Annotated in this window: 103 protein-coding genes, 1 pseudogene and 1 riboswitch (2 of these 105 running past the window's edge); of the genes and pseudogenes, 48 read left to right on the top strand and 56 right to left on the bottom strand. The window is 64.7% G+C overall.

Annotated elements, in window-relative coordinates; genetic code table 11:
• A protein-coding gene (locus NOV72_RS14590) for an AarF/UbiB family protein (RefSeq protein WP_106855300.1) crosses the window boundary here: on the top strand, window positions 1-1,202 show its 3' portion. Its footprint begins 253 nt before the window's first position; the window shows 1,202 of its 1,455 coding nt (coding positions 254-1,455); its start codon lies beyond the left edge, outside the window; it ends in the stop codon at window positions 1,200-1,202.
• Here the strand turns inward: NOV72_RS14590 and NOV72_RS14585 are convergent.
• The 8 genes from NOV72_RS14585 to cyoA form a co-directional block, all read right to left on the bottom strand.
• Window positions 1,199-1,996: an IclR family transcriptional regulator gene (locus NOV72_RS14585; RefSeq protein ID WP_106855299.1), complete on the bottom strand. Its 798-nt coding sequence runs from the start codon at window positions 1,994-1,996 to the stop codon at window positions 1,199-1,201. The genes NOV72_RS14590 and NOV72_RS14585 overlap by 4 nt on opposite strands.
• Before the next feature lie 10 nt (window positions 1,997-2,006).
• Window positions 2,007-2,735: an SDR family NAD(P)-dependent oxidoreductase gene (locus tag NOV72_RS14580; protein WP_106855298.1), complete on the bottom strand. Its 729-nt coding sequence runs from the start codon at window positions 2,733-2,735 to the stop codon at window positions 2,007-2,009.
• Window positions 2,736-2,746: 11 nt separating this feature from the next.
• The gene (locus tag NOV72_RS14575) at window positions 2,747-4,048 is read right to left on the bottom strand and encodes an MFS transporter (protein WP_106855297.1); all 1,302 of its coding nucleotides are present in this window, start codon (window positions 4,046-4,048) and stop codon (window positions 2,747-2,749) included.
• 54 nt (window positions 4,049-4,102) lie between these two features.
• Entirely contained in the window at window positions 4,103-4,630 is a 528-nt protein-coding gene (locus NOV72_RS14570) for a 2,4'-dihydroxyacetophenone dioxygenase family protein (RefSeq protein ID WP_106855296.1), read from the bottom strand.
• Window positions 4,631-4,796: 166 nt separating this feature from the next.
• Window positions 4,797-5,129, bottom strand: coding sequence for a cytochrome o ubiquinol oxidase subunit IV (cyoD, locus tag NOV72_RS14565; protein WP_106855295.1), 333 nt, complete (start codon window positions 5,127-5,129; stop codon window positions 4,797-4,799).
• Window positions 5,129-5,737: a cytochrome o ubiquinol oxidase subunit III gene (gene cyoC / locus NOV72_RS14560; RefSeq protein WP_106855294.1), complete on the bottom strand. Its 609-nt coding sequence runs from the start codon at window positions 5,735-5,737 to the stop codon at window positions 5,129-5,131. Before cyoC ends, cyoD begins: the two co-directional genes overlap by 1 nt.
• Window positions 5,737-7,746 (bottom strand): cytochrome o ubiquinol oxidase subunit I, encoded by a 2,010-nt coding sequence (gene cyoB / locus NOV72_RS14555; protein WP_106855293.1) that lies wholly within the window; start codon window positions 7,744-7,746, stop codon window positions 5,737-5,739. The genes cyoC and cyoB overlap by 1 nt, the downstream gene beginning before the upstream one ends.
• Before the next feature lie 3 nt (window positions 7,747-7,749).
• Complete coding sequence (gene cyoA / locus NOV72_RS14550) at window positions 7,750-8,634, bottom strand: ubiquinol oxidase subunit II (protein WP_106855292.1); 885 nt, start codon at window positions 8,632-8,634, stop codon at window positions 7,750-7,752.
• 445 nt (window positions 8,635-9,079) lie between these two features.
• On the opposite strand from cyoA, the gene NOV72_RS14545 reads away from it, so the two are divergent.
• The 4 genes from NOV72_RS14545 to NOV72_RS14530 all read left to right on the top strand — a co-directional run bounded on the left by NOV72_RS14545 (window position 9,080) and on the right by NOV72_RS14530 (window position 13,807).
• A complete protein-coding gene (locus NOV72_RS14545) occupies window positions 9,080-10,822 on the top strand; it encodes an ABC transporter permease (RefSeq protein ID WP_106855291.1) in 1,743 nt (580 codons plus the stop codon).
• Between the two features lie 23 nt (window positions 10,823-10,845).
• Window positions 10,846-11,958, top strand: a complete 1,113-nt coding sequence (locus tag NOV72_RS14540) for an ABC transporter ATP-binding protein (protein ID WP_106855290.1) — start codon at window positions 10,846-10,848, stop codon at window positions 11,956-11,958.
• Window positions 11,959-12,290: 332 nt separating this feature from the next.
• Window positions 12,291-13,466 (top strand): NAD(P)H-dependent flavin oxidoreductase, encoded by a 1,176-nt coding sequence (locus tag NOV72_RS14535; RefSeq protein WP_106855289.1) that lies wholly within the window; start codon window positions 12,291-12,293, stop codon window positions 13,464-13,466.
• 125 nt (window positions 13,467-13,591) lie between these two features.
• Entirely contained in the window at window positions 13,592-13,807 is a 216-nt protein-coding gene (locus NOV72_RS14530) for a DUF3079 domain-containing protein (RefSeq protein WP_106855288.1), read from the top strand.
• 153 nt (window positions 13,808-13,960) lie between these two features.
• Here the strand turns inward: NOV72_RS14530 and NOV72_RS14525 are convergent, their stop codons facing one another.
• Complete coding sequence (locus NOV72_RS14525; protein ID WP_106855287.1) at window positions 13,961-14,302, bottom strand: hypothetical protein; 342 nt, start codon at window positions 14,300-14,302, stop codon at window positions 13,961-13,963.
• Window positions 14,303-14,470: 168 nt separating this feature from the next.
• Between NOV72_RS14525 and NOV72_RS14520 the strand changes: the two genes are divergently transcribed.
• Entirely contained in the window at window positions 14,471-15,709 is a 1,239-nt protein-coding gene (locus NOV72_RS14520; protein ID WP_106855286.1) for an MFS transporter, read from the top strand.
• On the opposite strand, the gene NOV72_RS14515 is transcribed toward NOV72_RS14520, so the two are convergent.
• The gene (locus NOV72_RS14515) at window positions 15,671-16,534 is read right to left on the bottom strand and encodes a DMT family transporter (protein ID WP_245933047.1); all 864 of its coding nucleotides are present in this window, start codon (window positions 16,532-16,534) and stop codon (window positions 15,671-15,673) included. The two genes, NOV72_RS14520 and NOV72_RS14515, sit on opposite strands and share 39 nt — an antisense overlap.
• Before the next feature lie 164 nt (window positions 16,535-16,698).
• Between NOV72_RS14515 and NOV72_RS14510 the strand changes: the two genes are divergently transcribed.
• Window positions 16,699-17,550, top strand: coding sequence for a LysR substrate-binding domain-containing protein (locus tag NOV72_RS14510; protein ID WP_106855285.1), 852 nt, complete (start codon window positions 16,699-16,701; stop codon window positions 17,548-17,550).
• Window positions 17,551-17,577: 27 nt separating this feature from the next.
• Here the strand turns inward: NOV72_RS14510 and NOV72_RS14505 are convergent, their stop codons facing one another.
• From NOV72_RS14505 to NOV72_RS14495, 3 genes are all read right to left on the bottom strand, one after another.
• Window positions 17,578-18,003, bottom strand: coding sequence for an HIT family protein (locus tag NOV72_RS14505; RefSeq protein WP_106855284.1), 426 nt, complete (start codon window positions 18,001-18,003; stop codon window positions 17,578-17,580).
• A 119-nt stretch (window positions 18,004-18,122) separates the two neighbouring features.
• Window positions 18,123-19,679, bottom strand: coding sequence for an MFS transporter (locus NOV72_RS14500; RefSeq protein WP_106855283.1), 1,557 nt, complete (start codon window positions 19,677-19,679; stop codon window positions 18,123-18,125).
• Window positions 19,676-20,179 (bottom strand): MerR family transcriptional regulator, encoded by a 504-nt coding sequence (locus tag NOV72_RS14495; protein WP_106855282.1) that lies wholly within the window; start codon window positions 20,177-20,179, stop codon window positions 19,676-19,678. Before NOV72_RS14495 ends, NOV72_RS14500 begins: the two co-directional genes overlap by 4 nt.
• Before the next feature lie 172 nt (window positions 20,180-20,351).
• Here NOV72_RS14495 and pssA point away from each other — a divergent pair, with 172 nt between their 5' ends.
• Window positions 20,352-20,960: a CDP-diacylglycerol--serine O-phosphatidyltransferase gene (gene pssA, locus NOV72_RS14490; RefSeq protein WP_106855281.1), complete on the top strand. Its 609-nt coding sequence runs from the start codon at window positions 20,352-20,354 to the stop codon at window positions 20,958-20,960.
• Between the two features lie 23 nt (window positions 20,961-20,983).
• On the opposite strand, the gene NOV72_RS14485 is transcribed toward pssA, so the two are convergent.
• Window positions 20,984-22,189, bottom strand: a complete 1,206-nt coding sequence (locus NOV72_RS14485) for an MFS transporter (protein WP_106855280.1) — start codon at window positions 22,187-22,189, stop codon at window positions 20,984-20,986.
• Window positions 22,190-22,418: 229 nt separating this feature from the next.
• On the opposite strand from NOV72_RS14485, the gene NOV72_RS14480 reads away from it, so the two are divergent.
• From NOV72_RS14480 to NOV72_RS14470, 3 genes are all read left to right on the top strand, one after another.
• Window positions 22,419-22,775, top strand: a complete 357-nt coding sequence (locus NOV72_RS14480; RefSeq protein ID WP_106855279.1) for a response regulator transcription factor — start codon at window positions 22,419-22,421, stop codon at window positions 22,773-22,775.
• Window positions 22,776-22,898: 123 nt separating this feature from the next.
• Entirely contained in the window at window positions 22,899-24,749 is a 1,851-nt protein-coding gene (locus tag NOV72_RS14475) for a PAS domain-containing sensor histidine kinase (RefSeq protein ID WP_106855278.1), read from the top strand.
• On the top strand, window positions 24,739-25,413 hold the full coding sequence (locus NOV72_RS14470) for a response regulator transcription factor (protein WP_106855277.1): 675 nt from the start codon (window positions 24,739-24,741) through the stop codon (window positions 25,411-25,413). Before NOV72_RS14475 ends, NOV72_RS14470 begins: the two co-directional genes overlap by 11 nt.
• 7 nt (window positions 25,414-25,420) lie before the next feature.
• Here the strand turns inward: NOV72_RS14470 and NOV72_RS14465 are convergent, their stop codons facing one another.
• Window positions 25,421-25,636 carry a hypothetical protein gene (locus NOV72_RS14465; RefSeq protein ID WP_106855276.1) on the bottom strand — a complete coding sequence of 72 codons (216 nt, stop codon included), beginning with the start codon at window positions 25,634-25,636 and terminating at the stop codon, window positions 25,421-25,423.
• An 87-nt stretch (window positions 25,637-25,723) separates the two neighbouring features.
• Window positions 25,724-27,298: a sensor domain-containing diguanylate cyclase gene (locus NOV72_RS14460; protein ID WP_106855275.1), complete on the bottom strand. Its 1,575-nt coding sequence runs from the start codon at window positions 27,296-27,298 to the stop codon at window positions 25,724-25,726.
• Window positions 27,299-27,667: 369 nt separating this feature from the next.
• On the opposite strand from NOV72_RS14460, the gene NOV72_RS14455 reads away from it, so the two are divergent.
• The 3 genes from NOV72_RS14455 (at window position 27,668) to aroQ (ending at window position 30,722) form a co-directional block, all read left to right on the top strand.
• Window positions 27,668-29,086 carry an MFS transporter gene (locus NOV72_RS14455; protein ID WP_106855347.1) on the top strand — a complete coding sequence of 473 codons (1,419 nt, stop codon included), beginning with the start codon at window positions 27,668-27,670 and terminating at the stop codon, window positions 29,084-29,086.
• Between the two features lie 96 nt (window positions 29,087-29,182).
• Window positions 29,183-30,241, top strand: coding sequence for a Gfo/Idh/MocA family protein (locus tag NOV72_RS14450; protein ID WP_106855274.1), 1,059 nt, complete (start codon window positions 29,183-29,185; stop codon window positions 30,239-30,241).
• Between the two features lie 34 nt (window positions 30,242-30,275).
• Window positions 30,276-30,722 carry a type II 3-dehydroquinate dehydratase gene (gene aroQ / locus NOV72_RS14445; RefSeq protein WP_106855273.1) on the top strand — a complete coding sequence of 149 codons (447 nt, stop codon included), beginning with the start codon at window positions 30,276-30,278 and terminating at the stop codon, window positions 30,720-30,722.
• Between the two features lie 69 nt (window positions 30,723-30,791).
• Here aroQ and NOV72_RS32300 read toward each other — a convergent pair whose 3' ends face one another.
• Both NOV72_RS32300 and NOV72_RS32775 read right to left on the bottom strand, forming a co-directional pair.
• Window positions 30,792-30,953 (bottom strand): hypothetical protein, encoded by a 162-nt coding sequence (locus NOV72_RS32300; protein WP_181291044.1) that lies wholly within the window; start codon window positions 30,951-30,953, stop codon window positions 30,792-30,794.
• 77 nt (window positions 30,954-31,030) lie between these two features.
• The gene (locus NOV72_RS32775; RefSeq protein ID WP_245933046.1) at window positions 31,031-31,624 is read right to left on the bottom strand and encodes a hypothetical protein; all 594 of its coding nucleotides are present in this window, start codon (window positions 31,622-31,624) and stop codon (window positions 31,031-31,033) included.
• 12 nt (window positions 31,625-31,636) lie between these two features.
• Between NOV72_RS32775 and NOV72_RS14435 the strand changes: the two genes are divergently transcribed.
• Both NOV72_RS14435 and NOV72_RS14430 read left to right on the top strand, forming a co-directional pair.
• Window positions 31,637-33,022 carry an amino acid permease gene (locus NOV72_RS14435; RefSeq protein ID WP_106855346.1) on the top strand — a complete coding sequence of 462 codons (1,386 nt, stop codon included), beginning with the start codon at window positions 31,637-31,639 and terminating at the stop codon, window positions 33,020-33,022.
• A gap of 23 nt (window positions 33,023-33,045) precedes the next feature.
• Window positions 33,046-34,245, top strand: a complete 1,200-nt coding sequence (locus tag NOV72_RS14430; protein WP_106855271.1) for an amino acid aminotransferase — start codon at window positions 33,046-33,048, stop codon at window positions 34,243-34,245.
• 3 nt (window positions 34,246-34,248) lie between these two features.
• Here the strand turns inward: NOV72_RS14430 and NOV72_RS32770 are convergent, their stop codons facing one another.
• A complete protein-coding gene (locus NOV72_RS32770) occupies window positions 34,249-34,479 on the bottom strand; it encodes a hypothetical protein (RefSeq protein WP_245933045.1) in 231 nt (76 codons plus the stop codon).
• Window positions 34,480-34,738: 259 nt separating this feature from the next.
• Between NOV72_RS32770 and NOV72_RS14420 the strand changes: the two genes are divergently transcribed.
• The 3 genes from NOV72_RS14420 to NOV72_RS14410 all read left to right on the top strand — a co-directional run bounded on the left by NOV72_RS14420 (window position 34,739) and on the right by NOV72_RS14410 (window position 38,047).
• Window positions 34,739-34,987: a hypothetical protein gene (locus NOV72_RS14420; RefSeq protein WP_106855345.1), complete on the top strand. Its 249-nt coding sequence runs from the start codon at window positions 34,739-34,741 to the stop codon at window positions 34,985-34,987.
• A gap of 53 nt (window positions 34,988-35,040) precedes the next feature.
• Entirely contained in the window at window positions 35,041-35,364 is a 324-nt protein-coding gene (locus tag NOV72_RS14415; protein WP_106855270.1) for a hypothetical protein, read from the top strand.
• Window positions 35,365-35,530: 166 nt separating this feature from the next.
• The gene (locus NOV72_RS14410; protein WP_106855269.1) at window positions 35,531-38,047 is read left to right on the top strand and encodes a glucose/quinate/shikimate family membrane-bound PQQ-dependent dehydrogenase; all 2,517 of its coding nucleotides are present in this window, start codon (window positions 35,531-35,533) and stop codon (window positions 38,045-38,047) included.
• Window positions 38,048-38,088: 41 nt separating this feature from the next.
• Here the strand turns inward: NOV72_RS14410 and NOV72_RS33005 are convergent, their stop codons facing one another.
• Window positions 38,089-38,223: a hypothetical protein gene (locus tag NOV72_RS33005; protein ID WP_281261813.1), complete on the bottom strand. Its 135-nt coding sequence runs from the start codon at window positions 38,221-38,223 to the stop codon at window positions 38,089-38,091.
• A 111-nt stretch (window positions 38,224-38,334) separates the two neighbouring features.
• A complete protein-coding gene (locus NOV72_RS32765) occupies window positions 38,335-38,598 on the bottom strand; it encodes a hypothetical protein (RefSeq protein ID WP_245933044.1) in 264 nt (87 codons plus the stop codon).
• Between NOV72_RS32765 and NOV72_RS14405 the strand changes: the two genes are divergently transcribed.
• Window positions 38,570-40,072, top strand: coding sequence for an outer membrane protein assembly factor BamB family protein (locus NOV72_RS14405; RefSeq protein WP_245933043.1), 1,503 nt, complete (start codon window positions 38,570-38,572; stop codon window positions 40,070-40,072). The genes NOV72_RS32765 and NOV72_RS14405 overlap by 29 nt on opposite strands.
• Here NOV72_RS14405 and NOV72_RS32760 read toward each other — a convergent pair.
• Window positions 40,058-40,300 (bottom strand): hypothetical protein, encoded by a 243-nt coding sequence (locus tag NOV72_RS32760; protein ID WP_245933042.1) that lies wholly within the window; start codon window positions 40,298-40,300, stop codon window positions 40,058-40,060. The two genes, NOV72_RS14405 and NOV72_RS32760, sit on opposite strands and share 15 nt — an antisense overlap.
• A gap of 47 nt (window positions 40,301-40,347) precedes the next feature.
• On the opposite strand from NOV72_RS32760, the gene NOV72_RS32755 reads away from it, so the two are divergent.
• Window positions 40,348-40,563, top strand: coding sequence for a hypothetical protein (locus tag NOV72_RS32755; protein ID WP_245933041.1), 216 nt, complete (start codon window positions 40,348-40,350; stop codon window positions 40,561-40,563).
• A gap of 105 nt (window positions 40,564-40,668) precedes the next feature.
• Here NOV72_RS32755 and NOV72_RS31975 read toward each other — a convergent pair whose 3' ends face one another.
• Complete coding sequence (locus NOV72_RS31975) at window positions 40,669-40,902, bottom strand: hypothetical protein (protein WP_146150004.1); 234 nt, start codon at window positions 40,900-40,902, stop codon at window positions 40,669-40,671.
• 127 nt (window positions 40,903-41,029) lie between these two features.
• On the bottom strand, window positions 41,030-41,476 hold the full coding sequence (locus tag NOV72_RS14395; protein ID WP_106855267.1) for an ester cyclase: 447 nt from the start codon (window positions 41,474-41,476) through the stop codon (window positions 41,030-41,032).
• A 119-nt stretch (window positions 41,477-41,595) separates the two neighbouring features.
• Window positions 41,596-41,762: riboswitch (yybP-ykoY riboswitch) on the top strand.
• 8 nt (window positions 41,763-41,770) lie between these two features.
• On the opposite strand from NOV72_RS14395, the gene mntP reads away from it, so the two are divergent.
• Complete coding sequence (gene mntP, locus NOV72_RS14390) at window positions 41,771-42,340, top strand: manganese efflux pump MntP (RefSeq protein WP_106855266.1); 570 nt, start codon at window positions 41,771-41,773, stop codon at window positions 42,338-42,340.
• Here the strand turns inward: mntP and NOV72_RS14385 are convergent.
• Window positions 42,306-42,734 (bottom strand): DUF6632 domain-containing protein, encoded by a 429-nt coding sequence (locus NOV72_RS14385; RefSeq protein ID WP_106855265.1) that lies wholly within the window; start codon window positions 42,732-42,734, stop codon window positions 42,306-42,308. The two genes, mntP and NOV72_RS14385, sit on opposite strands and share 35 nt — an antisense overlap.
• A gap of 172 nt (window positions 42,735-42,906) precedes the next feature.
• Between NOV72_RS14385 and alr the strand changes: the two genes are divergently transcribed.
• Complete coding sequence (alr, locus tag NOV72_RS14380; protein ID WP_106855264.1) at window positions 42,907-44,010, top strand: alanine racemase; 1,104 nt, start codon at window positions 42,907-42,909, stop codon at window positions 44,008-44,010.
• Between the two features lie 165 nt (window positions 44,011-44,175).
• Here the strand turns inward: alr and pdxR are convergent, their stop codons facing one another.
• Complete coding sequence (pdxR, locus tag NOV72_RS14375; protein ID WP_106855263.1) at window positions 44,176-45,636, bottom strand: MocR-like pyridoxine biosynthesis transcription factor PdxR; 1,461 nt, start codon at window positions 45,634-45,636, stop codon at window positions 44,176-44,178.
• A gap of 86 nt (window positions 45,637-45,722) precedes the next feature.
• Between pdxR and NOV72_RS14370 the strand changes: the two genes are divergently transcribed.
• The gene (locus tag NOV72_RS14370) at window positions 45,723-46,352 is read left to right on the top strand and encodes an FMN-binding negative transcriptional regulator (RefSeq protein WP_106855262.1); all 630 of its coding nucleotides are present in this window, start codon (window positions 45,723-45,725) and stop codon (window positions 46,350-46,352) included.
• Window positions 46,349-46,972 (top strand): LysE family translocator, encoded by a 624-nt coding sequence (locus NOV72_RS14365; RefSeq protein WP_106855261.1) that lies wholly within the window; start codon window positions 46,349-46,351, stop codon window positions 46,970-46,972. Before NOV72_RS14370 ends, NOV72_RS14365 begins: the two co-directional genes overlap by 4 nt.
• A gap of 10 nt (window positions 46,973-46,982) precedes the next feature.
• On the opposite strand, the gene NOV72_RS14360 is transcribed toward NOV72_RS14365, so the two are convergent.
• From NOV72_RS14360 to NOV72_RS14350, 3 genes are read right to left on the bottom strand one after another with little or no spacing between them, the layout of a single operon-like run.
• Entirely contained in the window at window positions 46,983-48,362 is a 1,380-nt protein-coding gene (locus NOV72_RS14360; RefSeq protein WP_106855260.1) for a CoA transferase, read from the bottom strand.
• 56 nt (window positions 48,363-48,418) lie between these two features.
• Window positions 48,419-49,591 (bottom strand): thiolase family protein, encoded by a 1,173-nt coding sequence (locus NOV72_RS14355; RefSeq protein WP_106855259.1) that lies wholly within the window; start codon window positions 49,589-49,591, stop codon window positions 48,419-48,421.
• Between the two features lie 33 nt (window positions 49,592-49,624).
• A complete protein-coding gene (locus tag NOV72_RS14350) occupies window positions 49,625-50,926 on the bottom strand; it encodes an MFS transporter (protein ID WP_106855258.1) in 1,302 nt (433 codons plus the stop codon).
• 190 nt (window positions 50,927-51,116) lie between these two features.
• Between NOV72_RS14350 and NOV72_RS14345 the strand changes: the two genes are divergently transcribed.
• Together NOV72_RS14345 and NOV72_RS14340 are read left to right on the top strand one after the other, a co-directional pair.
• The gene (locus NOV72_RS14345; RefSeq protein ID WP_106855257.1) at window positions 51,117-51,872 is read left to right on the top strand and encodes an SDR family oxidoreductase; all 756 of its coding nucleotides are present in this window, start codon (window positions 51,117-51,119) and stop codon (window positions 51,870-51,872) included.
• Window positions 51,873-51,888: 16 nt separating this feature from the next.
• Complete coding sequence (locus tag NOV72_RS14340; RefSeq protein ID WP_106855256.1) at window positions 51,889-52,692, top strand: enoyl-CoA hydratase/isomerase family protein; 804 nt, start codon at window positions 51,889-51,891, stop codon at window positions 52,690-52,692.
• Window positions 52,693-52,696: 4 nt separating this feature from the next.
• Here NOV72_RS14340 and NOV72_RS14335 read toward each other — a convergent pair whose 3' ends face one another.
• The gene (locus NOV72_RS14335; protein WP_106855255.1) at window positions 52,697-53,581 is read right to left on the bottom strand and encodes a LysR substrate-binding domain-containing protein; all 885 of its coding nucleotides are present in this window, start codon (window positions 53,579-53,581) and stop codon (window positions 52,697-52,699) included.
• Window positions 53,582-53,642: 61 nt separating this feature from the next.
• Between NOV72_RS14335 and NOV72_RS14330 the strand changes: the two genes are divergently transcribed.
• Window positions 53,643-55,604, top strand: coding sequence for a CaiB/BaiF CoA-transferase family protein (locus NOV72_RS14330; RefSeq protein WP_106855254.1), 1,962 nt, complete (start codon window positions 53,643-53,645; stop codon window positions 55,602-55,604).
• A 51-nt stretch (window positions 55,605-55,655) separates the two neighbouring features.
• Here the strand turns inward: NOV72_RS14330 and NOV72_RS14325 are convergent, their stop codons facing one another.
• The gene (locus tag NOV72_RS14325) at window positions 55,656-56,534 is read right to left on the bottom strand and encodes an SDR family oxidoreductase (protein WP_106855344.1); all 879 of its coding nucleotides are present in this window, start codon (window positions 56,532-56,534) and stop codon (window positions 55,656-55,658) included.
• A 105-nt stretch (window positions 56,535-56,639) separates the two neighbouring features.
• Between NOV72_RS14325 and NOV72_RS14320 the strand changes: the two genes are divergently transcribed.
• Window positions 56,640-57,491, top strand: a complete 852-nt coding sequence (locus NOV72_RS14320; protein WP_106855253.1) for a LysR family transcriptional regulator — start codon at window positions 56,640-56,642, stop codon at window positions 57,489-57,491.
• Window positions 57,492-57,494: 3 nt separating this feature from the next.
• On the opposite strand, the gene NOV72_RS14315 is transcribed toward NOV72_RS14320, so the two are convergent.
• Window positions 57,495-58,835: an aminotransferase-like domain-containing protein gene (locus NOV72_RS14315; protein ID WP_106855252.1), complete on the bottom strand. Its 1,341-nt coding sequence runs from the start codon at window positions 58,833-58,835 to the stop codon at window positions 57,495-57,497.
• Between the two features lie 99 nt (window positions 58,836-58,934).
• Here NOV72_RS14315 and NOV72_RS14310 point away from each other — a divergent pair, with 99 nt between their 5' ends.
• Together NOV72_RS14310 and NOV72_RS14305 are read left to right on the top strand one after the other, a co-directional pair.
• Window positions 58,935-59,549 carry a DJ-1/PfpI family protein gene (locus tag NOV72_RS14310; RefSeq protein WP_106855251.1) on the top strand — a complete coding sequence of 205 codons (615 nt, stop codon included), beginning with the start codon at window positions 58,935-58,937 and terminating at the stop codon, window positions 59,547-59,549.
• Window positions 59,550-59,847: 298 nt separating this feature from the next.
• Window positions 59,848-60,102 (top strand): hypothetical protein, encoded by a 255-nt coding sequence (locus NOV72_RS14305; protein ID WP_106855250.1) that lies wholly within the window; start codon window positions 59,848-59,850, stop codon window positions 60,100-60,102.
• Window positions 60,103-60,113: 11 nt separating this feature from the next.
• On the opposite strand, the gene NOV72_RS14300 is transcribed toward NOV72_RS14305, so the two are convergent.
• The 15 genes from NOV72_RS14300 to aldA all read right to left on the bottom strand — a co-directional run bounded on the left by NOV72_RS14300 (window position 60,114) and on the right by aldA (window position 78,041).
• Complete coding sequence (locus tag NOV72_RS14300; RefSeq protein ID WP_106855249.1) at window positions 60,114-61,721, bottom strand: ABC transporter substrate-binding protein; 1,608 nt, start codon at window positions 61,719-61,721, stop codon at window positions 60,114-60,116.
• An 85-nt stretch (window positions 61,722-61,806) separates the two neighbouring features.
• Complete coding sequence (locus NOV72_RS14295) at window positions 61,807-63,444, bottom strand: AMP-binding protein (protein WP_106855248.1); 1,638 nt, start codon at window positions 63,442-63,444, stop codon at window positions 61,807-61,809.
• A gap of 12 nt (window positions 63,445-63,456) precedes the next feature.
• A complete protein-coding gene (locus tag NOV72_RS14290; protein ID WP_106855247.1) occupies window positions 63,457-63,852 on the bottom strand; it encodes a RidA family protein in 396 nt (131 codons plus the stop codon).
• Window positions 63,849-64,298: an acyl-CoA thioesterase gene (locus NOV72_RS14285; protein ID WP_106855246.1), complete on the bottom strand. Its 450-nt coding sequence runs from the start codon at window positions 64,296-64,298 to the stop codon at window positions 63,849-63,851. Before NOV72_RS14285 ends, NOV72_RS14290 begins: the two co-directional genes overlap by 4 nt.
• Window positions 64,295-65,476, bottom strand: coding sequence for an acyl-CoA dehydrogenase family protein (locus NOV72_RS14280; RefSeq protein WP_106855245.1), 1,182 nt, complete (start codon window positions 65,474-65,476; stop codon window positions 64,295-64,297). The genes NOV72_RS14285 and NOV72_RS14280 overlap by 4 nt, the downstream gene beginning before the upstream one ends.
• Entirely contained in the window at window positions 65,477-66,328 is an 852-nt protein-coding gene (locus NOV72_RS14275; protein ID WP_106855244.1) for an enoyl-CoA hydratase family protein, read from the bottom strand.
• 11 nt (window positions 66,329-66,339) lie between these two features.
• Entirely contained in the window at window positions 66,340-66,897 is a 558-nt protein-coding gene (locus NOV72_RS14270; protein ID WP_106855243.1) for a MarR family winged helix-turn-helix transcriptional regulator, read from the bottom strand.
• Window positions 66,894-67,655 carry an SDR family NAD(P)-dependent oxidoreductase gene (locus NOV72_RS14265; protein WP_106855242.1) on the bottom strand — a complete coding sequence of 254 codons (762 nt, stop codon included), beginning with the start codon at window positions 67,653-67,655 and terminating at the stop codon, window positions 66,894-66,896. The genes NOV72_RS14270 and NOV72_RS14265 overlap by 4 nt, the downstream gene beginning before the upstream one ends.
• A 2-nt stretch (window positions 67,656-67,657) precedes the next feature.
• Entirely contained in the window at window positions 67,658-70,042 is a 2,385-nt protein-coding gene (locus tag NOV72_RS14260) for a bifunctional salicylyl-CoA 5-hydroxylase/oxidoreductase (RefSeq protein ID WP_106855241.1), read from the bottom strand.
• A gap of 130 nt (window positions 70,043-70,172) precedes the next feature.
• Window positions 70,173-70,901, bottom strand: coding sequence for an IclR family transcriptional regulator (locus tag NOV72_RS14255; protein ID WP_181291042.1), 729 nt, complete (start codon window positions 70,899-70,901; stop codon window positions 70,173-70,175).
• Between the two features lie 78 nt (window positions 70,902-70,979).
• A complete protein-coding gene (locus tag NOV72_RS14250) occupies window positions 70,980-72,125 on the bottom strand; it encodes a porin (RefSeq protein WP_106855239.1) in 1,146 nt (381 codons plus the stop codon).
• A 44-nt stretch (window positions 72,126-72,169) separates the two neighbouring features.
• Entirely contained in the window at window positions 72,170-73,783 is a 1,614-nt protein-coding gene (locus NOV72_RS14245) for a GMC family oxidoreductase (RefSeq protein ID WP_106855238.1), read from the bottom strand.
• Window positions 73,784-73,788: 5 nt separating this feature from the next.
• A complete protein-coding gene (locus NOV72_RS14240; protein ID WP_106855237.1) occupies window positions 73,789-75,039 on the bottom strand; it encodes a mandelate racemase/muconate lactonizing enzyme family protein in 1,251 nt (416 codons plus the stop codon).
• Between the two features lie 44 nt (window positions 75,040-75,083).
• Window positions 75,084-76,388, bottom strand: coding sequence for an MFS transporter (locus tag NOV72_RS14235; protein WP_106855236.1), 1,305 nt, complete (start codon window positions 76,386-76,388; stop codon window positions 75,084-75,086).
• A gap of 228 nt (window positions 76,389-76,616) precedes the next feature.
• Complete coding sequence (aldA, locus tag NOV72_RS14230) at window positions 76,617-78,041, bottom strand: aldehyde dehydrogenase (protein ID WP_106855235.1); 1,425 nt, start codon at window positions 78,039-78,041, stop codon at window positions 76,617-76,619.
• Window positions 78,042-78,567: 526 nt separating this feature from the next.
• Between aldA and NOV72_RS31970 the strand changes: the two genes are divergently transcribed.
• The gene (locus tag NOV72_RS31970) at window positions 78,568-78,969 is read left to right on the top strand and encodes a hypothetical protein (RefSeq protein WP_146150002.1); all 402 of its coding nucleotides are present in this window, start codon (window positions 78,568-78,570) and stop codon (window positions 78,967-78,969) included.
• A 42-nt stretch (window positions 78,970-79,011) separates the two neighbouring features.
• Here NOV72_RS31970 and NOV72_RS14220 read toward each other — a convergent pair whose 3' ends face one another.
• The 3 genes from NOV72_RS14220 to NOV72_RS14210 are packed head-to-tail and all read right to left on the bottom strand — an operon-like array spanning window position 79,012 to window position 83,670.
• Window positions 79,012-80,442, bottom strand: a complete 1,431-nt coding sequence (locus tag NOV72_RS14220; protein WP_106855233.1) for a mannose-1-phosphate guanylyltransferase/mannose-6-phosphate isomerase — start codon at window positions 80,440-80,442, stop codon at window positions 79,012-79,014.
• A gap of 55 nt (window positions 80,443-80,497) precedes the next feature.
• The gene (locus NOV72_RS14215; RefSeq protein WP_245933040.1) at window positions 80,498-82,519 is read right to left on the bottom strand and encodes a capsular polysaccharide export protein, LipB/KpsS family; all 2,022 of its coding nucleotides are present in this window, start codon (window positions 82,517-82,519) and stop codon (window positions 80,498-80,500) included.
• Window positions 82,516-83,670, bottom strand: coding sequence for a glycosyltransferase family 4 protein (locus NOV72_RS14210; protein WP_106855232.1), 1,155 nt, complete (start codon window positions 83,668-83,670; stop codon window positions 82,516-82,518). The genes NOV72_RS14215 and NOV72_RS14210 overlap by 4 nt, the downstream gene beginning before the upstream one ends.
• A 460-nt stretch (window positions 83,671-84,130) precedes the next feature.
• Between NOV72_RS14210 and NOV72_RS14205 the strand changes: the two genes are divergently transcribed.
• The 14 genes and pseudogenes from NOV72_RS14205 (at window position 84,131) to NOV72_RS14140 (ending at window position 105,886) form a co-directional block, all read left to right on the top strand.
• Window positions 84,131-85,252, top strand: a complete 1,122-nt coding sequence (locus NOV72_RS14205) for a polysaccharide biosynthesis/export family protein (protein WP_106855342.1) — start codon at window positions 84,131-84,133, stop codon at window positions 85,250-85,252.
• Entirely contained in the window at window positions 85,252-86,040 is a 789-nt protein-coding gene (locus NOV72_RS14200; protein ID WP_106855231.1) for an ABC transporter permease, read from the top strand. Before NOV72_RS14205 ends, NOV72_RS14200 begins: the two co-directional genes overlap by 1 nt.
• Window positions 86,037-86,684, top strand: coding sequence for an ABC transporter ATP-binding protein (locus NOV72_RS14195; RefSeq protein WP_106855230.1), 648 nt, complete (start codon window positions 86,037-86,039; stop codon window positions 86,682-86,684). The genes NOV72_RS14200 and NOV72_RS14195 overlap by 4 nt, the downstream gene beginning before the upstream one ends.
• A 28-nt stretch (window positions 86,685-86,712) precedes the next feature.
• Entirely contained in the window at window positions 86,713-87,825 is a 1,113-nt protein-coding gene (locus NOV72_RS14190) for a KpsE/RkpR family capsule polysaccharide export protein (RefSeq protein WP_106855229.1), read from the top strand.
• A 40-nt stretch (window positions 87,826-87,865) separates the two neighbouring features.
• Window positions 87,866-89,278 carry a polysaccharide pyruvyl transferase family protein gene (locus NOV72_RS14185; protein WP_106855228.1) on the top strand — a complete coding sequence of 471 codons (1,413 nt, stop codon included), beginning with the start codon at window positions 87,866-87,868 and terminating at the stop codon, window positions 89,276-89,278.
• 59 nt (window positions 89,279-89,337) lie between these two features.
• Entirely contained in the window at window positions 89,338-90,678 is a 1,341-nt protein-coding gene (locus NOV72_RS14180) for a glycosyltransferase family 4 protein (protein ID WP_106855341.1), read from the top strand.
• Window positions 90,679-90,711: 33 nt separating this feature from the next.
• Window positions 90,712-91,764: a hypothetical protein gene (locus tag NOV72_RS14175; RefSeq protein ID WP_106855227.1), complete on the top strand. Its 1,053-nt coding sequence runs from the start codon at window positions 90,712-90,714 to the stop codon at window positions 91,762-91,764.
• A gap of 41 nt (window positions 91,765-91,805) precedes the next feature.
• On the top strand, window positions 91,806-93,017 hold the full coding sequence (locus NOV72_RS14170) for a capsule biosynthesis protein (RefSeq protein ID WP_106855226.1): 1,212 nt from the start codon (window positions 91,806-91,808) through the stop codon (window positions 93,015-93,017).
• Window positions 93,010-93,798: an SDR family NAD(P)-dependent oxidoreductase gene (locus NOV72_RS14165; RefSeq protein ID WP_106855225.1), complete on the top strand. Its 789-nt coding sequence runs from the start codon at window positions 93,010-93,012 to the stop codon at window positions 93,796-93,798. The genes NOV72_RS14170 and NOV72_RS14165 overlap by 8 nt, the downstream gene beginning before the upstream one ends.
• Window positions 93,795-95,345: an LTA synthase family protein gene (locus NOV72_RS14160; RefSeq protein ID WP_106855224.1), complete on the top strand. Its 1,551-nt coding sequence runs from the start codon at window positions 93,795-93,797 to the stop codon at window positions 95,343-95,345. Before NOV72_RS14165 ends, NOV72_RS14160 begins: the two co-directional genes overlap by 4 nt.
• Window positions 95,338-102,912, top strand: a pseudogene (locus NOV72_RS14155) (SDR family NAD(P)-dependent oxidoreductase). The gene NOV72_RS14160 and the pseudogene NOV72_RS14155 overlap by 8 nt, the downstream one beginning before the upstream one ends.
• Window positions 102,909-103,832: a UDP-3-O-acyl N-acetylglycosamine deacetylase gene (locus tag NOV72_RS14150; protein WP_106855223.1), complete on the top strand. Its 924-nt coding sequence runs from the start codon at window positions 102,909-102,911 to the stop codon at window positions 103,830-103,832. The pseudogene NOV72_RS14155 and the gene NOV72_RS14150 overlap by 4 nt, the downstream one beginning before the upstream one ends.
• A gap of 30 nt (window positions 103,833-103,862) precedes the next feature.
• Window positions 103,863-105,191, top strand: a complete 1,329-nt coding sequence (locus tag NOV72_RS14145) for an aminotransferase class I/II-fold pyridoxal phosphate-dependent enzyme (protein ID WP_106855222.1) — start codon at window positions 103,863-103,865, stop codon at window positions 105,189-105,191.
• 41 nt (window positions 105,192-105,232) lie between these two features.
• On the top strand, window positions 105,233-105,886 hold the full coding sequence (locus NOV72_RS14140; protein ID WP_245933039.1) for a GNAT family N-acetyltransferase: 654 nt from the start codon (window positions 105,233-105,235) through the stop codon (window positions 105,884-105,886).
• Here the strand turns inward: NOV72_RS14140 and NOV72_RS14135 are convergent.
• The 3 genes from NOV72_RS14135 to NOV72_RS14125 form a co-directional block, all read right to left on the bottom strand.
• Complete coding sequence (locus tag NOV72_RS14135; protein ID WP_106855220.1) at window positions 105,867-106,649, bottom strand: bestrophin-like domain; 783 nt, start codon at window positions 106,647-106,649, stop codon at window positions 105,867-105,869. The two genes, NOV72_RS14140 and NOV72_RS14135, sit on opposite strands and share 20 nt — an antisense overlap.
• 66 nt (window positions 106,650-106,715) lie before the next feature.
• Window positions 106,716-107,333: a dihydrofolate reductase family protein gene (locus tag NOV72_RS14130; protein WP_106855219.1), complete on the bottom strand. Its 618-nt coding sequence runs from the start codon at window positions 107,331-107,333 to the stop codon at window positions 106,716-106,718.
• Window positions 107,334-107,411: 78 nt separating this feature from the next.
• Entirely contained in the window at window positions 107,412-108,434 is a 1,023-nt protein-coding gene (locus tag NOV72_RS14125; protein WP_106855218.1) for an SGNH/GDSL hydrolase family protein, read from the bottom strand.
• A 340-nt stretch (window positions 108,435-108,774) separates the two neighbouring features.
• Here NOV72_RS14125 and NOV72_RS14120 point away from each other — a divergent pair, with 340 nt between their 5' ends.
• Window positions 108,775-109,293, top strand: coding sequence for an OmpA family protein (locus tag NOV72_RS14120; protein WP_106855217.1), 519 nt, complete (start codon window positions 108,775-108,777; stop codon window positions 109,291-109,293).
• A gap of 42 nt (window positions 109,294-109,335) precedes the next feature.
• On the opposite strand, the gene NOV72_RS32295 is transcribed toward NOV72_RS14120, so the two are convergent.
• Complete coding sequence (locus tag NOV72_RS32295) at window positions 109,336-109,644, bottom strand: hypothetical protein (RefSeq protein WP_106855216.1); 309 nt, start codon at window positions 109,642-109,644, stop codon at window positions 109,336-109,338.
• A gap of 102 nt (window positions 109,645-109,746) precedes the next feature.
• Window positions 109,747-110,802, bottom strand: coding sequence for a glycoside hydrolase family 55 protein (locus tag NOV72_RS14110; RefSeq protein ID WP_245933038.1), 1,056 nt, complete (start codon window positions 110,800-110,802; stop codon window positions 109,747-109,749).
• Between the two features lie 252 nt (window positions 110,803-111,054).
• On the opposite strand from NOV72_RS14110, the gene murJ reads away from it, so the two are divergent.
• Window positions 111,055-112,428, top strand: coding sequence for a murein biosynthesis integral membrane protein MurJ (gene murJ / locus NOV72_RS14105; protein ID WP_106855214.1), 1,374 nt, complete (start codon window positions 111,055-111,057; stop codon window positions 112,426-112,428).
• Window positions 112,429-112,484: 56 nt separating this feature from the next.
• Here the strand turns inward: murJ and NOV72_RS14100 are convergent, their stop codons facing one another.
• Window positions 112,485-113,351: the end of an acetoacetate--CoA ligase gene (locus tag NOV72_RS14100; protein WP_106855213.1), read on the bottom strand. Its footprint extends 2,265 nt past the window's final position; 867 of the gene's 3,132 nt are visible here — the last part of the coding sequence; its start codon lies beyond the right edge, outside the window — the gene reads right to left on this strand; it ends in the stop codon at window positions 112,485-112,487.

The following is a 113,351-nucleotide window of genomic DNA, read 5'->3' as shown; positions in this document are numbered from 1 at the left end:
TTTCCGAACTCGACGGACTGTTCACGCCTTACGATGCGACGCGCTTTCGTGCGGCTTGCAAAGCGGCGTTTCCCGCCACGCTGTCATTCGAACTCGCGGCGCTGAGCGACGTGCCGCTGCGCTCGGGCGTCGCGGAGCAGACGCACGCCGCGCGCATCGGCGAAACGCCTGTGCGCGTCACGCTGCTGCGCGCGGACACGCGCGCCGAACTCGACGACGATCTGAATCTCGCGCTCGCCGCCGCGCGTTTCGCGGAACGGCGTTCGGCGAAGGCGCGCGACATTCATCCTGTGGAATGGGTGCGCCGCGCGCGCGAGAGCGTCGACGCGATGATCGACTTGCGTCAGCGCGCAGCCGATCAGAGCTACTTGCGCTTCCGCCTGCGCGACGACAACCGCCTCGCCGTGCCCGAAGTGCTCTGGGACTATTGCAACGACGCCGTGCTGACCACGCGCGCGATCGAAACGGCAGCGCTGTCGGATGCCGAAACGCTTGCAGCATGCGGGCTCGATCAGGCCGATGTCCTCGCGACGCTCATCGAAGCGTTCTTCGAAATGGCGCTGGGCGTCGGGCTGTATCACGCGGGGCTGGATGCGGCAGGTGCGCGCGTGAGCATCGAGCCTGGCACGCGCGGTCAGATCGTTCTTGAAGCCGATAACCCGATGATGATCTTCGCCGCCCATGAGCGCGATTTTCTCGTCGGCGTATCGCATGCGCTCATGGAGGGCGATCACAAGGCGGCGGCGCGCGCGCATCTCGAGCACGGCCGGCCCGAGGCGAACGCGACGCATCACGAGGTGCGCGTCGAAGCGACGTACCGGCGCGAGGCGGAGCGTTTCGCGTCGCCCCATGCGAGGCACGGCGCGGGCGTCGCGCATCTGTTCGGCGCGATCGGCAAGGCGCCCGCCGAGCACATGTTCAGCGCGGCGCACGGGCGTGTCGCGTCGCGGGCGGTGTTGCTGTCGAGAGCGGCGGAAAGGATCGAGCGCGTCGCGCAGGACATCGCGCCGAATGTCGATGTATGGAAGATCGCGCGCAAGGTCATCGTGCGGCTCGCCGCGGACCAGTTGAGCTTCCGGAGTCTGGCAGCGCGCCTCGCGCATGAAGCGACGCATTGGCCGCACACGCTGCCGCGATTGCCGTCGCTTATAGCGCACCGCGCGGCGCAGGCGCAACGCACGCGCGGCTCGGTGTTTCGTTAGCGCGTGCCGGGGCACATGCGTTCCGCGATCGCGCGGCACGCTTCCTTCAGCGGCGTGATGTAGGTTTCGAGCGGCGTCGCGCTCTTTCGGAACAGCGGAATGCTGACGCTCACGCAGCCGAGCGTCACGCCGTTCGCGCCGACGATCGCGCTGCCGTAGCAGAAAATCTGCGCCTCGTTTTCCTCGCGGTCTTCCGCGTAGCCGCGCGTTTGCGTCGCGTCGAGCTCGGCGTCGAGCGCCTGGCGATCGACGATCGTGTTCGGCGTGAAACGCGCGAACGCGATGCCTTGCAGGAGCGCATCGCGTTCGGCGGGCGATTGCGTCGACAGATATGCCTTGCCGACGGAACTCGAATAAAGCGTCACGCGCGTGCCGATGCGCGAAGCCATGCGCACCGCGTGCGGACTTTCGAGCTTCTCGACGTACACCATTTCCGAGCCGCTGCGCACCGCGAGATGCACGGTTTCCTGCGTCGCGTCGCGCAGCGTCTGCAAGGCGCCGGCGGCGGCGATGCGCAAATCCGAGCGCTCCCAGCTTCGGCTCGCGAGCGCCATCAGACGCGGCCCGAGCGCGTAGTATCCGCCGCGCGCATTTTCGACGACGAGCCCTTCCGCGATCAACGCGCCGACGATGCGATACACCGTCGGGCGCGGATAGCCGCTCGCCGACGTGAGACGCGCGATGGTCGGCGGCTCGTCCGCATCGGCGATGAATTGCAGCACCGCCATGAACTTGGAAAAGGCGGCGGTGCCGGTGGCCTTGGCGGCGTCGAGGGAAGCGGTGTCTGAAGGCATGGTGCGTGAATCATGCCACGAGATAGCCGCCATCGACGGGCACGATCGCGCCGGTCATGAACGACGCCGCCGGCGACGCGAGAAACGCCGTCACCCGCGCGACGTCTTCCGGCAGGCCCCAGCGCTTCATCGGCGTGCGCTCGAGGATCGCTTGCGAGCGGCCGTCGTCGTCTTGCAGCGCTTGCGTGAGCGGCGTCGCGATCCAGCCGGGCGCGACGGCGTTCACGCGGATGCCGTCGGCGGCGTAGGCGATCGCGAGCGACTTCGTCAACTGCGCGACGCCGCCCTTGCTCGCGCTGTACGCGGGCACGAGACCGCCGCCGAAGAACGTCAGCATCGACGCCGTGTTGACGATCGAACCTTTGCCCTTCGCGAGCAAGGGGCGCGCGGCCGCGCACATGCGCATCGTGCCGTTGAGGTTCACGGCGATCACGCGCTCGAACGTGTCGATATCGTGCTCGTCGCCGCGACGGATCATGCCGGCGCAATTGACGAGCACGTCGAGCGCGTCGAGCGTCGCGAAGAGCGCGGCGGTGCTGGCGGCATCGGCGACATCGAGCGCGGCGAGTTCGATGCCGTTGCCCAACGCGCCGCGCTGGGCATCGGTCGGCGCGAGACCCGCAGCGATCACGCGCGCGCCGAGCGCGGCGAACTGCTGCGCGATGCCCGCGCCGATGCCCTGCGTGCCGCCGGTCACGACGACGGTCTTGCCTTTGAAGAGATCAGCCTGAAAAGTCATATCGGTGAAAGTCAAACGACGGGAACGGGCTCGGCCTGCTGCTGGGCTTCCTCGATCGGCGAGCGCACGACGAACATGTAGACGAGCGCGGCGGCGAACGCGACGCCCGCGCTGATCAGAAACGCGTTCACGAACGAGTGCGTCTTGTCGACGACGAGACCGGTGATGAACGGCGCAAACGAGCCGCCGAAATAGCCGCCGAAGTTTTGAATACTGCCGAGCGACGCGACCATGTGGCGCGGCGCCGCGACGGAAACGAGCGCCCAGGCCGCGCCGCTCGCCATGTTGACGAAGAACATCGCGGCCGAGAGATAGACGATCGCGAGCGTGAGGTTCGGCGTGAATGCGGCCGGCACCGTGAAGAGCGCGCCGCCGATGAGACCCGAGCAAATCGGCCACTTGCGGCTGCGGATCGGCGCGACGCCGCGCGCCATCAGACCGTCGGCGATGAAGCCCGACGACAGCATGCCGAGCGTGCCCGCGAGATACGGAATCGTCACGACCCAGCCGGTCTTCGCGATCGTCAAATGGCGCTCATGTTCGAGATACGCGGGCAGCCACGTCAGATACAGCCACACCATGTAGATCACGCCCATGAAGCCGAAGATCATGCCCCATGTGGTCGCCTTCCCGAAGAGGCCGCGCCATTCCGCGAAAGTCATGTTGCGTTCCGCGCGCTGCGCCGGCTCGCCTTCGGTCAGATGCGCGAGCTCGTGCGATTCGAGCTTCATATCCTTACGATTGCGATAGACGATGTACCAGCCGATCGACACCGCGATGCCGAGCACGCCCATGATGATGAACATGTTGCGCCAGCCGAAGGACAGCAGGAGCACGGTGAGGATCGGCGGCGCGAGCGCGGGTCCGATCGTCGATGACGTGACGAAGATGCCCGTCGGCTTGCCGCGCTCGCGTTGCGCGAACCATTCCGACACGACCTTCGCGCCCGCCGGAAACTGCGGCGCCTCGCCGATGCCGAGCGCGATACGCGCCGCGAGGAACTGATGCAGGTTCGTCACGAGCCCGCCGAACAACTGCGCGACGGACCACACGAACATGCCGAGGCCGAGCATGACGCGCGCGCCGAAGCGGTCGAGCATCACGCCGATGGGCAACTGCGAGAACGCATAGGAGAACGAGAACGCGGAGAGCAGCAGGCCCATCTGCGATGCGGAGAGGCCGAGTTCCTGCGTGACGGAGTGATTGGCGATCGAGAGCGTGCTGCGATCGAGATAGTTCACGATGCCCGCGAGCATCAGAAAGCTGATCGCGACGATCTGAACGCGTTTCAGGCGCGGTGATTTTTCCAGCATGGTGTCTCCTCCGGATGCTCTTTTGAGTCTGTAGAGGTTGGGTTGGGGTTGATGCTAGCGAATGAACTGATCGACGAACTCCGCGCCGAGACCGACCGACTCGTAATGCCTGCGGCACATGTCGACCTTGGTGAACACGTCCTCGTAGCCGGTGTAATTGCCGTACGGGTCGCAGTAGAACATCACGCCGTTCACCTGGAAGTAGGTGATCATCTCTTCGACGTCTTCCGGCACGTAGAGCGTGTGCGTTTCGCCGGGCGGCTCGAAGACATAGCTGCCTTCGGTCGCTTCCCAGTCGTGTTCGAGATACCGCCAGCGGCCTTTCAGCACCATGCCGTGAACGGCCTGCGGATGGCGGTGGCGCGACAGCACGCCGGACTTGCGCACGCGCAGGAGGTTCATCCAGTATCCGGCCGATACGTTCAGGCACAACGGACGGAACCAGACGTTCTCGGCTTGCGGAACCCATTCGCGTTCGTCGGCGGGAATGGCCGAGGGAACGACGATTTCCTTTTGCGCTTCCTTCGGGAAGGGAAGTTGATACGGCGTCATGGCGTCCGCTGCGGGCTTTGGCGCGCTCATCGCATCTCCGTGTCCATATTGTGGATATATAATTCAAATTATGGACAAATACTCTGCCTCGTTCGGAGAATTGTCAAGATTCGCTGAATGCCGAATTCGTGCACGAACGAAAAAAGGCGGACCCAAACGGGCCCGCCTTTCGATCCGCTCGATGAATTGAAGCGGCTTAGCGCGCCATCATCAGCATGTGGACGTTATGCATCACCCAGACCGTGCCGACGATGATGACCAGCGACATGAGAATGGTGTAAGCGAACGACAATGCATGCCAGCGCTGTCCCTTCGACGAGTTCACGTGCAGGAAGAACACCACATGCACGATGACCTGCACCGCGGCGAGCACCGCGAGCGCGACGAGTGCGCTTTCACCCTTGAACGCGCCCGACGTTGCCGCCCAGAACGACCCCACGGTCAGCACCACGGCCAGCACGAAGCCGATGAGATATCCGCGCACGGTGACGTGCGGCAGATCGCTCGAGTTGGTATGAGCATGTGCCATCAGACGACGCTCCCGAGATAGACGCAGGAAAACACGCAAATCCAGACGATGTCGAGGAAGTGCCAGAAGAGGCTCAGGCAGGCGAGACGACGCACCTGGCGCTCGTTCATTTCCGGATTGCTCGCGATCTGCACCGCCAGCACGACCAGCCAGATCAGACCGATGGTGACGTGCAGACCGTGCGTGCCGACCAGCGTGAAGAACGACGACCAGAACGCGCTGCGCTGCGGGCCCGCGCCTTCGGCGATCAGATGCGTGAACTCCTGTACTTCCAGCCACAGGAAGCCCGCGCCCAGCACGAACGTGACGAAGAGCCACGCAAGCGCCGCGCCGGATTTTCTGCGCATGGCCGCGATCATCGCGAGACCGAAGCTCAGGCTGCTCGTGAGAAGCAGCGCCGTTTCGTACGCGACGTCCGTCAGGTTGAACAGATCCTTGCCCGTCGGGCCGCCTGCCGTTTGCATCGCGTACATCGCGAAGGCCGCGAAGAGTGACGCGAACAGCACGCAGTCGGTCATCAGGTAGGCCCAGAAGCCGAACACCGAATGCGGCTGGTGCTCGTGCTCATGGTCGTGCGCGTGCTGCGCGGAAAGTGTCGATTGCGACATTACATTGCCTCCAGTTCGAGTTCGCGCTTCTCGCCGGCCTTCACAGGCGACTTCGGCGGACGATTGCGCTCTTCGGTCGACTTCACGGTCGCAGCCGGGATGATGAAGCCGGCGTTCTCACGGAAGCTATAGCCGATCACCGTCGCGACGACGCCGACGAGACCCGCGACCGCCAGCCACCAGATGTGCCAGATCGCGGCAAAGCCGAAGGCGAGGGCGAACAGGCCGATCAGGAGACCTGCGCTCGTGTTCGACGGCATGTGGATGTCGCGGAACGGACGCGTATCGGTGCGGCCGTGTTCCTTGGCATCGGCGAAATCGTCGAGTGCGTGCACAGCCGGAATATTCGCGAAGTTGTAGACGGGCGGCGGCGAGCTCATGGTCCACTCGAGCGTGCGGCCGTTCCACGGATCGCCGTTGACGTCGCGATAAGCAGGCTGATTGCGGCGGACGATACTCACGACGATCTGCGCAACCTGGAACACGACGCCCAGCGCGATGATGCCCACGCCGGCGGCGGCGACGATCAGGTACGGCTGCCATGCCGGGTTGTCGTAGTGGTTCAGGCGGCGCGTCATGCCCATGAAGCCGAGAATGTAGATCGGCACGAACGCGACGAAGAAGCCCACGAACCAGCAGATGAACGCGTTGCGGCCGAGCTTTTCGTCGAGCTTGAAGCCGAACACCTTCGGCCACCAGTACTGCACGCCCGCGAAGTAGCCGAACACCACGCCGCCGATGATCGCGTTATGGAAGTGCGCGATCAGGAACAGCGAGTTGTGCAGCACGAAGTCCGCGCCGGGAATCGCCAGCATCACGCCGGTCATGCCGCCGAGCGTGAAGGTGATGATGAAGCCGACGGTCCACAGCACCGGCGTCGTGAACTGCACGCGGCCGCGATACATCGTGAAGAGCCAGTTGAAGATCTTCACGCCCGTCGGGATGGAAATGATCATCGTCATAATGCCGAAGAAGGCATTGACGTTCGCGCCCGAGCCCATCGTGAAGAAGTGGTGCAGCCACACGAGGAACGACAGCACCATGATGCAGCACGTCGCCCAGACCATGGTCTTGTAGCCGAACAGCGGCTTCTTCGAGAACGTTGCGACCACTTCCGAGTAAATGCCGAACGCGGGCAGAACCAGGATGTAGACCTCGGGGTGACCCCAGGCCCAGATCAGGTTCAGGTAGACCATCGGGTTGCCGCCGCCGTCGTTCGAGAAGAAGTGCATGCCCATGTAACGGTCCAGCGCCAGCAGCGCGAGCGCCACGGTCAGGATCGGGAACGTCGCCATGATCAGCACGTTCGAGCAGAACGCCGTCCACGTGAAGACGGGCAGCTTCATCCACGTCATGCCGGGCGCGCGCATCTTGACGATCGTGACGAAGAAGTTCACCCCGGTCAGCAGCGTGCCGACGCCGGACAACTGCAACGCCCAGATGTAGTAGTCGACCCCGACGCCCGGACTGAACTGCGTCTCGGACAGCGGCGGATACGCGAGCCAGCCCGTCGTCGAGAACTCGCCGATGAAAAGCGACAGGTTGATCAGAATGGCGGCCACGGCCGTCATCCAGAACGAGAGCGAGTTGATGAACGGGAAGGCCACGTCACGCGCGCCGATCTGCAGGGGCACGACGAGGTTGAAGAACGCGACCAGCAGCGCCATGGCCATGAAGAAGATCATGATGGTGCCGTGGGCCGTGAAAATCTGGTCGAAGTGATGCGCCGGCAGATAGCCCGGCGAGTCGAACGCGATGGCCTGCTGCACGCGCATCATGACGGCGTCGGCGAAGCCGCGCACGAGCATCAGCCCGGCGACGACGAGATACATGACGCCGATGCGTTTGTGATCGACCGAAGTCAGATACTCGCGCCAGAGCCAGCCCCATTTGCCGAGTTTGGTGATAAGGGCGACCGTACCGAGCGCGAGGATCGCCATGAAGACGGTCGCCCCCATGATGATTGGCTCGTGGTACGGGATCGCCTCAAGCGTTAATTTGCCGAACATGGCTTACCCCTTTGTTACACAATTTGCGCCTACGACCGAGTTGCCGTAGTTGTACTTCGCGACGATGTTGCTGAAGAGCTTCGGATCGACCGTCGAGAAGTAGCGCACGGCGACCTTCTCGCTCGGGCGCGCGACGCCGGCGTAGACGTCCATGCTCAATGCTTCCGGCGCGGTCTTGACTTGCTTCAGCCACGTGTCGAAATCGGCGTTGGACATCGCCAGGGCGCGGAACTTCATGTCGGAGAAGCCCTTGCCGCTGTAGTTCGCCGAAATGCCCGCGTAGTCGCCCGCGTGATCGGCGAGGAGATGCAGCTTCGTCTGCATGCCGGCCATCGCGTAGATCTGGCCGCCGAGTTGCGGGATGAAGAACGAGTTCATCACCGAATCCGATGTGATGCGGAAGTTCACCGGCGTGCCCACCGGAAACGCGAGCTGGTTCACCGACGCCACGCCCAGATCCGGATAGATGAACAGCCACTTCCAGTCGAGCGCCACGACTTCGACGTTGATCGGCTTGACGTTCGATTCGAGCGGTTTGTACGGATCGAGCTCGTGCGTGGTTTTCCACGTGAGGATGCCGAGGTACAGGATGATGATCGCGGGGATCGCCCAGACCACGACTTCGATGGCCGTGGAGTGCGCCCACTTCGGCGCGTAGGTGGCGTTTTTATTGGACGCCCGATAGCGCCATGCGATGAACAGGGTGAGCAGAATCACCGGAACCACGACCAGAAGCATGGTGTAAGTCGCGGTGGCGATCAGCGAGGATTCCGCCGCGCCAATCACGCCTTTCGAGTCCAAAACCTCCAGCTTGCATCCCGAAAGACCGACACTGGCTATCAACCCCGATAACAATGGCACTGCTAAACGTTGGGTATTTTCATTCATTGCATTCGCTGGTTTCTATGATCGAAGCGTCCCGGGAAGAACGCCACTGCACGGCTTTGCGCCGCGTCAGGATCATGCCACGCGCGATTTTTCGCGATGGCGCGAATGTTTGGAAAATTGTTTCAGATCAAGCTGATGCGACAGCGTGTCGCGCGTGATATTTCCTTCCGGAGTGATCCGGAAGAGCAGGCGAGTCTACAACGAACGGATGAGGTCGCGGGTGTCATAAAACGTGGCTGGAACCACGCGCGGGTGCCGATTTCATGCAGACATGGTCACGCTCGCGGCGTTGCCGCCTCGTGCGCCTTAACATTCCGCGGCGCAGAACGCCTACCGTGCCAGCCCCGCCTCAGTATTTTCCGCAGGTTTATTTGCTTAGATACCTAAGTTTATGATTCGCTTCATCCGATGACACTCAGTCGATCACTTCGAGGAGGGGCTGCGCTTGGAACTGACATTCGATGGAATGAAAGCAGCCATATCGCGTTCCACGCGGCTCGACACGAAGTGGCTCGTGATCGGCGGCGCGGTGGCGATCACGGGCGCGCTGGCGCTGATCCCGCTCGTGTTTCTGTTCTGGCAGAGCTTCTTCACGCCGCAAGTCGCCGATAACCCCGCTGTCTTCACCTTCGGCAATTACAAGCTTGCATACGGCAGCCCCGAAACGCTGCGCACGCTCTTCAACTCGCTCAAGTTCGCGTTCGGCGCGGCGTGCGTGTCGTTTTCCATCGGCACCGTGCTCGCGTGGATCATCGAGCGCACGAATACGCCTTTCCGCAAATTCTTCTACGCGATCACGATCGTCCCGCTGATCGTCCCGAGCATTCTCTTCACGATTGCGTGGATTTTCCTCGCGAGCCCGAAAATCGGCGTGCTGAACGTGGCGCTCGGTTCGCTCTTCGGCGTGACGAAGCCGATCTTCAACATTTACAGCATGAGCGGCATGATCTGGGTCGACGGCCTGCACTATTCGACGATGGCCTTCCTGCTCATGTCCGCCGCCTTTCGCGGCATGGATCCATCGCTGGAGGAATCGTCGCTGATGAGCGGCGCGGGCATCGCGCGCACCATGTGGCGCATCACGCTGCGTCTCGTGTTTCCGGCCATCGTCTCGACGCTGCTGATTCTCTTCGTGCGCGCGCTCGAATCGTTCGAAGTGCCCGCGCTGATCGGCTTGCCGGTGAAGCTGCAGGTGTTCACGTCGTCGATCTACGAGGCGATCGAGCAGTATCCGAGTCAGATCGGTCTTGCTTCGTCGTATTCGATGCTGCTGCTCGTGATCACCTCCGTCGGACTGTATCTGCAATCGCGCGTGTCGTCGGGCGGCGGAAAATATTCGACGATGAGCGGCAAGGGCTTTCGTCCGCGCGTCGTCGAAATCGGCAAATGGCGTTATCTGACTGCCGGCGTGTTCGGCGTCTACTTTCTGCTGATCGTCGCGCTGCCGTTCGCGGTGCTGCTGTGGTCGTCGTTGCAGAAGTATTACCGCACGCCGTCGCTCGCCGCGCTGCATCATCTTTCGTTCGACGCCTACCGCTACATCCTGCATCTCTCGACGCTGCGTCACGCGGTCATCAACAGCCTCCTGCTTTCGTTCGGCTGCGCGACCGCCGTCATGTTGCTGTCGGCGGTGATCTGCTGGATCGTCATCAAGACGAAGCTGCCGGGACGCTGGTTCCTCGACAATCTCGCGTCGCTGCCGCTCGTGTTTCCGGGGCTCGTGCTCGGCCTGTCGTTCATGATCGTTTCGCTGAAAGTCGATATCGGCATCTACGGCACGCTGTGGATTCTCCTGATCGCCTACATCACGCGTTTCATGCCGTACGGCATGCGCTACACGACGACGTCGATGGTGCAGATTCACAAGGAACTCGAAGAGTCCGCCGCGATGAGCTGCGCGAGCTGGAACGCGACGTTCTTCCGCATCGTGCTGCCGCTCCTGAAGCCGGGTCTGCTGGCGGGCTGGATTTACGTGATGATCGTGTCGATCCGCGAATTGTCGAGCTCGATCCTGCTCTATAGCCCGGGTTCGGAGACGGTGTCCATCGTGATCTGGGAGCTGTGGCAGAACGGGCAATACGTCGAACTCTCGGCGCTGTCGGTGATGCTCGTGCTCGCGTTGCTCGCGCTCGTCATGCTGCTTCAATGGATCGGCGGGAAGTTCGGCGTGAAGGCGAATCACGGCTGAAGAGAACTACATCGGAGACGAAAGTGCTGAACGTACAAGGCCTGAACACCGAATATGTCGACGGCAACAACGTGCGCGTGCGCGCGGCCCGCGACGTGTCGTTCGAAGTGCCCGAAGGCAAGCTCTTCACGCTGCTCGGCCCGAGCGGCTGCGGCAAGACGACGACGCTGCGCTCCATCGCCGGGCTGGAGCGTCCTGTCGGCGGTTCGATCTCGGTGAACGGCGTGACCGTCTTCTCCGCGCGCGACGAAACCTTCGTGCCGCCGAATCGCCGCAAGTTCGGCATGGTGTTTCAGTCGTACGCGATCTGGCCGCACATGACGGTGTTCCGCAACGCGAGCTTTCCGCTCGAAGTGGGCGAAAAGAAGTACACGAAGCGCGAGATCGAAGAGAAGGTGATGCGCGTGCTGACGGCGGTCGGCCTCGATCACGTCGCGGATCGCGAGGCGACGCGCATGTCGGGCGGCCAGCAGCAGCGCCTGGCGCTCGCACGCGCGCTCGTGATGGAACCGAAGCTGCTCCTGCTCGACGAGCCGCTCTCGAACCTCGATGCGAAACTGCGCGACAAGATGCGTTTCGAGCTGAAGCGCATGCAGCGCGAGCTGCGCATCACGACCATCTACGTGACGCACGACCAGGAAGAAGCGCTCGCGTTGTCGCATGAAATCGCGGTGATGAAAGACGGCCAGATCGTGCAGAAGGCCGCGCCGCGCGCAATCTACGATCTGCCGAACTGCCAGTTCGTCGCGGATTTCGTCGGTACGACCAATTTCATCGATGGCCGCGTGCGCGATTGCGCGGACGATGACGGCAATGTGCTGATCGAATCGGCCATCGGTCCGATTGCAGTCGCGAACGCGGTGTCGTGCCGTCCCGGCGATGAGGTGCTGATTTCGGTGCGCCCGGAAAACGTGATGGTCCACGAATCGCTCGACGGCGTGAGCGCGCGCAACGTGTACACCGGCACGGTCGCGGCGAAGGTCTTTCTCGGGGAAACGCTCGACTTTCAGATCAAAATCGGCGAGCAGATCGTGCTGGCGCGCGTGCATCCGTCGCACAAGACGCCGGTCGGGGAGACCATTCATTTTTCGATCGATGCGTCGAGTTGTATCGCGCTGGCTTCGCAGAAGACGTGAAGCGCGAGCGCGTCGAGCTTGACTAGTGGCACATCGCCGCAGCCACGCGCAGCGCGTGGACGTGACAAACATCAATGATCGCGACTTTAGCCCGCTTGTCGCGGACGATCGTCAGGGCTACGATCCGAAAGAGACAGCGTCCCTGGCGAGACGCGTGTCGGCTTTACATCATGCGCGAGCGCGCAAAGCACGCCAGGCGACTTCTTCCGAACGCGATTCCGCTCGATCTCCGATCCGCACACCACGCGCGAGCGCAACATTCCTCGCGGAGAGGTCGAAGCTCGCATCACATCAAGCTGTACGACATGAATTCTTTTCAAACTGAGTTGCCCATGACCTCTCACGCTCATCCTTTCGCGCCGCTCACGATTCGCGGCCGCAATCTGTTGCCGATCGTGCAGGGCGGCATGGGCGTCGGCATTTCCGCGCATCGGCTGGCGGGCAGCGTCGCGCGCGAGGGCGCGCTCGGCACGATCGCGAGCATCGACTTGCGTCATCATCACGAAGATCTGCTCGCGATGTGCCGCGAAGACCAATCACGTCCTACGCTCGAACGCGCGAACCTGATCGCGCTCGCGCGCGAGATCAAGGCGGCGCGCGCGCTGTCGGAAGGGCGCGGCATGATCGCCGTCAACGTGATGAAGGCCGTGAGCGCGCACGCGGACTACGTGCGCGTCGCGTGCGAAGAGGGCGCCGACGCAATCGTGATGGGCGCGGGCCTTCCGCTCGACTTGCCCGATCTCACGCAAGGCTGCGATATCGCGCTGGTCCCGATCCTTTCGGACAGCCGCGGCGTCACCCTCGTTCTCAAGAAATGGATGAAGAAAGGCCGCTTGCCCGACGCCATCGTGATCGAGCATCCGGCGCACGCGGGCGGGCATCTCGGCGTCAGCGACGTGGCGGACATGCACGACGAGCGCTTCGGCTTCGAGCGCGTGCTCCGGGAACTCGACGCGTCGTTTGCATCGCTTGGGCTGAAGCGTGAAGATGTGCCGGTGATCGTCGCGGGCGGCATCAACAGTCATGAAGCCGTGCGCAAGTGGCTCGCGGCGGGCGCGAACGGCGTGCAGATCGGTACGCCGTTCGCCGTCACCGAAGAGGGCGACGCGCATCCGGAGTTCAAACGCGTGCTCGCCGAGGCAACGCCGGACGATATCGTCGAATTCGTGAGCGTGACCGGCCTGCCCGCGCGTGCCGTGAAGACGCCGTGGCTCATGCGCTATCTGCGCAACGAAGAACGCATCCGTACGAAGATCGGCGCGCGCAAGCAGACGTGCCCGTCGGCGCTCGAATGCCTGAGCGCGTGCGGGTTGCGCGACGGCATCGAGAAGTTCGGCCACTTCTGCATCGACACGCGTCTTGCCGCCGCGCTGCGTGGCGATGTCGGCAACGGCCTGTTTTTCCGCGGACGCGAGAAGCTGCCCTTCGGCGCTGCGATTCGCAGCGTGCGCGATCTGATCGAACTGCTGTTGACGGGCGCGACGAAAGCCGCACCGGCGGCGTGCTGAGAACGAAACGGAGTGTTTCGCCGGAAGCCGTGGACGATCGTCGCATTCCTATCGGCGGCGAGCGCGTTCGGCTTCACGCTTGATGTCACTGGCTTGCGGGCCGTTATCGAAGGAAAGTCATCACCATGTCGAAGCGCTTCCCGCTGAATCCGAAACATCCCGAGCGCAATTGCTGGGGCTGCGATCACTATTGCGCGACGGACGCCTTGCGTTGCGGCAACGGTTCGAGCCGGACGCAGCATCCGGCGGAACTGCTCGGCGAAGACTGGTACGAGCACGGCGAGTGGAATCTCGACGTCAGCGAGAATGCCAAGTCGATTCAACTGCGCGCCGCTCGGTAAAGCGCGTACCGCCGCGCGCCTCGACGATCCGTTTGCCGATATAAAGTCCCAAACCCGTTCCGCTTGTCTTCGGCGTCCAGTCGACGATCACCGCGGCGTCCGGTCCAAGGCTTCGACGCGATCAGCGTACTCAATAAAATGCCGATTGCCGACCTAAGTCGGCGCAAACACCACCGCGCCGGCTTCGGCAACGTATGTGAAGCTGCGAAAAAACCGGTAGGTCTGATCGCCAACCGATATCCGGTTCAATCCCACGTGGGTCGCCGAATCGAGCAGTTCTTCCGCCATCGCCGCCGGGATCGTGCCGTGCGCGGTCAATTTGGCGTCCTCGTCCGCCGGGTCACCGATGCATACCGCGAACAGATCCGGTCCGCGGCGCATCATGACCACGCACTTGCCCTTTTCCAGTGCGACTTCCAGACAAGCGGCGAGCTTTCGTAGCGACTCGGGCGTATCTCCGGCGGCGCCGGAAGCGGGTTCTGAAGCGATGCCCATTCTGCTGTCTCCGTTGATGGATGTGGGTTCAGCATCGAAAGATTACTCCTTGGCAGCGCCGACCGCGACGGATTGTTCGCCGGCGTCGGCTTGTCTGTTCAAGCCGCGATACTTTTTCCCGCGCAGGAGGCCGCTTAAAGTTATTGGCCTTATCCATGGTTCCTCGTCATGCAAATCGATACACCCGCAACTCCAGCGTCATTGCATGGAAGCACCACATCGATGCGCCAATGGCTTGCCGTAGTCGCCGTCGCCGTGAGCGCGTTCGCCTTCGTCACGGCCGAGTTCCTGCCGGTCGGGCTTCTGAGCCAGATTGCTCACGATCTCGGCGTCAAACCCGGCATTGCCGGCTTGATGGTGACGACGCCCGGCGTCATGGCCGCGATATTCGCGCCCGCGCTGATCGCCGGTGCCGGACGTATGGACCGCCGCTTCGTCTTTCTGTTGCTGACGGCGGTGCTTCTGGTTTCCAACGTCTTGTGCGCAATCGCGACGAGTTTTCCGGTTCTGCTCGCCGGGCGCGCGTTGTTGGGCGCCGCGTTGGGCGGATTCTGGACGTTGGCGACGGCCGCTGCACCCCGGCTCGTCGAACCGAGGGACGCCGCGAAGGCCACGGCGACCATTCTGACGGGCGTCACCTTCGCGACGGTCATCGGCGTGCCGCTCGGAACGTTCATCGCGTCGTTCGCGTCCTGGCGAGCGTCGTTTGCGGCCACTGCCGGACTGGTGGCGCTCGCTCTCGTCGCTCAGGCGTTTCTCGTGCCTTCGCTGCCGTCGGCGTCGGCGCTGCGGGTCGGCGATTTCAAGACATTGCTTCGCCGTCCGCAAACGCGGTGGAGTTTGTTGATGGTGGCGCTCGTTTTCGGCGCGCATTTCTCGACCTACACGTACATCGCGCCGCTTCTGGAGCAGGACTTTTCGATCCGCGCGATCACGCTGCTGCTATTCGGCTTCGGTCTGGTCGGGTTCTTTTCGAATGCGCTGATGTCGATGGCGGTGGCGAATCATCTGAAAAAGTCCGTCGCCGCGATGATCTTGCTTCTGCTCGTCGCCATTTCGTCGATGCTGCTGCTCGACCATTCGATCATCGGCGAAGCAGCGGGGATGCTGCTCTGGGGCGTCGCGTTCGGCGCGCTGCCATTGTGCTTCAGCGTATGGATTCAGCGTGGCACGGCGGACTTGCCCGAAGCGGGATCGGCGATGTTCGTCAGCATCATTCAGGTCGCGATCGCCGTGGGTTCGGCGATCGGCGGTTCGATCGTCGATCATGCCGGCGTGCGTGCCGATTTCACTTTGGGATGCGGGCTCGCGGTGCTCGGACTGATCACGCTGCAACGCCTTGTCACACTCGAGCGTCCGGCCGCGAAATCAGCCTTTGTCAGCGAGTGCGAGCCGTCGGCGGATTGACGTCGTCATCACGACGATTCCCAGGCCGGAGACGATCGTTCCGGCGAGCATCGGCCAGGAAAGCGGCTCTCCGAACAGCGCCCATGCCCACACGAACGTGACGGACGGACTCAGGAACAGGACGCTCGACACCCGTGCGGGCGAGGAACGCCGCAGGCATACCCAGTACAGGCCGTAACCGCCGATCGTCGAAATGACCGCCGTCCAGCCGACGCTGGCTGCGAATCCTGCGGTCGCGATCGGCATGACGCTTCCTTGCGACATTTGCAGACCGGCGAACACGGCACACGACACGACGCAGTGGACCCAAAGCGTGGACAAGAGGCTCAGCGAGCCGATACGCGAGGCCGCCCGCTGTTGCCAGACCGTGGCCACCGCCAGCGACATCATGCCCGCCACCGGCAACGCGTACGCCCAGACAGGAGCGGAGCCGAGCGTCAGCGCGTCGCGACTGACCATGAGCACGCCGGCGAGTCCGAGCGCCATGCCGGCCCACGTCCGGCGCGGAATCCGCTCCCTGAGAAAAATGGATGAAATCGCGACCGTGCCAATCGGCAGAAGATTCGCAATCAACGCGCAAAGCCCGGCCGATACACCGAGTTCGATTCCCTTGGCAACGCCCGCAATATAGCCAGCCAGGGCGAACAAGCCGATTGCAGCCTGTCGCAGCAATACGGTCCGTGGTGTGTGAACTATCTCGCGCGCCACGAGAGGGAGCAGGCAGACGGAAAGCGCCGCGCAGCGCCACAGCACCACGAGAAAGACCGGTGCGTAGTCCGTGGAAAATCGCATGCCGACGAATCCCGAACTCCACGCGACGACCATCAATGCTTCCAGTGCAGGCAAGGGCAGACGCGTCGCGTCGACGACAGCCGGGGACGAGGCGAGGCAAGGTCGCGAAGCTTTAGTCATGCGTCCAGCCTAGCCTTCGCGCGATGATTCGAAAATCAAAATATACTGATGAGGTCGTTCAATCTGGCTGAACCACCATGGAACCGGTCCTCGATATCGAACTCCTGCGCACCTTCCACGCGGTGGCGCGGCTCGGCAAATTCCGCTCGGCGGCCGAACATGTTCACAGAAGCCCGGCGGCGGTGAGCATACATATCCAGCGACTCGAAGCCATCGCCGGCGGCAGGCTGCTCGACCGGGACAATCAGTCCGTCACGCTCACCGCGCTCGGAAAACGTCTGCTCGCAGGTACGAGCGAGTTGTTGAGCGCGCATGACCGCGTGCTGCAGGACATTCAGGGAAACACGCTGGCGGGACGAGTCGTGCTGGGCGTGCCGGACGAGTATGCGACGCATGTCGTCCGGGATATTCTTCCGGGCTTTTCGGCCAACTGGCCCAATGTGGTGCTGGAAGTGAAGACCGCGCCGAGCCTCAAGCTGCGGGATTGGGTGACGCGAGGCAAGCTCGATCTGGCGTTACTGGTTCAGCCCGCCAAAGCGAGCAGACCGGCGGATGTCCTGACGATGACCACACCGGTCTGGGTCGGAAGTTCGGCGTTCGTACTGGCCGAGGACCGTCCGCTGCCGTTGGCGCTGTACGGGGAGCCTTGCCCCTATCGCGTGGCGATGACGAACGCGCTCGAGCGTGCCGGACGCAAATGGCGTGTGGTTCTCGATAGCGCTTCGAGCCAGGTCATCAAGACGTGTGTCGAGTCGGGGCTTGCGGTTACGCTTCTGGATCGCGCACGCGTCAGCGAAGACATGCGCGTGCTGGACGCGCTCCCGCGCATCGGCGATCACGAAGTGGTCCTCATGCGGGACGGCACCGGTCGCGGAAGCGAAGCGATCGACGTGCTCATCGCCACCATCAAGGGGAACTTCAGGCTTTGAGGCGGGCGCAAACGCCGATCCGCTCGGTCACTCGGCCTGCAACGCCGCGCGTATGCGCTGAGCCAGCGCTTCGAGTCGGGCATCGTCGGCGCGCTCGCGTCCGTGCGCCTTGAGCGGCACGTCGCTCCAGCGCGGGATGATATGAACGTGAATGTGCTCGACCGTCTGCCCCGCCGCCGCGCCGTTGAACTGCGCGATCAGCATTCCCTCCGGCTTCAATGCTTCGCGCACCGCGGCCGCCACGCGCTTGACGGTACGCATGCAGGCGGCCAGTGCTTCATCGGAGACGTCGTGGATATTGGCGGCTGCTTCCTTCGGAACCACGAGCACATGTCCCTCGGATTGCGGCATGACGTCCATGAACGCAAGCGTGTGCTCGCTCTCGCATACCTTGATGCACGGCGCGTCGCCTCGCAAAATCTTCGCGAAAATGTTCTGCGGGTCATAGCTCATGGTCGTGTCCCTGTGATGTGATCAGCGCTCATGATACTTCGACCGGATGACTGCTTTCGCGCACCGCATCGACATCCGCATGCCGCCGAGTGCGTCCACTGGCTTTGCTTTGACACGAATCAGTCGATACGCTTCTGCCATGCCGCGATCACGCTCGCGCACAGCGCGATCCCGATGATGAAATAGAAGCCGTCCAGCGACCCGAGAAAGTTCGCCTGCTGCGTGACGATGCGGCCGATCTCGGCGAACGCGAGGCTCTTCGCTTCCGACGTGCCGTGCCCCATGCGCTCGAACGCGCCGACGAGGCTCTGATACACGCTCTGAAACGTCGGGTCATACGCGTTGACCGTTTCGACGAGCCGCGTCTGATGCAGCGCGACGCGATGTTGTTCGAGAATGATGATGGTCGCCGTCGAGAACGAATACGTCAGTTGTTTGACGATATTCTTGAAGCGATAACCGTGGCTGTATTCGTCGATCGCGAACACGCGGAAGGTCAGGTTCGCGACCGGCAGCGCAATGAACAGCAGCAACAGCCCGCGCAGGATCATCGGCAAGATGAGCCACGGCATGCTGACATCGGGCGGCATGTTGATCATCCATGTGCCGATGAACGCGGCCACCAGAAAGCCGCTCACGATCAGCCATTTCTTGTGCTTGATGCGCGACGAGAAGCGGAAATAGACGACGGCCATCGCGAGCGAAACCATCGACGTGAAGCCGACGAGCCGCCCGGCGTTCTCGACCGGATAGTCGAGCCCGCCTTCGAGCAGGCGCGAAACGAGAAAGCTCATCGCGTTGTTGATGTAGTAGAACGCGATGTACAGCACGATGCCCACCTGGAACGTCTTTTCGCGCAGCGCATGCAGGCGCAACAGCGGCTTCGGATGATGCCACTGATGCCACACGAACCAGCCGAGCGACAGCAGCCCGGCGACCGTCAGCACGATCAGTTCCGGCGACGTGCTGAACAACTCGAAACGCACTTGCTGCATGACGATCTGAAGCGCGCCCTGCGCGAACGCGAAGATGATGTACGGCCAGAAGTGCGCTTCGCCGCGTTCCTCGGGCTGCACGCGGCCCGTCGACGGCACCCCGACGAACGCCAGCACGCCGAGCGCGACGCCCGCGAACGCGGTGCACGAGAAGAGCGCGCGCCAGCCGAGCGACGCGACCAGATAGCCGCCGCAAAGCGGAGCGAGCGCGGTGCCGAGCAGGATCATGTTGAGAAAGCGGCGCGTCGCGGCGGGGCGCTTCTGCGGCGAAAAGCGCGTCTGAATGAGGATGCGCGCGGCGCTCATCATCGGGCCGATGAAGTAGCCCTGAAAGCCGCGTGCGAGCGCCAGTTCGATGGCCGATTCGGATAAGGTCGCCGCCACCGCGCCCGCCGCGAACAGAAACAGGCATCCCGCGATATAACGCCGGTTGCCGAGCCGTTCGATCCACCATTGCTGCTGCAAAATGCCGAGCACGGACGCGACCGCGTACGCGCTGGATGCCCACACGAGTTCATCGGACGATGCATTGACGCCGCCCGCGATATAGCTCGTGAAGAACGAGAAGACGGAGTTGTCGAAGTAGTCGAGACCGGTGGCGAGCGCGATGGCCCACGGGAACAGATCGCCGAGCACGCGCTCCGCGACCGGCTTCGAAGGCCGATAAGACGCTTCGGTCATTCGTCGGCGTCCTCGGTGCCGGACGTCTTGCGCTGCTTGCGCGCGATGAGGCGCTCGCGCAGCAGCACTTCCTTGCTTTCGCCCGCGATTCTGCGCCGCAAATAATCCAGGTCGCTCGCGAGTTCGCCGCGCACCGCCTGCGCTTCCTTCAGTTCGCGCCGCACGGCGGCGATGCGCGCATCGACCGATTCGATCTGCTGCGACAGCGCCTGTTCGATCTCCCGCAACGACGAAGCCGAATAGCCGCGTCCTTCGCCTTGCGTTTCCATCGGCCGTTTCAGCATCTCGACGATGCCCTGCAGCGAAAACCCGAGCGAACGCAGCCGCAGGATGCGCGCGAACATGTCCAGATCCTGTTCGCTGTAAAGCCGGTAGCGGCCTTCGCTGCGCGACGGCGTGACGAGCCCGCGCTCCTCGTAATACTTGAGCGTGCGCGGCGTGACTTGCAGGCGCTCGGCGGCGTCGCGGATGGTGAGGAATTCGGGCTTGGTCGCGGGCATGACGGCATCGAAAATACAGGATCGATGCCGCGCATCATAACACAAACCTGTACGTGCGCGTTCAGGTTAGCCGGGCATGCGGAGTGCTAAGGAAAGAGGGCGCGATGATAGACTTGAAAGCCTTGCGGCGCTGGTCGTCGGCGCCGCCCGAACATCACGAAAACAGAAACGAATGAAACGATTCTCGATGATCCGCGATTTCCACCTGGCCGACTGGTTCACGCTGGGTAATGCGGTGTGCGGCACGGGCGCGCTGTTCTCGTCGATGTCCTATCTCGACGATTCCGACGTGCTGCATATCTATCTCGCCTGCGCGCTCGTGTTCGCCGCGCTGGTCTTCGACGTGCTCGACGGGCGCATCGCGCGCTGGCGTCAGAAGGCGTCGCTGCTGGGCAAGGAACTGGATTCGCTCGCCGACGTGATCTCGTTCGGCGTCGCGCCGGCGATCATCGGCTATGGATTCGGCATGCGCGGACTGTATGACCGCGTGGTGCTGGCGTACTTCGTCGCGTGCGGCGTGTCGCGTCTCGCGCGCTACAACGTGACGACCGAAGAGATGTCGGGCGGCGCGGGCAAGGTCACGCATTTCGAGGGCACGCCCATTCCGACGTCCTTCGTCATCGTGCTGCTGCTGACCGTCGGCGCGTGGTCCGGCGCGATCGGCGAGAGCATGTGGCTCGGGACGTGGCGCATCGGCGGCTTCACGCTGCATCCGCTCGTGCTGATCTACGCGATTTCCGGGTCGCTGATGATCAGCCGCATTCGCATTCCCAAGCCGTGACCGCGTGAATCGGCGGAGCGGCTTCAGGCCCGCCGATGGCGGCCGACGAGAATGAAATGCGCGAGCGCGACGAGCGGAAACGCCGTAGCGACGGTCGCGACGAGCGTCCAGCCGCCGTGCTCGTACAGCGGGCTCGCGAACGCCGAGCCGAACGCGCCGCCCACGAAGATGCTCGTCATGTACACGGCGTTCAGCCGGTTGCGGCTCGCGGCGTGCAGCGCGTAGATTTCGCGCTGGCCGAGCACCATGTTCATCTGCACGGCGAAATCAAGCACGATGCCCGTCACGACGAGCGCGCCGACGCCCCACGCCGGATGGATCACGACCGGCAGATACGCGAGCGCCGCGAGAATCAGCGCGATGAACGTCGCGCGCACGGTGTGCCCCGCGTCCGCGAGACGCCCGGCGATCGGCGCGGACGTCGCACCCGTCGCGCCGATGAGCGCGAAAATGCCGATTGCCGTCTGCGAGAGACCGTAATGCCGCGTCAGTTCGACGGGAATGCCGGTCCAAAACAGGCTGAACGACGCGAACATCAGCGCCTGATACAACGAGCGATGCCGCAGCACCGGCATCGTTCGCACGAGGTGGCCGAGCGAGCCGATCAGTTCGAAGTACGTCGCCTGATGGCTCGGCTGCCGGCGCGGAATGGTCAGCGCGAGCACGGTCGTGATGCCGATCATCAACACGGCGGCCGCGCCGAACATCGCGCGCCAGCCGAAGTGGCCCGCGACGAGACTCGATATCGGCCGCGACAGCAGAATGCCGAGCAAAAGGCCGCTCATGATGGTGCCGACCACCTTGCCGCGCGATTCGTCCGGCGCGAGATGCGCCGCGAGCGGAATCAGGATCTGCACCGCCACCGACGAAAAGCCGATCATCAGCGAAATTACGAGAAACCAGCCGGGCGTGTGCGTGAACGTGGCGGCCGTGAGGCTCGCGATCGACACGAGCGCGGTCGCGATCATGAGCTTGCGGTTTTCGAGCAGATCGCCGAGCGGCACGATGAAGAACAGGCCGAGCGCGTAGCCGATCTGCGTGAGCGACACGATCAGGCTCGCCGTGCCGCCCGCCATGTGCAGATCGGGCGCGATGAGTTCGGTGATCGGCTGCGCGTAGTACAGGTTCGCGACGATCGCCCCGCAGCAGAACGCGAAGAGCGCGATCAGTCCGCGCGTGAGCTCGACGCGCTTGCCGCCGTCGAGCGGGGTCGATGTTGGAGTCGACATGTGTGTTCCTGAAGTGGCAGAACGGGACTATACGGTTTTGCCGCGCAACGCGCTCGATACGCCGTTGCCCGGTTTCGTCGTAAGAAATCAAACCTATACGTACATATGATTTCGCGGCCGTGACCCCATGCGTAAGATGAGTTGCAATCAAGCGGCGGACCCGTCCCAAGCCCGCCGACAATCACGCACGGTCCAGGACAACGCCTTGCAATCGCCTTTTAGAGTTTCCGTGATCGACGATGACGAATCCGTCCGCGTCGCTTCCTCCAGCCTGTTGCGCTCGCTCGGCTGGGAAGTCAGCCTGTATTCGTCGGCGGAAGCGTTTCTCGACGCCGATCCGCTCGACGGCCTCGCGTGCATCATCACCGATCTCGACATGCCCGGCATGTCCGGCCTGCAGCTTCAGCAGCGTCTGCGCGAACTGAAACCGGACGTGCCGGTCATGTTCATCACCGCGTTCGCTTCCGATGCCGCGCGCCGGCAAGCGCTCGACGGCGGCGCGGTGTGCTTTCTCAGCAAGCCCGTCGATGGAACCGCCGTCGCCGATTGCCTGGAACGCATCAAGCAAGGCTTTTGGAAGGATTAGAATTCATTGCGTCGTCCGGCTGGCGCGCTGTGCTCAGTAGCCGCGCGGGCCGCGATATCTTCAACGAACGTCTTATCGAACGCTCATGACCATGCCGCCTTCCCCGGCGTCCGGCCGGCCGTGATGGAGACATTCCAGAGCGCGCCGCGCGCGGTGCGTCACGATACGCGCATCGTGTGGATGCTCGCGGCGGCCATCGCGCTCGTCGTGTTTCTGATCGACGCGCTCACGCCGCTCGATATCGCCATCGCGGTGCTGTATGTGGTCGTCGTGCTGCTCGTCGCGTCGACGGGCAATCGCACCGCGACCGTCTCCACGACGTGGGGCTGCGTCGTGCTCACGCTCGTCGGCTTCATTCTCTCGCACGACGAAAACGTGTCGGGCGGCGCGCTCGCGCGCTGCGCGGTGAGCCTGCTCGCGATCGGCACGACCGGCATCCTGTCGCTGCGCAATCAGTCCACGACGACCAAGATGCAGGAGCAGCTCGAACTGCTCAATCTCGCGCACGATGCGATCGTCGCGCACGACATGAACGACCGCATCACGTTCTGGAATCGCGGCGCGGAAGCGCTGTACGGCTGCCCGGCGCGCGAGGCGATCGGCCAGCCGATTCAGCGCATGACGCAGTCGCACTCGCCCGTGCCGCACGCGGAGATTCGAACGACGCTGCTGCGCTCGGGCCGGTGGGACGGCGAGGTCACGCGCGTGCGGCACGACGGCAGCGAGATCGTGATCGCCAGCCGCGCCGCGTTGCTGCGCGACGCGAAAGGCATGCCGCGCGCCGTGCTCGCGACGAGCAACGACATCACGCAGCGCAAGCGCATGGAAGCGGAACTGCAGCGCCAGCGCGACGCGCTCAAGCGCAGCGAAGCGTTTCTGCTCGACGCGCAATGCCTGTCGCGCACCGGCAGCATCGCGACGCGCCTGCCCGCCGGCACGATGTGGTGGTCCGACGAGGCGTACCGCATCTTCGATTACCCGCGCGATCTCGAGCCGTCCATCGACGCGATTCTCGCGCGCACGCATCCCGACGACATCGCGATCGTGCGCGGCGCGCATGAAGCGGCGATCGGCGGCGCGAGCGATATCGACGTCGAGCATCGCCTCTTGTTGCCCGATGGCTCGGTGAAGCACGTGCATTTCGTCGCGCATCGCGCATCGACCGAAGCCGACGGCGACGAATACGTCGGCGCGCTGATGGACGTCACCGACACCAAGCTCGCGCAGGAAGCGCTCGCGCGTTCGACCGCCGAGCTTGCGCACGTGACGCGCGTGACGATGCTGGGCGAACTGGCGGCATCCATCGCGCACGAAGTCACGCAGCCGATGGCCGCGATCGTCACGAACGGCGACGCCGGTTTGCGCTGGCTCGATCGCGCGCAGCCGGAAATCGCGGAAGCGCAGCAATCGATCACGCAGATGATCCGCGACGCCAAGCGCGCGAGCGAGGTCATCGCACGCATTCGCGCGATGGCCAGAAAGCGCGACAGCCAGCCCGCGACGCTCGACGTGAACGAGATCGTCTGCGAGACGATCGAGCTCGTGCGGCGCGAGCTCGAACGTCATCGCGTGGACGTGCGTGCGGAACTCGCGTCGCCGTCGCCCACGGTGCAGTGCGATCGCGTGCAGTTGCAGCAAGTGCTCATCAATCTGATCATGAACGCCGCGCAGGCGATGTCCGGCGTGAACCGGCCGCGCGTGCTGCGTATCGCGACCGGCGCGAGTCCGGGCGACGAAGGCTATGCGCAGATCACCGTGCAGGATTCCGGCACGGGCATCAGTGAAGAGAACGCGCGCCGTCTCTTCGACGCGTTCTTCACGACGAAGGCCGAAGGCATGGGCATGGGTTTGTCGATATGCCGTTCGATCATCGAGGCGCACGGCGGCAGGATATGGGCGGAGTCGCCCGGCGAAGGCGGCGCGCGCCTGCGCTTCGTGCTGCCCGAAAACAAGGGGGGAGACGATGAGCATTGACAAGGACACGAAGACGAACGCGGCGATGGTCTACGTGGTCGACGACGACGATTCCATGCGCGACGCACTCCGTTCGCTGCTGCGCTCGGTCGGCCTGAACGTGACGACGTTCGCGTCCGCGCACGAGTTTCTCGCGTATGACATGCCCGAGGTGCCCAGTTGCCTGATCCTCGACGTGCGGCTGAAAGGGCAGAGCGGCCTCGCCGTGCAGGAGCAGATGGCCGCGAGCCAGCTCGGCCTGCCGATCGTCTTCATGACGGCGCACGGCGACATCGCGATGACCGTGAAGGCGATGAAGGCCGGCGCCAGGGATTTCCTCGCGAAGCCGTTCCGCGATCAGGACATGCTCGATGCCGTCGCGCAGGCGCTGGAGGCCGACGAGGAGCGGCGCGCCGCGAGCCGTTCCGTCGCGGACTTGCGGCGCTCGTACGACTTGCTGACGCCGCGCGAGCGCGAGGTCATGGCGTTCGTCGTGTCGGGCCTGATGAACAAGCAGATCGCGGCGGAGATGAACCTGAGCGAAATCACGGTGAAGATTCATCGCGGCCAGGCGATGAAGAAGATGGCGGCGCGCTCGCTCGCCGATCTCGTGCTGAAGGCGGAAGCGCTCGGCGTGAAGATGCCGCAGGGCGCATCGACGCCGTCGCGGGCGCAGCGGCTGTAGCGCGCGGTTATCGGCGCGGCTTCCTCGCCGACGATGCCGCTTCCTCGGCGAGCGCGATGCGCTCCAGCGGCAATTCGGTGTCGTATCCCGCGCGATGGAGCGCGCGCCAGTCATGCGGCGCGTTCATTGAGTACCACGCGCCGAACGCTAGCACGGCCGCGCAGCCTGATAACAACATGCGTGTCGATGTATCGCCCATGATGCGCTCCCATTGCGTGACCATGACGTCAGCTTAGAGACGCGCACGCGCGCCGGCCATTCTACGAACGACTCGGCGCGCTCATACCAACGTGTGATGCGCGGCTGCGCATTACCAGCCGCGTCCGCGTTCGCCGAGTGCGGCGACAGCCTGCTCGTCGTTCGCGACGGCTTCCCCGTCGCGTCCCGAGAACCGATAGCTGCCGCGTTCTTCCGATTTCGCTTCATAGAGCGCGGCATCGGCGCGCTTCAACGCGCTTTCGAACACTTCGCCCGGACGCGCCAGCGCGATGCCCACGCTCACGCCCACCCGCACCGTCTGCCCGCACGCGAGCGCATAGGGCGCGGACAGCTCGCGGATGATCTTGCGCGCGAACACGGCGTTCGACGCATCCCCGATGTAGGTCGCGACGATCGCGAATTCGTCGCCGCCGAGGCGCGCGGCCAGTTCGCCGTGACGCATCGCGTTGCGCAGGCGGTCGGCGACGAGCTTCAGCAGATCGTCGCCCGCGTTGTGGCCGTGCGTGTCGTTGACGCGCTTGAAGCCGTCGAGATCGACGTACATCACCATGACTTTTTCGCGGCCCGCGCCGCCCGCCATCAGACGCTCGGCGTGATCGCCGAGATAGCGGCGGTTCGGCAGGCCCGTGAGCGAATCGTGATGCGCCCAGTGCAGGATCTTCGCCTCGGCCTTGCGGCGCTCCGTCACGTCCTCGATGATGATCACCGCGCTGCCGTCCGGCACCGGATTGCGGCTCAGTTCGAGATGCCGGCCGTCGCGCAGCGGCAGATCGAGCCGCAGGTTGCCCGCTTCGAGCCATTGCGCGCAGCGCTCGGAGAACTGCGCGCGCAGGGTGTCGCCGAACTTCGCCACGCCGACATAGCCGATGAACTCCGGCAAGGACACGTTCAGCCGCAGCATTTCGACGGTCGCGCCGAACAGCTCCGCCGACTTGCGATTCGCGATCACCACCTTGCCCGACGCATCCACGGTGCACAGACCGTGCGGCACGTGCGCGAGCGCCGCGTCGAAACGCGCGGCGATTTCGGCATGACCCTGTTCGGCGGTCATCAGCGCGACGAGGCCGCGATAGTGACGCTGCACGACGGCGCACATCGCGGCGATGTAGAGAAAGAGCGGCGGCACGAGAATCCAGTAGCCGGACGGCCCGAACAACCCGCCGACGCCGATCGGCAGCGCGCCGAGACACACTTGCGCGACCGCCAGATGCGGAGTTCCGGCGTTGCGCGACGCGATGCCGCCGAGCAGGCCCGCCGTCACCATGATCGCGAGCGAGGCGAGCACGGCGTCGCCGGAAATCACGCAGGCCATGGTGCCGAGGCCGGACACGAGGCACGTCAGGAGCGCGAACGGCGCGTAGCGCGCGGCCCACGGGCCGGGATGCGGCGCGCTCGGGCGGCTCAGCGCGCGATAGCGGCCCACGATGGACAAACGCGCGGCGAGCAGGAGCAGATCGGCGGCGACCCAGAGCATCGCCCAGAGCGTTTGCTGGCGGCCGAGCGCGATCATCGCGACGAACGCGCTGGACAGGCCGGAAAGCAGGAGCGGGCGGACATCCTCGACGAGTGTCGACAGCAGCGACGCGCGAATCGCGGCCGTGATGCGCCCGTTCTCTGTCGCCGGCGTGGCCAGAATCGAATCGATCAAGGACGGATTGCCTGACATACGGAAGACCGGGCCAGCGAGAGGACGAAAACAAGGCGGCGGCGATGCCGTCACCGCCGGTAGTCGTGTATACGGCCGCGTCTGCACAAACTTTAGGCGCTCGTCACCGATTATTCGCCCGGAGCGCATTCTGACTTTCCTTCTGGCCGGATTATGCTTTTCGCCAGAAATAGTAATCTTGCGGGCACACCTTTCAGCCAAACGCCGGCGCGCGGGTTTTGCCTCATCGAAACCTTTCGATTCAAGGGCGATCATGAACGGATGTCCAGCGCGCGACCCGGCGCGGACGTCGTCGGCGAAGAACGAAAGCGCAGCATCGTCGTAAAGATGGCCACAGAAACCGTCGTGCGAAACATAAATGGAGACGTCATGGACACGAACTCTCTCTCACCGGGTGCCAAAGGCGAGTCGCACGCCGAGCACCGGAAACAGACGAAGAAAGCCACCGCGAGCGGCTGGATCGGCTCCGCGCTCGAGTACTACGACTTCTTCATCTACGCGCAGGCCGCCGCGCTCATCTTTCCGCAGCTTTTCTTTCCGTCGGGCAATCCGAAAGTGGCGATCGTCGCATCGCTCGCGACTTACGGCGTCGGCTATGTCGCGCGGCCGATCGGCGCGTTCGTGCTCGGCCATTTCGGCGATACCCACGGCCGCAAGACCGTGCTCGTGCTGTGCATGTTCCTGATGGGCTTCTCGACGATGGCAGTCGGCCTGTTGCCGACGTATCACAGCGTCGGCATGCTCGCGCCGGCGCTGCTCGTGATCCTGCGGCTGGTTCAGGGCTTCGCGGTTGCAGGCGAAATCTCGGGCGCGAGCTCGATGATTCTCGAGCACTCGCCGTTCGGCCGGCGCGGCTACTTCGCGAGCTTCACGCTGCAAGGCGTGCAGGCCGGGCAGATTCTCGCCGCCGCCGTGTTCCTGCCGCTCGCCTATTACATGCCGGAGGATTCGTTCAACGCGTGGGGCTGGCGCATCCCGTTCCTGCTTTCGGCGATCGTGCTGGTCGCCGGTTACATCATCCGCCGCGAAGTGCACGAGACGCCCGCGTTCGAGAAGGAAGGCGAAAAGGGCGCGGTGCCGCGCTCGCCGATCGTCGATGCCTTCAAGTACAACCTCGGCGACATGATCCGCGTCGTCTGCATGGCGCTGATGAACGTGATTCCCGTGGTCGCGACCATTTTCGGCGCGGCGTACGCGGTGCAGGCGGCTTACGGCGTCGGCTTTCACAAGAGCGTGTATCTGTGGATTCCGGTCGTCGGCAATATTCTCGCCGTCGTGGTGATTCCGCTCGTCGGCAATCTTTCCGACAAGATCGGCCGCAAGCCGCCGATCATCGTCGGCGCGATCGCGTCGGGGCTGCTCTCGTATCTGTATCTTTATGCGATCAGCATTCACAACGTCGGCATGGCGATCTTCGCGTCGCTGCTGATGTGGGGCATCGTCTACCAGGGCTACAACGCGATTTTCCCGAGCTTCTATCCCGAACTCTTCCCGACGCGCACGCGCGTTTCCGCGATGGCGATATCGCAGAACGTCGGCACGACGATCACGGCGCTCCTGCCCGCGCTCTTCGCGACCGTCGCGCCGCCGGGATCGACGAACATTCCGTTCATGATCGGCTCGATCACGCTCGCCGTCACGATCATCTCCGCGATCGCGGCGTGGAGCGCGCGGGAGACGTATCGCATTCCGCTCAGCCGGCTCGGCGAACGCGACGCGCGGCCGGTCGAGAAGTCCGAGTACGACCGTCTGCGCGCGGAATCGATCGCGAACGCGCGCGCTTCCTGAGGTTCATTTCCCCAACTGGTTTTTCTCACGGCGGCGCGCGGCTCGCGCTGTCCGCGTGCCTTCGCGCGCGCTCTTTTATCAACCCGGTGAATTCAAGTGAATACAGACTCATCCAGAACACGTATCGCGGTGGCGGGCGCGGGCTATATCGGCCAGGCGCACATGGGCGTCGCGCAGGCGAGCGCGACGTGCACGCTTTCCGCCATCGTCGATCCGGCTCCGGCGGCGGCGGCCATTGCTGAGCAAGCGGGCGTGCCGCTCTACAGGACGCTCGACGAACTGCTCGCGAAGGATCGCCCGGACGGCGTCGTGCTCGCGACGCCGAATCAGTTGCACGTGGAGCACGCGCGCATCTGTCTCGCGGCCGGCGTGCCGATGCTGCTGGAAAAGCCGATCGCGCCGACGGTCGATGAAGCGCAGGCGCTCGTCGATGAAACCGAACGTTCGGGCGTCAAGGTGCTGATCGGCCATCATCGCGCGCATAGCCCGATCATGGCGCGCGCGAAGCAGGTGATCGACGAAGGGCGGCTCGGCAAGCTCGTCGCGGTGATGGGCAGCGCCGTGTTCTTCAAGCCCGACGAGTATTACGCCAGCGCGACCTGGCGGCGCGAGCCGGGCGGCGGACCGATTTTGCTCAACATGATTCACGAGGTGCACAACCTGCGCATGCTGTGCGGCGATATCGTCGCGGTGCAGGCGTTCGCTTCGCATGCGACGCGCGGCTTTCCCGTCGAGGACACCGTCGCGATCAATCTGCGCTTCGCGAGCGGCGCGCTCGGCACGTTCATGCTGTCCGACACGGCCGCGTCGCCGCGTAGCTGGGAGCAGACGTCGCAGGAGAACAAGGCCTATTCGACCTATCCCGACGAAGACTGCTACGTGATCGCGGGCACCTTCGGCTCGCTTTCCATTCCGACGATGCGTCTCAAGACCTACGCACGGGCCGAAGACCGTTCATGGTGGAAGCCGTTCGAGGAAAGCATCGTGCCGATGCGGCGCGACGATCCGCTCGCGCATCAGATGGAGCATTTCGGGCGCGTGGCGCGCGGGGAAGCCGAGCCTATTGTCAGCGCGCGCGACGGGCTGCAGAATCTGCGCATCACCGAGGCCATCGCGCTCGCCGCCACGAGCGGCAAGATCGTCGAGACCGCCTGAATTTTCAATTCCCCTTCCAGTTCAAGGAAATCACATGGCAAAGATCCTGACGCTGCACGGCGTCAACCTCAACATGTTCGGCAAGCGCGACCCGAAGCAGTACGGCACGGCGACACTTGCGCAAATCGACGAGCAAATGGCCGCGCTCGGCAAGGAGCTGGGCGTGGAGGTGGAGTGCTACCAGACGAATATCGAAGGCGAGATGTGCTCGCGCATTCATCGCGCGTTCGAAGAAAAGGTCGATGCCATCGTGATCAACGCCGGCGCGTGGACGCACTACAGCTACGCGATCCGCGATGCGCTCGCCATCGTGACGGCGCCGATCATCGAAGTGCACATGTCGCACGTTCACGCGCGGGAAGAGTTCCGCCACAAGTCGGTGTTCGCGGAAATCGCCAAGGGGCAGATTTCGGGCTTCGGCGTGGATAGCTATCTGCTGGGCTTGCGCGCGGCGGTCGCTGCGATCGGCGCGGGCAAATAAGACGGAAAGGACACTGCTTTCCGATGCTTCTCCGGCGAGGCGTGTGAGCGCCTCGCCGATGTCACCGGGTCAGAGCGAACGGCCGAAGTCCTTCGACGCATGTCGGACCGGCTCGTGGTCGCGCTGCACGCGCAGCGGTTCCGGATTGCGCTGCGCCGCGCCGCGGATGAACAGCACCGCGCAGATCGCGCAAATTCCCCAGACCGCGGCGATGATCGTCAAGTAGCTCATTTCCTTCTCCCCGATGCTCCGGGCGCGGGCGGCTCGTGCCGTCACCGCTGCCCGCCTTCCGTTAGCCCTGTTGGTCCTTACGCCTGCGACGCGGGCAGCGCCAGCAAACGTCCGATCAGCTCTTGCGCGAGCGCATGCTGCTCGGTGATGGTCACTGCATCGTCGGCGGTGGCGTCGCGCTCGCCGCGCAACTTGCCCGCGAGGCGCATGATGTTGTCCGACGCCGACTGCAGCGCGCGCAGCAATTCGGCCTGCGTCGCCGCGCTGTCCTGCGATCCTTCGGCGAAACACGCTGCCGTGCGATGCGGCTTGGCGTTTCCTTCCATCGTCTGATACATGGCGACCCCGTCGTGAGTGGATGATGCGATTCTCCCGCCGACGCGCCCCAAGCAATTCTCCGAACAACACCTGATTCCGGCCTCAAATCGTTTGTTGTGCGGTTCCGTGATCGGCACGCGCGCTGCGGAAGGTCCGCCCATCAAGGCTTCTCGGGTCGCCGGGCGGTAAAATCGCAGATCCGTGCAGAGATAATCGGCCTTTTTTGCAGCGGCCTGTGGGGTCATCCGCACGAAAAAACAACAGTTTTTATCCCAGAAATGGCCCGTAAAGTCGGACGAAACGACTTGATCGATCGTTCGGTCATACGAGAGCGGTAATTTTTTCGGTTTCACGCAGGCATGGACATGATTTCAGGCAATACGAACGAACCACTCAGGCGCGGCCTCAAGAGCCGTCACATCCAGTTGATCGCGCTCGGCGGCGCGATCGGCACGGGGCTTTTTCTCGGCGTCGCGCAGACGATCAAACTCGCCGGCCCGTCCGTGCTGCTCGGCTACGCGATCGCCGGCCTGATGGCGTTTTTCATCATGCGGCAACTGGGCGAGATGATCGTCGACGAGCCGGTCGCCGGTTCCTTCAGCCATTTCGCCGACAAATACTGGGGCCACGCCGCCGGCTTCATCTCCGGCTGGAACTACTGGGCGATCTACATCCTGGTGAGCATGGCGGAGCTCTCGGCCATCGGCATCTACATGCAGTACTGGTGGCCGGGGCTGCCGGCGTGGATACCGGCGCTCGGATGCTTCGTCATCGTCAATGCGATCAACCTGACGAGCGTGAAGTCCTACGGCGAGACGGAGTTCTGGTTCGCGATCGTGAAAGTGGCGGCGATCGTCGGGATGATCCTGTTCGGCGGCTATCTGCTCGCGTCGGGCAAGGCGGGGCCGGAGGCGAGCATCACGAACCTGTGGCGGCTCGGCGGCTTCTTCCCGAACGGCGTGCACGGACTCGTGATGTCGATGGCCGTCATCATGTTCTCGTTCGGCGGGCTGGAACTGGTCGGCATCACGGCGGCGGAAGCGGAAGATCCGTCGCGCAGCATTCCGCGCGCGACCAATCAGGTCATCTATCGCATTCTGATTTTCTATGTCGGCGCGCTCGGGGTGCTGCTCGCGCTGTATCCGTGGGACAAGGTCGCGAGCGGCGGCAGCCCGTTCGTGCTGATCTTCCGCGAAATGAACAGCACGCTCGTCGCGAACGTGCTCAACGTGATCGTGCTGACGGCCGCGCTGTCCGTGTACAACAGCGGCGTGTACGCGAACAGCCGCATGCTCTACGGTCTCGCGCAGCAAGGCAACGCGCCGCGCGCGCTCCTGAACGTGAGCGGGCGCGGCATTCCGCTCGCGGCGCTGGCGGTGTCGGCGTTCGTCACGGCGGCCTGCGTCGTCATCAACTACGTGATTCCGGGACGCGCGTTCGGCCTTCTGATGGGCCTCGCGGTGTCGGCGCTCGTCATCAACTGGGCGATGATCAGCATCATCCACCTCATGTTCCGGCGGCAAAAGCGCGCGAGCCATGCAACGACGTCGTTTCCGAGCTTCGGCCATCCGTTCACGAACTACATCGTGCTCGCGTTTCTCGCGGGCATCGTGTGGGTCATGTACGAGATTCCGGACCTGCGCCTGTCCGTCTGGCTGATCCCCGTGTGGCTGGCCGTTCTCGGAATCGGCTACTATCTCAAAAAAAGAGGCGATGACGCGACGCGCGCCAACCGCCTGCAATCTCGCTGATCTCTCGTCCTGATACCGACACCATGTTCGAACATATCGATGCCTACCCCGGCGACCCGATTCTGTCGCTGAATGAAAACTTCCAGAAGGACCCGCGCACCAACAAGGTCAACCTGAGCATCGGCATCTACTTCGACGACGAAGGCCGCCTGCCCGTGATGCAGGCGGTGCGCGAAGCGGAACTGTCGATCCTGAAGAATCTCGGACCGAAGCCTTACTTGCCGATGGCCGGTTTCGCGCATTATCGCGACGTCGTGCAGTCGCTCGTGTTCGGCAACGACAGCCCGGCGCGCGCGGACGGCCGCATCGCGAGCGTGCAGACGCTCGGCGGCTCGGGCGCGCTGAAGGTCGGCGCGGATTTCATCAAGCGCTATTTCCCGCAATCGAAAGTGTGGGTGAGCGACCCGACGTGGGAGAACCATCGTTTCATCTTCGAGCGCGCCGGGTTCGAAGTGAACACGTATCCGTATTACGACGAAGCCACCGGCGGCCTGCGCTTCGACGCGATGCTCGAAGCCATCGACAAGCTGCCCGCGAAGAGCGTCGTCCTGCTGCACGCGTGCTGCCATAACCCGACGGGCGTGGATCTCGATCAGCCGCAATGGCTGAAGGTCATCGACGTGCTGGAAAAGCGCGATCTGCTGCCGTTCGTCGACATGGCGTATCAGGGCTTCGGCGCGGGTCTGGACGACGATGCGTTCGCCGTGCGCGAACTCGCGCGCCGTGGCGTGCCGGCGTTCATCGCGAATTCGTTCTCGAAGAATTTCTCGCTGTACGGCGAGCGTTGCGGCGGCCTGCACGTCATAAGCGACGATGCCGCCGAAGCCGATCGCGTGCTCGGCCAGTTGACGAGCGCGGTGCGCGCGAACTACAGCAATCCGCCGACGCACGGCGCGAAAATCGTCACGCACGTGCTGAACACGCCCGAACTGAAACAATCGTGGGAACGGGAACTCGCTTCGATGTGCCAGCGCATCGCGCGCATGCGCCAGGCGATCCACGACGGCCTGAAAGATCACGTGCGCGGCGAAATGCTCACGCGTTACATCAGGCAGCGCGGCATGTTCACGTACACGGGTCTCGTCGCGGATCAGGCGGACCGGCTCAAGGAGGAATTCGGCGTGTATATCCTGCGCTCGGGCCGCATGTGCGTCGCGGGTCTGAACGACAGCAACGTGCAGACCGTCGCCGATGCGATCGGCAAGGTGCTCGCAACGAAGTAAGCACTACAGCGCGGGACAGGACAGCACTTTCTGCGGCGGCAGGCTGCCCGGTCCCGTGTCGACTTTCGTGCCGCGCGGCGGCGTCAGGATAAGCCGCGCGCTGGTCGCGCTTTCATTCGCGAGCACATACAGGTCGCCGCTTCCCTCCGGCTGCCAGTACACGCGATACACCTCGCCGTCCTTGTAGATATGCAGCGCGCCGTGCCGCACGGCGCCGCCCCGCCAGAAATTCACGCTTTCTCCCTCGCGCAGCGCGATCATGCCGCCTTGCCCGTTGGTTGCGCTTTCGAGCGTGCCGCAGACGGCGTCGTCGGCGTGTGCGTGCAGACGGCCAGCGCCGCCGCGCAGAGAAACATCGTTTCGCGATTCATCGACATTCGGCTCCCAGGAAAATGGCGCGTGCGCCGTCCCGCGCTCATCGCAAGATATGCGCCGACGTTCCTCCGCGCGTGTGCTACTTTGAATGAAACAGCCTTCGATCGCGGAGGGCCTCATGACTGTGATCGCACCGGACGAAAGAGCGGATTTCCTCGCGATTCTCGCGCGCCATCGGCTCGACGAAAGCGATTTTCTCGTGCAGGAAGGCGGCGCGTCCGATGTCGTGGACGACGTTTATCCGTTGCAGGGCGTCATCACCATCACGCGACGTTCCACGCTGAAAGAACGCGAATATCGCATCGGACACGGCACGCAATGGACCGCCGCGTTCGAAAAGGATTTGAACAAAGGCGTGTTCGGCTGAACGAGCGCGCCGCATGCAGGTTTTTTCACGCACTTTTTGAAGCGGAGCACGCGATGAGACCGACCGAATTCAAATCGTTCAAGGCGCATGTCGCGATGCTGCTGCGCGATCTGCCGCGCGGCATGACCGCCGATCTGACCGACGTCGCCGTCGCGTACTGGAACGGCACGCAAGTGGTCGGCGCGTATCTGCGCGACAACGGCCGCATCGACGAGGATTTCGATTTCGACGAAAACGCGTGGGGAAACTGGAGCGACGAATTCCTGAAGTGGTTCGATGCCCCGCGTTTTTCCGAACGCGCCGACCTGAAAGCGGCGTTCGTCTCCGGCGTCATGCCCGCGAATGCGTGCGGCGGACTCTGGCCGAGGCCGCTCTGAATCGAAGGCGCGCGCCTTTTCCCCGGAAGTCATCTGTAAGCACGCCTCGCACGCGTCATCTCTCGCCGAACGGCACAGCGATTGCTCCCACCCACGACGCGACAACGTCCGAACCACGACCGCGCGGCGGCCGTGTTCCGCCATTCATCGTCACGGAGGTTTCAGCATGGCTGGCAACGGAAGACTTCATCCGCTCACGTTCTTCACGGCCGTCGTGTTCATCGTCATCGGCGCGTTGCTGGCGGCGGGCGGTGCGTATCTCGTCACGCTGAAAGGATCGTGGTACTACGCGATCGCGGGCGCGGCCATCGTCCTGACCGGGCTTCTGCTGCTGATACGGCGGCGTTCCGCGCTGCTGCTGTTCGCGCTCGTGTTGTTCGGCTCGACGATCTGGGCCGTGTTCGAAGTGCATTTCGACTTCTGGCAACTCATGCCGCGCCTGTGGATCTGGGTGCTGCTCGGAATCTGGCTGCTGATTCCGTTCGTGCATCGCGGCGCGCTGTTCGGTCCGCCTGCGACCGCGCGCGCGGTGCGCACGCCGCTCGCCGCCGCGATCGTGCTCGCGCTGCTGCTCGGCATCGGCACGTATTTCATCGATCCGCACGACCAGCCGGGGCGTATCGACGTGAATGTGGCCGCCGACGCCAATCAGGCCGATGCCAACGCCGCGACCGGCCGCGCGCCGGGCGACTGGACCGACTACGGCGGCTCGCCGCTCGCGCAGCGTTACGCGCCGCTCGCGCAGATCACGCCGGAGAACGCGCATCAGTTGAAAGTGGCGTGGACGTATCGCACCGGCGACATGCCCGGCCCCGGCGACCCGACCGAAACCACCGACGAAAATACGCCGCTCAAGGTCGGCGACACGATCTTCCTGTGCACGCCGCACAGCAAGGTGATCGCGCTCGATGCGGCGAGCGGCAAGGAAAAATGGCGCTTCGATCCGCAGATTCAGAGCCCGATCGGCTTCAAGCATTGGGAGCATATGACCTGCCGTGGCGTCGCTTATTACGATGCCGCGATGCATCCGATGCCCGCCGAGGCTGCGGCGGCATCCGCGCCGGCTGCATCGTCCGCGCCGGCAGCATCGTCCGATACCGAGGCGCAGGCCGCGTCCGAACCGGCGGCGGCATCCGAGCCCGCCGCGCCCGTGCAGACGCCCGCGCAAACCACGGCGCTCGCCGAATGCCCGCGCCGCCTGTTTCTTCCGACCGCCGACGCCCGCCTGATCGCCCTCGACGCGGAAACCGGCAAACCGTGCACGAGCTTCGGCAAGAACGGCGCGATCGATCTGCGCGCGAACATCGGCCCGTTCACGCCGGGCGGCTATTACTCGACGTCGCCGCCGGCGCTGTTCCGCAATCTCGTGATCGTCGGCGGCCACGTGACCGACAACGAATCGAACAACGAGCCTTCGGGCGTGATCCGCGCGTTCGACGTCAACGACGGCCATCTCGTCTGGAACTGGGACCCGGGCAATCCGGACGCCACCGAGCCGATCGCGGCGGGCGGCACGTACGTCCGCAATTCGCCGAACATGTGGTCGATGTTCAGCGTCGACGAGAAGCGCGGCATGATCTATCTGCCGATGGGCAATCAGACGCCCGACCAGTGGGGCGGCGGACGCACGCCGCAGGCGGAGAAGTACGCGGCGGGCCTCGTCGCGCTCGATGCCGCGACGGGCAAGGCGCGCTGGAACTATCAGTTCACGCACCACGATCTGTGGGACATGGACGTCGGCGGGCAGCCGACGCTCGTCGACCTGCAGACGGCGCAGGGCACGCAGCCGGCGGTGATCGCATCGACGAAACAGGGCAGCATTTACGTGCTGAATCGCGAAACCGGGCAGCCGATCGTGCCGATCAGCGAGGTGCCGGTGCCGCAGGGCGCGGCGAAGGGCGATCACAGCGCGCCGACGCAGGCGGTTTCCGCGCTCAACTTCAATCCGCCGCACGTGAAGGAAGCGGACATGTGGGGCACGACGCCGTTCGATCAGCTCTGGTGCCGCGTCAAGTTCAGGAGCCTGCGTTACGACGGGCCGTTCACGCCGCCGTCGGAGCAGGGAACGCTGGTGTTTCCGGGCAATTTCGGCGTGTTCGACTGGGGCGGAATTTCGGTCGATCCGGTGCGGCAGATTCTGATCGCGAATCCGGATTACATGGCGTTCACGTCGAAGCTGATTCCGCGCGAGAAGCTCCAGGAAGGCGCCACGAGCACGAGCGAGACGAGCGGCATCAAGCAGGCGCGCGGCACGCCGTTCGCCTATGAAATCAGCGCGTTTCTCTCACCGCTCGGGATTCCGTGTCAGGCGCCGCCGTGGGGCTACATGGCGGGCGTCGATCTGCGCACGAACAAGATCGCGTGGATGCACAAGAACGGCACGATCGTCGACAGCGCGCCGTTGCCGATTCCCATGCCGCTCGGCGTGCCGAGCCTCGGCGGGACGATCGTGACGGCGGGCGGCGTCGCGTTCCTGACGGGCACGCTCGATCAATACGTGCGCGCGTACGACGTGCGCGACGGCAAGAAACTGTGGGAAGCGCGTCTGCCGGCTGGCGGGCAGTCCACGCCGATGAGCTACGCCGACGCGAGCGGCAAGCAATACGTGCTCGTGACGGCGGGCGGTCACGGCTCGCTCGGCACGAAGGCGGGCGATTACGTGATCGCCTACACGCTGCCATGAGCGATGAACAAGGCGCGGGAATATTCTCCCGCGCCGGCACGTTACGTTCGACGATAGGCCTCGGCCATCAGCGCGCTGACCTTGGCGCGTGCGATGAGCGCGTCGCGCGTGGCGGCGCGCACTTTCGCGGCGATGAAGGAAACGAGAGCGATTGGCGTGGCGGCGATGATTCCCATGGCGGACTCCGTACTAGGGTAACTAACTAGGTAATAACCCTAGGTTAGCACATTGTGATGCATTGCAACAAATTCTTTGCGCGCGAACGTGAATCGCCGCGTCGTCCCGTCTCACGCTGGGGAGCAGGCAATGAAGATGCGGTTCCTGACTTTGGTCGCGGCGGCCGGCGTGACGCTCGCGGTCGCGATTATCGGTGCGTGCAGCGGCGGCGGCGGGTCCAGCACTGACAGCTCGGCGGCGAGCGGCAGCAGTGCGCCTGCCGCGGCTTCGAGTCCGTCGAGCGCGTCGGCGCCTGCTGCGGCTTCGAGTCCACCGGGCGCGTCGGCGCCTGCCGTCGCGTCGTCGATGGACGTCGCAACCTGGCACAACGACATCGCCCGCACCGGCCAGCAGCTTGCGGAAACCGTCCTCACGCCCGCGAACGTCGCTTCGAGCACGTTCGGCAAGCTCGCGATGTTTTCCGTCGACGGCGCCGTCGATGCCCAGCCGCTTTTCCTGAAAGCCGTCCCGATCGCGGGTGGCACGCACAACGTGGTGTATGTCGCGACGGAAAACGCCAGCGTCTACGCCTTCGACGCCGACACCGGCACTGTTCTCTGGAAAGTCTCGACGCTCGGCAACGGCGAAACGCCCAGCGACGACCACAAGTGCACGCAGATCACGCCGACTATCGGCGTCACGGCGACGCCGGTCATCGACCGTTCGCGCGGCCCGAATGGCGCGATGTACGTCGTCGGCATGTCGAAGGACGCGTCGGGCGGCTATCACCAGCGCATGCACGCGCTCGACCTCACGACCGGCGCCGAACTCTTCAACGGCCCGACCGAAATCCGCGCGACGTATCCCGGCAACGGCGCGGGCAGCCAGAACGGCACGCTCACGTTCGATCCGGGCCAGTACGCCGAGCGCGCGGCGTTGCTGCTGCTGAACGGCGTCGTCTATACCGCGTGGACGTCGCACTGCGATTTCATGCCGTACACCGGCTGGGTGATGGGTTACGACGCGAACACGCTGCAGCAGGCGAGCGTGCTGAACGTCACGCCGAACGGACAGATGGGCTCGATCTGGATGAGCGGCGCGGGCCTCGCGTCGGACGGCGCGGCGATTTTCTTCCTCGACGCGAACGGCACCTTCGATCCGACGCAAAACGCGCAGGAAATGCCCATCAACGGCAATTTCGGCAATGGTTTCTTGAGGCTCGATACGTCGCCGCTCAGGGTGCAGGACTATTTCGAGCCTTCGAACACGGTGCAGGAATCGAATCAGGACGAGGATCTGGGCTCCGGCGGCGCGATGGTTCTCCCCGATTTCACCGATGCGAGCGGCGCGGTCCGGCAGCTCGCGATCGGCGCGGGCAAGAACGCGACGATCTACGTCGTGAACCGCTCGTCGATGGGCAAATTCGATTCGAACGCGGATCACATCTATCAGGAACTCGTCGGCCAGATTCGCGGCGCGATGTTCGGCGCGCCGGCGTATTTCAACAACACGGTCTATTTCGGCGCGGTCGGCGACAGCATCAGGGCTTTTTCGGTGACGAACGCCGTGCTGTCGGGAGCCTCGACGAGCCAGACATCGAACACTTTCGGCTTTCCCGGCGCGACGCCGAGCATTTCCGCGAACGGCACGTCGAACGGCATCTTGTGGGCGGCGCAGAACGGTACGACCGGCGCGCTGCGCGCATACGACGCGGCCAATCTCGCCCGCCAGCTCTACAGCAGCAACGACGCCGGCGCGCGCGACCAGTTCGGCCAGGGCAACAAGTTCATCACGCCGATGATCGCGAACGGCAAGGTGTATGTCGGCACGAAAAACGGCGTCGCCGTGTTCGGCTTATTGCCGAAATAAGACGGAAACGCGGTGCATCATGCTGATTTCACCTATCGACGCAGCCAGCGCGAGCCGGCCGACGGCGGTTACGGCGCGACCTTCATCACCGTGAAGGTGGCGTGCGATCACGAGCGCACCGAATCGATCCGCGATCTCGTCGATGCGCATCGCCGGTTGCAGGGCGGCGTGCTGCGATTTCTCTCGCTCTTCGACGACGCGCGCCCGAGCGTCGCCCGCAACGCGCATGAGCCGCTCGAAGTGCTCGTCGGCGTGCTGGAGAAGAAGGCGCGCGCATGCGAGAGCTGTGCGCGGCCGTGCAGGCGGCGCGGGTGGCGGCGCGCCAGCGTGACTGGCTTTTCTTCGATTCCTTCGGCACCGACGAACCCGCGTTGCGGGCCGCCGCGAGCGCGCTGGAGCGGCTGGACGCGACGCTCGTCGGATTGTGCGTCGAGCATGTGCTGCGCGCGAACGCCTTGCCGGGCGCGAAGCCGCGCATGCGACGCGGCTAGACCGGCGGATTCACCTTCGGCGGCACGGCATCGAGTTGCCAAAACACGCTGACTTCGGCCCGGATGCCGACGCGCTCATCCTTGGTATCCCGCGAAGCGCCAATGCTACGTTCGCGTGAAAACCGCATCCGCCTTGATGCGTATCGTTCGCCAGAGCTCTCCGTTAATTTTCGTGCCGTTACGCGGTATCGGTATCACCATTTTCCGGCAATACTCGACGCATAAGGCATCGCGCGCCTTGTCGCCGCTACTTGAAAGGATGCTCACCCGCTCGGCGTTGCCCCGGCGGTTGAAAAATACTTTGAGAAAGGCATCGCGGAATTTGCTGGTTTCGTCCATGGTCCAGAGTCTACGGGTGTTCGCCGTGATCAAACGGGCATGCGAACGTCCGGTCGATCTCGCTGGATATTAGCAGGTCGAGGCGTCCCCCTCGACCCTGGTCACGTCTTCACATATTCAGACGCGGCTAGACCGGCGGATTCACCCTCGGCGGCACGGCATCGAGTTGCCGGAACACGCTCAGCCAGTCTTCGAGATGCCAGGTTTTCGACACCAGTCCGTCGCGCAGTTCGTGAAACGAATGAATCGCGAAGCGGATCGGCTTTTTCGTCGCGGCGATGCCCAGGAGCGGCCCGGATTGCGTGCCGCTGACTTCGGCCCGGATGCCGACGCGATCGTCCTGCACCAGCATGTCGAGAATCTCGATGCGCATGTCGGGCAGCGCGGTCGTGAGATCTTCGAAGATGGGGATCATCTGGTCCGGACCGGGTTGTTGTCCCGGCGGCTCGGGAAGGTATTCCCAGTCGGGTGTGACGGCCTGCCGCAAGAGCGCGACGTCCTTCGTGGAAAACGCGCGATAGAGACGCTCGACCGCTTCGCGCGCGGCCGATTGAGGCGGTTGAGCTGCCGGCATGGTGCCTCCTTCTCGGTGCTGTCTGCATGAGGTGGGAACGGCGGCATTGCCCGCTCACTGTACCGCAAGCGGTCGCATGAACGCAGGAACGGTCATCGAACCATGTTAAAATTACGGTTCTTCGCTGGGGAGTAGCCGGCTTTTCCGCAATGGAAAAGCGCCCATGTCAACACGCTCGGTCGTTCAGACCGTGGCATGGGCAACCATCACAGGTTGGCAAGACCATCGACAGAATTCGCGACCGGTCGGGCGCGCGTTCTGTCGTTCCATCTTGCCCGACCTGAGCGCTACCCGATGAACGTCGCTTCCACAATATTTCTAGCCTTCGCCATGTCCACCGACGCATTCGCCGCCGCCGTCGGCAAAGGCGCCACCCTGCACAAACCGCGTATCGCGGAAGCGTTGAAGACCGGCGTGATCTTCGGCGTGATCGAGGCGCTGACGCCGCTCGTCGGCTGGGCGCTCGGCAAAGCGGCCGCCCAGTACGTGACGGCCTGGGACCACTGGATCGCGTTCGGCCTGCTGTTCCTGCTCGGCGCGCGCATGATCCGCGAAGGCTTCAGCGAAGCCGCCCACGACGAGGAAAAACCCAACTCGCATTCGTTCTGGGTCCTCGCGCTCACCGGCTTTGCGACCAGCATCGACGCGATGGCGGTCGGCGCGGGCCTCGCTTTCATCGATGTCGATATTTTCTCGACGGCCGCGAGCATCGGCTTCGCGACCATGCTGATGGTGACGATCGGCGTGATGGTCGGGCGGCTCGTCGGCGCGACCATCGGCAAGCGGGCGGAAATCGTCGGCGGGCTGATTCTGATCGGCGTCGGCAGCGTCATTCTGGCCGAGCATCTCGGCTATCTGCGCTGAGCATGCGCGCCCTGTCGCCGCGCGGCGTGAAGACCGCGAGCGCGGCGGCGACGATGAAAAGCGCGGGGACATCGCCTGCCAGGTGGCCGAGATGCCCCGCGCCGCCGAACGATTGCACGGCCATGATCGCGCCGTGCACGACACTCGACCACACCGTGAACCAGATGAGGCTCAGATGCCGCATCGGTTCGCGCGATGCGATGAGCAGGAACACGCCGAGCGTCGCATAGATGCCGACGATCATCAGCGCATATTCGGAGCGGCCCGCGTGGCCGCTTTCCCACGCCCATCCAGAAGGCCAGAGCAGCATCAGCGGCCCGAGGCCGAACAGTGCGATCAGCCCAACAATGACAAGCACGATGCGCAGACAGGCGAGACGGCGGGCGTCGTTCATGGCGTAGTCCTCGGCGGCGACATGAGCGACACAATACCGTGAAGCGCGCTCGAACGGCGTTGAAGTCGGCAGGTGTTTCGTCCAAAAATCGGCGCAAATAAAATAACAACCACTGCCGTTTGGTCGATACGATCCATCATTCCACTGCCTTCAACCCTTAATCCAGCACGTCATGCCACGTCCGATTTTCACGCGCATTCATCTCGACGCCGTTCGTCAGAATCTTCAGTTCGTCAAACGCATGGCGCCGTCCTCGCGCGTCTGGTCCGTCATCAAGGCGAATGCCTACGGTCACGGCATCGAGCGCATCTATCCGGCGCTCGCGGAAGCCGACGGCATCGCGCTGCTCGATCTCGACGAAGCCGTGCGCGTGCGCGAACTCGGCTGGCAGAAGCCGATCCTGCTGCTCGAAGGCATTTTCGAGCCTGCGGACGTCGAGACGGCGGATCGTCATCGCCTGACGGTGACGGTGCATTGCGACGAACAACTCGCGCTGCTGAAGGCGGCGCGGCCGAACGAGCGCATCGACATTCAGTTGAAAATGAACTCGGGCATGAACCGGCTCGGGTTCCGGCCGGGCGAATACGAGACGGCGTGGGAACGTGCGTCGGAGATCGCGGCGGTCGGCTCCATCGGCCTGATGAGTCACTTCGCGAACGCGGACGATGGCGCGATCGACTGGCAAATCGACGAATTCGATGCCGCCACGCGCAACCTTCCCGGCACGCGCTCGCTGTCGAATTCGGCGGCGGTGCTGTGGCATCCGCGCGCGCATCGCGACTGGGTGCGGCCCGGCACGATCCTCTACGGCGCATCGCCGACGGGCCGCATGCGCAACATCGAAGGCTTCCCCTTGCGCGCGGCGATGACGCTCGAAAGCCGCATCATCGGCGTGCAGACGCTCGCGCCGGGCGAGACGATCGGCTATGGCCGCACCTTCACGGCGGATCGCGCGATGCGCATCGGCGTGGTGGCGTGCGGCTACGCGGACGGCTATCCGCGCCACGCGCCGACGGGCACGCCCGTGATGATCGACGGCGTGCGCACGCGCATCGTCGGGCGTGTGTCGATGGACATGCTCACCGTCGATCTGACGCCCTGCCCGGCGGCGGGCATCGGATCGACGGCGGAACTCTGGGGCGAGCACGTCAGAGTGGACGAAGTGGCCGAGCCGTCCGGAACGATCGGCTACGAGTTGATGTGCGCGCTTGCGCGGCGCGTGCCGGTCGCCATCGACGCAGGCGTGCCGAATCAGCCCGAAGCGCATTCCGCTTGACCCTCACGTAGCGGAAGGTTCGAGCCTCCAACGTGCTCGCATGCTGCTGAAATGCGATCGACGAAGGCGCGACGCCGGATGACGCTCTTTCGCAGCTACGCGGGCGACGATCCGCGGACGCACGCGAAGATCCGATACGCGCTGCAGCCCGGACGCGCGGACATCTCACGCGCCCGACCGCCCGATCACGCCGGCGAGAATCTGAATGCCTCTGCGGATCTCATCGACCGGCACGCTCGCATAACCGAGGATCAAGCCAGCGGGACGATGCCGCCCGGCGCCGGCCGGCGCGGCATAAAGCGGCGACACCGGATAGACGCCCACGCCCTTCGCATGCGCGGCGGCGACGAGCGCGGCTTCATCGTTCGAATCGAGAAACGGCAACCATAGCGTGACGTGCAGCCCGGCGGCCGTGCCGGTCACCCGCGCGCTGCGCGGCAGCAAATGCGCGATGGCATCGAGCAACGCCGCGCGACGCCGCTCGTATTCGCGCCGCACGCGCCGCACGTGACGTTCATACGCGCCGCTCTCGATCAGCGCCGCGAGCACGCGCTGCTCGATGACCGCCGAGTGACGGTCGCTCAACCTTTTGGCGCGTCGGAACACGGGCACGAGATCGTGCGGCAGGATCATGTAGCCGAGCCGGAGATGCGGCGAAAGCGCCTTCGAGAAAGTGCCGATGTAGATCACGCGGCCATTCGAATCGATCGATTGCAATGCGTCGATCGGGCGCTGGCCGTAGCGAAACTCGCCGTCGTAGTCGTCCTCGATGATCCAGGCGTCGTGCCGTTGCGCCCAGTCGAGCAGTTCGAGCCGCCGTCTTACCGGCAGCACGCCACCCAACGGAAACTGATGCGACGGCGTCACGTACGCGAGCCGCGCGCGGCCGTCGGCGGGGAGAAGGCGCGTGTCGAGACCATGTTCGTCGACGGGAACCGGCAGCGGCACGCCGCCCGACGCCTCGAAGCAATGGCGCGCGATCAGATAGCCGGGGTCTTCGAACGCGAACGTATCGCCGGGATCGAGCAGGACGCGCGCGCACAGATCGAGCGCCTGCTGCGTGCCGTTCACGACGACAATCCGCTCGCTCTCGCAGACGAGTCCGCGCGCCCGGCCGAGATAGGCCTGCAACGCGCGCCGCAGCGAGGCATCGCCTTCGGGCGCGACGTAGTAAAGGCTGTCGGGCTGACGCAGCAACTCGGCCTGATACGCCCGCTTCCAGATGAGCGAAGGAAAGTCGCGCGCGGACACCGCGCCGTACAGGAAGTTGACGTCGCCTTTCTTCGGTTGATGGAGCGCGGGCATCGGCAGACCGGAAACGCGCTGGCCGTATGCCGAGAGCGCGGGCGCGATGCGTTCGGCGCGCGCGGGGCCGGGCGGCGCGCGCGGCACCGGCGGCGCGGCGACGCGTGCGACGCGCCCCGCCGACGTGACGAGGAAGCCTTCGGCCGCGAGCTGTTCGTAGGCGGCCGTGACCGTGGTGCGCGAGACGCCCAGATCGGCGGCCAGCGCGCGCGTCGATGGCGCGCACGCGCCTGCGGGCAATGTTCCATCGGCGATCTGGGCGCGCAGCAGATCGTAGATGCGTTGCCCCGTGCCGACCGCAGCCTTGTTCAACTGGACCATAAAAATCTAACGAAACTGGATCTTCTTATTGTGCCTGTTTCGCGCGATAGTGACGGAGTTCCGTCACCTTCCGTCGAGCATTCACGATGTATATCCCGCCGCACTTCGCAGAGACTCGTCCCGACGAACTCCATCGGATCATTCGCGCGTATCCGCTGGGCATTCTCGTCACGCAAGACGACGCCGGTCTCGACGCGAATCACATTCCGTTCGAGTTCGATCCCGATCGAGGCGCGCACGGGCTGCTCACGGCGCACGTCGCGCGCGCCAACGATATCTGGCAGCGCTGCCCGACCGGCACGCCTGTCATGGTGATCTTTCGCGGCGCCGAGGGCTACATCTCGCCGAACTGGTATCCGAGCAAGCACGAGGCGCATCGGCAGGTGCCGACCTGGAACTACGAGGTCGTGCATGCGCATGGCGTGCTCACCGTGCGCGACGACGAGCCGTTCGTGCGCGGCCTCGTCGCGCGCCTGACGCGGCGGCACGAGGCGAACGAGCCGAAGCCGTGGAAGATGGGCGACTCCGAGCCCGCGTTCATCGACGGCATGTTGCGAAATATCGTCGGCATCGAGATCGCTGTGACTTCGCTGGCGGGCAAATCGAAGCTGAGCCAGAACAAGGAGGCGCGCGATCGCATCAATGCCGCCGATACGTTGAAAGCGCGCGGACACGAAGCGCTGGCTCAGGCGATGTCGCGGGCCGGCACGCCATGACCTTCGCCGCGTTCCTGGTTGCGGCGATCATTCTTGCGATCACGCCCGGGCCGGGCATCGCTTATGTCGTCGCGCGCACGGTCGCCGGAGGGCGTTCCGAAGGCATGGCGTCGTGTCTCGGCACGGCGGCCGGCGGCCTGTTCCACGTCGCAGCGGCGGCGCTCGGCCTTTCGCTGCTGATCGCGCGCTCGGCGACGCTCTTTGGCGTCGTCAAGTACATCGGCGCCGCGTATCTGATCTATCTGGGCATTCGCCTTCTGCTGCGGAAGGACGAAGCCGCCGATGTCGCGCCGGTCGCATCGCACGGTGCGCGACGCGCCTTCCGCGAAGGCATTCTCGTCGAAGCGCTCAACGTCAAGACGGCGCTCTTCTTCCTCGCGTTCCTGCCGCAGTTCGTCTCGCCAGGGCAAGCGCTGATTCCGCAACTCGTGCTGCTCGGGAGCATTTGCGTGACGCTGAATACGCTCGTCGATGTGGGCGCGGTGCTCGCGGCTTCGCGTCTGCTCGAACCCGGTGCCGCACGTGCGGCGCGCGCGCGATTCCTTACGCGCACGTCGGGCTTGGTGATGCTCGGATTGGGCGGTTATCTGGCGCTCGCGCGCAGGGCGATCGCCGTTTAACGAGCGCGCGTCACCACTGAGCGGAGGACGTTCCCGGCGGCGCCGAATCGCGCGCATAGCCCGCCGGCGTGCGCGCCAGTTGAGCGCTCGGCCGCACGGCGATCAAGCTGCCGAATCCGGATTCGTACCGTTCGACATACGGCGCGAAATCCGGCTTCGCCGTGTTCAATCCGTTCTCCACGCGACCCAGTCCGCGCAACCAGTGGCCCGTCTGCGCGAGCGAAATCCGCACATGCCAGCTCCCGCCTTCGCGCTGCTGTTTCCATAGCGCGGCGGCCGCGCCGAACGCCATCAGAAAGCCGCTCGCCATGTCGAGCATCTGCATGGGCAAGGGACGCGGCTTGCTTTCGCCCGCCGCTTCGCCTTCGGCTGCGTTGAAGCCCATCGCGGTCTGAACGAGCGAATCGAAGCCCCGCCGATCGGCCCACGGACCCTCGGTGCCATACGCGGTCAGCGACGTATAGACGATTCCCGGCCTGCGTTCCGCCAGCGCTTCCGGCCCGAAACCCATCGACGCGATCCCGCCCGGCCGATATCCCTGCGCGAACACGTGCGCATCGTCGATCAGACGCCAGAGCGTGTCCCGATCCGACGGCGCACGCAGATCGAGCAGCGCCGAGCGCTTGCCCCGGCTCGTGTCCGCGATCGCCGGAATGTTCGGCAGATGCGGTCCGTTCACGAGCATCACGTCCGCGCCGAATGCGGCAAGCGCGCGGCCGCCGACCGGCCCGGCGAGAATGCGCGTGAAATCGAGCACGCGCAGGCCGTCGAGCGGACGCGCATCGGCGGACAAGGGCGGCAGCGCGAGCGGCGCGGCATCGCCGATGCGCGTGATCGTCATCAACGGCTGCGCGGCGATGGCTTGCGCCTGGCGCGTCGCGTCCCATTCGTCGAACGTGCGCAGCATCGTGACGACGAGTCCCTGCTCCGCCGCCGCGTTCTCGAAGTCGCTGCCGCGCCACGCGAGCAACGCGCGTTCGGCGTCCTCGCGCGCCGCCGTCTTCGGATCGAGCCCGAGCAGACGCAGCGCGCCATCCTGATGATGCTCGAAGTTCGCGTGAATGCGCACGTAGCCATCGGCGCATCGATAGAGCCCGGAAAAGCGTCCCCACGTCTCCGGCTCCTTGCCATCGACCGTGAACGCTCCGGTGCATTCGACAGCCGCATGCGTCATGTCGACCGACACGCGCTGCCGCTTCGCGCCACGCAGCGCGCCGAGTTCGCACGCGGCGAGCGCGGCCGCGCCGATGGTCGCCTGCGCCGCCGTACCGACCGCAAAACTCGAAGGAAAAACCGGCTCGCGACCCGGAAGGTCGATGAAAGAAAGCGCATCGTCGGGCAGGCCGGCGATGCGCCATAGGTCGTGAAGCGTATCGAAAGGGGAAGTCATGATCGGTCGGCGCGCTCATGGGAAGCAGCCATTATCGCGCTAACGACCTGCGGCGGTTACGTCGAGAGAATCGTGACCAGCGCGACGGCCGAATCGCCCGCGAGCTGACCGCCGTTGTTCTCCGCCAGCGCGACCTTCGCGCCCGGACGTTGCCGCGCGCCCGCCTTGCCGCGCAACTGCTCCGTGAGTTCGACGATCTGCGCGACGCCCGTCGCGCCGACCGGATGCCCGCGCGAGAGCAAACCGCCGCTCGGATTCACCGAAATCCTTCCGCCGATGCCCGTATCGCCGGAACGGATCAGCTTCGGCGCATCGCCGGGCGCGCACAGGCCGAGGTTCTCGTAGTGGATGAGTTCGGCGGGCGCGGAGGCGTCGTGCAATTCGACGACGTGCACATCTTCCGGTCCGATGCCCGCTTCCTCATACGCCGCGCGAGCCGCGCGCACCGCGACGAGTTCGCCTGCGCCGTCCGCTTTCGCCGACACGATCGAGCTCGCGCGGATGTACACCGGACGGATGTCGCGCTTCGCCGCGAATGCTTCCGAGCAGATGAACACGGCCGCGCCGCCATCGCCGATCGACGAGCACATGAAGAGCGTCAGCGGATCGCTGACCATGCGGCTCGTCAGCACTTCCTCGACGCTCGTTTCCTTGCGGAACTGCGCATGCGGATTCAGCGAGCCCGCATGACGGCTCTTCACGACGACGCGCGCGAAGTCGCTCGCCTCGGCGCCGGTCTTTTCCATCCACTTGCGCGCCTTCGCGGCGTAGAGGTCCATGAAGAGCGAGCCGGTTCCGGCCGTCACGCCTTCGGGCAGCGGCTCTTCGAGATCGACGGCCTTCGCGAACGCGCCGAACGAAACCGCCTTGTCCTCGTGCGACAGCTTCTCCACGCCGACGACGAGCGCCGTCTCCGCCTGCCCCGACGCCACCGAAAGCCACGCGAGATTCAACGCCGAACTGCCGGACGCGCACGCGTTCTCGATGTTGAACATCGGCTTGCCGTCGAGTCCGGTGTGACGCAGCGACGACTGCGCGCGAATCATCTCCTGTCCCGTGACGACGCCCGCCGCCGCGTTGCCGAAGAACACGCGGTCCACATCGTTCACGCCGACGTGCGCGTCCTTCAATGCGAGCGACACCGCTTCTTCCGCGAGCGACTTCAGATTGCGTTCGAGAAACTTGCCGAAGGGCGTCATGCCGACGCCGCCGATCACCACTTTGCGCATGGTTGTCTCCATTGCATTTGAAAAAGAAAAGTCTCAGTCGAGCGTCTTGCCGCGCGTTTCCGGCATGCGCGCATAGACGATGCAGCTCGCCACGCACACGGCGGCCACGTAGATCCAGAGGTATTGCGAGCGCCCGGCGCTGTTCATCGCCGTGACGATGGTGGGCAGCGTGCCGCCGAAGAGCGCCGCCGACACCGCATAAGGCAGCGCGACGCCCGTCGCCCGGACATGCGCGGGGAACTGCTCGGCCATCACGGTCGCGCACGTGGCGGCGAATCCGGACGACAGCAACATGCCGATGGTGACGATCGCGGTCGCGCTCCAGTAATCGTCGGTGAGAAAGCGCAGCGCGGGATACGCGAACAGCGCGGAGCCGGCGGCGAACGCGATCAGCACCGGCTTGCGTCCGATTCGGTCCGACAACATGCCGAGCAGCGGAATCGCGACGAGCGACACGACGATCGAGACGACGCTCGCGCTGAACGCATCGCGCAGCGGCAGGCCGCGCATGTGAGCGAGCGTCGGGAACATCACGAGCCAGAGGTAGATGCAGAGATTGCCCGCCATCGCGATGCCGATCACGCGCAACGCCGCACGCCGATGCTCGCGAAAGATCGTCGCGACCGGATGCCGCGCGTGCTGGCGCGACGAGACGTTCTTCCTGAACGCGTCGGTTTCGGAGACGGCCAGACGGAACCACAGCGCGACGAAGCCCATCAGCCCGGCGATCGCGAACGCGATGCGCCAGCCCCACGCGGCCATCGCGGGCGCATCGATCATCGACGTGAGCAGCGCACCGATCGACGCCGCCACGAGCACGCCGCCGTTGACCGCGAAGTGCTGCCACGATCCCGCGAAACCGCGCCTCGAAGGCGACGCGGATTCCATCAGAAAGGTCGATGCGGAGCCGAACTCGCCGCCCGCCGCGAAGCCCTGCACCAGCCGCGCGGCGACGAGCACGAGCGGCGCGGCGACGCCGATCGACGCATAGCCCGGACACGCCGCGATGACGAGCGAACTGCCCGCCATCAGCGCGACGGACAGCGCGAGGCCGTTCTTGCGGCCGTGTCGATCCGCATACGCGCCGAGCAGCGCGCCGCCGATGGGCCGCATCACGAAGCCGACGGCGAACACCGCGAACGCCGCGAGCAGCGCGATGCTGGCGTTGTTCGCCGGAAAGAACTGCCGCGAGAACAGCGACGCGAACGTCGCATAGATGATCCAGTCCGTGAATTCGACGATGGTGCCGAGCGTCGCCGCGACGATCGCCTTGCGCTGCGTGCGCGTGAGCGGCGTTTCGGCCGGTTCCGCGACGTTGGGAAGCGTGGTGTCCATGATGCGTCTCCGTGTGTGTTTGTGATGGACGCATCGTAGGTTTGGCTTCACGCGCGCTCAAACGACATTTTTTGCGCACTCGATTGAGATTTTTTGATTGACGAGAACTCAATCGAAACCGCAAAAAATGTCGTTTGAGCGCATGGCGTGCGGAGTCCTAGCATCGGGGCATTCGTTCAAGGAGACAGCAATGAATGCTTCATCACAGGAAGTGGCGATCGTCACCGGCGGCGCGAAAGGCATCGGCTTCGGCATCGCTCAGGCGCTGGCGTGCGACGGCAAGCGCATCGCGCTCTTCGATCTCGATCGCGCCGCGCTCGACGCCGCCGCGACGAAGCTCGCCGCATCCGGCGCGGACGCGATCGCGCTGCCCGTCGATGTGACGGACAGCGAATCGGTGAACCGCTCCGTCGATGCGGTGATCGAACGTTACGGTCGCATCGACGTGCTCGTGAACAACGCGGGCATCGTGCGCGACAAGCGCATCACGCGCATGAGCGACGACGACTGGGACGCCGTCATCGACGTGAATCTCAAGTCGCAATTCCTGTGCTGCCGCGCGGTGCTGCCGCACATGAGCGCGGCGCAGCACGGGCGCATCGTGAACATCTCGTCGCGCGCGTGGCTCGGCGGCGCGGGTCAGGCGAACTATTCGGCGGCGAAGGGCGGCGTCGTGAGTCTCACGCGCAGCCTCGCGCTCGAATGGGCGAAGGACGGCGTCACGGTCAATGCGGTTGCGCCGGGCATCGTCGATACGCCGCTCTTTCAGGCTTTCGATGCCGAGCTTCAGGAGAAGCTGAAGAAGTCGGTGCCGGTGCAGCGCATCGGCACGCCGGAGGATATCGCGGAGGCGGTGCGCTTTTTCGCGCGGCGCGAGGCGTCGTACATCACCGGACAGACGCTGTATGTGTGCGGTGGCCGCTCGCTGTCGTCGCCGAGCGTTTGAGCGCCGGGAGCACATCATGACCATTCGCTATCACGTGTCCGATCACGTCGCCGTCGTGACGCTCGATCGCCCCGAAGCGCTCAACGCGCTCGATATCGACACGCTCATCGAACTGCGCGCGCGTCTCGCCGATGCCCGCGACAACGACGACGTTCGCGTGATCGTCATCACCGGCGCGGGCACGAAGTCGTTCTGCGTCGGCGCGGATCTGAAGCGCACGCTGCCGCCTTCGACATCGTTCGGATCGTCGTTCGTGAAGTCGATCGATCGCGCGGGCGCCGAAGGCATCTACGTGCGTTTGATGGAACTGAGTTCGCTGCGCCTCTTCAAGCCGGTCATCGGCGCGATCAATGGCTATTGCCTGGGCGGCGGTCTCGAACTCGCGTTGCAGTGCGATCTGCGCATCGCGTCGAAGCGCGCGGTGTTCGGCTTGCCCGAAGCGGTCGTCGCGAGCATTCCCGCCGTGTGCGGCATTCAGGCGTTGCAGCGCGCGGTGCCGTCGGCCATCGCGATGAAGATGCTCTTCACCGGCTGCAAGATCGACGCGGACTATGCGCATCGCATCGGTTTGATATCGGATATCGCCGAACCGGAAAGCCTGATGGACGACGCGCTCCAACTCGCGCGCACGATCGCGTCGAACGGGCCGCTCGCGGTGCAGATGATCAAGAAGGTCGTCGAGACGAGCGCGAACGTGCCGCTTGCACAGGCGCTCGAATTCACCGAACTCGCGTGGGGCGCGATGCGCGAATCGGAAGATCGCGTGGAAGGACGCAAGGCTTTCGCGGAGAAGCGCGCGCCGGTTTATCGCGGACGTTGATTCGTCACGCCGAAAGCAGCCACGTTCGAAACGCGGCGAACTCGGGACTGGACAGATGCTCGGGCGGATAGATCAGGTAGTACGTGTACGCGCCGAGATCGAGCACGAAGGAAAACGGCATGACGAGCGTGCCCGCGCTCAACTGGTCCGCGACGAGCACGCGCTGCGCCATCGCGATGCCATGCCCTTGCGTCGCCGCGAAGTACGCGAGGACCGAGCTTTCGTAACTGAGCCCGCCGAGCGGGTTCACGCCGTGAACGCCGGCGGCGTCGAGCCACTTCGACCAGTCTTCGCGGCGCGCGAGCGAATGCAGCAGCGGCACGTTGCGCAGCGATTCGGGCGTCGCGTCGTTGAGTTCGGGATGCGCGCTCAGAAACGACGGACTGCATACCGGCACGAGTTCGTTCGGCACGAGCCGGTCGAAGCCGAGATCGGACGAAGGCGCGTGCGAGAGACGAATCGCGGCATCGACGTCCTCGATGTTGAAGTCGACCGGTTGCAGCGATGTGGTCAGGCTCACTTCGATGTCCGGATGGTCGCGATGGAACGTCGAGAGACGCGGCAGCAGCCAGTTCATCGAAAAGGTCGTGTAGGCGCGGATCTTCAGCGTGCGGCGCTTCCTCGCCTCGGTGAGATTGACGGTCGCGGTGCGCAGTGTGTCGAAGCTGCGGATCACGTCGGCGAGATAGCGCGAGCCCATCGGCGTCAACGTGATCGCGCGGTGTCCGCGTTCGAAGAGCAGCACGCCGAGCTGGTCTTCCAGCAGCTTGATCTGGCGGCTGACGGCGGCGGGCGTGACGTTCAGTTCGTCCGCGGCGAGCTGGATGCTGAGCAGACGCCCGCAGACTTCGAAGGCGCGCAACGCGTTGAGTGACGGAAGGGTTCGCATCGAACGATGGTAGCAACGCGGGCGCACGCGCGCCAGCCGTGGAGATACGGAGGAGACGATCATGCTGGAAGGTGTGCGGGTACTGGCTTGCGGCGAGCGCGATGCGGTGAAGCTGTGCGCGGCGCTGCTCGAACGGGCGGGCGCAACGGTCGATTTCGCAGCGGCGAATTCCGTGGATTACGACGTGATCGTCGTATCGTCGGATGTCGATCATGCGGCTGACTGGAAGGCTTCGGGCGCGCACATCGTGTGCGACATCACCGCGACAGGACCGCAGGATTCGCGCGCCGGGACGCCGTGGAGCGACGCGCAAATCCAGGCGATGAGCGGCCTCATGGACACGACCGGTTTCGCGCACGGCGGTCCGGCGCGCATCGGCATTGCGCTGACGGAGATATCGGCTGCGCTCTACGCGGCGGCGGCGATTGCGGCGGCGGTGCGCGTGAAGCGCCTGCGCGGAATCGTGCAGAACATCGACGTCACGCTGATGGCCTGCGCAACCAGCGCGCTGACGACCTTCCTGCCCGCCGCGTTTGCCGGCCGCAGTGCGGCGCGCGTGGGCAATCGTCATCCGGCGTGCGCGCCGTGGAACGCGTACCGCACGCGCGACGGCTGGATTCTCATCTGCACGAGCACCGAAGAGCAATGGCGCAAGCTGCGGCAGGAAGCGCGCGTGCCGGCGCTCGACGACGCACGCTTCGCGACACTGTCGAATCGCGTCACGCATGTCGATGAACTCGACGCGCTCATCGAAACCTGGACGGCGACGCTCGCCACCGACGATTGCACGCGGATGTGCGAGCGCATCGGCGTGGCGGCGGGGCCGATCGTCGGCATCGCGGATTTGCACGACGAGCCGAACTTCCGCATGCGTCATGCACGGGCCGCGCGCGACATCGAAGCGAACGGCATCGATGCGAAGACTTATCGGCAGGTTTCGATTTTCGAAACCTCGGCGTTGAGCGAAACGCGCGCCGCCGCGAAACCGCGAACGCGCAACAGCGAAGGCAACGCGGGGCCGCTCGCGGGCGTCAGAGTGATCGAAATCGGCCAATATACGACGGCGCCGCTCGTCGGCAAGCATCTCGCCGCGCTCGGCGCGCAGGTCGTGAAAATCGAGCCACCCGGCGGCGAAGTCGCGCGTTCGTGGAAGCCGGGGCAGGGCGGCACGAGCTATTTCTTCGCGCTCAACAACACGGACAAGCGGACGATCGCGCTCGATCTCAAGCACGAAGCCGATCGCGCCCATCTTCGCACGCTGCTAAAGGACGCCGACGTGCTCGTCGAAAATCTGCGTCCCGGCGCGCTCGCGAAGCTCGGCTTCACGCGCGAGACGCTTGGCGCGATGAATCCGCGGCTCGTCTATTGCTCGATTTCGGGCTTCGGCATTGCGTCGGCGTATCCGTCGCGGCCGGCGTTCGATACCGTCATTCAGGCGATGGGCGGCCTCATGGATCTCACGAAAAGCGACGGCGCACCGGTGAAGATCGGCGCATCGGCGGCGGACATTCTCGGCGGACAGGCCGCGCTCTTCGCGATCGTCGCGCGGCTCGCATCGTCGGCGGACGAGGCGGGCACGTTCATCGAAAATTCGATGCAGGACGTCGCCGCGTGGTGCGCGTTGTTCGCGGCGGGCAAGGGCGCGTCGCGCGGACAGACGCTCGCCTGCCTCGACGGCCATGTCTGGACCGAAGGCGACGTCACCGACGCCGATCGCGCGCGCTGCATCACGCAACCGAAAGCCGTGGCGGCGAGCGGCATTGCGCAAGCCGTGCCGGTGATGCGCGTGGACGAATTGCTCGAGGACAGCGACTTCCTCGCCGATGCCCTCTCCGCCGCCCGCGATGCGAGCGGCGCGTTCTGGCCGGTGCTGAAGGTGCCGTACCGCCTCGCGAAAACGCCCGCGTGCGTGCGCGCCGTTCCCGGCGCGCCCGAAATCGTCAGGCGTGCGCCGCCAGCGCCGGCACGCGCTCCAGTTCCGGAAGACCGCCACGCGGCGGAGATTCGCGACGATATGCGCTAAATATCCACGTATCGCGTGCGGATTGATTTCCGCCCGGCATTGTCGATTACCTTATTGCGTCTTCCATTCGCGTGCGGAATCGGCGGCGAAATCGCGATACGCGCGCGGCGGCCGGCCGAGCAACGAAGTCAAACGCGCGACTTCCTCGGACGAAGCCACCGCGCCATCCTGTTGATAACGCTGCATCATGAGGCGCATGTCGTAGGCGAGCCATTCGGGGCCCGCGCCTTTCATGCGCGCTTCGAGCGCGTCGAGATCGTCGCCGCCGTAGTGGATCTCGCGTTGCAGCGCGTCGCGCCAGATTGCCGTGATGCTGTCGGCGGTCAGCGCGTCGGGGCCGACGAGTTCGTACGATTCGCGCGGCAGCGGCGCATCGCTGCGTTCGCGGCGCAGCAGTTCGCGCGCGGCGGCATCGCCGATATCGCGGACATCCACCATCGAAATACCTTTAGCGCCGATCGGCATGCCGTACACGCCGTGATGCAGCAGCGCATCTTTCAGACGGATGTCGTTCTGCATGAAGTACGCGGGGCGCAGGATCGTCGCGGGCAGATCGCATTGCCCGATCATGCGCTCGACCGTGTGCTTGCTGGTGAAGTGGGGCACGTCCGTGTAGACGTCGCCCTTGAATACCGACAAATACACGATGCCCTTCACGCCGGCCTCGCGCGCGATGCTCGTCGCCTGCAACGCCTGCGTCAGTTCATCGGCGGCGTTCGGCGCGAGCAGAAAGAGCGTGTCGATGTCTTTCATCGTCTCGCGCAACGTGCCGATTTCGCCCAGCTCGCCCTTGACCGCCGTCACGCCCGCCGGAAAGCTCGCGCGCTCCGGGGAACGCGTCAGCGCGCGCACGTCCGCGCCGCTGTCCTTCAGATGGTCGAGAACCTGTGTACCGATAACGCCGGTGCTGCCCGTCACGAGAATAGTCATGTCGATCTCCTTGGATACGTTGAGTACAGTGCCTACGATAGATGTTCCGTCTTCGAGCCGATAGACCATCGATCGAGACGGCTCGTCTCATCGATGGAACGAACAATGGATCTGACCGCACTCGCCGATTTCAACGCCGTCGCGCTGCACGGCGGTTTTGGACCCGCCGCGCGCCACACGGGCCGCCCGAAAGCGACGCTCTCGCGGCGCGTCGCCGAGTTGGAGCAAAGTCTCGGCGTGCGGCTCATCGAGCGCGGCTCGCGCACGCTGCGTCTGACCGAGGAAGGCCGCGCGCTGCACGAGAGCACGCGCGGTCTGCTCGCCGAAATCGACGACGCCGCCGAAGCGATCCGCTCGCGTGCGCCCGTGCCGAGCGGACGCCTGCGCGTGAGCGCGCCGATCGTGTTCGCGCACGTCGTGCTGCCGCGCATCGCGTCGCGGTTTGCGTCGGCGTATCCGCAGGTCGAGCTGGAAATCGTCGCGGAAGATCGTGTCGCGGATCCGGTGCAGGACGGTTACGACCTCGTCATCCGCATCAATCCCGACGCCGACGAACTGCTGGTCGGACGCCGCATCGCGACCGACCGGCGCGTGCTGGTCGCGGCGCGCGGCGCTACGATCGACGAAGACGCATCTTTCTTGCCTGCTGTCGTGCTCGCGCGCGCGGACGGCGCGGCGTGGCGGATTCAGCGCGACGACGGCCGCGAGCGCACGATCACGCCCGAGCCAGTATTGCGTTTGTCGTCGTTGCTGATGGCGCGCACGGCGGTGCTCGAAGGCGCGGGCGTGGCGCTGTTGCCGGGCTTGCTCGTCGAGCCGGAGATCGCGGCGGGGCGGCTCGTCGCCCTCGGTCTGGAAGCGGGGCCGGCCGTCGAAATCTGGGCGCTTTATAGTTCGCGGCGGTTGCTGAGCGCGAAAGTGCGCGCGTTTCTGAACATGCTGCAGAGCGCGGAGTGAGCGTTAAATATCGATGTGAGATTCAACGATTTCTCTGACCCGTCCCAGCGCGCTTCTCAACGTTTGCGCATCCACCGATCCCAGCGCCAGCCGCAACGCATGCGGCACGTGTGCCGCGGTGCAAAACGGCTCGGCCAGCGACACCGAAATCCGCTCTTGCATCAGCGCCGCCGCAATGCGATCCGCGCGCACTTCCTCGGGCATGGGCAGCCACACGAAATACGAAGCGGGATGCGCGACGCGCTTCAATTTTCCCAACGCGCGCGCCGCGATCGTCTGACGCATGGAGGCGTCCGCGCGCTTCTCCGCTTCGAGCCGCTCGACCGTGCCGTCTTCGAGCCAGCCGCACGCGATCGCCGTCATCACGCCGGGCGTATTCCACGTCGTCACCCTGATCGCGCGCTCGATCTTCGGCACCCATTCGAGCGGCGCGACGACATAGCCGACGCGCAAGCCCGTTGCCACGTTCTTCGAGAATCCCGAAACGTGCACCGTGAGTTCAGGCGCGCTCGCGGCGAGCGGCGGCGGGGCGTTGTCGGCGAGAAAGGCGTAGGCCGCATCTTCGATGATGAAGAAGCCGTGCTTGCGCGCGAGCGTGGCCAATTGCCTGCGGCGCATGGCCGTCATCACCCAGCCGAGCGGATTGTGCAGCGTCGGCATCGTGTAGATCGCGCGCACGCGCCGCCGCTTGCAGAGCGCATCGAGCGCGTCGGGATCGGGGCCCGCGCCCGACGCCGGCAGCGGCGCAAGTTCGAGCCTGTGCGCCTCTGCCAGCAGCTTGAAGCCGGGATAGGTCAGCGTATCGACGGCGACCACATCACCGGGTTTCAACAGCGCCATGACGGTCGTGGCGAGACCGTGCTGCGCGCCATCGACGAGCATGACGCGACTCGCGTCCGCGTCGAGCCCGCGGCGCGCGAGATGACGCGAGACCGTCGCGCGGTCGCGTGCGCGTCCGCCATGCGGCTGATAGCGCAGCAGCGCTTCGAGATCGCCCGCCGACGACAACTGCCGCAACGCATTGCGCAACAACTCCGCCTGACTCGCCAGCGCGGGATAGTTGAAGTTCAGATCGACCATGTCCGCGGCGATGGCGACCTGATCGAGGCCGAGCTCGCGCGCGAGCGTCGTTTCCTTCACGAAGGTGCCGCGTCCCGTTTCGCCGCTGACGAGACCCATCGCGTTCAGCTCCGCATAGACGCGCGTCGCGGTCACGATGCCGAGTCCTTCGCGCGCGGCCAGTTCCCGATGCGTCGGCAGACGCGTGCCCGCCTTGAGCCGGCCGGAACGAATGTCCTCGACGAATCGGTCGACGATCTGCTTGTAGCGCGGCGGTTTCGGCATGAGAGGGCCTGCTCGATGTATTCATGACAATTTTTTGATTGTATTTATTCTGGGCCGTAGCATGGACACGTGCAACCCATGCGCTGAAAGGAGCACATCATGCATATCGCCATTCTTACTTTCGAGGGCTTCAACGAACTGGATTCGATGATCGCGCTCGGCATTCTCAATCGCGTGAAAAAGCCGGACTGGAAGGTGTCGATCGCGTCGCCTTCGGAAGAAGTGCGCTCGATGAACGGCGTCGTGGTGAAGGCGCAAGCCACGCTCGAAGACGCCGCGAACGCCGATGCCGTGATCGTCGGCAGCGGCAGGCTCACGCGCCAGGTGGTCGCCGATGCATCGCTTTTGGCGCGCATCAGGCTCGATCCCGCGCGTCAGTTGCTCGGCGCGCAATGCTCGGGCACGCTCGTTCTCGCGAAGCTCGGCCTGCTTCAGGACGTGCCCGCCTGCACGGACTCGATCACCAAGCCGTGGGTCGAGGAAGCGGGCGTGCGCACGCTCGACCAGCCGTTCGTCGCGAACGGCAACCTCGCGACGGCGGGCGGATGTCTCGCGTCGCAGTATCTCGCGGCGTGGATGATCGCGCGGCTCGAAGGCGTCAAAGCGGCGCGTGAGGCGTTGCAATACGTGGTGCCTGTCGGCGAGAAGGAGATCTACATCGAGCGCGCGATGAAGAACATCGCGCCGTTTATCGACGCAACCGCGCTCGCGTAGAAGAAACCGCTTGCGGCTTGGCGGACCTATCCGGGGCGGTGCTGTCGGATTGCATCGCACAGGACAGCGCGCGAGCGTTGGCCGTCGTCCGACATGCGCGCTTCCGGCCGGCCATCGTGCGTCACGCCAATCCCCTTTATTTACGGGCCTCGCAGCGAATCAGAGCGACGTCTCGTCGTCATTGGCATAGCCCATGCAATGAATGCAGCGGGCGCGATGCTTTCTGCACGATGATTCGATTCCGGGAACCGTGTTGATCGGTCGCGCCTCTTTTTAGCGATCATCCACGGGGATAGCAATGAAAGCGAGGACCATCAATATTCTTCTTGTCGCGAGCGCGGCGTTGTCGGCCGTGCCCGCGTTCGCGGACGAGTGCGGCGCGGTCGCGCCGGTATCGCACGACGCGCGCGCCGCTCATGCAGCGCACGCGAAGACCGCGCACGATGCGCCGGATGCCGCCACCAGCGCGGTCGGTGGCGGCGATGCGTACAAGACGCAGTCGGGCAAGCGCGAGGAGCGCGACAGCATCGATGCGTGGTTTCGCGGAGGTTGAACGCCTCGCAATCAATCGAGCGTGATCCCGTCGAAGCGATGTCCGCCGAGCGGGCTGATCAGATAGCCGTGCACGCGCTTCGATATCGGCTGAAAGATGTTGGCGTGCGCGAGCGGCGTGTACGGCACCTGATCCTTGAACACCACTTGCGCTTCTTCATAGAGCTTCGTGCGCGCGTTCTGATCGGTGACGAGGCGCGCTTTCGCGAGCAGATCGTCGAACTGCTTGTTGCACCACTTCGCCATGTTGCTGCCGTGGACCGCATCGCAGCCCAGCGTCGTGCCGAGCCAGTTGTCGGGATCGCCGTTGTCGCCGAGCCAGCCGTAAAGAATCGCATCGTGCTCGCCGTTCGTCTTCGCGCGCTTGTTGTACTCGGCCCATTCGTACGTGACGATGTTCGCCTTCACGCCGATCTTCGCCCAGTCCGATTGAATCAGTTGCGCCATCAGCCGCGCGTTCGGGTTGTAGCCGCGCTGAACGGGCATCGCCCATAGCGTGATGGCGAAGCCGTTCGGAAAGCCCGCTTCCTTCAGCAGTTCCCTGGCCTTCGCGGGATCGCGCGGCGCATCTTTCAGCGCCTTGTTATACGACCATTGCGAAGGCGGCATCGGGTTCGTGGCGACGGCCGCCGCGCCTTCGTAGACGGTCTTGATGATCGCCTGCTTGTCGATGGCCATGTCGAGCGCGCGTCGCACGTTCACGTTGTCGAGCGGCTTGTGCGTCGTGTTGTAGCCCACATATGCGACGTTGAAGCCGACACCCGACAGCACCGTGAGCTTCGGGTCCTGCTTCGAAGCGGCGATGTCGGCGGGGCGCGGAAACGACGTCACCTGGCATTCGCCGCTCGACAGTTTTTGCTGGCGCACGGCGGCATCGGGCGTGATGGAGAACACGAGCTTGTCGATATGCACGTCCTTCCGGTTCCAGTACGCCGGATTCGCGTCGTAGCGGATCGTCGCGTCTTTCTGATAGTCGCGAAATACGAATGCGCCCGTGCCCACGGGCTTCTGATTGATGTCTTCCGGCTTGTTCTGCTTCAGCAATTGCGCGCCGTATTCCGCCGATACGATCGATGCGAATTCCATCGCGATGTTGCGCACGAACACGACGTCCGCCGTCTTGAGCGTGAAGCGCACGGTGTAGTCGTCGAGCTTCTCGACGGACGCGATGTTCTTGTCGTAGCCGAGATCGGTCAGATACGGAAAGCTGACCGGATGCGCCTTCTGGAACGGATCGTTCGGATCGATCATGCGTTTGAACGTGAACACGACATCGTCCGCGTTGAAGTCGCGCGTGGGCTTGAACCACGGCGTCGATTGAAATTTCACGCCATGCCGAAGATGAAACGTGAAGGTCTTCGCATCCGGCGATTCATCCCACTTCTCCGCGAGACCGGGCACGAGATCGAGCGTGCCGCGCTTGAATTCGACGAGCTGGTCGTACACGGCGTGAGCGCCGGCATCGAAGTCGGTGCTGGTGGTGTACTGCGCGGAATCGAAGCCGGCGGGACTGCCTTCGGAGCAGAACACGAGCGTCTTGCTCGCAGCCGATGCAGTTTGCGCGCCCAAAGCAAGCGCGGCGGAAAGCGTGACAACAAGGAAACGTCGTGGCAGAAGCATTTTTCTTGTTTGCTCGATAGAGTTGGCAAGCCGCCTCGCGGCGGGCATGACCCGTACTCTACCAAGCAAACGTGCTGCGAGCCTGCTACATCGAGCGCAACGCGAAGCGCTTGAGCTTGCCCGTTTCGGTGCGCGGCAACGCAGTGAGGAACGCCACGACGCGCGGATACTTATAAGGCGCGACATTGCGCTTCACGAAGTCCTGCAACTCGGCGACGAGCGCATCGTCGCCCTTGAAGCCGGGATTGAGCACCACGAAGGCCTTCACCACTTGCCCGCGCGTTTCGTCGGGTACGCCGATCACGCCGCATTCCGAAACCGCTTCATGCTGCATCAACACGCTTTCCACTTCCGGACCGGAGATGTTGTAGCCCGCCGATACGATCATGTCGTCGGCGCGTGCCTGATAGAACACGTAGCCGTCTTCATCCATCACGACTGAATCGCCGGGCAGATTCCAGCCGTCGCGCACGAACTTCGACTGACGCTCGTCGGCGAGATAGCGGCAACCCGTCGGGCCGCGCACCGCGAGCTTGCCGATCGTGCCGGGCGGCACGGGCTGCATGGCATCGTCGACGGCCTGCACGACATAGCCCGGCACCGCGCGTCCGATCGCATGCTCGCGCACATCCGCACCCGCCGACGATATGAAAATGTGGATCATCTCCGTGCCGCCGATGCCGTCGATCATCTCGATGCCGCTCGCCTCGCGCCATAGCGCGCGTGTCGAATCGGGCAAGGCTTCGCCCGCAGACACGGTTTTCTTCAGGCTCGTCACGTCGAAGCCCTTGATAATGGGCGCCATCTGCCGATAGAACGTCGGCGCGGTGAACATGATCGTGGCGCGAAAACGTTCGACGGTTCGCAGCAGCGTTTCCGGCGTGAGCTTTTCGAGCAATACCGTCGATGCGCCCGCGCGCAGCGGAAAGCAGAGCAGGCCGCCGAGGCCGAACGTGAACGCGAGCGGCGGCGTGCCGCAGAACACATCGTCGGATGCGGGCTCGAGGATGTGCCGCGGGAAGAGATCGCACATCGCGAGCACGTCGCGATGAAAGTGCATGCAGCCCTTCGGCGCGCCCGTCGTGCCGCTCGTGAACGCGATGAGGCATACGTCGTCGGCGGCGGTGTCGCACGCGTCGAAATGATCGGGCTTCGTCAGCGCGAGCGATTCGAGCGAACCGGGCGTGTCGTGGTGAAACATGAGAACTTGCGCGAGTCCTTCGCAATGGTACTCGTCGCCCTTCGTCTCGCAGCGTTTCAACTCTTCCGTCAGGCGCACGTCGCATAGCGCCGCCGAAATGCGCGCCTTGTCGATAATCTGCTTCAGTTCCTTCGCGCGCAACAGCGGCATGGTCGGCACGACGACGAGACCGGCCTTCAGCGCCGCGAAGAACGCGACCGCCATCTGCAACGTGTTCGGCCCGCGCAGCAGCACGCGATTGCCCGGACGCAGGCCCATGTCATCGACGAGCACATGCGCGCTGCGATTCACGAGCGCGCGCAACTCGCGATAACTCGTTGCATGCGGCTCGCCGTTCACATCGGACCAGATCGCGGGACGTTCGCCATGTCCGCTTTCGATTGCGCGATCCAGCAACTCGGTCGCGCAATTGATGCGCGCGGGGTAGGCGACATCCGCATTGTCGAGCAGGAACACCGGCCACTGATCCTGCGGCGGCAGATGATCGCGCGCGAATGTATCGACGTGTGCTGACCGTTCCATCGTGTGCTCCGCTTAGTCGGGGACAACAGCCGTGGCTTCGATTTCCACCAGCGCTTCGTCTTCGATGAGCGCGACGACCTGCACCGCGCTCATCGCGATGTCGTAATCGCCGATCAGCTCGCGAAACGCCGCGCCGATTTCCTTCGCCGCCGCGAGATACGCGCGCTTGTCGGTCACATACCACGTCATGCGCACGAGATGCTCGGGCTTGCCGCCCGCTTCGCGCAGAACGGCCACGACATTGCGCAGCGCCTGCGCGGCCTGCGCGCCGAACGCGTTGCTGACGAAGCGCGCCTGTTCGTCCCAGCCGATCTGCCCGGCGATATACACCTGCGTGCCGCGCGCCGCGACGCCGTTCGCGTAGCCGCGCGGCTTGATCCAGCCCGAAGGCAGAAGCGTCTTTTTCATGAGCGTGTCTCCTCTTGCATTGCGCGGCTCGTGCCCGGCGCGAACTGTTCGATGGCGCCGGCGATGTCGCGGGGAATGTCGATCGAGCGGCCATCGTCGAGCGATGTCGTCACGAGAACCTGCTTCGCGCGAAAGCGCACTTCGCCGTCGCACTGACACACGATGTCGATGCGAATCGAGCGCTGCCCGACCGAATCGACGGCCAGCGTGAGCGTCACCGTCTCACCCATGCGGCTCGGCCGCGCGAACTCGCAATTGAGCTTGACGATAGGCAGCCCGACGCGACGCGCCGAGATCATTCGCGCATAGTCGATGCCGAGCGCGTCGTTGAACCAGTCCTCGACGAGCGCGTTCGTCATCACGAGGTATTGCGGGAAATAGACGATGCCCGCCGGGTCGCAATGCGCGAAGCGGATGCGCATCGGCATGTCGAAGGTTCGTGTCATCGTTGACGTTCTCCGTGCGCCTTCAGCAAGTCTCGTCCGACGATCAACTGCTGCACTTCGGTCGCGCCTTCGTAGATGCGCAGCGCGCGTATCTCGCGATACAGCGATTCGACTGCCGTGCCGCGTTTCACGCCGAGAGCGCCCCACAACTGCACGGCGGCATCGATCACTTGCTGCGCGCCTTCGCTCGCGTGCCACTTCGCCATCGCCGCTTCGCGCGTGACGTTCTCGCCCTGATCGCGCAACCACGCGGCGCGATAGACGAGCAGCGCGCTCGTGTCGATGGTCAGCGCCATCTGCGCGAGCCTGGCCTGCGTGAGCTGAAAATCGCCGAGCGTCTGGCCGAACATCTTGCGCGACGCAGCGCGATCGAGTCCCTCCTGCATCGCGCGACGCGCAAAGCCCAGCGACGCGGCCGCAACCGACGTGCGGAAGATATCGAGCGTGCGCATCGCGATCTTGAAGCCTTCGCCCGGCGCGCCGAGCATCTGGCTGCGCGGCACGCGCGCGTTATCGAAATGCAGGCGCGCGAGCGGATGCGGCGCGATCACGTCGATGCGTTCGGCGATCTCCAGCCCCTGCGTATCCGCATCGACGATGAACGCGCCGATGCCGCGAGCGCCCGGCGCTTCGCCGGTGCGCGCGAACACGACATAGAAATCCGCGATGCCGCCGTTCGAGATCCAGGTCTTGTCGCCGTTCAGCACGTAAGCATCGCCGTCGATGCGCGCATCGAGCGACATCGCCGCGACATCCGAACCGGCTTCGGGCTCGGACAATGCGAATGCCGCCAATGCCGTGCCGTTCGCGACGCGCGGCAAATAGCGCGCCTTCTGTTCGTCCGTGCCCGCGAGCGAGATCGCGCCGGAGCCGAGACCTTGCATCGCGAAGGCGAAGTCGGCGAGGCCGTCGTGCTTCGCGAGCGTTTCTCGAAGCAGGCACACGGCGCGCGTGTCGATGAACTCGTTCGATGCGCCGTACCGCGTTCCGCCGATGCAGTGCTTGAGCCAGCCCGCGTCGCCCAGCATGCGCACGAGGCGCTTGCAGGCCGCGTCGGTATCGGCGTGATCGATGTGCTTCAGATGCGCGCCGGCCCAAGCATCGGCATTGCGCGCGAGTTCGCGATGCCGTTCGTCGAAGAAGGGCCACGCGAGCGCGCTGTGCGGATCGACGTTCATTCAGTCTCCTTCGAAGACGGGACGCGTCTTTGCGGCGAACGCGCGATAGGCGCGCTCGAAATCGCGCGTGCTCATGCAGATGGCCTGCGCCTGCGCTTCCGATTCGATCGCCTCGTCGATGCTCATGCTCCATTCCTGATGCAGCATCTTCTTCGTGATGCCGTGCGCGAAGGTCGGGCCCGCGACGAGTTCGGATGCCAGTTTCGCGGCTTCGTCGAGCAGGGTGTCCGGCGTGCAGAGCCGGTTATAGAAGCCCCAGTCGTAGCCTTCGTCGCCGGACGCGGCGCGGCCCGTGAAGAGCAATTCGGCGGCACGCCCCTGGCCGATGATGCGCGGCAGGATCGAACATGCGCCCATGTCGCAGCCCGCTAGACCGACGCGTGCGAACAGGAATGCGAGCTTGCTGCGCGCGGTGCCGAGCCGCATGTCGGATGCCATCGCGAGGATCGCGCCCGCGCCCGCGCATACGCCATCGACGGCGGCGATGACAGGCTGCGGACAATGACGCATCGCCTTGACGAGATCGCCGGTCATGCGCGTGAAGAGCAGCAACTCGGACATCGGCAGATCGATGAGCGGCGCGATGATTTCATGCACGTCGCCGCCGGAGCAGAAGTTGTCGCCCGCGCCGTGAATCACGACGGCTTTCACGTCGGTCGCATACGCGAGCTGGCGGAACAGGTCGCGCAACGCCGCATACGATTCGAACGTCAGCGGGTTCTTGCGCTCGGGTCGATTCAGCATGATGGTCGCGACGCCGTTCGTCACGGACCAGCCGAAGTGCGTCGCGCGATAGTCCGCGAGGGTGATGCGATTGCCGGCGAGAAGCGCGTCGGCGGCGGATGAGGTCATCGCTGTCTCCTTCAATCCTTGAGCGTTTTCATCAGATGTTGCTTGAGCTTGCCGAGCCGCTGATGCGTCTGCGATTTCTCGTCCAGTTCGAGGCCGCCGAACATTTCGACGACCCACTGCTCGTGCGCGGTCGCCATCTTGTCGAAAGCGATGCGGCCTTGCGCCGTGAGACGCACGCTGATCGAGCGGCGATCGTTCGGATCGGTATAGCGCGAGACGAGCCCTTCCTTTTCGAGCTGATCCGCGATGCCGGTCACGTTGCCGCCGGTGACCATCATGCGGCGCGACAATTCGGTCATCTTCAGGCCTTCCGGATGGCGCTCGAGCTGCGCCATCAGATCGAAGCGCGGCAAGGTCGTATCGAACTCGGTGCGCAGGCGCTTGCGCAATTCGGCTTGCACGAGGTTCGTCGTCGTGAGCATGCGCAGCCAGAGACGCAGCCCCATGTGACTGTCGGCGCCCGTGCTCATCTCCAGATCGACGACGTTATCCGCCGGTTTCTCGATGCCCTTGCGCGGCGCTTTCTCCGTCGCGGCGGTCGTCTTCTTGTTGCGTGCGGCGTGGGTCACGTGACTTCTCCACCTGATACGGAAATGGACTGGCCGTTCATCGCAGCGGAACCGGGCGCGCACAGCCATAACACGGCGCTGGCGACTTCCTCGGGCTGCACGAAGCGGCGTTGCGGGTTATGACGCACGAGGGCATCGCGTGCGTCCTGTTCGCTGCGCGAAGTCTTCGACATGATCCGATCGAGCGATGCGCGCAGCAGTTCGGTTTCGGTATAGCCGGGGCACACCGCGTTGACGGTGACGCCTTTGGTCGCCACTTCCGCGGCGAGCGCGCGCGTGAGACCGATGACGCCATGCTTCGCCGCGCAATACGCCGCGACATACGCATAGCCGATTTGCCCCGCCGTGCTCGCGACATTCACGATGCGGCCATGACCCCGTTCGAGCATCGATGGCAGCACGGCGCGCGTGCAGAGAAACACGCCGGTGAGATTCACGTCGAGCATGCGTTGCCAGAGCGCGGCGTCGGTATGCGCGAAGGGCGCGGCTTGCGCGTGGCCTGCGTTGTTGACGAGGATATCGACGGGACCGGCGCGCGCGAACGCTTCCTCGACGGCCGCTTCATTCGTCACATCGACGCTCACGCACGCGACGTCGCCATGCGCGCGCATCGCGTCGCGTTGCGCTTCGAGGCGCGCGAGATCGCGGCCCATCAGCGTGATGCGCGCGCCCGCGTGTGCGAGCGCCTCGGCGCACGCTGCACCGATGCCGCTGCCTCCGCCCGTGATGACCGCGTGCTGATTCGCGAGAGCCGTCATGATCAGACCGTTCCTTCGGCGCGTTGCGCGCGTTCCTGCGGCGTGAGGCGCGCGGTGTCGGCAGCCAAGGCGCGCTCGCGTTCGAGATTGCGTTCGAGTTGCGATTTGGCGGCGGCGTACTGCTTCGGCCACGCGACATCGAAGTAACCGATCTTCGCGGCTTCGTTCAGCGTCCACGATGGATTCGCGAGATGCGGGCGCGCCACCGCGCAGAGATCCGCGCGTCCCGCCGCGATGATGCTGTTCACGTGATCCGCTTCCGATATCGCGCCGACGGCGATGGTCGCAATGCCCGCTTCGTTGCGGATGCGATCGGCGAACGGCGTCTGGAACATGCGGCCGTACACGGGCTTTTCCTGCTTGCTGACCTGTCCCGACGACACGTCGATCATGTCCGCGCCCGCCGCCTTGAACGCGCGCGCGATCTCGACGGCATCGTCGGGCGTCGTGCCGCCATCGACCCAGTCGTGCGCGGAAATGCGAACGGACATCGGCTTGTCTTGCGGCCATGCCGCCCGCATCGCCCTGAATACTTCGAGCGGATAGCGCAGGCGATTGTCGAGCGAGCCGCCGTATTGATCTGTGCAACGATTCGTCAACGGCGAAAGAAAGCTCGACAGAAAATAACCGTGCGCGCAGTGCAATTCGAGCCAGTCGAAGCCCGCTTGCGCGGCCATTTCGGTGGCGCGCACGAACTGCGCTTCGATCTCTCGCAATTCCTCGTGCGAGGCCTCGCGCGACCACTGACTCACGCAGTGCAGATACTGTTGCGGCGAGGCGGACACGAGCGGCCAGTTTCCATCCGGAAGCGGCTGATCGATGCCTTCCCAGCTCACGCGCGTCGATGCCTTCGCGCCCGCATGTCCGAGCTGCATGCCGATCTTCGCGTCCGATTGCGCATGCACGAAATCGACGATGCGCGTCCACGCGGCGAGATGCTCCGGCGCGTACATGCCGGGACATCCGGGCGTGATGCGCGCTTCGGGCGACACGCACGTCATCTCCGTCATCACGAGCGCCGCGCCGCCCATCGCGCGCGCGCCGAGATGCATCAGGTGATAGTCGCCCGCGATCCCATCGACGGCGGAATACTGCGCCATCGGCGACACGACGACACGGTTCTTCAGCGTGACCCCGCGCAACTTGAACGGCGTGAACATCGGCGGCACGGAACGTTGCCGTGCATCGCGCTCGATGCCCGCGCGCGCGGCGAGCCAGTCTTCGAACGAGGCGAGATAGTGCGCATCGCGTTCGCGCAGATTTTCATGCGAGATGCGCTGCGAGCGCGTGAGCAGCGAATAGGCGAACTGCTCAGGCGCGAACGTCGCGTAACGGTCCACGTGTTCGAACCATTCGGTCGAATTGCGCGCGGCGTTCTGGATACGCAGCACATCGACGCTGCGTACTTGCGCGTAATGCGCGAGCGCGCCTTCGAGATCGCCGCGCTGCTTTGCGAATGCGGTGTCGATGCTGTTCGCCAGTTCGATCGAGTCTTCGAGCGCGAGCTTCGTGCCGGAACCGATGGAAAAGTGCGCGGTATGCGCCGCATCGCCCATCAGGACGATAGGCGTGCGCTTGCCGTTCGCGCCGTCACGCCAATGCACCCATTCGCGATTCACGACGCGCGGAAAGCGAATCCATTGCGCCGAGCCGCGCAAGTGCGTGGCATTCGATATCAACGCGTGGCCGTCGAGATACTTCGCGAAGAGCTTTTCGCAAAACGCGATGCCGTCTTCCTTGCTCATGTCGGCGAGGCCGGCGGCGCGCCAGACGCGCTCGGGCGCCTCGACGATGAACGTCGACGTGCTGTCGTCGAAACGATAGGCATGCGCCTGAAACCAGCCCCATTCGGTCTTTTCGAATGCGAACGTGAAGGCGTCGAAGCACTTGTTCGTGCCGAGCCACACGAAGCGGCAATCGCGCAGATCGATGTCCGGTTGATACGTCGACGCGTATTTCTGCCGGATCGCGCTGTTCGCGCCGTCGCTCGCGATGATGAGATCGGCGTCGTAGTCGTCGTCGTTGATGACGTGCGTTTCGAAGACGAGCTTCACGCCGAGCGCTTCGCAACGCGCTTGCAGAATATTCAGCAGACGTTTGCGGCCGATGCCGCAGAAGCCATGACCCGACGAGCGGATCGCGCGGCCGCCGATGTGGACTTCGATGTCGTCCCAGTGATTGAAGGCATCGAGGATGGCGTCGGCGCTTTGCGGGTCCGCCGCGCGCAGATTGCCGAGTGTCTGGTCCGAGAACACGACGCCCCAGCCGAACGTGTCGTAAGGGCGGTTGCGCTCGACCACGGTGATGTCGTAGTCAGGGTGGCGGCGCTTCATCAAAAGCCCGAAATACAGGCCCGCCGGGCCTCCGCCGATACAGACGATACGCATGCTCGCTCTCCGACCGTTGTCTCCTCACGTCGATAATTTAGGTTTTGATAGTTTAGATGTCAAGTAAATGTTGGGGCGAACGGATGTTCGCATCTGGGTCCATCGAAATACGAAAAGCCCGCGCCTTGTGCTACCCGAGCCGCGCGGACAATTGCCACGTCGCTTGGATGAGCGGCGTGGCCGTCGCCCGGATGTCGCGTTGCGTATCGAAGCACACGGCCATGGCGGCGAGCGGCTCGCCCCGCCGGTTGAGCACGGGCGCGGCCAGCGTGAAGACGCCGGCAAGGGTTTCGGTCTTCGTCAGCGCATAGCCGACGCGCCGGATTTCGCTCAGTTCGTGCAACCACGCTTCCAGCGGATGTCCCGCGTTGTCCGCTTTCGATTCCCGATCCGCGATATAGGTCTCCCAGTACTGCTTCTGGATCGTTACGGGATGCATGCTCATCATCGCCTTGCCGGCGGCGGTGCGATGCAGGACATTCGACAGCCCGACATACACACCGTGATTTTCCACGAACGGCCACGGTACGTGCGCGACGACGAGCGTATGGGAACCCGCGAGCACGCTGAGATTGATCGACTGGTGCAGTTCGTTCTTCAGCACGTCTGCGATGGAGTGGAAGAGCGGCACGATCGGCTGCTGGAAATACGCGGCCGATGCCATCTGAAACAGCATCGCCCCCATGCAATACGACTTCCGGCGCTGCAGGTCCTGCACGACCAGCCCGCGGCGCAGCAATGCATTGATGATCCGGTGGCAGCTCGCCACCGGCATGTTCACGCGATCGGCGATCTCCGTGAGCGAGAGCGGGTAGGTCGACTGAACGAGCGTCTGCATGATGTCGAAGGCGCCGTCCACGGCCGGCGCCTTTGACTTTTCGGGAGGAGGGGACTCGATCGGTTTCATCGGCGTCAATTGTAGCGGCTCTGCTGCAGCCTAGAATGAATGACGCATCCCGATGCGCACGTCCGCTTGCGTCGCGGACGTCGATGGCGCAAAGCTGTATCCGATCACCGCATCGACGCCCTGCGACGCCCTCAGCCAGTCGCCGGACAGGTAGATGTCCGTCCGCTTCGACAGCAGGTAGTGCAGGCCCGCCGACAACTGGTTCCAGTGATGGCCCTCGAAATTCGTGTACTGATAGCCGCCGATGGCGCTGAACGCCGGCGTGACCTGCCAGTTGGCACCGCCTTCGCCGACCCACATGTGCGACGAACTGCCGAACGCCTTGATGGTCGTGTAGGTCACGTTGCCCATCAGCGTGATCTTGTCGATGATGTAGCTCGAGCCGACGCCGAACGTGCCTTGCTTGTCCACCGGGAACGGTGTGCTGGCGTACAGGTCCGTGATTGCGCCGGTTGACGGATTCACGCTGATCGTCGGGCGGCCGAGGAACGTGCTCGTGCCGATCATCGCGTACGGGTCGAACGCGTAGATGCCGTAGGGATCGTTCAGTTGGGTGTAGGCCGCGCCGATCGAGAAGCCGCCGTTCGCATAGTGCGCGCCGGCACTCCATGCGCTTTTCTGGTGGAAGTCTCCCGCCACGCCACCGAACGAGTACACGCCGCCAAACGAAAAGCCCGCGAATTCCTTCGAGGCGAATTTCACCGAATTCGGCAGCCGGTCGCCGTTGATGCGGTCGAAGTCGCCCTGGTGAATCGCGTATCCGCTCGCCCAGCCGGAGATGTTGTAGTTCGACATGATTTCCCGCGTCATGTCGTACTGATCGCCGAGCGACAGCGTGCCCCACGTGTTGCTCAGGCCCACATAGGCTTGCCGGCCGAATTCGGCTCCACCCTGTGCCGATGTGCCGTTGCCCAGACGAAATCCGTTTTCGAGCGCGAATACCGCCGACAGGCCGCCGCCGAGATCCTCGGTGCCCTTCAGGCCCCAGCGGTTGCCCCACGACACGCCATCATCGAACTTCACGACGTGGGCACCTCCCGTGTTGCTCACGTAAGTGATGCCACCGTCGATGATCCCGTACAGCGTCACGCTGCTCTCCGCGTGGCTTGCAACCGGCAACCCCGAGAGCAGTACGATTAGTGATGCGAAACGATATATTTTTCGTTCTTTCTTCATTGTCTTTTAACCGGAAAAAATTGTCTCCTGCAGGCCGGATCGGATCAGGCGGCGACGTCCGCCAGGATCATGTCGGCCGCCTTTTCCGCGACCATCATCGTGGGAGCGTTGATGTTGCCCGACGTGATGTTCGGGAACACCGAGGCGTCCACCACACGCAGGTTCGTCATGCCGTGTACCTGCAACCGGCTGTTCACGACGGAGCGTTGCGTATCGCTGCCCATCGCGCACGAACCACAGAGGTGGTAGATCGATCCGCTCTGCTCGCGAAAGAACTGCAGCATGCTGGCGTCGTCGGAGACTGCTTCGGCCGGACGCACTTCTTCGGCCGTCACTCGCTTGAGCGGCGACGTCGCGGCGAGATCGCGCACGAGCCGGCTGCCCGCGATCGCCTCGGCCTGATCGTGTTCCGTCGACAGGTAGTTGGGGTCGATGCGCGGCGCCGCGTGAATGTCGGCGCTGGTCAGTTCGATGGTGCCGCGGCTGGTCGGCCGGCAGGGTGCGAAAAAGATCGTGTAGCCCGAGTACGGCTCGACGCGCGGCATGCCACCCGATTCCGGCAGGACATACGAAAGCGGATTGAAGTACAACTGCACGTTGGGCGCCGTTTGCGCGCCGTTCGTGCGCAGAAATCCGCCGGCCTTGACCGTCGTCGCGAAAATTCCGTTGCGCCGGAACAGGTACTGGAACATGGCTCGCGCCTGCTGGGGCAGGCTGCGCACCTCGTCGTTCACGGTCGCGCAGTTCGCGCGATAGTAGTACGACGCGCACAGATGATCCTGCAGGTTCTGGCCGACCGCGGGCGCATGGCGGATCACGGGAATCTGGTGCTTGTGCAGCAGGTCCGCGTCACCCACGCCCGAGCATTGCAGCAGCTTTGGCGTTTCGACGGCGCCGGCGCTGAGAATGACCTCGCGACGCGCGGCGAAGTGCTGGCGATGGCCCTTGATCAGGACATCGACACCCGTCGCCGTCCGGTTCCTGTCGAAGAGGACGCGATCCACGATGGCGTCCGTCTGTACCACGACATTCGGACGCTTCATGGCGGGATGCAGATACGCGGTGCACGACGAATCCCGCTGCCCGTTGCGCGTGTTGATGTCGTAGACGCCGAAGCCCTCGAGCCGTGCGCCGTTGAAATCATCGTTGGAGCGGTGGCCGAGCGCCGCGCACGCCTCGAAAAACGAATCGCAGATCGGGTGCACCGGATCTCGCGTGATGCGGATCTTGCCGCGGCTGCTGTGCCATTCGGTATCGCCCACGTGGTGCGATTCCAGCCGCTTGAACCAGGGCAGCACGTCGTCCCAGCCCCAGCCGGGATTGCCCTGCGCGGTCCAGTCGTCGAAATCCTCGCGCTGGCCGCGCACGTAGATCATCGCGTTGATCGCGCCCGACCCGCCCAGCACCTTGCCGCGCGGCGTATAGACGCGCTGGCCCGCGAGTTCGCGCTGCTGCACGGTCTCGTAGCGCCAGTTGTACTTCGGGTGATAGAACAGCTTCGCGAATCCGAGCGGCATGCGCAACCACATGGATTTGTCCGCGCTGCCCGCCTCGAGCAGCAGCACGCGAAACTTGCCCGACTCGCTCAGGCGATCAGCGAGGATGCAGCCGGCCGAGCCGGCGCCCACGATGATGTAGTCGAAGGTCGATGCATCCATGGCCACTATTCCTTGTCCTCGGCGTAGCGTGCCTTCCAGCTGTCGGAGGGGCCCGCCTTCACATCGAACGGCTGGGACGAGACCGTCAGATGCAGGCGTCGGCTCGTGTACGGCATGTTGGCCTTGACGACGTCCATGTCGAGTTCGACGCCGAGGCCCGGTTCGGTCGAGGGAATGATGTAGCCGTCTTCCCAGGCGATCGGCTTCTTCAGGATCTCGGCGTGGAAGCCTTCCCAGCGCATGATGCTTTCCTGAATCAGGAAGTTGGGCGACGCCACGCCGAGCTGGATGCTCGCCGCCGCGCCGATCGGGCCGTTGTAGAGATGCGGCGCGATCTGCGCGTAGTGGACCTCGGCCAGCGTCGCGATCTTCTTCGCTTCGAGAATGCCGCCGACGCGCCCGAGATTCATCTGCAGGATCGATGCGGCGTTGTTGCGCAGCACGTCGAAGAACTCGTACTTGGTGGTCAGGCGCTCGCCGGTCGCAACGGGGATGCTGGTCTTCTGCGCGACGCGACCCATGGCCTCGGACTGTCCGGGAGGCACCGGCTCCTCGAACCACAGCGGATCGTACGGCTCGATGTAGCGGGCCAGCCGCACGGCGGCCGACGGCGTCATCTGGCCGTGCGTGCCGAAGATGAGGTCGCACTTCGTGCCGACCGCCTCGCGCAGACGCCGGCAGAACGTCGCCGACTGCTCGAGCAGTTCGAGGCTCAACTGGTGGCCGCAATAGGCCGTGTAAGGCCCGGCCGGATCGAACTTGATCGCCGTGAAGCCCTGCTTCACGTATTCCTCGGCGCAGCGCACGGACGGCTCGATGTCCTCGTAATCGTGGCTGTACGAGCCATCATCGTTCTTCGGATACAGGTACGTATAGGAGCGCAGGCGCTCGTTGACCTTGCCGCCGATCAGTTCGTAGACCGGCTTGTTGGCCGCCTTGCCGATGATGTCCCAGCACGCCATTTCGAGACCGCTCACGATGCCCATCATGCTCACGTCGGGGCGCTGCGTGAAGCCGCTCGAATAGGCTTCGCGAAAGAATCGCTCGATGTGGTGCGGATCGTGATTTTCGAGGTAGCGCTGGTACACGTCGCCGATGGCCTTTTCCATGACGTCGGGGTGGAAGCTCGCGGCGTAGACTTCGCCCACGCCTTCGATGCCGCAGGCCGTTTTCAGCTTCACGAAGATCCAGTAACGGCCGCCGATGTACGGAGGCGGCACGGCAACGACGTAGGTTTCAAGCGAGGTGATTTGCATGGATTCGTCTCAGGATGGTGCGTTGTTGCGTCAGCGCCGGGCGTTTACTGGCCCGGAAAGCGGTAGTGCTCGGTTCGCTTCTTGAATACGTACACGAGGCCGCTGCCGAGCAGGCAGCATGCGCCGATGTACACGAAGTAGAGCTGGGTGCCGAGCACGCCCGGGAAGCGGTGGGAAATCGCCGAGCTGATCATCGGCAGGAACACGTCGGGCGAGAGGCCGATCATCGAGATGATCCCGATCGCGAGACCGGTCACACGCGCCGGCACATGGCAGCGATCGATGATGGCCCAGTACAGGCCGTGCACCGAATAGGTCATCAGTCCGAGCAGGACGATGCAGCAGGCGAGCAGCCACATCGGGATCGAGGACGGCACGAGGACGAACAGCATCCACGCAGCGGCCGCCGCGAGCATGCCAAAACCCAGGACGTTGACGTTCGAGTAGCGGTCGCCGAGGAAGCCGCCGCCGATCGCGCCGATCGGGCGCATCCACAGCTTGATGACGGTCAGCTCGCCGGCGAGCACCGCCGACGCCGAGAAGTGTTCCTGGATGTAGCTGGAGAACGAAAACGTCGCCCACAGCAGTTGATAACCGGCCAGCACGATCAGGCTGATGAGCCAGATCTCCGGAATGCGGATCAGCGTGACGAAGTCGCCGAGCGCGGAGGCGGAGCCCTGTGCCGCACCGCCGGACTCACACGTGCGGTTCCGGTCGTTCGGCAGGATCAGCCCGGCCAGCGCGCCGATACCGAGACATGTGTAGGCGTACATGTGGATCACAGGGCGCAGCGAAAGCTGCGGGGCGAGACTCGCATAGTGCGCAAAAATGGCTACGGCGATCGAGGCAAGCACCGCTTCCGTGAGGCCGCGGCCACCGTCGAGGATGCCGAAGAAGCGGCCCTGTTCACGCTCGGTGCCGAGCAGCTTGACGGCACGCAAGATGGCCGACCAGAACGTCAGGCCTCCGGCGATGCCCCAGCCGAGAAAGATCCAGCGCAGCATCGAGGCATCGGGAAAGGTCGCGAACCACAGACCCAGCAGGCCCACGGTGCCGAGAGAGACCACGACGAGCCAGCGAGAGCTCACGCGGTCGGCCAGCCACCCGCTGGGGATATAGGTGATCACATAGACGATGCCCAGGATCGAATAGAGTTCACCGAGCTGGTCGGCGGTGATGTGGAATGCCTGCAGCAGCGTGTTCTCGAAGTTCTGGCGCAGGTAAAGCATCGGGTACAGTGCGCCGGCCGCGAGCGTGAGCACGGCAAGCTGAAAATAGCGGACTAACGAAGAGCTGCTGGCGGCCGATTCCGCCAGAGTCTGCTCGGTGCGTTCGATTGCTGCAGTCATGATGTCTCCAATTTTTTATTGCTCGATGCCGGTGTGTCTCACCGGAACTGCATGACTATCTCTCGACGTGATCTTCGATATCTGGGCGATGTGCTCCGTATTTAATAAGCATTCCGAATCAGACATTCGGTTTGCGAATGTGCCTGTTCGATTCTGATCTGGCCACAAGAGCGCGTGATGCGCCCCGGTGCAGCCAGGCAATCGGGAATTAGCGGGTATTCGAGTGGCTTACCACGTCGTGACCACGAGGCGCGTCTGCGTGAAGGCGAGCATGCCGTGCTGGCCATCGTCGCCGCCGATGCCGGAACGCTTCCAGCCCGAGTGGTGACCCTGATACGGGTCATCGGGGATGCGGTTCACGTAGCACTCGCCGGCTTCGATCTCGTTGGCCACGCGCATGATCGTGCGGTAGTTCTCGCTGTAGATCATCGAGGCGAGTCCGAACTGGTGATCGTTGGCCATCTCCAGCGCTTCGTCGAGTGTCTGATAGGTCACGACGCCCAGAACCGGTCCGAAGACTTCTTCCTGAATGATCTCCATATCCTGACGGCAGCCGGCGAGCAGGGTCGGCGGATAGAAGAATCCCTTGCCTTGCGGGATCTCCCCGCCGCACTCGAGGACGGCACCGTCGTCGATCGCGCGTTGGACCATCTGGTGGATATGCAGGCGCGCGTTCTCGTGGATCAGCGGCCCCATCCAGTCGTGATTCTTGCTGCGGTCGCCCCATTGGCGCTCGCGCATGCGGTTGCGCAGCAGGCCAACGAACTTCGTGGCAACTTCTTCGTGCACGTACACGCGCTCGACCGCCGTACAGAGCTGGCCGCAGTTGGTGGTCTTCGAGCGAACGATGTCGGCGGCTGCCTGTTCGAGGTTTGCATCGGGTTCGATGATCGCGGGCGTTTTGCCGCCGAGTTCGAGCGCCACCTTCGCGATATTGACCTGCGAATATTCCAGCACCTTGCGGCCCGCGCCGACGCTGCCGGTGAGCGTGATCATGCCCACCGACGGGTGCGTGCAGACCTGCTCGGCCACGAGGTGGCTCATCGCCATGATGTTGATCACGCCGGCGGGCACTTCCGCCTGCGCGACGGCGTGTGCAATCTCCAGCGCCGAGCAAGGCGTGTAGCTGCTCGGACGCACGATCACCGTGTTGCCCGTGATGAGCGCGGGCGCGATCTTGCGCATCAGCGTGTAGACGGGCGAATTGAACGGAATGAGGCAGACGACGACACCGATGGGCTCGCGATAGAGCAGGAGGTTTTCGTTGGCGTTGTCGCTCGGGATGATTTCGCCGGTGATGCGGCGTGCCCATTCGGCGTGATAGCGCGTGACTTCCGCGGCATACGTCACTTCGGCGCGCGCATGGGCGGGACTTTTCCCCGATTCGAGGGCGAGCGCGGCGCCGATGCGGTCTGCGCGCGCAAGGAGCGCGTCGGCAAGGCGGTGGAGCACTTTCGCCCGCTCGGCGGCGGGCAGCCGGCGCCACCGCTTCTGCGCCGCCGCGGCCTGGCGGGCGGCATGGCGCGCATCTTCGGGACTGACGGTATCGACGAGGGCGACGACCTGTTCGGTCGCTGGATTCAGGACCTCGATGCGCGCCTGCGATGTTGACGCTGCGAATTCGTTATCGATGAAGTTTTCATAGTGCTGCACGTGGGATGTCTCCGTTCAGTTCGGCGTGGCGAGTCACGGCGTGTGCGGAGGACTATACGGTGCAGCTTTTTCACAGGTCAATAATTTTTCCTGGATGGATTTATTTTTCCATATATGGAAAAAGTAGTCGACGCGCTGGAAATTTTCCGGTGTCGGGGCATTCGGTGTGCGAAAACACGGGCCGCCTGCAGGGGGAATTTGATGCCCTTGATGTCACGGAGCGGCCAATCGAGCCGAGGATGCGCGGTGCAATGGAGCCAGCAGAAACGGGGGTAAAGCGCAGATTCGAACGGGTTCAAGAATGGGGCTTTTCGCCCCGTTTGGCAACGGCGTGTTCGCTGGTTCCGGGTTTTTGATGAAGATGGTCGACGAAGGACGTGACCGCGTATGGCGTCGGCTTTCTGTTCGAGCCGGGCAAGGATCGCCTGCAGGAAACGCACTTGAATCGGGGCAATCTGAAGCCCGCGAAGGGCAGCCAGATGAAGGATGAGTCGAACGAGAACGGCGCAAGTCTCAGACGCTGTTCGTGCCGACACATAATCGAGACTGGCCGATTCCGGGGAGAACCACCGGCCAGCCGTCCGGCAGCGCGCACCGCGCGTTTGCCTACTTCTCCGGTACCTCGTCCTTGGCCGATCGCAATCGGTCGCGGATCGCGCTCATCGAGACGTGTCCAATTTCTTCGCGCACGAAGCCGGCGGCATCCGAGAATGCCGCCGGCAAGAACAGCGAGAACATCGCGCAGAAAAAAATCACCGCCATCATGCTGGAAATCTGCACGGTCAGAAAATTCAAGACGCCGAGCACGAGTGAAATGAAACTGACGATGAGCGCCTCGTTCCTGCCGACACCGAGATATCGCAAGGAACAGTACAGCACCGCGCAAAGGACGATCCATTTAAAGGTTCGGAGCAACATGACTGGCTAGCTGATTTTCGTGGTGAATCGGATCGCACGTGATGTCGAAACATCAGGCGCCCTTGGTGCGGCCATACGTATCTTCGAATCGGACGATGTCGTCTTCGCCCAGATAAGCGCCGGACTGAACCTCGATCAGTTCGAGCGGAATGCGGCCCGGGTTGCGAAGCCGGTGCGTGACGCCGAGCGGAATATAGGTCGACTGGTTCTCCGACAGCATGATCTCCTCGTCGCCGTTCGTGACGATTGCGGTGCCCTTCACGACGATCCAGTGCTCCGCGCGATGGTGATGCATCTGCAGGCTCAACTGCGCGCCGGAGTTGACGATGATGCGCTTCACCTGGAAACGGTCGCCCTGGTCGATGCCTTCATACGAACCCCACGGGCGCTGCTCGCGGCGATGCGTCACCGACTCCCGCCTGCCCGATGCATTCAGCCGCTCGACGATCTTCTTCACGTCCTGCACGCGGTCCCGGTGCGCGACCAGCACGGCGTCCGCGGTTTCGACGATCACCACGTTGTCGAGACCTATCGCGGCCACCATCCGGTGCTCCGCGCGCATGTACGAATTCGTCACCGATTCCGCCAGCACGTCGCCGATCGCGACGTTTCCGAAATCATCCTGTTCGGAAACCTTGGCGAGCGCTTCCCACGAACCGATGTCGTTCCAGCCGAGCTCATTCGTGACGATGACAGCGGCGCGCGCGGTCTTCTCCATCACCGCATAGTCGACCGACACGTTCGGGCAGTCGGCGAACGATGCCTTGTGCAGACGAAGGAAATCGTTGTCGCGCTCCGCCAGTTCGACGGAAGCCTCGGCCTGACGTGCGATGTCCGGCTGATGAATCCGCAACTCATCCATATACGCCGACGCTTTCAGCATGAACATGCCGCTGTTCCAGACGAATCGGCCGTCCGCGAGGAATTGCTCGGCGGTCCGCAAGTCCGGCTTCTCGACGAACGCAGCAACCGCATGGACGCGGCCGCCCGTTCCGAGCGCCTCGCCGCGCCGGATGTATCCGTAACCCGTATGCGGTTCGGTCGGCTGAATCCCGAAGGTGACGAGATGCCCGTCCGCGGCGACCGGGGCGGCGGCATCGACCGCGTGCACGAACGCCGCTTCATTCGCGATCAGATGATCCGAAGGCAGCACGAGCAACAGCGCGTCGGGCGACTGACGCATGGCGACGAGCGCCGCGACCGCGATGGCCGGCGCGGTGTTGCGGCTGTACGGCTCGAGCACGATCGACGAAGGTGTCACGCCCGACTGGCGCAATTGCTCCGCGACGACGAAGCGTTGCTCGTCGTTGGTGATGACGATGGGATCGGCTGCGCGCGCGATCCCGCGCAAGCGCAAGACCGTCTGCTGAACCAGCGTCTGATCCCCGGTCAGTTTCAGATACTGCTTGGGATAGCCGCCGCGCGACATGGGCCAGAGCCGCGTGCCGCTGCCGCCGCAAAGGACAACAGGATAGATGTTCATGAGGTCGCTCCGATCGGGTGTTCGTGATTCTTTCGACGCGTACCGCGAGCCGTATTCAGCGCTGCAACCGCCACAGCGCGTGCCGCAGGACGTTGTGAGACCAGCGCGTGACCTTGCGTGGCAAACGCCAGCGATCGGCGCCGGGCGGCAGCAGCGGACGCGCGGCCAGCGGCGCAAGCTCCTGCACGATGCGTTCGGGTGTGGTGAAGAGCCGCAGACGCCAGTCCCAGTACAGCGGATAGCGGAGCAGAACCCCCGCCGTCAGCATGTCCAGCGTCAGTGTTCGCGCGCGCCAGGGCACGGGCGCGAGCGCATCGCAGGTCAGCCCCCAGCCGGCGTAGAACGGCAGGCCGTAGGTGTGCACGCGCTTGCCGCGCAACAGCGCCTCGAAGCCCGACAGCGAGGAGAGCGTGTGGACTTCGTCCGCGGCATCGATGAGCGAAATCAGGTCCGATGCGGTGTCGACCACGTCGGCCAGGCCTTGCGCATCGACGAGACCGCGCCGGTTGCCGGACAGCACGTCCGGATGCGGCTTGTAGACGATCCAGGCGTCCGGGCGCAGCGCGCGGACTTCCCGCAGCAGCGCGTCGGCCGTCGAGATGGCGCGTGTGCCGAGGCGTATCGACGCGTCGTCGGCAACCTGGCCGGGCACGAGCACCACGGTCTTGCCTGCCGGAGCGCGCCATGCGGGCCGGCGGCAGCCGAGGTTGTACTTGGTCAATCCGTATCGAACGATCTGCTCGCGCAGCGCGGCAGCGCGAGCGAGTTCGGCGTCGTTGAACGACGCCTCGTTGAGCAACATGCTCAGATCGCTCGGGCGGCTTGCATCGAAATAAAGGCCGCGTGTATCGACGACCTGGCTGCGCGGCTTGCTCATGTCCGAGCCGAGCCCGTGCGAATGCAGGAAGCCGTCTTCCATGCGCATGACGCGCGTGCCGTGCGGAAGGCCGTTCGTGCTGCGAGCGCCCCACAATGCGGCGCATTCGCCGTCGGCAAGCGCCGCCGCATTGCGCGTCCAGCGCAGCCGCGCGCCGCCCGCAGCGAGGAAGGGCGTCGCGAAGTGGCGTTTCCACCATTGAAAACGCACGCCGGCGACGTGCGGAATGCCGGCGAATCGTGCCGTCACCGAACGCTGAAGCTCGATGGCGTCGAGCAATGCGTCCACGGTTCCGCGCGCGTGCGTCGAAGGGTCGAGGTAGTGCGTGAAGGATCCGAACAGCACGGCACAGAACTGCGCCAGCGTGGGGCGGGCGCGGCGGTGCGCAAAGCTGCGCGCGTCGTGCGAAAGGCCCCATCCCGCGTAGTACGGCGTGCCGAAAACGTGCAGGGGGACGCCGGTGAGCAGCGCATGCATTCCTTCGGGCGCGGCCACGGTATAGACGTGCGCGGCGTGATCGATGCTCGCGCAAAGCGAGGCGTCTTCGTCTTCGGAGATGCTGCGCAGTTGCCCGGGAAGCACGCCGCGCGCGTGCTCCGAGAGCCAGGGGCCGGTGCCCTGAGCGCGCGAGCGGGCGAGCCAGAATGTCGCGCCGGGATGCGCTTTTCGCGCTGCTTCGACCATGTCGCGGAACGCTTTCCGACGCTGCGCACGCGACATGCCGCCGGCGCGCACCGACGCGCGCTCGTCGATCAGCAGCACGCGCACGTCGTGCGCGCGCTGCGTCATGAGGCCGCTGGCCGCGCGCGCCGGGCGATCGATCGGATCGAGCGCGTGCAGGGCGCGCAGGCGCTCCATGGCGGGCGCGAAGGCTTCGGCATCGCATGACTGCGACAGCGCGGTGTCGAATGCGCGGATCCAGTCGCGCGCGGTGTGTTCGCCGAGCGCAAAGCTGAACCACGCGAGCGGCGGCTGCCGGGCCGTCGCCCGAGGCGCGATCGGGGCGGGCCATGCCACCGTCGCATCGATTTGCACGGCCCTTGCGATGCGCGCCATCATGCGGCCCGTCACGCGGTCGAGCCAGAGATAGTCAGACTGGCCGAGCAGCCAGCTCAGCGAACGCCGGCCCGGCGTAAGCGTTTTCAGCCTGAGTTCGGCGGCCTGCCCACGGGCGGGCGAATACGCAGGCGTATTGCTCACGGCGCGCCCAGCGTGTCGAGAAAACGGTCGACCTGTTCGAAATGCTCCGCCCACGTCGGCTCGCGGAATGCGTGCATGCGGGTTCGTTGCGCGTCGCGTTCGGCCGATGCATCGTGCGCGTAAGCGAGAATGCGCGCGATCCAGCCCGGACCGTCGAGCGGGTCGAGATATTCGGGAACATCGCCGGCGATTTCGTGAAACACATCGAGGTTGCTCGCGAGCACGGGCGTTTTCATCACGAGCGCCTCGACCAGCGGCATGCCGTAGCCTTCCACGAAGGAGGGAAAGAGCAGCGCGCGGGCGTGTTGCAGATAGCGCTGCAATTCGCTGTCGGAGCAATCGGGCAGTTCGATGACGGCTTCGCGCAACGGTGCGCATCGTTCGAGCATGTCGATGACGTTCTCGCACTCCCATCCGCGCCGTCCGATCACGACGAGCTTCGGCGCATCGGCGCCGAACATTTCCACGAGACGCCGCCATACGTGCAGCATGAACCAGTGGTTCTTGCGCGGTTCGATGGTGCCGAGGATAACGAAATAAGGTTGGCCAAGCGGCGCTTCGCCGGCACTGCGCGGCGTGACGCCGGACGCCAGTCGCGCGACCGTGCACGGAGGCAGCGACGCTCGCCGCTGCCTCGCGCGATCGGCGAGCGAATCGAGCGTTGCCTGCGAATTGGCAATCAACCCGTCCGCATGGGCCAACGCATTATCGATTCGCCGCGAGTGCACCAAGTCGACGCCCGGCCGCGAATACTCGGCATGGGTGAGCGGAATGAGATCGTGGACCATGAAAATGGTCTTGATGCGCCGTTCATGCATGCCGCGGTAAAGCCGGCGATATTCCATGCCGCTATGGCTGGTATGCAGCAACACACCGTTATCGACCTTGTCCGACGAAGGTGCCGCGAGCGCGCGCAACGCGATACGGCGAATCGCGCTGCGCCTTTTTGACGCGGAAACGAGTGCTGAAAATGTCTTTTGGGAATCCTTCGCATTCAGGATTTTAAAAAACCCGCTCTTGCTGAGAACCGCGCGCGCCTGTAGCCCGTACCGGTGAAGGTACGCCAGTCCGACGCGATCCACGCCGGTCGGAAGTTGTTGATGGTAAAGCCTCGTCAGCAGTCGCGTGACGTCCAGAAGAATGGTCGTCACATCAATCACGCAAGATAAAAAAACACCGATTGGTGCGACGAGTGTGATCGCAAAAACATGCTGAACCGGAAAAAATGATTCGCTTTCATATAGAAATAGCTTGCTGGCCAGATGCTAGCATAGGTTGTACTAACATTGCAGAAAGGTATGCGTCTGCTTAAAACAACACAAAATCGGGGCTTCCGCCGGAACTTACTTTTCAATGCAATAAGTATTTACAATGCGCCTACTTAGTTATGCAGAAATTCAGTAACGTTTATCTATTTGCAGTTTTCTGATTCATCAAGGCAAGTTGATTTATCTTAAAACCGATAAGTCTTTGCGCGAAGTCTCTGAGAGATTTCCTTCACCTCAATTTTTTGCGCGACCGTTCGCCTCATTCGGCCGCTGCTGCTTTTGGGTGCGCTGTCATCGGCATCAGGAAATGGGATTGCAATTCAATCGCTTCGAAAAGTTGGTGATGGTGGCGGCTCTGACCGTCGTCGTCGCTGCATGCGAATCGCTTCCGAACTCAGGGCCCGCGACGCGCACGATCGCGCCGGATCTGTCGAGAACGGAACCCGCGGCGCCGCTCGAGCACATCAAGGTCGTCGATATCGATAACGCGACGGTCCCGCTCGGAGCCGATGCGCGTGAACTGCCGCGCTTCTCCAGCGGATTCCCGGGCAGCGAGAACGACGGCCCGCGCATCGGCAACGGAGATGCGCTGGAAATCACGATCTGGGAAGCGGCGCCGGCCGCGCTCTTCGGCGATCTCTCGACGAACAGTTCCTCGACGCGCACCACCGTGCTGCCCGAGCAGATCGTCGATGCGAGCGGCAACGTGGTCGTGCCGTTCATCGGCAATGTCATGGCGGCGGGCAAGACGCTGACGGGCCTGCAGGCGGACATCGTGAAGCGTCTCACCGGGCGCGCCAATCATCCGCAAGTCATCGTCCGCCTCACGCACAATGCGTCCGCGTATGTCACGGTGATCGGCGACGTGAAGGCAACCGTGCGCATGCCCATTTCGCCGAGCGGCGAGCGCGTGCTCGACGCACTCGCCGAAGCGGGCGGCACGACGCAGCCGGTCACCAAGACGACCATCCAGTTGACGCGCGGCAAGGTCGTGCGTTCGATGCCGCTCGAAGCGATCATCCGCGATCCGGCGCAGAACATCCGCCTGACGCCGGGCGATGTTCTGACGGCCGTGTTCCAGCCGCTCAGCTTCACCGTGCTCGGCGCGACCGGCAAGAACGACGAAGTCAGCTTCGAGGCGCAGGGCGTGTCGCTTGCGCAGGCGCTCGCGCGCAGCGGCGGACTGATCGACAACCGCGCGGACGCGCAGGGTGTGTTCGTGTTCCGCGTCGAGTCGGAGCAGACGGCCGATGCCGCGGGCGTCCCGTCGACGGCCGTGGTGCCGACGGTCTATCGCCTCAATCTGCGCGACCCGCGGAGCCTGTTCGCGGCGCAGCGTTTCCAGATGCGGAACAAGGACATTCTCTACGTCTCGAACGCACCGGCCGCCGAGATGCAGAAGTTCCTCAATCTCCTGTACACGGCCGCATTCCCTCTCGTGAACGCAGTCAGAGCGTTCGACTGATGATGTCCGCGACACTCTCCGGGGGCCTGGCCGTTCAGGCGCGCACGATCGCGGCCTTGATCGTGCGCGAGATGCACACGCGCTTCGGCCGCGACAACATCGGCTACCTGTGGATCTTCGTGGAGCCGTCGCTGCTGACGATCGGCGTGACCTCCGTGCATCATCTGATCGGCATACATCTGCCGCCGGGCATGTTGCCGGCGCCGTTTTATATCGCGGGTTATACGGGATACATGCTGTTCCGCGGCCTGATCAACCGGGCGGGCACAACGGTCGAGGCGAACGGCACGCTGCTGTTTCACCGGCAGGTGACGCTGGTCGATCTGATCGTCGCGCGCGCGCTGCTCGAAGCCGCCGCGCTGATCACTTCGAGCATCGCGTTGCTGGGCGTCTGCGCTTATTTCGGCAGCGGCGTCATGGTGGCGAAACCGCTCGTCTTCCTCGGCGGTTGGCTGCTCAACGTCTGGTTCGTGACCGCGATGTCCATGATCGTGCTGACGCTCTGCGTGCGGTTTCCGGTGGTCGAACGCATCGTCCATCCGCTGACTTATCTCGCGCTTCCCATCAGCGGCGCATTCACGAGCTTCGAGACGATTCCCGGCGTGTTCCGCTCGATTCTGGTCTGGGTGCCGCTGGCGCAAATCCAGGAAATCATTCGGGAAGGCATCTTCGCGAATTTCACCAGCCTTTATACGTCTGCGCTCTACGTCGTGGTGTGGTGCGTCGGGCTGACGCTGATCGGGCTGGCCGGCCTGCGCCTGGCGAGAAAGTGGGTCGTGCTCGAATGATCCGCGTCGAGAACGTCACCAAGGTCCATCACACGCGCGCGGGAAAGAAAGTCGTACTGGATGGCGTGTCCTTCGTCATCAACCGTGGCGACAAGGTCGGCATTCTCGGCAACAACGGCGCGGGCAAGTCGACCTTGCTCCGGCTCATCACGGGCGTCGAGCATCCGACCTCGGGGCGCGTCGTGCGCTCGATGTCGGTGTCGTGGCCGCTCGGCTTCGGAACGGGCTTTCAGGGCAGTCTCACCGGCGCCGACAACGTCCGCTTCATCGCGCGCATATACGGGTCGGATATCAGGGAAACACTCGCGTACGTGCAGGAATTCGCTGAGTTGGGCGACTACTTCTACATGCCGATCAAGACGTATTCGAGCGGCATGCGCGCGCGGCTCGCGTTCGGTATTTCGCTTGCCATCCGCTTCGATTGCCTCGTCGTCGATGAAGTCGCGGCCGTCGGCGATCAGCGCTTCAAGGACCGCTGCAGGGAGGCGCTGGAAGAGCGCAGCGCGGGTAGTGCGCTCGTCATGGTTTCGCACAGCGCGGACATTCTCAGGATGTATTGCAACAAGGGCATGGTCCTGAGAAACGGGCAGATGTCGTCTTTCGACGATCTCGGCGAAGCGCTTGTCATGCAGGAAATGGTCTAGATTCGAATTCGTGCGGAAACAGTGTTCAATGAAATTCTTTGGCAATTTCGTGGAGAAGCGGAAAACGTATCTGCTGTGGGTCGTCTTGCCGACGCTGCTCGTCGCACTGTATTTCGCGCTGCTTGCGTCGGATCAGTACGAGTCGGAGGCGCGTTTCTTCATCAAGTCGGGCTCGGATTCGTCTCGTTCGCAGGCCATGTCCGGCGCCGCGCTGTTGAGTTCGGCTCCTTCGATCTCCGAAGAAGTCACGCTGTCGGTCGTCGACTACTTGCAGTCTTACGACGCGATCCGTCATCTTCGCGAAGCAGTCGATCTGCCGAAAGTCTATAACCGGCCGACGTTCGATGTCGTATCGCGTCTCGGCGCCAACAGCACCGACGAGCGCCTGCGGAAGTATCTGTTCAAGAACTTCGGCATGGTCGATGCCTATGTCGACATCAACAGCGGTCTGGGCGTGCTGAAGGTCAGAGCCTTCTCTCCTGCGGACGCGAACGCGATCTCCAAGCGCATGCTCGATGGCGCCGACAAGCTGGTGCAGGAATTCAGCCAGCGCGCCGAGCAGGACGCGCTCGGCCTCGCCGAAGCGAACGTCGGCAAAGCCGAGGAAGCGCTCGTCGAGCAGAAGACGCGCATGGCGCAGTTCCGCGCCAGCAAGTCGATTCTCGATCCCGAGCGCACGTCGAACACCATGACCGATCTCCTGGCGGGGCTGGAGCAGCAACGCGCACAGGCTCAGGTGGATCTGACTTCGGCGCTGCGCTATCTGGACAAGAACAGCCCGCGCATCGTCGAACTGCAACGTCAGGTTGCTTCGCTGCAGGCGCAAATCGACGCGCAGAAGCAGACGTTGACGCGCCCGCAGGGGAGCCTTGCCAACACGCTGTCGAGCTACGAGGAAATGCGCGTGCGCACGCAGTTCGCCGAAGCGAACCTGACGTCCGCGCTGACTTCGTTGCAGCGGGCGCGGGACGAGGCCGCGCGGCATCACCTGTTCCTGGTCGCCGTGGTCAAGCCGAATCTGCCTCAGGAATCCGAGTTTCCCAAACGTATCGTCGCCATTCTCACCGTGTTCGCGGTGATGAACGCGGTCTTCGGCATCGGCTGGCTGATCCTGACGGGCATCAGGGAACACGTGGCGTAACGGACGTCGGCTGGCAAAAAATTTTTCGCGAGTAACGGTAATGACCGATTCCATTTTTCGGAACATGGTGAGACTGGTGCAGTCCTCGGACTGCGAAACGGTCGTGGTGCCGGACGACATGTATGCCTTCGTGTCGAAGAACAAGAAGAAGATCATTCCGTACATCGCGCTGACGGACGGCGATCTGCAATCGATCGATCTGGTCGTCGTGCACAAGGGCGCGATGCATCGTCTGGGCTATCAGGCGCTGAGCGCGGTCGCGTTCAGCTTCGAACCGACCTACGCCGACGAGGTCTACGTGTGCTACGAGCGCCAGGGCAAGCGCGGCATCAGCGTGGGCGCGGGCGAGGAAGCCGCATCGTTCATGCAGCACGTTCCGCCGGTGCGCGGCTATCTCGCGGGCGAAGTGGTGGCGTCGCGTCCGCGCCGCGCGGTGCAGTCCGCCGTGCTGGTGTCGGCTTACGGTGTCGGCAACATCGGCGATGACCTGGTGTCGCTCGCGGCGAAGAAGATGCTCCAGGACGCGGGCGTGCCCGAGGTGACGCTGGCCGGGCCGAACGTGCGCTACGACGCCATCCGGAACGCCGATGTCGTGGCGGTCGGCGGCGGCGGCCTGTTCTATGACAGCGATGTCGTCAACTGCGGGAACTATCTGTATCCGCTGCAGGAAGCGCAACGTCAGGGCAAATTCGCCGCGGTGCTCGGCGTGGGCGTGCAAGGCATCACGACGCCGCTCGGCAAAGAGGCGTACGCCACCCATCTGCGGTCGGTCGATTTTCTTTCGGTGCGCGATCCGATCGATCGCCGCGAACTGATTGCCGTCGATGACAGGCTCGAGCGCACCATCGCCGGCGCGGACATGGCGTTCTACATGGCGGACGACGTGCGCCGCGTCGGCCAGCCCTTCGCGACGACAAAGCCGCTCGCGCTGTTCAGCATTTCGAGCGTGCTCGAAGCACGGCTCGCCAAACGCGGCTATGCGCTTGCGGATGTGGCCTGCGGCATCGTCCGGTCGCTCAAGTCGCGCGGCTACGACGTGCTGCTCGTGTTGCATTCGGAGGACGACCGCAAGCTCTTCACGATGCTGTCCGAAAGGGAAGGTCTTTCGCTCATCGAATCCGCCAGCTTCGGTCTCGGCGCCACCGCGCGGCTCTATGCGAGCGCGAGCCTCGTCGTGACGTCCCGTTTTCACGCGCTGATTCTCGGCGTGATGTTCGGCAAGCCGACGGTGTCGCTCAACAGCGCGACGGGCAAGACCGGAAAGCTGCTCACGTCGTATCTCGGGTCGATCAAGGATCAGTGCCAGCCGCTCGAATCTTTCGACCTCGGCGAAATCATCGGCAAGCTGCAACACGCTCAGCCCGTCGAGCCTCGCGAAGTCGAGCATTGCGTGGCGATGACGCATGCGATGCGCGCCGAACTCGCGCGCCGCCTGCGTGATGACCGCCTGTGATTGAACGCGCATCCTGAAAGCCACCGGCAAAGGTAAGCCATATGCAAAGCAGCCGCATCATGATTGACGGCTACAACCTGGCGCTCGAAGAGGGCACGGGAATTTCGACGTATTCACGCAATCTCAGCTACACGCTCAAGGAACTGGGCGCGCAGGTCGATGTGCTTTACGGCACGCCGCGCTCGCCGCGCAATGATCTGATGCGCGAAATCGCCTTCTTCGATCCGAACGTCGGCAAGCCGACGTGGTGGGACCGGATGATGTACGAAGTGCAGATGATGGCGTCCGTGCCCGCCATCCGGGCGACGGCCATGCATGTGCCGATGTCGGACGTCGTCATCAAGGAAGCGTACAAGTCGCGCCTCCCGCGCGCCGATGACTTCTGGAATGTGCCGAACGTCTTCGCGCGTTCATACAAGCTGTTCGACACGTTCAACTGGTTCCTCACGGTAGCGATGCCGTCCAGGCCGCAGATTGCACACTGGACTTATCCGTTGCCGCTGAAAATCGCGGGCGCGCAGAACATCTACACGATCCACGATCTCGTGCCGCTGCGTCTGCCTTATACGACGCTCGACGTGAAGCGCCGCTACTACAAGCTTATGAAGGCGTTGGCTTCGCGGGCGCATCACATCGTCACCGTGTCGGAGACGTCGAAGCGCGACATCGTGAATATTCTCGGCATTCCCGAAGAGCGGGTGACGAACACGTACCAGGCCGTCGATATTCCGGCGAAGTACGCGAACAAGCCCACCGATATCGTGAAGCAGGAAGTCGAAGGCACGTTCAATCTGAATTACAAGGGCTACATGCTCTTCTTCGGCGCCATCGAGCCGAAGAAGAACGTGGCGCGCCTGATCGAAGCGTATCTCGGCAGCGGCGTGGATATTCCGCTCGTCATCGTGGGCAAGCTCGGCTGGAAATCCGAGCAGGAGCTGAAGCTCCTCAACGCGGACGTCATCAACTATCTCGAACAGGTCGACAACCTGATGATGACGCGCAAGCGCATCTACCGCATCGAGTACGCGTCGTTCCCGTTGCTCGTCAGCCTGATTCGCGGCGCGAAAGCGGTGATGTTCCCGTCGCTTTACGAAGGCTTCGGTCTGCCCGCGCTCGAAGCCATGCAGCTCGGCACGCCCGTGCTCAGCTCGACGGGCGGCTCGATGCCCGAGGTCTGCCAGGATGCGGCGCTGCTCGTCGATCCGTATGACGTGCGGGCCATCGCCGAAGGCATTCGCGCGCTCGACAGCAATGCAGCGTTGCGCGAAGACCTGAGCCAAAAGGGCAGACTGCGCGCCGCAGCGTTCTCGACGGACGCGTATGCGGCGCGCCTGGACAACATGTACAAGGAACTCGAAGCGCGAAGGCGCTCCATCGTCCTGCGTCACCGCGCCGCCTGAACGGTGTGCCCTAAAACCGTCGAGGATCGTCACATGAAGCTGTCGTTGAAGTCCTGGGTCATGTTCGTCGCGGCATCGGCATGTGCCGTGACGGGACATGCGGCGGACGCCGATCGAACGTTCGCCGCCGCGGCGAGCGATTATCTCGTCCAGGATGTGTGTATCGACGCAAGCGGAAAAGTGCTCAAAGACGTGAGCCCGATTTCTGGCGGCGAGCGCTGCGCGCGCCGTCGCGATCTGCACGCGGGCGAGCCGCTGTCCTATGTGCGGGCCGACTGGCCGAACGACGCCAGCCGGGCGACGCAACCCTCCGGATTGCAGCGATCGAATTCCTTTCCGGTTCGTTTCGGCGACCGGACGATGATCGCGAGCGACTTCGATTTCGGCACGCCGCCGCGCACGTTCGGGCAATTCGTACCGGGCGACGGCGGCCAGCTCGTCGCGCTCACGCAAGATCGCGCTTCCGTCGTGCTGACGGAGGACAGCAAAGGTCTCAAGTACTTTTACGGACCTTCGTGCGCGCCGTCGCCTGAGCTTCGTTCGCTCGACGACAGTTGGCTGCTGTTCGATCAATCGGTGTTCGAGAGGGGTTCGGGCTCGGCCGTCGCGCATCTGCGCCAGTCGCTCGACGGTGCGTCGTGCCCGGCGCATCTGGACGCCGCCTACACGCGATGGGCGATGAAAACGATCCGCTTCAGGCGCGATCTCGATCACAACCTCACCGAGCCGTTGCGCACCATCGTCACCGATCACTTTTCCGGCCCGAATGACGATGCGGGCTCGATGGAGCGCATGTACTTCACGCGCGAACTCGGCTGGACACGCTGGGAGCGCTGGCAGAACGTCTCGCGGACGAGCGACAAGACGCCGGCCTATCGCGACCGCGCACGGCGCGTCGCGCAATCCGGGCGTTGCGACGCGCGGGACGGTCCGCCCTCCGGGCACGGAGAGTGGTTCATGGTCGATTGCCGTGAATGGACCAACGTTCAGCCAGCGGCGGCGGACGCAGGCGCGCCCGAGGACTTCTGGATCGGCCGGCTGTCACGCGGTGCGTCCGCTGTTCCGATGTTTCGCGCGCCGCGCTGAGCAGGCTTCTTTCCGTCGAAAAATCTCTTTGGTCAAACGCAATGACGCGTCGTTCATTCTTGATTCTCCAGGGCACGGCATCGCCGTTTTTCCGTCGGCTCGGGGCGGCGCTGCAGGCACGCGGCCATGCCGTGCAACGCGTCAACTTCTGCGGCGGCGATCTGCTCTATGCGGGCGATACGCCGTCATGGAACTACACGGGCACGCCCGAGGCGTTGCCGGCGTGGTATCGCGACGTATTGAGCGAAGGCGGCTTCAGCGACGTCATCCTGTTCGGCGATTGCCGCGAGATTCACCGGCATGTGCATCCGTTGTGCCGCACGCATGGCGTGACCGCGAACGTGTTCGAGGAAGGTTACGTTCGGCCTTTCTGGCTGACGCTCGAGCGCGTCGGCGTGAATGCCCGCTCCACCTTGCCATGCGATCCGTCGTGGTATCTCGACCGGCGCGCGAGCACGCCGCGCGTGGCGGCCGCCGCGCCGACCGGCTATAACGTCGCCGAGCGGGCGCTTCACGACATCCGTTACCGGGCGGCGAACACCGCCTTCAAGTGGCGCTTTCCGCACTACCGCACGCATCGGCCGAGGAACGGTTTCGCGGAGTACGCGGGGCTGGCTTCGCGGGTGCTCGCCCAGCGGCGCTTCGACAGCGAAGCCCGAGCCGTGACCGCCGAATTGCGGACCTGCGCGGACGGCTATTACTTTTTCCCGCTGCAACTGGACGCCGACTCGCAGATCGTCGTGCACTCGCCGTTCGACGGCGTGCACGAGACCATCCGGAAAGTGCTGACTTCGTTCGCGGATAACGCCCCGGCCCGCTCGCTGATCGCGCTGAAAAATCATCCGCTGGACACCGGACTCACCGATCACCGGCAGTTCACGATGAATCTCGCGCGTACGCTCGGGATCGCGGAGCGCGTGCGTTTCATCGACGGCGGCCATCTGCCGACGCTGCTCGGGCACGCGCGCGGCGTCGTCGTCGTCAACAGCACGGTGGGCATGTCCGCGCTGCATCACCGCCGTCCGCTCATTGCGCTCGGCACCGCCGTCTATTCGATGCCCGGCCTGACGTGGCAAGGCGATCTCGATGCCTTCTGGCTGCACGGCGAGGCGCCCGACGTCACGCTTTACGAGGCGTTTCTCGATTACGTCGTGCACCACACCCAGATCAACGGCGACTTCTACATCAAAACCGGAATCGCGATGGCGACGGCCGGCGCAGTCGAGCGCCTGGAGGCGCGCGAGCATGGCTAGCGCGGCGTATCGCGTGATCGTCGTGACCGGGGCGAGCGCGGGTCTGGGCGCGGCCCTGGCGCACGAATACGCCGCGCCGGATGTCGTCCTCGGGCTCATCGGACGCGACCGCGCGCGCCTCGCAGCCTGCGCCCGCCGATGCCGCGCGCGCGGCGCGCAGGTGCTCACGGGCGCGCTGGACGTGCGCGATGCGCACGCCATGAATGCATGGCTCACCGGCTTCGATGCCGCGCATCCCATCGATCTGCTGATCGCGAATGCGGGCGTGGCGAGCACGGTCGCTTCGTCGAGCGACTGGGAAGATCTCGTGCGCACGGGCACGGTCGTCGACACCAACTTCTACGGCGCGCTGCATGCCGTGCTGCCCGTCGCCGAGCGCATGCGCGAACGCGGCCGCGGACACATCGCGCTCGTCAGTTCGCTCGCGGCCCTGCGCGGCATGGCGATCTCGCCTGCCTACTGTGCAAGCAAGGCCGCGCTCAAGGCGTACGGCGACTCCGTGCGCCCGCTGCTCGCGCGCGCTGGCGTCAAGCTCACGGTCGTGTTGCCGGGCTTCGTCCAGACCGCGATGAGCGATGTCTTTCCCGGCGACAAACCCTTCATCTGGTCATCGCAGAAGGCCGCGCGATACATCCGCCGCAAGCTGTCGGCGCGACGCTCCGAGATCGCGTTTCCGGCGGGCCTCTCGCTCGGCATGCGCTTCCTCGCGCTTTTACCGCATGCACTGGCCGACGTGATCCTGCAACGCTTGTCGCTGATGCCGCGCGAGGCGCGCGAATGAGCGGCGCGACGGCCGCGATGCTGGCCGCGCTCGCCGCGTCGGCCGGCGCGCTGATCCCCGATGCGATCGCGAAGCCGCGCGCATCGTTGCGGCGCAGCGGGTGCGCGTTCGCGCTGCATGTATCGGTGTGTGCGTTCGTCTGCTTTTGCATGCTGGCCGCATCGGGTCGCCTGTTCTTCTCGATGGGCGTGACCGTGCTGCTGGCCGGCGCGCTCGCCGTCATCAGCAATGCCAAATACGAGTCGCTGCGCGAGCCGTTCCTTTTCACCGATCTGAGCCTCTTCAGCCAGTTGTTCGCGCACCCGCGCCTTTATCTGCCGTTTCTCACGCCGGGCAAGATCGTCGCGCTCGCGCTGGGCGCCGTGTCGTTCGCCGCCGCCTGGCTCGCCGAGGCGCCGCTCGCGCCGCGTCCCATTGCAAGCGCGCTGCTGCTCGCCTGCCTGTGCCTGATTTCGTGCTGCCTGCTCGGCGCGCGCCTGCCGCTTTCCTTGTCGCCGGTGGAAGATCAGCGGCGCCACGGTTTTCTCGTGGTGTTCGTCGCTTATCTCGTGAACGGTCTGCGTCCGGCGACCGTTCGCGCGCTGCAACGCGCGCTCGCGGCCGGTCCGTTCGCCGCGGCGCGCACGACGCAAACGCATCCCGATGTGATCGTCATCCAGAGCGAGTCGTTCTTCGACGCGCGCGTGCTCCATCCGTCGATTCGCACGACCTTGCTCGCGCATTTCGACCGCGCATGCGAGGAAGCCGCGCTGCACGGCGAGCTCGACGTGCCCGCGTGGGGCGCGAACACCATGCGCTCGGAGTTCGCCGTGCTGAGCGGTCTGGATCAGACGCGTCTCGGCTATGCGCGCTTCTATCCGTATGCGTTTCTGCGGCGCGCGAGCGCCTCGCTGGTGTCGTGGTTCGCGCGCTCGGGGTATCGGACGCTCGCGATTCATCCGTATCACGCGGACTTTTTCGGGCGCGATCGCGCGTATCGTCATCTGGGCTTCGATCGCTTCATGGATATCGAGGCGTTCGCGCATGCGCGGCGCGCAGGCGCCTATGTATCCGATGAAGCCGTGACCGACGCGATCATCGGCGCGCTCGACGATCACGGCGCGCCCGCATTCATCTTCGCCGTGACCATGGAAAACCACGGCCCGCTGCATCTGGAGCGCGTGACGCCCGGCGAAAGCGCGGCATTCCACGGACTCGGCGACGAAAGCGATGCACGCGCGCTGACGGCCTATCTGCGCCATCTGGTTCACGCCGACGCGATGCTCGGCCGCCTGCTCGGGTATCTGCGCGCGCGCAAGCGTGAGACGGTCGTGTGCTTCTACGGCGATCACGTGCCCGCGATGCCGCGCGTCTATCGGCTCGTCGGCTGCGAGCCCGGCACGAGCCGGTTCCTTGTCTGGAGAAATTTCGGCACGCGATCCGGCGCAACGAAGCATCTGCGCGCCGACGAATTGGGCCTGGCCGTGATCGATGCGATGAGCGGCGGGCACGCCAGAGAACGAACGACGCGCAAAGCGCCGGCTGAGGAAGTACAAGAACATGAATGAAAAGATTGCGATCGTTGGAATGGCTTGCCGTTTTCCCGGCGGCGTGACGAACCCCGACGAATTCTGGGAACTGCTGCGTAACGAAACGGACGCCGTCACCGAGATTCCGGCCGGGCGTTTCGGCACGGATTTCTATCGGCATCCGAACAAGCGCGAGCCGGGCAGAAGCTATACGTTCGCCGCGGGCGTGCTCGACGACGTCGCCGGCTTCGACGCGAACTTCTTCGGCATCTCGCCGCGCGAAGCCGCGCAGATGGACCCGCAGCAGCGTCTCTTGCTGGAGCTCGCGTGGGAAGCGTTCGAGGACGCCGGCATGCCGCCGCGCGCGCAGCGCGGCACGCGCTGCGGCGTGTATGTGGGCGTCGCGAGCCCCGACTACGGCAATCGCTCGATGGACGATCTCAGCGCGATCGATCCGTATTCGGCGACGGGCAACACGCTCAGCATCGCGTCGAACCGGCTCTCGTATTGGTTCGATTTACGCGGGCCGAGCATGTCGATCGACACGGCGTGCTCGTCGTCGCTCGTCGCGTTGCATCAGGCGGTGCGCGCGCTCGAATCGGGCGAGGCCGACACCGCGATCGCGGGCGGCGTCAATCTGCTGCTGCATCCGTTCGGCTTCGTGGCGTTCTCGAAAGCGTCGATGCTGTCGCCGCGCGGCCGCTGCCGTGCCTTCGACGCCACCGCCGACGGCTACGTGCGCGCCGAAGGCGGCGCGGTCGTCGTGCTCAAGACGCTCGCTCGGGCGCTCGCCGATGGCGACACGATCCACGCCGTCATCGCGGGCACGGGCGTGAACTCGGACGGCTTCTCGCAAGGCGGCATCAGCGTGCCGGGCGCGGCGGCGCAAGCGGACCTCTTGCGCACGGTGTAAGCGCGCGCGGGCGTCGATCCGCACGACGTCGATTACATGGAAGCGCACGGCACCGGCACGGCGGTCGGCGATCCGATCGAGACGCGCACGCTGATCGAAGTCGCGAGCGCGGGGCGCGATGCGAAGCGGCCGCTGCTGATCGGTTCGGCCAAGACGAATATCGGTCACCTCGAAACGGCGTCGGGCATGGCGGGCCTGTTCAAGGCGATTCTGTGCCTCCGGCATCGGGCCGCGCCGCGTTCGCTGCACTTCGAAACGCCGAATCCGAATATCGATTTCGAAGGCGGACGGCTGCGCGTCGTGGAGCAGTTCACGCCGCTCGGTCATGGCGATGAGCCGCTCGTCGTCGGCGTCAGCTCGTTCGGCTTCGGCGGCACGAATGCGCACGTCGTGCTGACGAGCCGCCCGGCCATCGCGGATGACGCACCGCTCGAATCGCCCGATGACGACGCGCTCTATCCGCTCCTGATCTCGGCGCGCTCGCGCGATGCGCTCGCGGCGCTCGCCGGAGGATATCTCGCGCGCCTGGAAGCGGGCGCCGCGTGGAACGCGCTGGCCGCTGCGGCGGCGCATCGGCGGCAATGGCTCGAAGAGCGCGCGGTCATCGCGCCCGCGTCGCTCGACGAAGCACGCGAAGCGCTGCACGCGCTCGCATCGCCCGATTTAACGACGTTGCCGCCGGCCGTCGCGACCGGGCAGGCCGTCGCGGACGAAGCGCGCGCCGCGCTCGTGTTTTCGGGCAACGGTTCGCAATGGGCCGGCATGGGCAAACGCCTGCTCGAAGAGAGCGCCGCGTTTCGCGCGGCCATCGCCGAGGTGGACGCGCTCTGGACGGCGGACGGCAGCGCATCGCTGCTTGCGATGCTCGAAGCCGGCGTCGATGCACCGACGATCGCCGCGACCGAGCACGCGCAGCCGCTCCTTTTCGCGATGCAGGTCGGCGTGGTGAAGGCGCTCGTCGCGCGGGGCATCGAATATCACGCGTGCACCGGTCACAGCGTCGGCGAAGTGGCGGCGGCGTGGGCCGCGGGCGCGTTGCCGCTGGCGGATGCCGTGAAGGTCATCAAGATCCGCAGCCGCGCCCAGGCGCTCACGCGCGGCAGCGGCCGCATGTGCGCGGCGGGCATCGGCGAGGGCGCGGCGCACGAACTGATCGCGCAGCTCGGCTTGCGGGACGAGGTCGAAATCGCGAGCGTCAACAGCCCGGACGCGGTGACGCTCGCCGGGTCGTTCGCGGGCCTCACGGCGCTTGCCGCGACGCTCGAGCAAAGCGGCCGCTTCGTGCGCATGCTCGATCTCGACTACGCGTTCCACAGCAGGCACATGGACCCGATCGAGCCGATAATCCGCGATTCGCTCGCGGACCTTCATCCCGCATCCGGACACGGCCTGTTCGTCTCGACCGTGACGGGCGGCGCGCTCGACGGCCACGCGCTCGACGCCGCCTACTGGTGGCGCAATATCCGCCAGCCGGTGCGTTTTCGCGAGGCCATCGCCTGCATCGCGGATGAGGGCGTGCGCGTGTTCATCGAAGTCGGGCCGCATTCGATTCTGCGCCGCTATATCAAGGCGTCGCTGGCGGCGTTGAACGTCGCGGGCGTCGCGCTGCCCACGCTCGAGCGTCACCACGATACCGCCGCGATGCTCGCCCACGCGGCGTTTTCGGCGGTCGCGCACGGCGCGCGCATGGCACGCGAGCGCTTCGTGCCGCGCGGCGCGCTGGTTCGCGATGTGAGTCTGCCCGCGTATCCGTGGCAGCGCGAGCGCCACTGGAGTGCGCCTACGGCCGAGGGCTACGGGCTCGTCGATCGCCGCCGCGAGCATCCGCTGCTCGGATACCGGCTGAGCGAGCACGCGTTCGCGTGGGAGAACCAGATCGATCCGGCGCGCATTGCGTATCTCGCGGATCACGTCGTCGATGGCGGCGTGACGTTCCCGGGCGCGGGCTTCCTGGAGATGGCGCTGGCGGCGGGCCGCGCGTTCTTCGGCACGCCGTCTTGCGCGCTCGAAAACTTCGAGATCGGTCTGCCGGTCGTTTTTCATGGCGCGCAGTCGAAGACCTTCCGACTGATCGTCGATAGCCGCACGGGCGCGTTCACGATCGAAACGCGCGACCGGCTGAGCGCCGAGGCGTGGTCGCTCAACGTGACCGGCCGGCTGCTCGCGAGCGGCACGACGCTCACGCCCGAACGCCGCGCGCCGACGGGTGCCTTCGACGCGCTGCTGCGGCAACCGGCGCAGCCCGGCGCGCTGCTGTATGCGAACGCGGAAGCGATCGGTCTTTCGTACGGACCGGCGTTTCGCTGGGTGCGCGAGGTGCGCATCGCCGAACGCATGGCGCTCGCCGAACTCGCCCGGCCGGACGCGTTGAACGCGGACGCGCTCGCGCACTATCTGTTGCATCCGGCGCTGACCGACAGCGGTTTTCATCCGCTCTTCGCGCTGCTCGCGCGCGAGGCCGGCGCCGCGCGCGCCGCTTATGTGCCGGTGCAGATCGGCCGCGCGGACTTCGTGAGCGGCGACATCGCGCGCGTGCTCGTGACGGTCGAGCGCTTCAGCCCGCATTCGGTGGTGGCGACGTTCGAGTTCATCGGCGCGAACGGCGGCATTGCCGCGCGTCTGTCCGCTTGCCGCTTCCGCCGCGTCGATCTGGCGGGGCGGCGGAAGGCGGCTGCGCCGCGCTATGTCTTTCGTCTCGAACAGCGGCCGATGCGCGGCGCATTCGATGCATCGTCGATTCCGGCACCGGCGGCGCTCGTCGAATCCGCCACGGTGCAGCTTGCGGCGCGTGCCGGCGACGACCGTCGCGCGATGCATCTGACCGAGATTCTGCCGCTGCTGGACGTGCTCGCGAGCTGCCATGCGTTGCACGCGCTGGACGCGATCGGCGCGTTCGATGCGCCGTTCCCGCCCGAATGCGCGCAGCCGGCGCTCGTCGAGCGGCTGGCCGCGATGCTCATCGAAGACGGGCTGGCGACGCGCGAAGGCGTTCGTCTCGTGCGTGACGCGAACGCCTGCGCGGCGCTGCCCTCGACGCAAGAACTCTGGTCGAGCCTGCTCGCGCAGTCGCCCGCGCACGTGGCCGAGCTGGCGCTGCTGGGCGATTACGGCGCCGCGCTGCCCGCGTTGCTCAAGGGCGAAATCGACGCCCGCGCGCTGATGACGCCGACCAGCGAAAGCCTGATCGAACATCTGTTCGAGTCGTCGCCGACGTGGGGACATGCGCGCGCGCTCATCGCCGGGTGCGTGGCGCAGGCGTCGTCCGCGTGGCGCGAGCCGCGCCGTTTGCGCGTGCTGGAAATCGGCCGTCTGGATATCGAGGTTTCTCGCCCGCTGCCGTCGATGCCGACGCCCGCGCGCTGCGATCACGCGCTCGCGTGCAGCGCCGCGCAGCAGGCCGCGCTCGCGGCGCAAGCGGCGTCGGGCGCGCGCATGCTCACCGTCGACGATGCGAACGGCTTCGTTCTGCCCGATGACGAAGCGCCGTTCGATGTCCTGATTCTCGACCGCTTCCTCTCGACGCGCCGCGACGCGCCGCACGTGCTGAAGACGCTGCGCGAGCGGCTCGCGCCCGATGCGCTCGTGCTCGTCGGCGAAACGCGCGCGAGCCGCTTCGCCGATATCGTGCTGGCGCAGCGCACCGACGACGCGCCCGCGCGCCTCGCGCCGGGCGAGGTGAGCGCGCTGCTGGAGCAGGCGGGTTTCGAGCAGGTCGTGCATGTGCGGGAACGGCAACTCGATCTCGAAGGCATGCCCACGCTGATGCTCGCGCGTGCCGGGCGGCAGGCGCATGTGTCGTCGCAGGCCGCGCCCGTCGATGCATCCGCGCCGACGTGGCTGATCGCATATGCCGACGCCTGCACCGGCTCCGTCAACGCACTGCGCGCGGCGCTGCATGCTGCCGGCGCCCGTGTGGAGGCGCTGGCCTTGTCCGCCGTGCGCGACGTGTTGTCCGCGACGCCGGATGCGGCGCCCTTGCGCATCGTGTACGTCGCGCCGGAAGCGGGGCCGTCCGTCGATGGCAAGGCCGCGCTCGCCGCGCAGGAGCACACGTCGATTGCGCTGGCGCGGCTCGTGCGCGACCTGGCCGCGCATCGCGGGCCCGCGCAACTGACGGTCGTGACGCGCGGCGGCGCGCCCTTCGCGGTGCCCGGCATCCACGCCGCCGCGCTGCGTCCGGAACAGGCCACGCTGTGGGGACTGTGCCGCGTGCTCGCCAACGAGCATCCGGAACTCGGCTGCCGTCTGGTGGACGTATCGCCCGAATGCCGTGACGCGGACGCGCTGCTCGCTGGCGAACTCCTCGATCACGATGGCGAAGAGGAAGTCGTGCTGGGCCCGCTCGGCCGTTACGTGCCCCGCATGCTCGATGCCGACGACCACGCGCGACTCGATGCGGCGGATGAGATGCCCGCGGCGCTGGGCTTCGGGCATCCCGGCTCGCTGCGCAATCTGCAATGGCTCGCGCTCGCCGACGCCGCGCTCGCCGCCGACGAAGTCGAGATCGAACCGGTCGCCACCGGCCTCAACTTCCGCGACGTGATGTACGTGATGGGCCTGCTCTCGGACGAAGCCGTCGAGGCGGGTTTCGCGGGCGCGAGCATCGGCATGGAACTGTCGGGCCGCATCGTGCGCGTGGGCCGCGACGTCACCGCGTTCGCTCCGGGCGACGCCGTGCTCGGTTTCGCGCCCGCGTCGTTCGCCACGCGCGTGCGCACGACGAGCACGGCTATCGGCCACAAGCCGGCCGCCCTCACGTTCGAGGAAGCCGCGACCATTCCGACCGCGTTCTTCACCGTGTTTTACGCGCTGGTCGAACTCGCGCGCGTGCGCCGGGGCGAGCGCGTGCTGATCCACGGCGGCGCGGGCGGCGTCGGCACTGCGGCGATCCAGCTCGCGCGCCATCTCGGCGCCGAAGTGTTCGCGACCGCGGGCAGCCGCGAAAAGCGCGAGTTCGTGCGTCTGCTCGGTGCGGATCACGTGCTGGATTCGCGCAGCCTGGCCTTCGCCGACGACGTGCTGGCACTGACCGGCAAAGCGGGCGTCGATGTCGTGCTGAACTCGCTCGCCGGCGAAGCGATGGTGCGCGGCATCGACACGCTGCGTCCGTTCGGGCGCTTCCTCGAACTCGGCAAGCGCGATTTCTACGAAAACAGCAAGATCGGGCTGCGTCCGTTCCGCAACAACATCAGCTACTTCGGCATCGACGCAGATCAGTTGATGAAGGTCATGCCGGATCTCGCGCGGCGTCTCTTCGACGAAATGCTCGCGCTGTTCGGCGACGGCTCGCTCCATCCGCTGCCGTACCGGACGTTCCCGGCCGCGCGCGCCGAAGATGCGTTCCGCTACATGCAGCAGGCGCGCCAGATCGGCAAGGTGCTCGTGAACTATCCGGCGGGCGTGCCCGCGCCCGCGCGTTCGCACGAACCCGATGCGCCGCTTCGTTTCGATGCCGACGCCGCCTGGCTCCTCATCGGCGGCACGGGCGGACTCGGCTTCGCGACCGCGCGCTGGCTGGTCGCGCATGGCGTGCGGCATCTCACGCTGGCGAGCCGTCGCGGCGCGCTCGACGAAGCCATGCGCGAGGAGGCCGGCCAATGGCGCGACGCGTTCGGCGCGCACGTGCATGTCGCGTCGTGCGACACGACCGACGCCGCCGCGCTGCGCGCGCTGGTGGCGCAGATCGACGCGCGCGGCGTGCCGTTGCGCGGCGTGCTGCATTCGGCCATGCATATCGACGACGGCCTGCTGCGCAATCTCGACGACGAACGCTTCGCCGCCGTGCTCGCGCCCAAGCTGGCGGGCGCATGGAACCTGCACAAAGAGACGATCCATCACGCTCTCGATTACTTCATCGTCTATTCGTCGGCGACGACCGCGCTCGGCAACCCTGGCCAGTCCAGCTATGTCGCCGCGAACACGTATCTCGAAGCACTCGTGCAGTGGCGGCGCGCGGCGGGCTTGCCGGGCGTCGCCATGGCGTGGGGGCCGCTCGTCGACGTGGGCTTTCTCGCGCGCAACGACAGGACGCGCGAAGCACTGCAATCGCGTATCGGCGGCGCGGCGATTTCATCGGACGAGGCGCTCGCGATGCTCGGCGAGACCTTGCGCGAAGGCAGCGCGGGCAGCGCGGTCGTGCGGCTCGACTGGCAGGCTCTGGCGCGCGGCATGCCCGCGGCGGGCGCGCGCCGTTACGCGCCGATGCGTCTGCGCGGTGCGGCCGAACCCGTGGGCGAGGGCGGCCGGGCCTTGCGGGCGCAGATTCTCGCGCTGCCGCGGGATGAAGCCGCCGCGCTCGTCGAAGAGACCTTGCGTGTGCAGATCGCGCGCATTCTGCATCTGTCGGCGGAGCGCGTGCAGGTGGAAAGCTCCGTGCTCGACATGGGCATGGACTCGCTGATGGGCATGGAACTCGGCATGGCGATCGAGGAGATTTTCGACGTGAAGCTGTCCGTCATGGCGATCGCCGACGGCGCGACGGTGCGCTCGCTCGGCGCGCGCATTCTCGAATCGATCGAATCGAGCCTCGGCGATGCCGCGGCCGCGCCCGACACGACGCAGGAGACGCTCGGCTACCTCGCGAAGAAGCACGCGGTCGATGTCGGCGCCAGGAACGTCGACGCGAAAGCCAACGCGCACGCAGCCCCGGCGGATCCCTCCGATGTCTCCGACGCCACGGAGCTGCTGGAATGACGCCGCTCGCCGGATGGAGCACGCGGCAAGGAACACTCGCGCGCACGCTCGAGATGCAGGGACACGGCCTGCATACCGGGCGGCGCGTGCGCGTGCGCATCTTGCCCGCGACCGGCGATCCGGGATCGGCGGATGCGCGCGGCATCGTGTTTCGCCGTATCGATCTGGAAGGCGGCGCGGCCGATATTCCGGCGGACCCGGCGCTGCGCCGCGCGCAACCGCTGTGCACGATGCTGCGCGCCAGCGATGCAGCAGGCGTGCGCACTGTCGAGCATGTGCTGGCGGCGCTCGTCATGTGCGAGATCGATCATGCCGTGGTCGAACTCGATGCGGAGGAAGTGCCGATTCTCGATGGCAGCGCCACGCCGTGGATCGACGCGATCCGCGCGTGCGGACGCATCGAGCTGGGCAGCCCGAAGCGCTTCATTCGCGTGCTCGGGCCGGTGAAGGTGGAAGACGGCGCGCGCGGCGCGCGGCGCGAGATGCGTATCGAGCCGGCGGCACGCTACGAAGTGATCGTGCACAACGATCTGAAGGGCTTCGGCGACATGACCTGGAGCGGCGAACTCACGCCCGATGTGTTCGCGCGGGAAATCGCGCCTTCGCGTTCGTATGGCCGCGTGAAGTGGGCGCTGCCGGCGATGCTCGCGGGCTACGTGAAGCGCACGCCGATTCTGCGCGGCGCGCGACTTTCGTGCACGGCGTCGATCGTCGGCAATCGCGTGATCGGCGGCATGCGGCTGCCGGACGAGTTCGTGCGTCATCGCGTGCTGGATCTCGTCGGCGATATGGCGATGGCCGGCGCGCCGCTCCTCGGCCGCGTCAGTGCGCTGCGCCCGAGTCATGAGATGAATCACCGCCTCGTCTCCGCGCTGATGGCCGATCGCCGCGCGTGGGAATGGGCGGAGTGCGCGGCCTGAGCGCCGCGCGAGAACAGAGGACGGTGCAGCATGGGATTGCAAGGCCAGATCCGGCAGCAGCTTGCCGCCGCCGCGTTGAAGCGGCAACTCGAACGCGTATCGAAAGAAGCCGGCGAGGGCGCGCGACAGCCGGGCCGCGCGGGAGACGGCGGCGAGTGGAACGCGCGCGCGGGCTTCGAAGCCATGCCGCTTTATCAGCAGGTCGATCTGATACGGCGCGCGGGCGACGCGTTGCAGCTTCGTTCGCCCTTCTTTCGCGTGCATGAAGGCATGGCGGGCGCGACGACGACGATCGAAGGCCGCGAGTACATCAACTATGCCAACTACAACTATCTCGGCATGGCGTCGGACCCGGTCGTCGCCGCGCATGCCAAGGCGGCCATCGACCGCTACGGCACGTCGGCGTCGGCGAGCCGGATGGTGGCGGGCGAGCGTCCGATACAGCGCGAACTGGAGCGCGCGCTCGCGTCGCTCTACGGAACCGACGATTGCGTCGCGTTCGTGAGCGGCCACGCGACCAACGTGACCACGATCGGCGCGTTGTTCAGTCAAGGCGATCTGATCCTTCACGACGCGCTCGCGCACAACAGCATCGTGCAGGGCGCGCAGTCGAGCGGCGCGAAGCGACTGAGTTTTCCGCATAACGACTGGGCCGCGCTCGACGAGATTCTTGCGCGCGCACGCCACGAATACCGGAATGTGCTCGTCGCGATCGAAGGCCTTTACAGCATGGACGGCGACGTGCCGGACCTGGCGCGCTTCGTCGAGCTGCGCCGCCGTCACCGCTTCTTTCTGATGGTCGATGAGGCGCATTCGCTGGGCGTGCTGGGCGCGCGCGGCGCGGGCATTCGCGAGCACGCGGGCGTGAATCACGATGACGTCGATATCTGGATGGGCACGATGAGCAAGACGCTCGCGGGCTGCGGCGGTTTTATCGCCGGATCTCAGCCGCTCGTGGATATCCTGCGGCATTTCGCGCCTGGCTTTCTGTATAGCGTCGGTCTTGCGCCCGCGCTCGCCGCCGGGTCGCTCGCGGCCTTGCAGCAGATGCTCGCCGCGCCTGAGCGCGTCGCAACGCTACGCGCGCGCGGCCAGCAGTTTCTGAACGCGGCGCGCGAGGCGGGCTTCGACACGGGAACGAGCGCGGGATACGCAGTGGTGCCGATCATCGCGGGCAGCTCGCTGAAAGCCGCGCAATGGGCGAACGACCTCTTCGAAGAAGGCATCAACGTGCAGCCGATCTTCTATCCGGCCGTGGAAGAACGCGCGGCCCGTTTGCGCTTTTTCATTTGCAGCACGCATGAACCGGAGCAGATCGACCACACGATCGACACGCTCAAGCGCGTGGCCCGGCGATGATCGTATTGCGCGAAGCGCACGCCGATGTCGAACGAAAGCTTATGGTGAGCGTGCGCGCCGCGCGCCCCGACGATGCGCATCAATGCGCGCCGCTCGTCTTTGCGTCGGGTGAACGCGAGTTTCTATATTTCCTCGGCGTTGCGCGTGAGCGTTGCATTGAGTTTCTCGAAGCGGCGTTTCGCTCGCGAGCAGGGCGCTTTTCGTGGCGGCGGCATCGGGTGGCCATCGATGAATACGGCGCGGTGACCGGTGTGCTCGCGTTGCACGATGGACGCAGCATGCGATGGGACGGCCCGAGTCTGGTCTGGATGCTCGCGCGTCACTTCGGCGCGTGGGGCGCGGCGCATATGCTCGCCAGAGGTCTCTTGCTCGAGACGGAGTTGCCGAAGCCCTCGCACGATCAGATTCTGATGGCGCATTGCGCCGTGGCCGAGCCGATGCGCGGACAGGGCATTTTCACCGCGCTCTTTCGGCATGTCACGACCTCCGACTTGCGGGCGGAAGATGCGGATCGCCGTATTGTGCTCGATGTGCTCGTCGAAAACGAAGCGGCGCGGGCGCTTTACGAACGGCTCGGATTCGTTGCGAACGTTGCCGCGCGCCGCCCGCGATCCAGGCGACTGCCGGCCGAGCTTTATTCGATACGCATGTCGCGCGATTGCCGGCCCGATGAAATCACTGATCCTCGGGAATGACCTGCCACAGCGGTTCCGGCGACACCGCGATCGCTCCAGAGAATGGCCGGTCGTGTGAAAGGATCAACAACATGGCCGTTGCAACACACGCGCAAAACAGCGCGATCGCGATGGCGGACGTCATCCGGTTTTCGCAATGAATCAGCGCGATGGCCAACACGAGGCACGCGGCGAGAAAACTCAGGCATAGCCATTTCACGCCGCTGACTTCGGACCGGCTCACCAGAATGCGCTGACGACGCGCTTCGAGCGCCTGCTCCAGAGACACCGCCACCTGTCGCTGCGCGGTCTGTTGTCCGGGCGTGTTCGCCGGAAGCGAGAGCGCGAACTGCATCGCCTTGTTCAGCGTGGGCGGGCTGATCTTCAGCGTGACGGCGCCTTGCGCCATCGATTTCCATTCGGTCGTCGCCGTGTACTCGATGTATTCGCGGATCAGCTTGCGCAACTGCATCCGCGCGTCTTCCGGAAAGACCGCGGAAAGGACGACCACGGAGCGAAGCGCGCCGGCTTCCGTGTCGACGGCGGCGTTGGCCTGCGCCGTGTCGTTCCAGACCTGCGCGGCAGTGAAGGCGATAAGCAAGCCGAAGATGACGCCGATTGGCGAAAGCAGCCCCGGCGATAGCGCCACGAACGACCGCCGATGCGCGCCGGCGGCAAGCCAGCCGGCGACGAAATGCATTCCCGCGCCCACGATTCCGGCCGCGCCGAACACGACGAGCGTCATCTGCCATAACGGAAGGTCATGCAACCAGGTACTCGTCATCGGGACGCGCTCCGTGGCTGAACGGAACGCACATTTAAGCACAGGTGCGGTTGCTTCAGCGGATGCTCATTCGAACGTGCCCGTGCGTACATCGCCGTCGCGGATGTAGCGCGTGATGAGCACGCCGGCGGGCGTCGGCGTCGAATGCGCCAGCGTGAAGGCGGACACGCTGGCGTCGTCGCTCAACATGCGCTTGCCGCGTCCCAGCATGACGGGATAGATCAGCAGGCAAAGTTCGTCGATAAGACCGGCCGCGAGCAGTTGACGCACCATGTCGCCGCTTCCGAAGGTCAGCAGGTCGGCGCCGTCGTCGTGTTTGAGCGCGCGCACCGCGTCGGCGAGATCGCCTTGCAGCGCGTGACTGTTCTGCCAGTCGAGATCATCGGGCCGATGAGTGGCGACGTGCTTGGCGACACCGTCGAACACGTCGGCAATGGCGCGGCTCGGCGAATCGGGCGGAACGCGCGGCCAGTACGACGCGAAGATGTCGTAAGTGCAGCGCCCGAGCAGCAGATCGAATGGCTGCGCGAGCAGGCTCTGCACGTGCTGGCCTATGGCTTCGTCGGCATAAGGCACGATCCAGCCGCCGAGGCGGAAGTCGCCGCTCGTATCTTCAGTCGGTCCGCCGGGTGCCTGAATGACGCCATCCAGACTGATGAACGCGGAAACGATGAGCTTGCGCATAGACGTTCTCCATGTCGATGAACACGACCGATACCTTTCCACGACGAACCGTGCAGGCCCGCTTTGCCGGGCAGCCGATCAGTGCCCCAGTCCGCTCGCCGCGATCTGCTGCTCGACATATTGCGCGAAAAGCGCGTGCATGCGCGTCGTCGGATGGAGATCGTCGGCGAACATGTAAGTCTGGTCCGCGTTCGACGCGACATACGTCGCCGGTGAGCAGAGCAGCGACGTGTCGCGCGGTGTCTTCGACGGATCGCAGGCCTGCCCCGTGTTCGAGACGGCGAATCCATTGGCCTGATAGTTACCGATGGTCTGCGTCGTCCACGTGTAGGCGTCGATCACGATCACCTTGCCTTGCAGACCGCTGGTTTGCAAAGCGGAGGTCAGCGTCGCATTGAAGAGCTGCGACAGTTGCGTGAAGTTGGCGCCGCCATCGGACGACTGGATGCCATCGGGCGAAAGTCCGATGTTCGGCACGTTGACCACGACGACATGCGCGCCTCCGCTCTGCACGATCTTCGCGACGAGTTGCGCGAGCGTGGTCGCGGCGGTCTGCACGGTCGCGTTCGCGGCGGGCGGACTTCCGGCGCGAAGCACGTCGTTGGCGCCGGCCCAGACGAGCACGAGCTGGCTCGCATTGAAACTGCCGTGCGACGACAGATAGCTCGCGATCTGCTGATTGACGGGCATCTCGACGTCGCCGATCACGTCGGTGAGGAACTGATTTTGATCGGCCGGCGTGGCGACCGTCGAGCCGCCTTGCGCGTAACCCAATCCGCTTTGCGGCTTCAGTTCGTGTCCGAGGTCGATGGTGAACGCCGCGGTGAGCGTGTCGCCGTAATACTGCGCGACGTCCTGCGTCCAGACCTGTCCGGGATTCGTCGTGAAGCGTCCGCCGTTGACCGCGCTCGCGATCGGCGCGTATGTCCCGACGTCCGACAGGCTGTCGCCGAACGCCACGACCTGCAACTTGACGCCGCCCGCAGGCATCGACGAACTGCTTCCGTCCGAGTCGCTTCCACCGCCGCATGCGGCAAGCAGTGCAATCAGCACGGCAGAAATTGCACGGCGCATGCCGTGTGTATTCGGGAAATGGCGCATCGCTCCTCCGTGCCAGCCTTGGCGGGGGCGCGTTTGCCCTCGATGGTGGTCGTCGTTGGCCGCGTGTGAGGTCGCGGTCTCGATCATCGGCAAGCAAGAAAGATGCGCCGTGGCTCGACGGACACCGCGATGGCGTCCTTGCGTCCCGAGCACGAAAGCTTCCCGATTCCGACGCCGCAATGGAAAGACACAGATCCTGTAACGATTCAGGTACAAGGGAACCGGCTCGCACAGGAAGGCGCGAAGCCCAGGTCTGCGACGCGGCGTGTCCCGGCGTCGGCGGATTGCGCTCGAACCGAGCCGTGTCGAATCTCAACCCTTCACCACAGCAGGAAGCAACATGAAGCAGTTTCTTTCTCTCACCGCGTGCGCGCTTTCGGTATCCCTTCTGGCAGCTTGCGGCACCGTGCCCGATCGCGACAAGGAGATCGCCCTCAATCAGCAAGTGGGCATCGAAGTGACGCAAACCGCCGAAGGCGTGCAGGTGCGTCTGCCCGACCGCGTGCTCTTCGACTTCGACAAATCCGGTCTGCGCAGCGATTCCGCACCCGCGATCCAGCGCGCCGCCGTGCTGCTCAAGCGCAGCAAGAAGTCCGTGATCGTCGAAGGGCACACCGACAACACCGGTACGCACGACTACAACCAGGCGCTGTCCCAGGAGCGTGCGCGGGCGGTTGCGGGCGCGCTGGAAGAGCGCGGCATCGCATCGTCGCGCGTCACCACGAAGGGTTTCGCCTATGACCGGCCCGCAGCGAGCAACGACACGCCGGAAGGCCGGGCGAAGAACCGTCGCACGGAAATCGTGGTGATCGGCGAGTCGCTCGACGCGATCATGGGCACGCCGGCAAAGCGGAATTGACGCAAGGCGAGCGCCGGAGATAGCGGGCTGAAACCTGGCCGGCTATCTCCAATAGCCCGCCGCATAATGCCGATACCCCCACCCCGGCCGCCCGCCCCAATACCCGACCGCGACAGACGGCGCATACACCGGGGCGGGCGGTGCGTAATAAGCGACGGGCGGCGCATAAACCGGCACCGGCGCAAAAGGCGCGACCGGAACCACAGGCGCGTACGGCGCGACGGCCACGACGGGCGCGACAGGCACAATCGGCATTCCCACGTTCATCCCGACGAACACATGCGCCTGAGCGCTGCCCACGAGTCCGAGACCCAACACGGTGGCAACCGCGACATAACCGATCTTTTTCATGATCCTTCTCCTGGAAACGCGGTGCGGCGTCATCACGCATCGGTTGAGAAGGATTCTGGACGTCGAGAATGAGCGAAGAATGAGGACGGCGGAGTAACGCGCTTACTCGGTCCCGCAGTCGTTGCAGGTGTTGTCGATGTACTTCGCCGGCTTGCCATGCTCCGGCGGGCTGACCTGCATATACCCGCCGTCGAGAATGTTATGGCGCACGACATTCCCGCTATAGTCCACGCCGCCCTCGCCATTGGATCCGCCCGTGATATTGCCGCCGTTGATCATGCGATTGCATTCGAGGACGTTGCCGCCGGTGTCCTGCGTGGCATCGTTGTTCTCGGGGCCCATGCGGCAGTTGTCGGCGAGATTGTAGGCAATGCGTCCCTTGACCGAACCCACCAGCGCGACGCCGTAAAGCGGGCAGTTGGCGAACGAGTTGAACACCAGAACCGCGCCGGTGCCGCCGCCTTGCCCTTCGGTCTGGAACATCGACTGGCCGTAGAAGTCGCGGAAGCTGTTGCCCGCGAGCGTGAAGTTGTCCACCGCGCCGTTGGTCTGCACCGGGATATCGTAGTGACCGGGATGGTCCCAATCGCGCACGCGCGTCGGGTTCGCGCCCACGAAGTTGCAGCCGACCAGACTGTTCCCCGTCGACGGACCCTCGAAGTTGAACATGTTGCTGTCCGCGCGCACGGTCTTCTTGAGCGTCGCGCCGGGCTCGCACTGGATGTGCCGGTGACTGGCCGTGATGACGACCGTGTGATTGAGCAGATACGTGCCGGCGGGCACGAGCACGTCGCCGGCATCGACCGCCGCCTGGAACGCCTTAGTGTCGTCGGTCTTGCCGTTGCCGGCCGCGCCGAACGCCTTCGGGCTGCGCGGATCGACCAGCCTGGGCGGCGTGAAGGAAGTCTCCGGGCAGCTCGCCGTCGCCGGAACCGGCGAATTCGTGAGGCTCGCGCGATGCGCGCCGCTGTCGCGTTCGTCTCGGAACTGCCGCCACCAGCGCATGAGATTGTGCAACGTAAGGCGATCCAGAATACGGCCATCGTCCCAGGCAGCGGAAACCGTCTGAAAATGCCTCGTCACGCCGGGTGCGTTGATGACAAGCAGGGAAACGACGATCAACATCGCGCCAGCCACGATCGATTTCTTCATTGACATCCCATGCACGCCTTGGTTTTCACGATGACGGGGCCCCGGTAAGCCGTCGCGCAGCCGCAACTCTCGCACGTTATGGTCGTGGACTTCTGCCCGGTAGCGCACAAGGCGGGCGCGCGAATGTCCGCGCAACACCGCATCGGCGCGCGCCGGTGGCGTGGCGAACAGTCCGCCCGCCGCGTTTGATGCACGCTCCCTCGGTGCGCAAGCGGCCAGCCGGTCCTGCGCGGATCGGGTCAATTTGCCGGAGGAAGCGTGCTGACCGCAACAGTGCAATCGCTAAGGGAGCGTCTGCTTGGCGTTCATCAGGATCACAAGCGCATCGCGAGGAGCGCCTTCGTCCTGCTGCTATTCGTGCTCGCCGGGAAGTTCATCGGCGCATCGAAGGAAATGGCGATCGCTTATCGCTACGGCGTCAGCGGCACCGTCGATGCCTATCAGCTCGCGCTCACGCTCGTCACCTGGCTGCCCGCGACGATCACGAACCAGTTGAGCGTGCTGCTCGTTCCCGCGCTCGTCGCGCTCAGAAACGACAAGGCCCGCCAGAACCAGCTTCTCGGCGAACTCGAAGCAGCCGGCCTCGCCATCGGCATCGTGGTTTCGTTGCTGCTCTATTTTTTCTGGCCGCACATGGTGGGCTTTTTCTCGGGAAGCCTCGCCGAATCGACGCGCGAAATGTGCCGCCAGATGGTCGTCGGCATGACGCCGGTCGGCGTGCTGGCTTTCACCATCTGCATTTCGGCGGCGCGGCTGCAGGCTTCGGAAAAGCACATCAACACGCTGCTGGAATGCGTTCCGGCGATCGCGCTGCTCGTGTTCGTGCTGAGCGCGCGCGACAACACGTCGATCACGCCGCTCATCGTGGGCACGACGATCGGCATCGTGATCCAGGCCGCCTGGCTGCGCATCCTCGCGAAGCGCGCCGATGCCGTGCCCGCGCGTCCGCGTCTGTCGCTGCGGGCGAAGGAGTGGCCGGGAATGACGCGCTCGATGGGCATGCTGCTGATCGGCTCGGTGGTCGCGAATCTGTGGCTTCCCGTCGATCAGTATTTCATGGCGCATATGGGCGATGGCGCCATCGCGACGCTCGGCTATGCGAACCGGCTGCTCTCGCTGCTCGTGAGCATGGGCGCGATCGCCATCAGCCGGGCGACGCTGCCGATTCTTTCGGAAATCCTGCATCGCGGCGATCATGCGCGGGCGCGCAGCACGGCGATCAAATGGTCGTTCGTGATGCTGGCCGTGGGTCTGGTCGGCTCCGTGATCGCCTACATGCTCGCGCCGTATGCGATCAAGCTGTTCTTTCAGAAGGGCGCATTCACGAGCGAGGACACGATAGCGGTCACGAGCCTCTTTCGCTTCGGGCTTTCGCAGATACCGTTCTCGTTCGGCATGTGCGTGCTGATCCAGTTGTTCGCGAGCGAAGCACGCTACAAGGCGATCACGGTCATTTCTGTGCTCGGCTTCGCGACGAAGCTGGCCGCCAATGCGGTGCTGATTCGCTTTTTCGGACCGCTGGGCGTGCCGCTCGGCACCGGTGTGGGCGCGGCCAGCGTGCTGGCCTGCTATCTCTTCTGGACCCGCTTCGCGCCGCCTTACGTTGGCACCGGCGAGCGCGGTCATCGCTGAACCGGGAACGTCAGCCGCTTCGCATCCGCGAACGGCTGACGATCCGGTGACTGCTTCTACGTGCCCCGCACCATCACGCCGTGACTGCGGCGCTGCACTTCCGACTCATTCTCCACGCCGTAGTCTCGATCGAGCGCGGCGGCGGCGGCATAGACGCCCGGCTCTTCGATGACGCCCGCATGGTTGCCCGGCACTTCCGCGACCGTCAGCCCGCCGCGCGCGATCTTGCGATACAGCGGCAGCGGATCGCCTCGGTCTTCGTCGCGCAAGGCGGCGCGCACGTAGACGATCCGTCCGCCCGTGTACGGCTTCGGCCGATAGTTGTTCATCGCCGTGCGGCACGTGTCGCGCATGCGCCGCAACACCGGCGGCATGGGATCGGCGGCGGGTGCGGGTTGCGCCTGCGGCACGCGTCCGAGGCGCATCGACACCTTTTTCATGGCCGCGTGGAACTTGGCCGTGGCGAAACCCACGCGCGCTTTCGGCGACATGCCCGAGAGCGTCTTGAACAGCCGGCTCACATAGTCGCGTCTGAATTCGAGCAGCGCGAGCCACGGCAGCCAGCGTTCCTGCACGTAGGTATCGAGCAGACACACGTATTCCGTCTGTTCGCCCGCGCCGAGCAACTGCTGCGCGATTTCGAGCGCGATCAGCCCGCCGAACGAGAAACCCGCGAGCGCATACGGCCCGTTGGGCTGAACCTTGCGAATCTCGTCGACGTAAGTTTTCGCCATGTCCTCGACGCGGCGCTGCGGCGGCGTTTCACCGTCGAGCCCGACCGCTTGCAGCCCATACACCGGGCGCGGCTTGCGCAGACTGCCGATGAGCCGCGTGCATTCGAGCACCGATCCCGTCACGCTGTGCACGAAGAAGAGCGGCGCGCCATCGCCTTCGCGCATCGGCACCAGCACTTCCGACGACTG

The sequence above is a fragment of the Caballeronia novacaledonica genome (assembly GCF_900258035.1).
Classification (GTDB): Bacteria; Pseudomonadota; Gammaproteobacteria; order Burkholderiales; family Burkholderiaceae; genus Caballeronia; species Caballeronia novacaledonica.
Note: the sequence above shows the minus strand (reverse complement) of the source record. Positions and strands in the feature narration are given on the sequence as shown.

What these genes read in the sequence shown, in the direction of transcription:
- NOV72_RS14135 (WP_106855220.1), bottom strand. Translation starts at nt 106,649, where the DNA reads ATGACGAGTACCTGGTTGCATGACCTTCCGTTATGGCAGATGACGCTC.
- NOV72_RS14495 (WP_106855282.1), bottom strand. Translation starts at nt 20,179, where the DNA reads ATGCCCGCGACCAAGCCCGAATTCCTCACCATCCGCGACGCCGCCGAG.
- NOV72_RS14160 (WP_106855224.1), top strand. Translation starts at nt 93,795, where the DNA reads ATGAGCGGCGCGACGGCCGCGATGCTGGCCGCGCTCGCCGCGTCGGCC.
- NOV72_RS14510 (WP_106855285.1), top strand. Translation starts at nt 16,699, where the DNA reads ATGGAACCGGTCCTCGATATCGAACTCCTGCGCACCTTCCACGCGGTG.
- NOV72_RS14295 (WP_106855248.1), bottom strand. Translation starts at nt 63,444, where the DNA reads ATGGAACGGTCAGCACACGTCGATACATTCGCGCGCGATCATCTGCCG.
- NOV72_RS14585 (WP_106855299.1), bottom strand. Translation starts at nt 1,996, where the DNA reads ATGCCTTCAGACACCGCTTCCCTCGACGCCGCCAAGGCCACCGGCACC.
- NOV72_RS14515 (WP_245933047.1), bottom strand. Translation starts at nt 16,534, where the DNA reads ATGGTCGTCGCGTGGAGTTCGGGATTCGTCGGCATGCGATTTTCCACG.
- NOV72_RS14350 (WP_106855258.1), bottom strand. Translation starts at nt 50,926, where the DNA reads ATGGACACCACGCTTCCCAACGTCGCGGAACCGGCCGAAACGCCGCTC.
- NOV72_RS14415 (WP_106855270.1), top strand. Translation starts at nt 35,041, where the DNA reads ATGAGACCGACCGAATTCAAATCGTTCAAGGCGCATGTCGCGATGCTG.
- NOV72_RS14485 (WP_106855280.1), bottom strand. Translation starts at nt 22,189, where the DNA reads ATGTCGACTCCAACATCGACCCCGCTCGACGGCGGCAAGCGCGTCGAG.
- NOV72_RS14140 (WP_245933039.1), top strand. Translation starts at nt 105,233, where the DNA reads ATGGTGAGCGTGCGCGCCGCGCGCCCCGACGATGCGCATCAATGCGCG.
- NOV72_RS14420 (WP_106855345.1), top strand. Translation starts at nt 34,739, where the DNA reads ATGACTGTGATCGCACCGGACGAAAGAGCGGATTTCCTCGCGATTCTC.
- NOV72_RS14265 (WP_106855242.1), bottom strand. Translation starts at nt 67,655, where the DNA reads ATGACGGCTCTCGCGAATCAGCACGCGGTCATCACGGGCGGAGGCAGC.
- NOV72_RS14525 (WP_106855287.1), bottom strand. Translation starts at nt 14,302, where the DNA reads ATGGGCATCGCTTCAGAACCCGCTTCCGGCGCCGCCGGAGATACGCCC.
- NOV72_RS31975 (WP_146150004.1), bottom strand. Translation starts at nt 40,902, where the DNA reads ATGGACGAAACCAGCAAATTCCGCGATGCCTTTCTCAAAGTATTTTTC.
- NOV72_RS14370 (WP_106855262.1), top strand. Translation starts at nt 45,723, where the DNA reads ATGTATATCCCGCCGCACTTCGCAGAGACTCGTCCCGACGAACTCCAT.
- NOV72_RS14125 (WP_106855218.1), bottom strand. Translation starts at nt 108,434, where the DNA reads ATGCGCCATTTCCCGAATACACACGGCATGCGCCGTGCAATTTCTGCC.
- NOV72_RS14395 (WP_106855267.1), bottom strand. Translation starts at nt 41,476, where the DNA reads ATGCCGGCAGCTCAACCGCCTCAATCGGCCGCGCGCGAAGCGGTCGAG.
- NOV72_RS14145 (WP_106855222.1), top strand. Translation starts at nt 103,863, where the DNA reads ATGGGATTGCAAGGCCAGATCCGGCAGCAGCTTGCCGCCGCCGCGTTG.
- NOV72_RS14170 (WP_106855226.1), top strand. Translation starts at nt 91,806, where the DNA reads ATGACGCGTCGTTCATTCTTGATTCTCCAGGGCACGGCATCGCCGTTT.
- NOV72_RS14305 (WP_106855250.1), top strand. Translation starts at nt 59,848, where the DNA reads ATGAAAGCGAGGACCATCAATATTCTTCTTGTCGCGAGCGCGGCGTTG.
- NOV72_RS14535 (WP_106855289.1), top strand. Translation starts at nt 12,291, where the DNA reads ATGACCTCTCACGCTCATCCTTTCGCGCCGCTCACGATTCGCGGCCGC.
- NOV72_RS14470 (WP_106855277.1), top strand. Translation starts at nt 24,739, where the DNA reads ATGAGCATTGACAAGGACACGAAGACGAACGCGGCGATGGTCTACGTG.
- NOV72_RS14130 (WP_106855219.1), bottom strand. Translation starts at nt 107,333, where the DNA reads ATGCGCAAGCTCATCGTTTCCGCGTTCATCAGTCTGGATGGCGTCATT.
- NOV72_RS14240 (WP_106855237.1), bottom strand. Translation starts at nt 75,039, where the DNA reads ATGCAAATCACCTCGCTTGAAACCTACGTCGTTGCCGTGCCGCCTCCG.
- alr (WP_106855264.1), top strand. Translation starts at nt 42,907, where the DNA reads ATGCCACGTCCGATTTTCACGCGCATTCATCTCGACGCCGTTCGTCAG.
- NOV72_RS14455 (WP_106855347.1), top strand. Translation starts at nt 27,668, where the DNA reads ATGGACACGAACTCTCTCTCACCGGGTGCCAAAGGCGAGTCGCACGCC.
- NOV72_RS14320 (WP_106855253.1), top strand. Translation starts at nt 56,640, where the DNA reads ATGGATCTGACCGCACTCGCCGATTTCAACGCCGTCGCGCTGCACGGC.
- NOV72_RS14355 (WP_106855259.1), bottom strand. Translation starts at nt 49,591, where the DNA reads ATGCGCAAAGTGGTGATCGGCGGCGTCGGCATGACGCCCTTCGGCAAG.
- NOV72_RS14500 (WP_106855283.1), bottom strand. Translation starts at nt 19,679, where the DNA reads ATGACCGAAGCGTCTTATCGGCCTTCGAAGCCGGTCGCGGAGCGCGTG.
- NOV72_RS14460 (WP_106855275.1), bottom strand. Translation starts at nt 27,298, where the DNA reads ATGTCAGGCAATCCGTCCTTGATCGATTCGATTCTGGCCACGCCGGCG.
- NOV72_RS14365 (WP_106855261.1), top strand. Translation starts at nt 46,349, where the DNA reads ATGACCTTCGCCGCGTTCCTGGTTGCGGCGATCATTCTTGCGATCACG.
- NOV72_RS14280 (WP_106855245.1), bottom strand. Translation starts at nt 65,476, where the DNA reads ATGAACGTCGATCCGCACAGCGCGCTCGCGTGGCCCTTCTTCGACGAA.
- NOV72_RS14165 (WP_106855225.1), top strand. Translation starts at nt 93,010, where the DNA reads ATGGCTAGCGCGGCGTATCGCGTGATCGTCGTGACCGGGGCGAGCGCG.
- NOV72_RS14150 (WP_106855223.1), top strand. Translation starts at nt 102,909, where the DNA reads ATGACGCCGCTCGCCGGATGGAGCACGCGGCAAGGAACACTCGCGCGC.
- NOV72_RS14430 (WP_106855271.1), top strand. Translation starts at nt 33,046, where the DNA reads ATGTTCGAACATATCGATGCCTACCCCGGCGACCCGATTCTGTCGCTG.
- NOV72_RS14570 (WP_106855296.1), bottom strand. Translation starts at nt 4,630, where the DNA reads ATGAGCGCGCCAAAGCCCGCAGCGGACGCCATGACGCCGTATCAACTT.
- NOV72_RS14435 (WP_106855346.1), top strand. Translation starts at nt 31,637, where the DNA reads ATGATTTCAGGCAATACGAACGAACCACTCAGGCGCGGCCTCAAGAGC.
- NOV72_RS32755 (WP_245933041.1), top strand. Translation starts at nt 40,348, where the DNA reads ATGCGAGAGCTGTGCGCGGCCGTGCAGGCGGCGCGGGTGGCGGCGCGC.
- NOV72_RS14220 (WP_106855233.1), bottom strand. Translation starts at nt 80,442, where the DNA reads ATGAACATCTATCCTGTTGTCCTTTGCGGCGGCAGCGGCACGCGGCTC.
- mntP (WP_106855266.1), top strand. Translation starts at nt 41,771, where the DNA reads ATGAACGTCGCTTCCACAATATTTCTAGCCTTCGCCATGTCCACCGAC.
- NOV72_RS14575 (WP_106855297.1), bottom strand. Translation starts at nt 4,048, where the DNA reads ATGCTGGAAAAATCACCGCGCCTGAAACGCGTTCAGATCGTCGCGATC.
- NOV72_RS14345 (WP_106855257.1), top strand. Translation starts at nt 51,117, where the DNA reads ATGAATGCTTCATCACAGGAAGTGGCGATCGTCACCGGCGGCGCGAAA.
- NOV72_RS14385 (WP_106855265.1), bottom strand. Translation starts at nt 42,734, where the DNA reads ATGAACGACGCCCGCCGTCTCGCCTGTCTGCGCATCGTGCTTGTCATT.
- NOV72_RS14410 (WP_106855269.1), top strand. Translation starts at nt 35,531, where the DNA reads ATGGCTGGCAACGGAAGACTTCATCCGCTCACGTTCTTCACGGCCGTC.
- aroQ (WP_106855273.1), top strand. Translation starts at nt 30,276, where the DNA reads ATGGCAAAGATCCTGACGCTGCACGGCGTCAACCTCAACATGTTCGGC.
- NOV72_RS14235 (WP_106855236.1), bottom strand. Translation starts at nt 76,388, where the DNA reads ATGACTGCAGCAATCGAACGCACCGAGCAGACTCTGGCGGAATCGGCC.
- NOV72_RS14190 (WP_106855229.1), top strand. Translation starts at nt 86,713, where the DNA reads ATGAAATTCTTTGGCAATTTCGTGGAGAAGCGGAAAACGTATCTGCTG.
- NOV72_RS14290 (WP_106855247.1), bottom strand. Translation starts at nt 63,852, where the DNA reads ATGAAAAAGACGCTTCTGCCTTCGGGCTGGATCAAGCCGCGCGGCTAC.
- NOV72_RS14335 (WP_106855255.1), bottom strand. Translation starts at nt 53,581, where the DNA reads ATGCGAACCCTTCCGTCACTCAACGCGTTGCGCGCCTTCGAAGTCTGC.
- NOV72_RS14465 (WP_106855276.1), bottom strand. Translation starts at nt 25,636, where the DNA reads ATGGTCACGCAATGGGAGCGCATCATGGGCGATACATCGACACGCATG.
- NOV72_RS14275 (WP_106855244.1), bottom strand. Translation starts at nt 66,328, where the DNA reads ATGACCTCATCCGCCGCCGACGCGCTTCTCGCCGGCAATCGCATCACC.
- NOV72_RS32300 (WP_181291044.1), bottom strand. Translation starts at nt 30,953, where the DNA reads ATGAGCTACTTGACGATCATCGCCGCGGTCTGGGGAATTTGCGCGATC.
- NOV72_RS14330 (WP_106855254.1), top strand. Translation starts at nt 53,643, where the DNA reads ATGCTGGAAGGTGTGCGGGTACTGGCTTGCGGCGAGCGCGATGCGGTG.
- NOV72_RS14405 (WP_245933043.1), top strand. Translation starts at nt 38,570, where the DNA reads ATGGACGTCGCAACCTGGCACAACGACATCGCCCGCACCGGCCAGCAG.
- NOV72_RS14120 (WP_106855217.1), top strand. Translation starts at nt 108,775, where the DNA reads ATGAAGCAGTTTCTTTCTCTCACCGCGTGCGCGCTTTCGGTATCCCTT.
- NOV72_RS14325 (WP_106855344.1), bottom strand. Translation starts at nt 56,534, where the DNA reads ATGACTATTCTCGTGACGGGCAGCACCGGCGTTATCGGTACACAGGTT.
- NOV72_RS14260 (WP_106855241.1), bottom strand. Translation starts at nt 70,042, where the DNA reads ATGCGTATCGTCTGTATCGGCGGAGGCCCGGCGGGCCTGTATTTCGGG.
- NOV72_RS32765 (WP_245933044.1), bottom strand. Translation starts at nt 38,598, where the DNA reads ATGTCGTTGTGCCAGGTTGCGACGTCCATCGACGACGCGACGGCAGGC.
- NOV72_RS14205 (WP_106855342.1), top strand. Translation starts at nt 84,131, where the DNA reads ATGGTGGCGGCTCTGACCGTCGTCGTCGCTGCATGCGAATCGCTTCCG.
- NOV72_RS14110 (WP_245933038.1), bottom strand. Translation starts at nt 110,802, where the DNA reads ATGTCAATGAAGAAATCGATCGTGGCTGGCGCGATGTTGATCGTCGTT.
- NOV72_RS14185 (WP_106855228.1), top strand. Translation starts at nt 87,866, where the DNA reads ATGACCGATTCCATTTTTCGGAACATGGTGAGACTGGTGCAGTCCTCG.
- NOV72_RS32295 (WP_106855216.1), bottom strand. Translation starts at nt 109,644, where the DNA reads ATGAAAAAGATCGGTTATGTCGCGGTTGCCACCGTGTTGGGTCTCGGA.
- cyoC (WP_106855294.1), bottom strand. Translation starts at nt 5,737, where the DNA reads ATGTCGCAATCGACACTTTCCGCGCAGCACGCGCACGACCATGAGCAC.
- cyoD (WP_106855295.1), bottom strand. Translation starts at nt 5,129, where the DNA reads ATGGCACATGCTCATACCAACTCGAGCGATCTGCCGCACGTCACCGTG.
- NOV72_RS14310 (WP_106855251.1), top strand. Translation starts at nt 58,935, where the DNA reads ATGCATATCGCCATTCTTACTTTCGAGGGCTTCAACGAACTGGATTCG.
- NOV72_RS14360 (WP_106855260.1), bottom strand. Translation starts at nt 48,362, where the DNA reads ATGACTTCCCCTTTCGATACGCTTCACGACCTATGGCGCATCGCCGGC.
- pssA (WP_106855281.1), top strand. Translation starts at nt 20,352, where the DNA reads ATGAAACGATTCTCGATGATCCGCGATTTCCACCTGGCCGACTGGTTC.
- pdxR (WP_106855263.1), bottom strand. Translation starts at nt 45,636, where the DNA reads ATGGTCCAGTTGAACAAGGCTGCGGTCGGCACGGGGCAACGCATCTAC.
- cyoA (WP_106855292.1), bottom strand. Translation starts at nt 8,634, where the DNA reads ATGAATGAAAATACCCAACGTTTAGCAGTGCCATTGTTATCGGGGTTG.
- NOV72_RS14285 (WP_106855246.1), bottom strand. Translation starts at nt 64,298, where the DNA reads ATGACACGAACCTTCGACATGCCGATGCGCATCCGCTTCGCGCATTGC.
- NOV72_RS14180 (WP_106855341.1), top strand. Translation starts at nt 89,338, where the DNA reads ATGATTGACGGCTACAACCTGGCGCTCGAAGAGGGCACGGGAATTTCG.
- NOV72_RS14250 (WP_106855239.1), bottom strand. Translation starts at nt 72,125, where the DNA reads ATGAAGAAAGAACGAAAAATATATCGTTTCGCATCACTAATCGTACTG.
- NOV72_RS14245 (WP_106855238.1), bottom strand. Translation starts at nt 73,783, where the DNA reads ATGGATGCATCGACCTTCGACTACATCATCGTGGGCGCCGGCTCGGCC.
- NOV72_RS14200 (WP_106855231.1), top strand. Translation starts at nt 85,252, where the DNA reads ATGATGTCCGCGACACTCTCCGGGGGCCTGGCCGTTCAGGCGCGCACG.
- NOV72_RS14195 (WP_106855230.1), top strand. Translation starts at nt 86,037, where the DNA reads ATGATCCGCGTCGAGAACGTCACCAAGGTCCATCACACGCGCGCGGGA.
- NOV72_RS14475 (WP_106855278.1), top strand. Translation starts at nt 22,899, where the DNA reads ATGGAGACATTCCAGAGCGCGCCGCGCGCGGTGCGTCACGATACGCGC.
- NOV72_RS14300 (WP_106855249.1), bottom strand. Translation starts at nt 61,721, where the DNA reads ATGCTTCTGCCACGACGTTTCCTTGTTGTCACGCTTTCCGCCGCGCTT.
- NOV72_RS14505 (WP_106855284.1), bottom strand. Translation starts at nt 18,003, where the DNA reads ATGAGCTATGACCCGCAGAACATTTTCGCGAAGATTTTGCGAGGCGAC.
- NOV72_RS33005 (WP_281261813.1), bottom strand. Translation starts at nt 38,223, where the DNA reads ATGGGAATCATCGCCGCCACGCCAATCGCTCTCGTTTCCTTCATCGCC.
- NOV72_RS32760 (WP_245933042.1), bottom strand. Translation starts at nt 40,300, where the DNA reads ATGCGCGTTGCGGGCGACGCTCGGGCGCGCGTCGTCGAAGAGCGAGAG.
- NOV72_RS14580 (WP_106855298.1), bottom strand. Translation starts at nt 2,735, where the DNA reads ATGACTTTTCAGGCTGATCTCTTCAAAGGCAAGACCGTCGTCGTGACC.
- NOV72_RS14175 (WP_106855227.1), top strand. Translation starts at nt 90,712, where the DNA reads ATGAAGCTGTCGTTGAAGTCCTGGGTCATGTTCGTCGCGGCATCGGCA.
- NOV72_RS14520 (WP_106855286.1), top strand. Translation starts at nt 14,471, where the DNA reads ATGCAAATCGATACACCCGCAACTCCAGCGTCATTGCATGGAAGCACC.
- NOV72_RS14530 (WP_106855288.1), top strand. Translation starts at nt 13,592, where the DNA reads ATGTCGAAGCGCTTCCCGCTGAATCCGAAACATCCCGAGCGCAATTGC.
- cyoB (WP_106855293.1), bottom strand. Translation starts at nt 7,746, where the DNA reads ATGTTCGGCAAATTAACGCTTGAGGCGATCCCGTACCACGAGCCAATC.
- NOV72_RS14315 (WP_106855252.1), bottom strand. Translation starts at nt 58,835, where the DNA reads ATGCCGAAACCGCCGCGCTACAAGCAGATCGTCGACCGATTCGTCGAG.
- NOV72_RS14340 (WP_106855256.1), top strand. Translation starts at nt 51,889, where the DNA reads ATGACCATTCGCTATCACGTGTCCGATCACGTCGCCGTCGTGACGCTC.